Consider the following 112,884-nt stretch of genomic DNA (forward strand, 5'->3'; position numbering starts at 1 on the left):
CGTAGGATTCGACCGCCGCGTGCCAGGGCGCGGGCGCAATGTCACCCGAACCGTCAGAGCCGTGCTGCTTGAAATGAAATGAGTCCCCGAGGTGAACCGAAGCACCTCGAGGAAGGCCGTTCTCGGCTATCGGGTCCCCATGATGATGCTCGCGCAGGTGATTTTCGTGGTGTGACGTCTCGATGGAGTCTGGGCTGGACTCGATGCTTGGATCGACCGTGGACGGTGCGACCGGGCCGCTGTCCTTGGAGGCCACACTCTCCCGAGCGGGCTCGAACGGTGCCAACTTGTCGAATACGAACCTATTCTCCGCGACTGCCGTGGGATGAAGCTGGTTGACGGGCTGCACGTGGCTCACCGCGGAGGCCACGTTCTCGCCGGTGGGCGCGTCCGACCGCGTGTTCGTATCGTCGGGCTGAACGAACTGGGTGTGCCTGACGAGGGCAATCCGGTCGCAATCGGCATCGAGCCTGCACCCGCTCGCCTTCGCAGCTTGCCCGGGCCCGTCTCCGTCGATCAGGACGGTTCGCTCATGGACGATTTCGCCCGATGAGAGGCTGGTCACCGTCGTCGGGCTAATGGTCGCGTCCTTGTCCGCGCCCGGTTCGAGATTGGTCGGCTCGGCTGCCGTCGCATGACTCGACGTTTCCAGCGCGAGCATGAAATCCGACGTCTGGACGGTGGAGAAGCCATCGAGATGGACTTCCACCAGACTGGAATCGCCGATGCTCAGGCTTTGATCCGTCGGATTGACGTAAACGATGGTCTGGTTCGCCGAGCTGTCGTAGAGCCAGGCGATCGTATGTGCGGGCACCGTCGTGCTGGAGGGGTCGAGTGCCAGAACGGAGAGGGTGAGCGCGCCGAGTGCCATCAGGTCGCTCCGCTCGGAGTCTGCCTTGAAGCCGGAGATGATATCAGGGCGCGCTGCACTGGAATTCGACGTCGAGGCAAAGACGAAATGATCGTCTCTGGAGCCGCCAGCAAGAAGGGTCTGTTCGTGTCCGTCGTGAGAGGTGTCGCCACCGCCGCTTGCGCCGATCTTGCCGTGATCCGGACTTTCGGCGGAGACACGGATGCCACCCGTGTTCGCGTCATGGGTGCTCGCAGCCACCGTCGGACCGGCGGTAAAAGCTCGCGCAACCGCATTGTCTTCGGGGGGCGCGGCGGTGTGGGGCGGATCGGCGGCATCGAGAGCCGCCGCGTGGCCGAAATGGTCGCGATCGTCGGCGCCGTGGATTGTGATAGCTATGGTCTGTTCCGTCCCATCGATGGTCGTGACCGCAAAGGTGTCGGTCAAAGTCTCGCAGGAAGAAAGCGCCTGCACGGCACAGTTGGTGGTGTCGAGCGTGTAGGTCCACACACCGGCGGCGGTCATCGTGAAAGTGCCGTAGCCGCCCGCGCTCCGTGTCGCACAAGTGATCGGCGTGAATGTGTTCGGCGCGTTGTCGACGTCGGTGTCGGTCAGTCTGCCGCTCGCCGTCGGCTTGCCATGTTCCCTGCAATCGGGCTCGGTCACCGAGCCGGTGATGCAGCCGTGGATGATGGCCGGATCGTTCGTGCCGTGGATGGTGACCGTCACCACCTGCGCGGTGCCGTCGATGGTGGTCACGGTGAAGGTATCGGTCAGGGTGTCGCAGGCGTTCAGCGCCTGCACGACGCAATTGGTGTTATCGAGCGTGTAGGTCCAGACGCCGTCAGCCGTCATCCGGAAGCAGCCGTAACCGTGGTCGCTCGTCCTCGGCTCGGTCACCGGCGTGAAGCTGTCGGGAGTATTGTCGACATCCGCATCTGCAAGCTTGCCGGTCGCGATCGGAGTCCCGGGCTTCCAACATGCGGCTTCCGTCACGGTGCCGGTCGTCGCCCCGGAAATGATGGCAGCATCGTTGGCGCCATTGATCGTGATGGTAATCAATTGCGGGGTGCCGCCGATGCTGGTCACCGTGAAGGTGTCGGTCAGCGTCTTGCCGATGTTGAGAGCCTGCACTGCGCTGTTGGATTGATCGAGCGTGTAGCTCCAGACGCCGTCGGCGGTCATCGTGAAAGTGCCGTAGCCGTGTGCACTCTTCGTCGGGGAATTGACAGCCGTGAAAGTGTTGGCGGGGTCGTCGACGTCGATATCCGAAAGCTTGCCGGTTGTGACAGAGGGGCCGGATGCGGCATTGGCGACTGCGGCATTGGCGACGCCGCCCAATTCGACTGACGTGCCGGTCGTCGTGCCGGAGATGATCGCCGCGTCGTCGGCCCCGTTGATGTTGATCGTGAAGGCTTGTTGAGTCGAAAGCGACCCGTCGGACACGGTGATCACAAAGCTATCGGTGGTCGGCGTCTTCAGCGCATTGATCGCGCCACTGTCGGGAACGAAGGCATAGGCGCCAGTCGAGCTGTTCAGATAAAGCGTGCCATAAGAGCTGGTCTTCGATACATCGTAGATCGCTCCCTGCAACGCAGTCGCGCCCGTAGCGCCTCCGCTGATGCCGAAAGTCAGCGCGGCGCTGGAGCTGCTGGCGCTGAACGTTCCCGTCGTTGCAGTGAAGACGTCGAACGCGATCGTGTCGAGTTCAAGCGGGCCTGCCTGCACATTCAAGATCGGTGGCGTCCGCACGGGCGTCACGGGCGTGATGATGTCGGGCACCGTGACGATGATCGGCTGCAACGGTGGCAGCGCGTTTGGCCCCGCGGGCGCTATGAAATTGATCGGCTCCAGCGGCAGGGATTCGACGAACGGAGGGGTGCCGGACCCGTTCTTGCCAAATCCCTTAGACAAATTTTCGAGCGCCTCCTGCTGGGCCACCCGCAGCTCCTCCATGCGCGTGGGGCTGTTGTCGAGCTGATTCACGGTAAGCCCTGAGCCGACCTTGCTCAGCTCGACCGTTTGTCCGGGGTCCTCGACGATGATGTGCCGCGGTATTGGTTCCTTGGTCGTGAGCTCGAACACGCCGTGTGCGAAGTCCTTGTACGTAATGGTATCGTCGTCCAGGAACGTTGCGTTCGGGTCTGCGGCCCTGACCTCTTTGATCATCGAGAAGAGCAATGCCGTGAGCGACAGCATCCCGAAACGGCCGGCAGAGGCTCGCTCATGAGATTGAACAGCGGTTACATCAGGAAGATTGCTCTTCGCCGTCTTCACGCGGCGATGCAGGCCGGCAGCGGCTTCGCGCTCGTCCCCGTGCTCTCCAGTGGACGTGACGGCCATTTTTCAACCTCGATTGCCGAGCGGTCAGCCTCAGGCGTCGCCCTATGCCACCGCATCTTGGCCGGCCTGCCGCGTCACGCGGTCGGGAACAATTTTGTGCCGGCAACCTCAGCCATGCCCGCTAAAAGACGTGGTTTCCGAGAATTCCACCGAGCCGATCACGGCAGAATTGCTGTCGTTTCACCCGACGGCACCGCTTTCAGCGCCAAAAGCTGTTTGAAATTGCCCGGCGCGGATAGTGACTCTTTTGGACACGGCGATCAGCCATTCGGAGTACCCCGGAATAACCATTTTGGCTGTCGTGGTTTGCTGTGGCTGGTCTGCCATTATCCCCGATGGCTTTCGCCGGCGCTGTCGGAGCCGTTCGGATGCTCGAGGATCATATCTTCGAAAAGGAGGAAGCCATGGGCACTCGTGCAACGATTGTTCTCATGGCAGGTCTCGTCTTTGCGCTGGCCGCCTCGTTACCCCGCCCGGTTCAGGCGCAGGACGATTCTCCGCGGCGTGCTGTGCTGGATTCGTCGTCAAAGCCAATCGGGAAAGTTGTGACAGCCGATGGCTCGGTCATCATCGAGCATGCGGGCGCCGCCATTGTCCAGGCAAACGTCGGGGGCGAACCCATCCAGACGAAGATCGGTGATCTCGTCTATTTGGGCGATTTGGTTCGAACCGGTGCCGACAGTCGGGTCGGCATCAACTTCGTCGATGGAACTTCGTTCAACTTGTCGAGCAACGCCCGCATGACATTGGACGAATACGTCTACGAGCCGGGTGGAAAGTCCAATTCGACAGTCTTCAACCTGACCAAGGGTACGTTCGTTTTTGTTGCCGGCCAGGTTGCGAAGACCGGCGACATGAAGATCGAAACGCCGGTCGCGACGATGGGCATTCGAGGCACCACACCTCACGTCGAAATCTCGGACGACGGAACCACCAAGTTTTCCACTCTGATCGAAGAGGGCAAGAACAAATATGCGAAGAAGCCCGGCGCTGCGGGGACACGCCAACGCGAGCAAAGGGCCGAGCAAAGGCTCAATCTGAACATCTGCCGCGGCTGCTAGAGAATTGGTCCCAGCCGGTGCAATCGCCAGATCTCAGAAGATCGGGAGCCTGACATGAAACCAGGATCCTCCGTTGCCGAAGGCGGACTGGCGCTTGTCGTCCTGATGTTGGTCGGCTTGCCGGTCGTGGCCCAAAGCTCCAAGGTGAAGGACAGCTATCTCAGCAATATCGAACTGTGCAACGGGACGGGTACCACCTCGCTCGATGCCCGGATCGGTGCCTGCACGACTTTCATACAGGCGCGTCCAGATTCGACGGCAGCTCTGGCAATCGCGTACAACAATCGCGGCAACGCCTACACTGCAAAGGGCGACTACGACAGCGCCATCAGCGATTTCGATCAGTCGATCGCACTCAATCCGACATACGCAAAGGCCTTCAACAACCGCGGCGTGGCTCACTTGAGGAGACGCGAATATGAGCTCGCGATCGAAGCCTTTGATAATGCGATCAAGCTCGATCCTGGCTATGGCGCTGCCTTCGTCAACCGCGCCGGAGCCTACCTGAAGAAGAACGACCATCAGCGCGCGGCGCATGATTACGACGAGGCAATCCGCCTCCAGCCCGCCTCGCGGGCGGCATGGAGCGGACGATGTTGGACCCGGGCGGTTCTTGGTGCCTCGCGAGAAGCGCTGGAGGATTGCGACAGAGCGCTTCAATCGGGATCGACCAGCGCTGCAGTGTACGACTCGCGTGGGCTGATCCACCTGAAGATGGGTGAGTTCGGTGCGGCGATCGATGACTACAATTCCGCCCTGCGAGCTGCCCCGGAACTGGCGAGCGCGTTGTTTGGCCGCGGGCTTGCCAAGCTGAAGCAAGGCGATGCGATCGGCGGAAAATCTGACATTTCGACTGCAAAGACAATTCAGAAGAACATCGGTGACGAGTTCGCGCGTTATGGCGTCGATTACGACTGAGTTGGCCCGGTGAGGCGGAACGAATCGGAGGTGAATATGGATGCAAGGTTCGCGCTCATTCAGGCTCACGACGATAGCATTCGCCGCTATCAGCGGTTGTTGAACACGCCGCTGACGGATCTCGAGCGTGAGTACATCGAGCGCCGAATCTTGGAAAAGCGATTGACCTTGCAGTCAATTCGCGAAGCGCGAGGCAAGTTGAATGCCTTGCCGGCCAATCGGGTTTGATTGGCATTCCTGACGGGTGCGAAGAAGGGGTGTTAACACCTCCTTAACCACTTGCTCTCCAGATTTCGAAGCACGAACGCCCGAGCCCGCAAGCAGGCGTCGCGACGCGCTGTGCCGGGTGTATTCGTCATTACAGCATTAACAAGTCCTTAATTGGCAAAACCTACAGTCGACGGCACGGGCCGGCGCCAGTGCCGGCATGGACCGCCGAATTGGAAGAAACGCCGCCAATGGCGCAGAAGGCTGCCGCTGGATTTATGTCGCGAGCCCGCGTCTTGGCGCGGGGGCTGTCGCGCCATGTCCGCAAGGCACCCGTGCTGGCGGCCTGCCTGCTCATCGGCCTCGGTGTGCCCGCCCGCGCCGCCGATGTGGTCCGGGGCGAGGCGGCTTTCTCGGCCAGTGGCGGCTTTGCCCGTCTGGTGATCAAGCTCGGCGAGGACGTTCCCTCCGAGGTGACGACGGCCGGCTCCATTCTCATCATTCGCTTCGACCGGGCGGTCGACGTTCCCGTCGATCGCGTTCCGGAAGGTGCGCCCGACTACGTCAATTCTGCCCGCCGCGATCCCGACGGTAGCGCCATCCGCCTGTCGCTGGCGCGGCGCGTCACCGTCAACACCATGAACGCCGGCGAGCGCACCTTCATCGACCTGTTGCCGGAGGGCTGGAAGGGGCCGCCGCCAAGCCTGCCGATGGACGTGGTCAAGGAACTGGCCGAGCGCGCGCGTGTCGCCGAACGCGCCTTGCGCGCCCAGCGCGCGGCAGCCGAGACCAAAAAGCGTCCGCAGATCCGCGTGCGCGCCTCGGTGCAGCCGACTTTCGTGCGCTTCGTGTTCGAAATGCCCGACGGCGTCGGCGTGTCCTCCGTGCTCAACGAGCAGAAGCTGACGCTCGCGTTCAATGCCGGCCTCAATTTCGATCTGGCGGACGCCGTCGTCGCCGCGCCCCCGAACGTCGCCTCGATCAAGCAGAAGTCCGACATCGACCAGACCAGTGTCGAGATCGCGCTGATCGGCGATTCGGACGTGCACTCCTTCCGCGACGAGAAGAATTACGTCGTCGACATCTCCTTCCAGCCCGACAAGGGCAAGACCGCCGCGACGGCTGAGGCGGTGATCGCGCAGGCAAAGCCCGTGGCCCAAAGCCACGGACCGGCTCCGGAAAAGCCGGCGGCCGAGAAGCCGAAGGAGGCCCATCGCGAGATCGCGCCGCCGACGTCCGAGACAATCGCGCGCGAAGCCAAGATCGAAGCCAAGATCGAAGCCAAGCCCGAGGTGAAGCCGGAAGCTCCGGCGGCGATGCCGCCGGTCGAAGCACCGAAGCCTGCGCCGGCTCCCGCGGCCGAAGCACCGCATGCCGCGGAACCGCCCAAGGACGTGTCGAAGCCTGCGGCGCCGGCAGCGGAAGCTGTGGTCGCGCCCGTCAAGCCCGCGGTGTCCGAAGCGCCCAAGGAGGTCGTGAAGGAGGCTGCGAAAGAGCCGGTCAAGGAAAGCGTGAAGGCCGCACCTGCCGAGGCGCCGGCCGCGCCGCAGCCCACCGTGGCCAGCGTCGATGTCCGCCGCGACAGCGATGGCTTGCGCGTGATCTTCCCGCTTCAGGTGGCAACGCCTGCGGCGGCGTTCCGCCGCGGCGATACGGTGTGGCTGGTGTTCGATACGCCGAAGCCGATCGACGTCGAGGCGATCCGCGGCCGGGGCGGCGCGATGATCGGCGAGGTCAGCCGCATGCCGCTCGACAAGGGGCAGGCGGTCCGCATCCGTCTCACCCGGCCGCTGGTCTACTCGCTGACGAGCGAGGAGGTCGGCAAGGAGACCAATTGGCTCCTGACGCTCGCCGACAAGATCCAGGCGACGCCGCTGCCGCTGATGATGTCGCGCAACATCACCGACCCCGCGCTCGCCAATATCGCGATCCCCTTCGCCAATCCGGGCCTGCTGCACAAGCTGACCGATCCCGACGCCGGCGACACGCTCTATGTCGTCACCGGGCAGCGGCCGGTGCGCGGCTTCATCAAGCGGCAGGATCTCGTCGATCTCTCACTGCTGGAATCCGCGCACGGCATCGCGATCCGGCCGAACTCCGACGAGGTCGGCGTCGAGGTTGGAGCCGACAAGGTCATTCTCGGCAAGAAGGGCGGACTGACGCTGTCGCCGGTCGATATCTCCGCCGAGCGGGCACCGACCGCGGTGCGGCCGGTCTTCAGTCCGGAAGGCTGGCGCAAGGGCCAGTCGGAGGATTTCTGGACGCGCCAGGGCAGTCTGATCACGGCGATCGCGGCCGTCGAGCCGGCGCAGCGCTCGCTACCGCGGCTCGATCTCGCGCAGTTCTACATGTCGCGCGCCATGTACCACGAGGCCAAGTCGGTGACCGACCTGATGCTGGCCGATCCCCTCAACAAGGAGGAGAGCGGCGCGCTGATCATGCATGCGATCGCGAACATCCTGATCGGCCGGCCAGCGCAGGGCTTGAAGGACCTCGCCAATCCCGTGATCGGTAACAGCCACGATTCCCAGCTCTGGAAGGCGCTCGCCTATGCGCGCCAGGGCAAGTGGGCGGATGCGCGCGAGAAGTTCAAGAACGTCGAATTCGCCATCGCCTCGCTGCCGATCGACATCCAGCGCATCGTGACGATGGAGGCGATGCGCGCCTCGCTCGAGGTGAAGGATTATGCCGGCGCCTCCAAGCGCCGCAGCGAGATCGAGGTGGTCGGCATATCGCCCGAGGCGGCGCCCGGCTTCGCCGTGCTGCGCGGCCGGCTCGCCGAGGCCCTCGGCCACGACAAGGACGCGCTCGACGACTACAAATTCGCGGTCGCCTCGAATGATCGTCAGGCGGCGGCCGAGGCCAAGCAGCTCGAAGTGGCGCTGCGGCAGAAGCGCGACGAGATCAGCAAGGAAGACGCGCTGCGTGAGCTCGAGACGCTGTCGATGACCTGGCGGGGCGACTCGATCGAGGTCAAGACGCTCCAGATGCTGTCGCAGATATATGCCGAGAACGGGCGCTACCGGGACGCGCTCAGGGCGGCGCGCACCGCGACAAGGCTCCAGCCGAACGCCGAGGCCTCGCGTCAGGCGCAGGACCTCGCCTCCGACCTGTTCACGCAGATCTTCCTGGGGCCCAAGGGTGACGAGCTGCCGCCGGTCGAGGCGCTCGGGATGTTCTACGAGTTCCGCGAGCTGACGCCGATCGGCCGCCGCGGCGACGAGCTGATCCGCCGGCTCGCCGACCGTCTCGCCTCGATCGACCTGCTCGACCAGGCCGCCGAGCTGTTGCAGTACCAGGTCGACCATCGCCTCGAAGGCGCAGCCCGCGCCCAGGTCGCCGCGCGCCTGTCCATGATCTACCTCGCCAACCGCAAGCCCGACATGGCGATCTCGGCGCTGCGCGCGAGCCGAATCAGCGATCTCTCCGGCGAGCTGCGGCAGCAGCGGCTGCTGCTGGAGGCGCGCGCGCAAAGCGACGTCGGCCGCCACGATCTCGCGCTCGACATCGTCTCCAACGTTTCCGGGCGCGAGGTGCTCCGCCTGCGCTCCGACATCTTCTGGGCGGCACGGCGCTGGCGCGAATCCGCCGAGCAGATCGAGCTCTATTACGGCGACCGCTTCCGCGACTTCAAGCCGCTCAACGCGGTGGAGAAGAGCGACATCATCCGCGCCGCCGTCGGCTATGCGCTTGCCGACGATTCGATCGGCCTGTCGCGCTTCCGCGAGAAATATGCGCCGCTGATGAGCGAGAGTGCGGACCGGGTCGCCTTCGACATCGCGAGCAAGCCGGCAGCGTCCTCCAGCGCCGAATTCGCCGAGATCGCCAAGCTCGCCGCCAGCGTCGACACGCTCGACGGCTTCCTGCGCGAGATGAAGCAGCGCTTCCCCGATGCCACCGCCCGCGCGCCGGCCTCGCCGCAAGCCAAGGACGAGGCCGACCACACCGGCTCGCTGCCCACGATCCCCGTCGTGCGGCAGATCAAGATGACGCGGTAGGAACCCTGCTACCACGTGGCCTCTCGACAGGTGCCCGTTGAAGCGGCAACCTGCGCGTCTTTATGCCGGGAGAGCGTCGATATGAGCAAGCCTGCCAAGACCGAAGCCGAACTCATCGCCATGGCGCGGGCCGAATTGAAGGTCCATGCCGATGGTCCGGATGACCTCGTCATCTCGATCGTCCGCGACGGCGACGGCTGGGAATTCCGCGCCGATGCAGACCAGGCCGCGACGGATAAGCCGGGCTTCCCCGAAAGCGTCGCCATGCTGGTGCAGATCGGCGATCACCTCAGCAGGCAGTATGACGTGAAGGGGTAGGGGCGCGCTGTCGACGCCGTCTCGCTGTATGCCACGTTCTCGGTGTCATCGCCCGACTTGATCGGGTCCAGTATTCCAGAGACCGCAGTGATGAAATCGAAAGGCCGCGGCGTACGGGATGCCCCGGTCCCGGCTCCGCTAGGCTAGGCCGGGCCCACAAGGGCGCTCGGCCGGCGACGCTTCAGCGAAGACGGCAAGCCGGGACATGACGGCGGATGGAGCCGCAGTTATCCGCCTCCGTAACTCTGCACCAGGCTTCCCGCCACCAGCGACCAGCCATCGACCAGCACGAAGAAGATCAGCTTGAACGGCAGCGAGATCGTTGCGGGCGGCAGCATCATCATGCCCATCGACATCAGCACGGAGGCGACGACGAGGTCGATGATCAGGAAGGGGAGAAACAGCAGGAAGCCGATCTCGAAGGCGCGCTTCAACTCGGAGATCATGAAGGCGGGGACGAGGATGCGCAGCGCGAGGTCATCCGGCGTGGCCGGCGGCGGCTCGCCCGAGAGATCCAGGAACAGCTTGAGGTCCTTCTCGCGCACGTTCTTCTGCATGAAGCCGCGCAAGGGGACGGAAGCGCGCTGGAGTGCGTCCTCGACGCCAAGCTGGTTGGCGACGAGCGGGCGGATGCCCTCGTCGTAGGACTTCTGCAGGACGGGTCCCATCACGAAGAAGGTGAGGAACATCGCGAGCGCGATGATCACCGAGTTCGGCGGCGCGGTCGCCGTGCCCATCGCGGTGCGCAGCAGCGACAAGACGACCACGATGCGCGTGAATGACGTCATCATGATCAGGATCGACGGCGCGATCGACAGCACCGTGAGCAGCGCGATGAGCTGGATCGCGCGCTCGGTGACGCCGCCGCCCCCCTGACCGCCGAGATTGATGCTGATATCCTGCGCATGCGCAGGCATCGCGAGCAAAGCCGCGGCGATCAGGACAGAAAGAAAAACAACTCTACGCGGGAGGGCCGGCAGCCTCACGAAGACGGCTTCGGACGGCCGAGCAGCGAGGCCATCTCGTCTTCGAGATTTTCAAAGCTGGTCTTCTCCGCGGCCGGCTTTGCGGGCGGAGCCGGGGGTGCCGGCGGCTCGCTGCGTGCGGCGCGGGGCGGGGGTGGCGCGGGCGGCTCGGGCGAAACCGGAGGCGCGACCGTCTCGCCGGCCGGGCGGCGCAGCGCGGCTTCGAGCCGCTGCGCCATCTCGGCGAGATTCTGCTCGGCGTTCGAGGGCGCGGCGGGAGCGGGGGCCGGCGGCGGAACGGGCGGAGCCTGCGGCACGGGCGGAGGAGGCGGTGGCGCGGCCGCGCGCTCGGCGCGCATCGGGGGCACTTTCACCGCCTCGCTCTGCCGCGGGGGACGCGGCATCAGCGGAGGCTCGCTGCGGGCGATGCGCGGCGGAACCGGCTCGGGGCGTGCCTCGCGCTCGGGGCGCGGCGGCAGGATCGGCTCAGGCGGAAAGCCCGCCAGTGGCGGTTCGTTGCGGCGCTCGGCCAGTGCGGGAGCAGGCCGGCGTACCTCGTCGGCGAAGGAGGGACGCGGCCGCGGCGGCGGCTCGGGCATTTGCGGTTCGGGGTGATCGAGCAGCTCGGGCCGCGGGGCTTCGTCGGTCCAGCTGCTGGTATCGGGCATCGGGGCAAGGCGCGGCGGCTCGGCGGCATTTGAACGCTGCGGAAGCTGGTCGCGGCCGGGCGCGGCGCGCACGATATTGGGCTCGACGACGATGTCGGTGGGACCGCCAATCATCAGGAGATGCTCGACATTGTCGCGCCGGACCAGCACCAGGCGGCGCCGGCCATCGACCGCGGCGGCGTCGATCACGGCAAGCCGGGGCATCCGGCCGCGCTGGGTGTTGGCACCGAGCCGGCTGGTGGCGAATCGGCGAACCAACCATGCGGCGACGCCGATCAACGCCAGAACGACGATGAACGCCACGATGAAGGTGATTGGGCTGCCTTGCATACTTGTCCCCGACAAATGGCGCTTTTCTCGTGCCCATGGTCAGACGCGCCAACCATCGACGTGGGATGCCCCAAAACTGCGATTTCTTAACGTCCCACGGCAAGTTTTGCCGTCCCCAACCCTTAATAACCCATGAATCGCTCGATCCAAAACGACTTCTTGGCCTGTGCATGGCCCGCCAAACGGTTGGGTTAATGCCGCTTTTGGATGCGTAGAATCACGGGGGCGCAAAGTGGTGTTCCGTCAAGGGACATGCATCGATGCCATCTTTAACCACCTGTTAACCATACACGCGGCAAATTCTGCCTAGCTTCGGGCCTTTGGTCCGAGAGGCGGAAGGAGCCGCAACGATGTCCATCAACGACCTCCCGGAGCTGTCGGCGCTTCGCACCAAGATGCAGTGGCACCAGGAACGCCAGCGCGTCCTGTCCGAGAACGTCTCCAATTCCGATACGCCCAAATTCCGGCCGCGCGACCTCGTCGAGCCGAAGCTCGACAAGGCGGGGGCGGTCACGGGCTCGATGGGCCCCCTGGCGCTCACCCGCACCAGCGGTTCCCACATGACGCCGTCAGGTGCTGCTTCGGCGTTCGACCAGAACAGGAATGCAGGTTTCGAGACCCGTCCCGCGGGCAACGCGGTCAATCTCGAGGAAGAGATGATGAAGGCCGCCAGCAACCAGATGGACTATGCGGCGGTGACCTCGCTGTATTCCAAGAGCCTGCGTCTGCTCAAGACCGCGATCGGCAAGGGCTAGGGCATGATCCGGAAAAATGTGCAGCGGCTTTCCCTCGCGACAAACGCGGAGCGTTTGCGCGGAGATCATGCTCAAGAGCTAAGGGAAGCGCATCATGGCGAATGACAGCAGCGACTTTGCCCGCTCGATGGCGATCGCGACCTCCGGCCTGCGCGCGCAGGCCGGGCGCATGCGGGTGATCTCGGAGAACATCGCGAACGCGGATTCGACCTCGCAGACATCAGGCGGCGATCCCTACCGGCGCAAGGTGCCGACCTTCTCCTCCGCGCTCGACCGCACGCTCGACGCGCAGGTCGTCACCCTCGGCAGGATCAAGCCGGACCAGTCGAACTTCCGCACCAAATACGAGCCGAACAATCCGGCGGCCGATGCGACCGGCAACGTCAAATATCCAAACGTGAACTCGGTGGTCGAGATGACCGACATGCGCGACGCGCAGCGGTCCTACGAGGCCAATCTCAACATCATCAGTGCGACGCGCCGGATGATCCAGCGCACGCTCGACATCCTCAAGAGCTGAACAGGACATTTGAGCCATGGCATCACCGACAATCGCAGCCAATGCTTATGCCAACCTCGCCCGCGTGCTGGAGAACAGCGGCGCCGGCAAGGGCAGCGAAGCGAGCGGGCAGTCCTTTGCGTCGCTCCTGAAAGACGCCGTCGGCAGCGTCATGGAGTCCGGCCGCAAGTCCGACGCGCAGACGGTCGCGATGGCCGCCGGCAAGGCCAACGTGATGGACGTGGTGACGGCGGTCGCCGACACCGACGTCGCGGTGTCCACGCTGGTCTCGGTCCGCGACCGCGTGATCGCGGCCTATGAAGACATCATGAAGATGCCGATCTGATTTTTGGCGCTCGCGCTCGCCCCAATCGTCATTGCGAGTGCAGCGAAGCAATCCAGAATCTTTCCGCTGGCGACAGTCTGGATTGCTTCGCTGCGCTCGCAAGGACGGGGATAAGCCTTTGCTTCGCTCGGAACAGCGGTGGGGAGGCGAGAAATGAACAAGGAATTCTGCACATGACCGGACCTGAAACCCTCGACGTCGCGCGTGATGCGATCTGGACCATCGTGATCGTGTCCTCGCCGCTGATGGTGGTCGGCCTCGTGGTCGGCGTCGTCGTGTCGCTGTTCCAGGCGCTGACGCAGATCCAGGAGCAGACGCTGATCTACGTGCCGAAGATCCTGGCCATCTTCGCCACGATGCTGTTGGCGCTGCCGTTCATGGCCGACGCACTCCATTCCCACATGATGCGGATCTCGTCGCGAATCATCGGCGGCTAAGGCACAATGCGCCCGACATGCGCATCGACGTCTCGCTGCTGCCGGCGCTCGCCGCTTCCTTCATGCTCGCCTTCGCCCGGGTCGGTGCGATGGTGATGCTGTTGCCGGGGCTGGGCGAGACCAATATTCCGACGCGGATCAAGCTGGCGATCGCGCTGCTGCTCACGCTGATCATCCTGCCGCTGCATCGTAACGCCTACCAGGTCGACATGGGCTCGATCGCGCCGCTGCTGGTCATGATGCTGCATGAGATCGTGATCGGCATCGTGCTGGGGGCGACCGCGCGCGTGACGTTGTCGGCGCTTCAGGTCGCGGGCGCCGTGATTGCGCAGCAGATGGGGCTCGGCTTCGTCACTTCGGTCGATCCGACACAGGGGCAGCAGGGCGTGCTGGTCGGCAATTTCCTGACCATGCTCGGGGTGACGCTGCTGTTTGCCACCGACAGCCATCATCTGGTGATCGCCGCGCTGAACGACAGCTATACGATCTTCGCGCCCGGCGAGACCGTATCGAGCGGCGACGTCGCTTCGCTGGCGACGCGCGCCTTTGCCGCCGCGTTCAGCCTGGGCTTGCAGCTTTCCGGACCGTTTCTGGTGTTCGGCCTCGTCTTCAACATCGGGCTCGGCGTGCTGGCGCGGCTGATGCCGCAGATGCAGGTCTATTTCGTCGGCGTGCCGTTGTCGATCTTCGCGGGCTTCCTGGTGCTTGCCGTGGTGCTCACCGCGATGATGGGCACGTATCTCGACTATTTCATCGGTGTCATGCACCAGATGATGCCGCTCAGATAGGTGATCGATGGCAGACGACAACGATCCCGACAGTCAAACAGAAGACCCGACACAAAAGCGTCTCGAAGAGGCGCTCGAACGCGGCGACGTCGCCAAGAGCCAGGAGATCAACACCTGGTTCATGATCGCGGGCGGCACGCTCGTGGTCTCCACCTTCTCGGGCTCGGTGGGCAGCGGGCTGGTGACGCCGATGCGCAACCTGCTCGCCAACTCCTGGATGATCAAGACCGACGGCAGGGCTCTGCTCGCGCTGATGCAGCAGATCGAGGTCGCCGTGCTCGCGGCGATCGGCGTGCCCCTGCTGATGCTGGTGCTGGCGGCGATTGCCGGCAACGTGCTCCAGCATCGCCTGGTCTGGTCGGCCGAATCCCTGAAGCCCAAATTCAGCAAGCTGTCGCCGGCCGAGGGCTTCAAGCGCATCTTCGGCAAGCAGGCTGCCGCGAACTTCCTCAAGGGGCTCGGCAAGCTGGTCGTGCTCGGCGCGGTCATGACTGTGGTCCTGTGGCCGGAGCGCCATCGCATGGAGGCGATGGTCAGGCTTGATCCGGCCGCCATGCTGGGCGCCAGCACCAGCCTGACCATTCATCTGCTCGGCGCGGTGGTCGCGGCGCTCGCGATCATCGCCATCGGCGACTATTTCTTCCAGTATCGCAGCTGGTTCCAGCGGCAGAAGATGTCGCTCCAGGAGATCAAGGAAGAGTTCAAGCAGTCCGAAGGCGACCCGCACATCAAGGGCAAGCTCCGGCAATTGCGCCAGCAGCGCTCCAAGAAGCGCATGATGGCGGCGGTTCCCAAGGCCTCCGTGATCATCACCAACCCGACCCACTATTCGATTGCGCTGTCCTACGAGCGCGGCATGTCCGCCCCGATCTGCATCGCCAAGGGCGTCGACAACCTCGCCTTCAAGATTCGGGAGATCGCGCGCGAGCACGACATCCCGATCGTCGAGAACGTACCGCTCGCCCGCGCGCTCTATGCTACCGTCGAAATCGACCAGGAAATCCCGACCGAGCACTACCATGCGGTCGCCGAGGTCATCGGTTACGTCATGCGGCTGAAGCACGGATTCGGTGCCGGACGCGGATAAAATGCCCGAAAAGTACCGGAAATGGCCGTAATCTGGGAATCAGCGTACCTTTCGCCCTTGCTGCCCTTGCGCCTGCGGGTCCGATTCAGGCAGGGAGGACCCCACGCGCCCCGTAGCGCGTTGATTCTCTGCCGACAGGCTGTGCCAGCTTGAAATGACTGCCGAGACCGACCACGACCTCACACGCGAGCCCGTTGCGGCGCACGAGCCGTCGCCGCGCTCGGGCAGCATTGCGCTGGTGCTGCTGGTGGCCGCCGGCCTCGTCGCCGTCGCCGTCGGGTTGATGACGCTCGGGCGCGCGCAGGCGCAGCCCTATATCCTCGGCATCCTCGCCGTGCTGGCGATGGTCGGCCTGTTCAACCTGTTCGCCTTCGCCGCCGGCATCATCCGCTTCGTCGACCGCAGTCTCGACGATCCCGTGATGGGGCGCATTGCCGATCACGCCTTCGACGGCCTGGCCGTGACCGATCCCCGCGGCCACGTGGTCTATTCCAACGCCGCCTATCTGACGCTCACCGGCGCCAGCGGACCGCAGGAGGTGCGGCCCGTGGAGCGCGTCTTCATCGGCAACCCCGACGTCTCCGAAGCCGTGTTCCGCCTGCTCAAGGCCGCGCGCGAAGGAAAACGGCAGCAGGAAGAGGTGCGCATCTCCGGCCATGACGGCAGCCAGGGCCGCTGGCTGCGCATGCGGGTGCGCCCGCTCGGCACCGGGAAGCGCGAGGCGAAATACGCGGTGTGGTCGATCGCCGACATCACCCGCGACCGCGAGCGCCAGGAGGACGTGTTCCAGGAACTCCAGCACGCGATCGAATATCTCGATCACGCGCCCTGCGGCTTCTTCTCGGTCAATCCGGCCGGCGAGCTCGCCTATGTCAACGCGACGCTGGCGAACTGGCTCGACTACGATCTCGCCGAGATCGGCTCGGGCGGGCTGAAGCTCACCGACATCGTCTCCGGCGACGGCGCCTCGCTGCTCACCGCCATCGTGGCGGTGCCGGGCGAGGTGAAGACGGAAGTCTTCGACATCGACCTGCGCATGCGCACCGGCAAGACCATGCCGGTGCGGCTCTATCACAAGCTCGCCTTCGGCGCCGACGGCGCGCCGGGGCCGTCGCGCACGCTCGTCATCAGCCGCGCCCGCGACGAGCGCAGCGATCCCGACCGCGCCGCCGAAGTGCGCTTCATGCGCTTCTTCGACCACACGCCGATGGCGATCGCGACCGTCGACCGCGGCGGCAACGTCGTGCGCGCCAACGCGCGCTACGCCAAGCTCGGGCAGGCCCTCGGGCTCGACAGCGCCAGCAAGTCGATCTTCCGCGCGGTCAACTCGCGAGACCGGCACCTCTTGATCACGGCCATCAACCAGGCCGCGGAGGGCCAGGCCGACGTCGCGCCGGTCGAGGTGGCGCTCGAAGGAACCAAGGAGCGCTGGGGCCAGTTCTTCGTCACGCCGGTGGATGCCGCCGAGAACGACGCCGAAGCCGCCATCGTGCACATGCTCGAGACCACCGAGCGGCGCGCCCTGGAGAACCAGATCAACCAGTCGCAGAAGATGGAGACGGTCGGCCAGCTCGCCGGCGGCATCGCCCACGACTTCAACAACGTGCTCTCCGCCATCATGATGGCGAACGACTTCCTGCTGAACGCGCACAAGCCGACCGATCCGTCGTTCCAGGACATCATGCAGATCAAGCAGAACGCGACGCGCGCCGCGACGCTGGTGCGGCAGTTGCTGGCGTTCTCGCGGCGCCAGACGCTGCGGCCGCAGGTGCTCGACCTCGGCGATGCGCTGTCCGATCTCGCCATGCTGCTGCGCCGGCTGATCGGCGAGAAGGTCAAGCACGAGACCATCCATGGCCGCGATCTCTGGCCGGTGAAGGTCGACGTCTCCCAGTTCGAGCAGGTGATCGTCAACCTCGCGGTGAACGCGCGCGACGCCATGCCCGACGGCGGCAAGCTGATCATCCGCACCGCCAACGTCACCGCGGAAGAAGCGGCCAAGCTCGCCTACAAGGGCATGCCGGCCGCGGACTATGTACGGATCGAGGTCGCTGACACCGGCACTGGCATCCCCGCCGATATCCGCGACAAGATCTTCGAGCCGTTCTTCTCGACCAAGGAAGTGGGCAAGGGCACCGGCCTCGGGCTCTCCACCGTCTACGGCATCGTCAAGCAGACCGGTGGCTTCATCTACGTGGACTCGGAACCGGGGCAGGGGACTTCGTTCCATATCTTCCTGCCGCGCCATCACGCCGAGCCCGAGGTGCAGGAGCAGCCCGCAGCAGTGGTCGGCGCGGCCAATGGCGCCGCGAAGGAGACCGCACCTGCGGGGGCGGAGGCCAAGCCGCGCACCGATCTCACCGGACAGGGCACCATTCTTCTCGTCGAGGACGAAGAGGGCCTGCGCGCGCTGAACGCACGCGGCCTGCGCTCGCGCGGCTACACCGTGGTCGAGGCCGAGAACGGCGTCGAGGCCATGGAGGTCCTGGAGGAGCAGAGCGGTGCGATCGATCTCGTCGTCTCCGACGTCGTGATGCCTGAGATGGACGGCCCGACGCTGCTGAAGGCGATGCGCGAGAAGAACCCTGATATTAAGTTCATCTTCGTCTCCGGCTACGCCGAGGACGCCTTCGAGAAGAGCCTGCCCGAAGGCCAGCAATTCGACTTCCTGCCAAAGCCGTTCACGCTCAGCCAGCTCGTGGCGGCCGTGAAGGAGACGATGGCAAAGGCGGGATGAGGGTGCGCGCTCGTCACGTTCCCCGCAATGACGAGGAAAAAGCGGAATTCGCCTGGTTCCTCCGCGCCCGCGGCCAAACCCCCGCCAAATATGGGCTTTTGCCACATCCCCGCGACTGAGGGCCGCAGCCATAAGTTCCGAAACCGGCTTCACTTTTCGGGAAGTCTGCCCATCTTAAGAGCACGTCCCCATGCCGGGGATTTGGGAAACGCACATGACTTTCTCGCAACGCTCCCGCACTCTCTTCAAGACCCTCGCCGTCATGCTGGCGCTTGCGCTGCCGACTGCGCTGGTGATTTCGTCCGCCGACGCCCGCGTCGGTGGTGGCATGTCGTCGGGTTCGCGCGGCTCGCGCACCTATTCGGCGCCGCCTTCGACCACGACCGCACCGGGCTCGACCTCGCAGTTCAACCGGACCTACACCCAGCCGGGTGCCGGCATGAACTCGGCTGCGGCTGCGCCCGCGCGCGGTGGCCTGTTCGGCCGCGCCGGCGGCTTCATGGGCGGCCTGGCGGCCGGCTTCCTCGGTGCCGGCCTGCTCGGCATGCTGTTCGGCGGCGGCCTGTTCGGTGGCCTCGGCGGCCTGTCGTCGATCCTTGGCCTGATCATCCAGATCGTGCTCGTGGTGGTCGTGGTGCGGCTGGCGATGTCGTGGTGGCAGCGCCGCCATACACAGCAGGCGGCCTACGCCAACGCTGATGCAGGTAGCGGCCCGGGACCGCAGACGAATTATCGCAGCGGCCTCGGTGGCGGCGGCCTCGGTGGTGGACTTGGCGGCTTCGGCTTCGGCGCAAACAATGCACCGCTCGAGATCAAGCCTGATGACTATGAGGCATTCGAGCGCCTGCTCGGTGATGTCCAGACTGCCTGGTCGAACGAGGACGTGGCCAAGCTGCACACGCTCGCGACGCCGGAAATGGTCTCCTATTTCGAGCAGGACCTCGGCCAGAACCGCGCGCGCAACGTCGTCAACAAGGTGACCAACGTCAAGCTGTTGCAGGGCGACCTCGCGGAGGCCTGGCGCGAAGGCGAGACTGAATACGCCACGGTGGCGCTGCGCTTCGCCCTCACCGACAAGACGCTGGACCGCAACAGCGGCGCGGTTGTCGCCGGCAGCGAGCAGCCGGGCGAGGCGACCGAGATCTGGACCTTTGCCCGCCGTCCGGGCAGCGGCTGGGAATTGTCGGCGATCCAGCAGACCAACTGATCGTACGCGGATTAAAGACAAGGGCGTCGTGCTTCGGCACGGCGCCCTTTTTCTTTGAGCCGCTTATATCCTGATACGGCCGACCATTTTGCGCGAAGCACTTAATTGCTTGTTGCCCGCGCAGAGCTCCCGCAATTTCGCGCCTGCCGGTTAGAGAGGGAGATATTCGGTGAGCCAGTCTGTCGCGCGCTCCAGGACAAATCACGAAACCATTGGCAGGAATTCGTCCCCGCCGCTGGAGGCGATCGAAGCGGCGTATGACCGGATCGAGGCCGAGCGCGACCGCAATTGCTGGATCTATCTCCGCCCGCGGGAGGAGGCGCTTGAAGCATGCCGGAAGCTCGTGGCGCGCGCGCGGACGGGCGAAAAACTTCCGCTGCTCGGCATTCCCTTTGGTGTGAAGGACAATATCGATGTCGAGGGAATGCCGACCACTGCCGCATGCCCGGCGTTCAGCTACACGCCCTGGCATTCCGCGCACAGCGTCGAACGCCTCACCGCGGCCGGAGCAATTTGCCTCGGAAAGACCAATCTCGATCAGTTCGCCACAGGCCTGTCCGGCGCGCGTTCGCCCTATGGCCCCTGCGCGTCGGTTGCCGATGCGCGCTATATTGCGGGCGGCTCCAGTTCTGGGTCCGCGGTCGCCGTGGCGGCCGGGCACGTCGCGTTCGCGCTCGGCACCGATACCGGCGGGTCCGGCCGCATACCTGCCGGCTTCAACAACATCGTCGGAATCAAGCCGACCGTTGGGCTGGTGTCATCACGCGGGCTGGTGCCGAATTGCCCGACGATCGATTGCGTTTCGGTGTTCTGCAACACCGTCAGCGACGGCGAGGCGATCATCGAAATCATCGAGGGGTTCGATTTCGAAGATCCCTACAGCCGCTTGCCCAGGACCTTTTCTTTCGCCACGGGAACGGTGCCATCCTTCCGCTTCGGCCGCATCGCGTCCGCCGATCTCGAATGCTTCGGCATGCCGGAATGCGGCGAGCTCTATGAGCGCGCCTGCGAGCGTTTTGCGCAGATCGGAGGAACGGCGATCGAGGTGGACTTCGCCCCGTTCCGCCAGGCCGGGGAGTTGATGTTCAGCGGGCCCTGGGTCGCGGAGCGGAACTCGGCCATCGCTTCGCTTATGGACATCAATTCCGGCTCCCTGCTTGATGTCACGAGGACCGTGCTGGGCTCAGCCGCCGGCTATTCAGCGATCGACACATTTGGTGCCATTCACCGTTTGCACCGGCTTCGCCGCGACGCCGAGGCGATCTTTGCGGGTATCGATGCGCTGGTGGTCCCGACCGCACCGCGGCCGTTCACGCTGGAGGAGATGGATCGCGATCCGATCATCCTCAACAATCGCCTCGGCTACTACTCGTACTTTGCCAATCTGCTCGATCTCTGCGGCGTGGCGGTTCCGAACGCGACATTGCCGAACGGCATGCCCATGGGCGTGACCCTGCTGGCGCCGGCCTGGCATGATCGTGCGCTGATCGGACTGGCGCGGCGGTTCGAGGCCAGTGCAGGCCGAGCGGCGTTCGAATTGAAGTCTGGCGGCTGAAGGCGGAATTTATTCCATCTCTTGCTCGAGCATCGAAAGATCCAGGATCGAGATCACGGTTCTGTCGTACCTGATCACGCCTTCCGCCTGGAGCCGTGCGAGCTGTACTGTGACCCATTGGCGGGTGGATCCGATGAGATTGGCGAGATCGCCGTGGGTAAACGGCATCCCGATGACGATCTCGCCGCCGCGCTTCACGCCATAGACGTGCGACAGGAAGATCAGCAGGCTATGCAGCCGCTCGGTCACCGAGCGCGTCCCGAGCATCTGGGCCATCGCCGAATAGCATCGCGCCTTGAATGCCAGGGCATCCAGCAAGGCGACGGCGATCGCCGGCGATTCCAGCGCAAGCCGCCGCAGCGCCAGTCCCGGCATGAACGTCAACAGGCTGGGTTCGGCCGCAACCGATGACCACATGTGCGGGCCCGTTCCGAATATATCGGGGCCGCCGACGAAGTTGCCGGGAAACCAGTAGGCGAGCGTGACCTCACGCCCCGACGGCGCCGCATAGTAGCTGCGTATGCGTCCCTCGCTGATCAGGTAGATCCCAGCCTGTGTGTCGCCCTGAGACCAAACCAGCTGGCCGGCGTCCAGGGCCCTCTCGCGTCCGATCGCACGCAGCCGATTGCGATCAGCCCGGTTGAGACCGTCCAGCAAGCCGGGCAGCGGCCTGACGAGATTGTCCGACTCGGCCAGCATCACGCCTGCCGCTATCGCGCTATTGGCCCTGTGCATCGCCGGCTCCACTGTGAGACCCGGCATCGATTATTCAAGAACCATGCCAGCGTGCTGCGGGCTGCTTCTCGATTTCCAAGTTCTGGGCGATCAGCTCGCGTCCGACTGATTGAATGCCCGCAACCCTTCTGCGCGGATGACGTCGAGACAATCCTTCTTGAGGGAAAGATAGGTTGGCTCGACCATGACAGAACTCGACCGCGGGCGCGGCAGCTTGACCGCGACTTCGCGCAGGATGCGGCCGGGTCCTGCGCTCATGATGAGAACACGGTCGGCCAGCACGATGGCTTCATCGATGTCATGCGTGACGAACACGATCGTCGCCTTGATCCGGTCGCGCAGCTCCAGCAGATTGTCCTGCATCACCGCCCGGGTCTGCGCATCGAGGGCCCCGAAGGGCTCGTCCATCAGCAGTACGCGGGGCTGATTGGCCAGCGCTCGCGCGATCGCGACCCGCTGTTGCATGCCCCCGGACAGCGTGTTCGGATAGGCGTCGGCGAAACGCTTGAGACCGACCATCGCGATCAGATCGTCGGCGATGGCATTCGCTTCCATCCTGGACTTCCCAAGCATCTTGGGGCCATGGGCGATGTTCCTGCGGACCGACTTCCAGGGGAAAAGATGCGGCTGCTGGAACACCATGCCGACATCGGGGCGCGGGCTGTAGACACGCGAGCCCTCTACCAGGATGTCGCCTTCAAACGGCACTTCCAGTCCGGCGATCGTATTGAGCACCGTCGACTTGCCGCAGCCGGAGGGCCCGACGATGCAAACGAACTCGCCAGGTGCCACGTCAAAGGACACGCGATCCACCGCGATGGTCTGCCCGCGGCGGGTGTCAAAAACGATGCTCAGGTTTGAGACTTGAATGGCCGGTTGTTTCCGCGCCGGTTCGACGGAGGCCGGCGAACTTGCCAGAGCCAGTTTCATGATCGATCGAGCTCCCGACATCAACGCCACCAGACAGTACGTTCCGCAAGAGCCGAAAACAGCCGGTCGGCAGCGAACGAAATCAACCCGAGCGCTGCGAGCCCGCCCATGACCTGGCCCGTTTGCAAATTCTGCTGCGCAATCTCGATCCTGTAGACAATGCCGGCGAAAGCGCCTGCGAGTTCGGCGGCGACAAGCGTGTAAAACGAGATGCTGACGGCGGTGCGCAACCCGACCACGATGTAAGGAAGCGCGCCCAGCAGCACGATCTCCTGGAGCATCTGCCGCCGGGGCGTGCCGAGCATCAACGCCGCCCGGATCAGGCCGCGGTCGACCTTCTGCACGCCGATGTGGGTCGAAAGCCAAACCGTGAAGAACACGCCCCATACGACCAGGAACAGTTTCCCTGCCTCCGACAGGCCGAACCACAGGATGACGATCGGCACGAAAGCAATCGGCGGAATTGGCCGCAGGATATGGAATAGCGGGGACAGCAAGCTCGAAACAACAGGGAATTGGCCGGTGAGGATACCGAGCAGGATGCCGAGCGCGCCGCCCAGGATGAACCCCGTGGTGACGCGAAAGAGGCTGGCCAGCAGATCGCCAAGGAACTGTCCGCTTCGTATCCACTCAAGGACCGCCGCAGCAACCACCGTCGGCGGCGGAAACAGCACCATGTTGACGGCCCCGGACCGGGAGACCAGTTCCCAGAGGCCGACGAACAAGGGAAGCGAAAGCGCCCCGACCAGAATATTGAGGCGGCGAAGACGAGCTGAATCCGGCCGCCGACCGCGACCGTCAGTGCGGAGGACAATCTCCTGTCCTGCTGAAGTGCCGTCCTGCATGGCCGTGCGGGTGCCTATTTCCACGAGAGCGTGACGCGTGCGGGGTCGACCTTCTTCAGCGGCTCGGCGACGACGACCTTGCTGAAGTCGGGCATCGCCGCTCCCGGAGGATGGTTGCCGCTCTCGAGGCGCCATGCTGAGTGGGTCTTGAGAATCTCGATCAGCCGGTCGTCGAGACGCACCTGGTAAACATAGTCGGTCCAGATCGGAGCGAGATCGTCCCGCTTCATGCCGACCGCGTCCGCCACGACCGTGATCGCTTCATCCTGGTGTGCCTTCATCCAGATCTCGGCGTCGATCAGCGCAGCGATGAACTTCCCAACCAGCGCCGGGTTGGCATCCAGATAGGTCCTCATGACAACGATGTTGAACGTTTCGGAGTAAGTGCCCTTTGTATCGAGTTCAGCGGCGGCTTCGCCCAGGGCCTTCTTGGCGTTGGCGATGTGGGGTTCCCAAGTGTCGATCGCGTCGATGCTTCCGGCCGCAAGCGCCGGCAGCATCTCCTGCGGCCGCAGATTGACGAGGGTGACATCCTTGGGAGTCAATCCCGCCGACTTCAGCAACGTCGCCGTGTAGACCTCGCTGCCGGTGCCGGCAGTGAATCCGATTCGCTTGCCGCGCAGGTCTGCCTTGGTCTTGACGCCGGCTTTGGCCGCAACGACCGTCTTGAGGTCGGAATATTCCATGCCGGCGACGAAGGCGATGGGCTGGTTTGCCATCGCCGAAGCGGTGACCGGCGCCTCCGCCGTTGTCGCGATGTCGGCGCCGCCCCCGATCACGGTGTCCAGGCATTGCTTGCCGGACGTGAAGTTCGAAACCGTAATGTCCAGTCCGTGCTTTTCGAAAATCCCTTTCGATTTGGCGATGATCGCAAGGCCGGAGATCGGCGCGAGGTTTTGCGCAAGCCGGGCTTTGAGCAATTCCGCGGCCGCGGCGCAGCCCGGACTGATGGCAAGGCAGCAAAGCGCGGCATAGCCGGCAATTGCCGCAATTGGGCGGACGGTGTTCCAGTGCATGACGATCTCCCCTCGCGCCGCGCCCGGCGGCAGCCCCGATGTGATCGCGGATGCCGCCCTGAACGGCCCCGCAGCGGACTCCCGCGTCCTCTCCTGGGCGATCTCTTGAGGATCGGCCCCACGTTGGTATGCTCGCCCGGCGCTACCGTCCCGGGAAGCAATTAATCGACATGGCGCTCGGAGCGACCGGTCGTGCGCCGCCGCTCGAGGTGATGCGCGTGCGGCGGATGGCCGCTGGAATAATGTCTGTCGCGACGGGTTCATGTCAGCGGGTCAAAGACCGTCCAGCCAGGCGCAATCGCAGGAACAATCGGGAGGATAGGATGAGCATTATTGCCAGGGTCATCGTGCCAGCAGGCGTTGCGCTCGCGGTCTTCGCAAGTCCATCGGTGCGGGCGCAGTCGGCCGACATGACCTTCTTCGTGACCTCGAGCGGCCCGGGCAAGGGCGCCGATCTCGGCGGCCTGGAGGGAGCCGATGCGCAGTGCCAGAAGCTGGCGCAGGCCGGCGGCGCCGGCGCCAAGACCTGGCGCGCCTATCTCTCGGCGCAGGCCGCTGACGGCAAGCCTGCCGTCAATGCCAAGGACCGCATTGGCAAGGGACCGTGGCAGAATGCCAAGGGTGCGGTGATTGCCAAGGACGTTGCCGACCTGCACGGCGCGGCCAATAATCTCACCAAGCAGACCGCGCTCAGCGAGAAGGGCGAGGTCATCAACGGCGCCGGCGACACGCCGAACCGGCACGATATCCTCACGGGATCGCAACCGGACGGCACCGCTTTTGCCGCGGGTGACGACAAGACCTGCAGGAACTGGACGTCGAGCACGCAGGGCGCGGCGGTCGTCGGCCATGCCGATCGCAAGGGCCTGCGCGATGACGAGCCGTCAAAGTCCTGGAACAGCTCTCACCCCTCGCGCGGTCCCGACGGCGGCTGCTCGCAGGCCGATCTGAAGAGCACCGGCGGCGACGGCCTGCTGTATTGTTTCGCGGCGAATTGAGTTAGGGCGCGCAGCTCTCTCCCCGCGTCATTGCGAGCGTAGCGAAGCAATCCAGACTGTCTCCGCGGAAAGATTCCGGATTGCTTCGCTCGCGCTCGCAATGACGGAGTAAGTGGTGCCGCCGTTCCGTCTCGCTCTCACGGAACCTTCGGCCGCATGCTACATTGGTCCGACCGCTTCCACGCTCACGGACCCCTCCCATGAAATACGAGCTCTATTATTGGCCCGAGATCCAGGGCCGCGGCGAATATGTGCGGCTGGCGCTGGAGGAGGCGGGGGCGGCTTATGTCGATGTCGCGCGGGGCGCGCGCGGCACCAGCGCCATGATGAAGATGATGGACGCGCATGAGGGTACGCCGCCCTTCGCGCCGCCGTTCCTGAAAGCGGGCAAGCTCGTCATCGGCCAGACCGCCAACATCCTGCTCTATCTCGGCGCCCGTCATGGGCTCGCGCCGAAGACGGAAGCGGGCAAGCTTTGGGTGCACCAGCTTCAGCTCACCATCACCGATCTCGTGGTCGAGATCCACGACACCCATCATCCACTCGGGCCTTCGATGTACTATGAAGATCAGAAGGCGCCGGCGAAGAAGCGCACGGCCGAGTTCTGGGACGAGCGCGTGCCGAAATATCTCGGCTATTTCGAAGAGATTCTCGTCGGTAATGGCGGTGTCTATGTCACCGGTCGCAGGCTGACTTACGTCGATCTCTCGCTGTTCCAGATCGTCGCCGGGCTGCGCTACGCCTTCCCCAAGCGCATGAAGGCGTTCGAGGGAAATATCCCGGGCCTCGTCGATCTGCATGACCGCATCGCCGCGCGGCCGAACATCAAGACCTATCTGGCGAGCGCGCGCCGGATCCCCTTCAACGAGCAGGGCATCTTCCGCCGCTATCGCGAGCTCGATGGCTAGAGCGTTTTCGAGCGAAGTGGATACCGGTTCGCGTGAAGAAAACGCGTCGAAATAAGAAACTCTAGCCGGTCCGGACGGAGGCCGGCGGCAGCCCCCGTTCCGGACCAGCCGTTTCGGGCGCGATCAATCGCCCGAACGCGTCGTGGCTTCCGATCGGCGCTAAAGGCCTCGGAGCCACTCGATCGTCTGAAGAGTCGGAAACGAGAGCGAGATCAAGCTCGTCGGGGCAGGGGGGCTTGCAGAACATCGTCGCGCCTCCCGTTGCGGGTCCCTCTAGCGAGGTTCGGTTGCGGCGACGTCAGTCGATCGGAGGAGAGAGAACGCTTTTCCGTGCAGTGCCGAGGGGAGTGGGCCCTCACCATATGCCGGGCAGCAGGCGATAGCGCACGCGCGTCATATAGTTGGAATAGCCCGGCAGGCCCTCGCGCAGCGTGCGCTCCTCGATGCCGATGCGGATAGCAAACAAGACGACGATGACCGGCGCCATCACGAGGCCCCACCACGAGCCCAGCAGCAGCGGCACGCCGGCGAAGAACAGGATCATGCCGCTGTACATGGGATGGCGCACATGCGCGTAAGGCCCCGTCGAGACCACGCGTTGTGCGCGCTCGGCCTGGAGCTTCACTACGGGCGCGGCGAACGAGTTCTCGCGAAACACCCACAGGATGAACAGCGTCGACAGGACGAACAGCACGAGACCGAGCGCCTGGAACGCAACCGGCATATCGGAGAATTGTGTGCGCCGGTCGAGCCCCATCGCAGCCAGCCAGGCCAGCATCGCAATGACGAAGACGATCATGAAGGCCTTGTCGGCGGCGGGCTGGTCCTTTTGCAGGACCGGCCGCAGACGTTCGGCGAGCAGCGCCGGATCAACCCGATAAAGCCACCAGCCGCAGAGCGGGCCGAGCAGGGCGCAGGTGGCGAGGAACACCCAGGCCGAAGGCCAATGGATCGTCCCGGCGCAAGCGAACAGCAGCGCGCCCATACCGGCGGTGGTGATCGTGTTCTGCAACAGCAGTTTTGCGATCATGTTCGATCTGGTTCAGTCGTGCGCCGGTGCATTGATAACATTCTTCGGGCAACATGCGGCCGGTGGGGCAGGGTTGGCTTCAGATCTTGATGGGTGATGTAAAGGCCGCCACCAGCCGAACCAGATCCGCCTGTCGTTTGGTTCCGGTCTTCGTGAAGATCCTGGTGAGATGGGTCTTGATCGTCGTTTCGGCGATGCCCATGCTTCTGGCCGCGTCGGGAACCCCGCCGATTTCGACGATGGCCAGGAAGACGCGCAGCTCGGCCGGTGTCAGCTTGAAGAGCTTCCGGATGAGGTCGGGCGCGACGATCGTCTCGAGCGCTGCCTTGCTGACGAAAAGGACGGCGCAGGCCTCATAGCTGGTCCCGAACATTTGCCGGCGTCCAGCGGTGAGCGGCAGGAGATTCCCGACATAATGCGAGCCGTTGCGGGCCGTCAGATGCAGCGAGATGTTCGCGTTCATCATCGACCGGTCGCCGAGAGCCGTGCCCGCCAGTGCCTGCCGCAGCATCCGATCGGCATTCAGGTCCGACGTCACGAGCCGGCCATGGAGCGAACGAAGGACGTCGGCCTCGTCCAGAAGCTCTCGCGCGCTTGCATTGGCGTGCGTGACATGACCGTCGGCATCGAGCAGTAGAACGGCGGTGCGCAGAGCGTCGAGCGTGCGGACCGACGTCGTCTCCAATGCATTCTGCCGCTGCAGCTTCTGTCTGACGAGCATGGCCCGTTGCATGTGCGGCGTCAGGTGCGAGATCGTCTGATACATTCTGCGATCGACCGGACCGCCGCCCTTCATGATCGAGAGGCGGGATATTCCCTCGGCGGACTTGCCGATCAGGATGTTGGCGGCGTCCTCGAGACGCTGCGGCCGCGCCCATTCGTTGTAGAATGTGGTCGTCCGGAATTCGTCGACGTCGATCCAGTCCCTGATCGTCTGGATTTGGCCGACCGCGGCGTGGAGCACGCTGCGCGACGGATCGAATGGCTCGTAGGTTTCGATGTAGGACTGAACATAGGCGGGTTCGACACCGACGGCATGCGAGATCACGGCCTTGCCGGCTGCCCCGATCCAGACCAGACCGCCACTCTGGCCGCCCGCCAGGTCGACGATGCTGCCAAGTGTCGCCGTCCATCGGGTATCGTCGAGCGCTGCATCGTAGATGTCCGTCACCAGCGAGAGCAGCTTTTCATTCAGTTCCATAGGCGTGTCCATGAACGGATGGATGGGCTCGTTCGGCCTCACAGATGAGCACGCCGGATGTGGAAATTTGATGAGCCGGATCACACTTGAAGACGCTCTCGCAGCCCTGGCGGGCGCTGAGCGAGGTGCCGGGAGGAACGAGCCGGACGGAAGTGGCGCGGGAACAGTCAGGCCGAGGGCCAGTGCATCGTTCCGGCGCAAGCCAACAGCAGCGCGCCCATGGCCGCGGCGGTGATCGTGTTCTGCAACGGCTATTTTGCGATCATGCGCAGGTCAGCCGCGCACGATATTGGTCCCGCTATCCGGCGAAGATGCGGCCGGACACGCGAAAAGCCCGATCGACCGGATCGGGCGTTTCATCTTTGACGGGCCCTGATCAGGCGAGCTGATCGATCCGTGTGCCCTGACCCGGCGGCAGCGGCGCGGGCGGCGGCGGCTTGTAGGTCGGGTCGTTGTCCTTGGTCTTCTGGTCGTCCTGCTGCTTGGTCGTGTCGTAGCTCGGCACCACGATCGCGATCGGCGGCGGCGCAACGGTAGAGACGCTCATCCACAAATCCTCACACATGGAAACAATCGACCTTGCGCTGCGAGGAGCGAAGCTTCCGTCAAGCCAATCGTTAAAATGCGAGGGAGTTGGTGCGGTGGGATGCCGTTCCTGGTCCCGCGAGTGCGCGATCTGAGAGGACCGCGGCTCTCTCCTCGTCATTGCGAGCGCAGCGAAGCAATCCAGACTGTCACCGCGGAGGGATTCTGAATTGCTTCGCTTCGCTCGCAATGACGGAGCGTGTGGAAAGAGCGAGTGTCGTCTACTCGTCCTTGCCGCGCGTGATCGCGATGGACGCATCCGTCTTGGTACGGGTGCATTCCATGTTGAGCCGGCGGTAGCGCATGACGACCTTGTCGCCGCGCAACAGTCCCATCCGCTTCAGGCAGCGTGTCGCGCCCGTCGTGGTGTCGTCCTTCGTGACGGTGAAGACGATCGCCGCCATCGACCCCACCAGTGAAAAGAACTCCGGCGTCGGCTTGCGATCGCCCTTGGCATAGAGCTCGATGGAATATTTGTCGCCGCGGCAACCCACGGACAGCTCCTTGGCCGCGGGGTGCGAGAGGTAGACGATGTTGGCGGCCCGGAAGTTCACCTTGAGGCGCTCGACCTGGTTCGCCAGCTCCTTGGCGCTGTCGTCGCAGCGATCCGCGCGGGCAGGCGAGACGAGGGTCACAAGGCCGGTGATGGCGGCGGCGACCAGGATCGCGCCGCGGACGTTCAGTTTGAAAATCATGATGAAAAGCCCCTTAGGCCGCGCATTCAACCTTCGTCGCGCGCCGAGCGCAAGGGGTGCATCCAGAGCCTGCCGGGGACGGTCATCGCCACCTTGCGTCCGGCCGACGGCCACCAAAAAGGGCCGTCGTGACGCCGAATCGGGATGCCTCGGCCGCGCCAGAACGCCTTCCATTCGCGGTAAAAAGCTTAGAACGCTTCTACGCTTAGAGGCCCGCGAGGGCTCCAAAACCCCGAGATTTGCCCATGAACGCTCCCACCGCCTTCCCCGATCCCGCAAAACCCGTTCCGCCCTACAAGCACACCCCGCTGTTCCCGTTGGGCAAGGACGAGACGCCCTACAAGAAGATCACGGCCGAGGGTATCAGGGTCGAGAAGGTCCTGGGGAAGGACATGCTGGTGGTGTCGCGCGAGGCGCTGCGGGCGCTGTCGGAGGCGGCCTTCGGCGACATCAATCACTATCTGCGCCCCGGCCATCTGAAGCAGCTCCGCGCGATCCTGGAGGACGGCGAGGCGAGCCCGAACGACAAGTTCGTCGCGCTCGACTTCCTGAAGAACGCCAACATCGCGGCCGGCGGCGTGCTGCCGATGTGCCAGGACACCGGCACCGCGATCATCATGGGCAAGAAGGGCTGCAACGTCATCACCGACGGTGACGACGAGGCGGCGCTGTCGGAAGGCGCGCGCGACGCTTACCTGCGTCGCAATCTGCGCTACTCGCAGGTCGCGCCCTTGTCGATGTACGAGGAGAAGAACACCGCCAACAACATGCCGGCGCAGTGCGAGATCTACGCCGAGGGCGACGACGCCTACAAGTTCATGTTCATGGCGAAGGGCGGCGGCTCTGCCAATAAGAGCTTCCTGTTCCAGGCCACGCCCTCGGTGCTGACCAAGGACCGGCTGCTCGCGTTCCTGAAGGAGAAGATCCTGACGCTGGGCACCGCGGCGTGCCCGCCCTATCACCTCGCCATCGTGATCGGCGGCACCTCGGCCGAGCTGTGCATGAAAACGGTGAAGCTCGCTTCCGCCCGCTATCTCGACGCGCTGCCGACCCACGGCTCGCCCGACGGCAACGCCTTCCGCGATGTCGAGATGGAGCAGGAAATCCACAAGATGACGCAGTCGCTCGGCGTCGGCGCGCAGTTCGGTGGGAAGTATTTCTGCCACGACGTGCGCGTGATCCGGATGCCGCGCCACGGCGCCTCGCTGCCGATCGGGCTCGGCGTGTCGTGCTCGGCCGACCGGCAAGTGCTCGGCAAGATCACCAGGGATGGCGTCTATCTCGAGGAGCTCGAGCACAATCCGGCGCAATATCTGCCGCAGGTCGAGCAGTCGCTCGGCGGCGAGGTCGTCAAGATCGACCTCAACCAGCCGATGAAGGATATCCTGGCGACATTCTCGAAGTACCCGACGAAGACGCGGGTCTCGATGACCGGCACCATGATCGTCGCGCGCGATAGCGCGCATGCCAAGCTGCGCGAGCGCCTCGAGAGGGGCGAGCCGCTGCCGGACTATTTCAAGAACCATCCGGTCTACTACGCCGGTCCCGCCAAGACGCCCGAGGGCTACGCCTCCGGCGCGTTCGGCCCGACCACCGCGGGCCGCATGGATTCCTTCGTCGACCAGTTCCAGGCGGCCGGCGGCTCGATGGTGATGGTGGCCAAGGGCAACCGGGCGCCTGCCGTGCGCGAGGCCTGCAAGAAGTATGGCGGCTTCTATCTCGGCTCGATCGGCGGTGCGGCTGCGAACCTCGCCGAGCACTGCATCAAGAAGGTCGAGGTGCTCGAATATCCCGAACTCGGCATGGAAGCGATCTGGCGCATCGAAGTCGTCGATTTCCCGGCGTTCATCATCATCGATGACAAGGGGAATGACTTCTTCAAGGAATTGAATCTGGGCTAATCAAGCTCGCCCACCGTCCGCCGGTCCTGGACCGGCGGACGGTGAGGGCGCAGGCTCAGCGCTTTATCTTGAACGACCGGGCACCGCCATTTTCGACGCTGTCGAACATGACGAGGACGCGGATGCTGGTTGCGTCTTCCTCGAGCGGAAGCAGAATTTCCGCCTTGGCGCCTTCCTTGACCTTGCTCAGGTCGAGCGTCGCCAGAGGCTTGGCGGCAGTCTCGCTGCTGCCGTCCCACAGCCAGACGGTATAGGGAACGCCTTCGTCGCGCGTCGGGCCTGCGAGTATCAACACGCCGTCCTTGACGACGGCCAGGTCCCGGATCCCGGTATTCTCCCCGAGGTCGAGCGATGCGGTGTCAGGCTTGAGATCGCCGTGTTTGGTGAAGAGCGCATCCGCGTTGACGCTGAGCACGTAGGCGCGACGCTTCACCGAAGGTCCTCGCAGTCCGAAGTACATGCGGCCGTTCCTGACCGCTATCCCTTCGATGTTGACACCGCCCTCTGCAAGCGGCTCGTTGAAATAGGCTTCGACGTCGTCGTCGTTCTTAAGCACCTTGCGCAGCCGCGAGCTCGACTCCACGCCATCGACGTTCCTGGCGTTAGGTTTGGTCTTGGGAGCCCCGGTTCGCGAATCCACGGCAAACCGAAACACGACGTAACTCGATAGATTTTTCTTGTCACTGTGACGGCTTCGGCCATGCGAGCCGGTCACATAAAAGAAGCCGTCGTCATAAGCGACGCCCTCGGCATCGGGGTCCTTGTCTTCATCCGAAAGCAGAACGACGTCTCGCGGCACGAGCATCTTGTCTTCGATCGAGAAGAACTGCGCATATTTCTGCTGGTCATTGGCAATCAGGCACGATGTGAATTTCGGCGTGGTCGGTACGCAAGCGGCGCCGCTCAGGTTCATGCGCGGCTGATCCTTGAATGTCTCGCCCTTCTCATTCTCCTTGAAGATCGAGGCGGGCTTCCAGGTCGTTGCTTCCGGAGCAACCTTCGGCGGCAATGGTTCGCCGCGCCCGGCCGACATTGTTGCTGCCAGCAGAATGCAAACGAACGAGGCCGTCAGTGATCGGTGAGATACGCGCGTGATGCTGTCGGGCATGCTTCCCTCCCGGGCGCCATCCTCAAATACAATCCTGAATTGTGAGGAAGGCAAGGGTGAGAATGTCGCGGAGCACGGTCTCCCGTCAGCTACAATTCGTAACCTGGTTCGAGCACAGCGAGCGCCACCAGCCGCGGACGCCGTCCTGGCTCTCGACGAGGCCCCAGAGGCCGCTGCAGGCGAGCAGGCGCTTCGGGCCGCCGTCGGTGTCGATTGGGCCCCCGAACTCGCGCTGGGCCGGCATCCATTTCGCATCGACGAACGGCGCCTGGAAAAGTCCGCCCATGCGCGTCGCGCCGTTGGCATAGGACGCGCCGACCTTGTTGGACGCGACCCAGCCGCGCCCCGCATAGGGTTTTGGCGCGCTGCGCGGATATCTCTTCTCGTCCTCGTAATCCTTGCCCGGCGGCTTGGCGCCTTCGATCAGGAACCAGTCATCCTTGAAGCCGATGATGCGGAATTCGGTGAGCCAGCCGCCATCGGGCGTGTTCTCGGCGCCGCCAAGCTTCAGCCGATAGGGTGGCGGTAGCGTGCCGAGCACGCGCGCTTTCACCGAGGGCTCGGCACGCACGTTGAGGCCATCAGGATCCTTGTCGATGGACCAGGCGCCGAGATCGCAGGGCTCGGTGCCATCGGGCAGCGTTGCGCGCCTGGCGGCGAGATCGGCGTGGAGCTTTGCGAATCGGTATCGTCGTTGTCAGGATCCGGCCCGCTGCGCGGCTTCAGATCGACCGAGACCGCGCGCGTCGCATCCGGTGTCAGTGTGACGACGAGGGCCTGGCGCGCAGCGAACACGCTTGCCGATGTCTTCGGATCGTTCGACGAGGCCGGATAGACGGCGAGGTAGCCGGTCGATCCTTCGGTCCGGTAGGCCGTGCCGGCGACATAGCCCGCCGGCACCATGGCGAGCGCGCTTGCGCGCCACGCCGGTTCGGTGTCATCCGCGCGCGCCGCTTGCGTCGCGACACACAGGATCGCTGCCGCGATGAGACGGAGCACGCGCACGGTTCGCAACGAGCCTATGCGCGCGCGCCCGTGAAGGGAAAGCTGCCCATCGGGCCGATGCCCATCTCGCCGCTCATGCTGTCGCCGGACACCGTTCCGATGAACTCGAGCGTCAACGGCATCGGATTGGTGATCGAGACTTTCCAGTTGACGGCGTCGCCGCTGATGGCGCCGTCGAAGATCTCGGCCGAATTGCCGTCGGCGCCCTGCGTTCCGGTCAGCGTGCCGCCGGAGCTCAGCAAGGTCAGCGTGGCCTTGCGCTCGCCCATGGGCGTCGTCATGGTCAGAGTCCAGTTGCCGTCCACGGCCATTCGTGTCTCCCAGAAATCCCGGCGGGCAGCGACGATCCGCGACCCTTCCCTGACCGAGCGTATAGCGCAACTCGCAGCAGCTGCCTAACCCTCACTTGGAGGCATTTAGGCGCGGGCGGCGGCACGGCGCCGGCTGGTGACAATGAGGCGAAGCACGACATACTGCACGGCAAAGGCGAGGATCTTGGCACCGCCTGCGACCACCGTGATGTAGAACGCCCATAGTTTCAGATCGCCAGTGGAGGCGACCGCGATCATGCCGGCGCCGATCACGAACATCAGCAACGCCCAGGCATAGCCCGCGGCCGTGACATATTCCGGAACGGTCTCGACGACGATCGGCGGCATGTAGCGCAGCATCCAGCCGCGCTTGAGCATGATGGCGCCGATGGCGAAATGCGCGATCGAGGGCTTTGCCAGCATGAAGCGGGGATCATTGGTCAGCAGGGTGACGGTGCCCAGCACGACGACGAGCGCGAGGCTCGCATAGGTCATGTAATTGAGCTGCTGCCCCTTCACGCGCGCGTAGATCACCTGCGCGATCGCTCCGGCAATCGCCACCGACGTGGCCAGGACGACGTTGTCGGTGATGAGGTAGATGACCAGGAAAACGATGGCGGAGAGAAAGTCGGAGGCGAGGCGGGCGAATACGTCCTTCATCGTCTGTCCTGTTCAGCGGGTGTTGGGCATTGCGCTGGCCGGCGCACCGTACTTGATCTGGCGATACTCGGGATACCATTTTGTGAAGTAGATCGCGCTGTTGCGGGCGGCGAAGGCGACCGCAAGGCCCGACCAGAGCGGCAGGCCGGGGACGTAGAGCAGCGCGATGTTGGCGGCCATCATCAACAGCGCGGCGGCGGTCCAGGCGCCGGTAATGACGTAATTGGCGGTGAGGAATCCGGGCATCGCCGCCGTCTCGGCCGGGACCGTTTCAACCGCATATTGCAGCGTGAACGGGTGGCGGACCAGCATCGAGCCGAGCGAGATGACGAAGATGCCGATATCGACCGACAGCTTGACGCCCAGCGTGCCGAGCTTCGGGTCGATCAGCGCGAGGTAGAGGCCGATTGCGGCGAATACGATTGCCGAGCCCATCGCCAGGATCTTCACGGAGCGGCCGCGTGCGACATCGATTGTGATGGTGGCGAGGCAGATTGCAGACGCGGCGAACACGCTGATCGTGGCCGACGTCACCAGCATCAGGAAAGTGTAGGCGCCGTAGGGCGCGAGGATCAGGAAAATCGCCATGAGCCGCCTCGGTCTGGCTAATCTTTACGATGTAAAGATAAATAAATCAGGAGCGATGCCGGGTCAAGCGAAATCTTTACAGTGTCAAAATAACGTAGGCAACTTCCAAAAAATGAAGTGCTGCAATGGCTTGGTCGGATGCCTCGTCGGCGAATTCCGCCCAGGGCAGGCGTGACAGGATCGGCAGCGCGGCGGCGAGCAGGAGGCCGACCGAGAGCAAGATGCCGCCGTTGAAGATGACATAGCCGCTCCGTCGCAGCCGGATCATCCGGAGTGCGAGCGCGGCGCAGGCCAGGGCGAGGACGGCAAGGCAATCCGCGGTGATCGAGGGCATGTGCATGCGAGGCCTCTTTGGTGACGTCCGCGATGTCATTCCGGGGCTCGCGACGTCGTCGCGCCCCGGAATGACAAGAGTTACTGCGCGCCCACCCAATTGCCGTGAAAGCCGTCGGGGACGCGGTGGCCGAGCTGCACCAGCGCAACGGGACCGGCTTCGACATCGGTGGCATTGAACACGGCGAGGTCGCTGCGGTTCTCCCGCGCGCGCCAGACCACCGCCAGCAGCCAGCCGTCGCTTTCTGCTGCATCCGCCGCGCGCTCGACGAACACCGGCTCGGAGATGGTATCGCCGGCCGGCAGCAGATAATGACCGAGCCGTCTGCCGTTGCCGTCGACATGGACGATGCCCGACAGCGCGCCGAACATCGGCAGCCGCGGATTGGCGCAGGCGTACCAGCCGTGATGGTTTTTCAATCCCGCGCGGCGGTCGTCGATGCGGGGGAATTCGCCCGTGAGATCGTCGAGATAGGTCTGCTGAAAGCGGTCGGTCTTCCCTGAGAGATCGAACATCCAGCGGCAATGGCGGGCGCGTGATTTCTCCGGATCCGTCGGCCGGCCATCGGGATGCGGAAACAGCGGCGCTTCCTCGAACTGCATGACGTCGGCGACGATGCGGCTGCCGTCCTCCCACGCGTTCATGACGTGGAAGACGTAGCAGGCTTCACCGCGAAACCAGACGATGTCGTTCGCCGTGCCGTTGCGCTTCCTCACGCCGACATAGGCGCCCTTGTCCGGCTCCCAGGCATAAGGCGGCCGTCCGCTCATCGCGCGCTCCATGCTGCCGGTGATCGGGAGGATCGGAAACAGCACATGGTTCTCGGTGACGATGAAGTCGTGCACCATGCTGGCATAGGGCGCCTCGAAACGTTCGAAGCGCGTCGCTTTGCCGGAGGCGTCGATTGATCCGTAGGAGAGGGCAGGGGTCAGCGGACCCGCGGCGTTGTAGCCGAAGAACACGAGCTCGCCGGTGACCGGGTCGACCTTCGGATGCGCCGTGAAGCTGCCGGCGACGCGACCCTGATAATTGTGATAGCCGCGGGTCGCCAGCGTGCCCGGCTCGATCTCGGTCGGCAGATGCGCTTCTTCCAGCGCGAGCAGCTTGCCGGCATGAAAGATGATGTTGGTGTTGGCGACGCCGCCGTCGGTGAGGTTTTGCGGGGCATCCGGCAGCTTGCGGCCGAAGCCGCCGAACAGCGCGCGGCCTGCATCGTGCTCGGCCAGCCATTTCGGCGTGCGGACCCAGCGGTTGCGATAGCTGGCGCGGCCGTTCTCGAGGTGGAAGGCGTGCAGCATGCCGTCGCCGACGAACCAGTGCGCACCGGGCGCATCGAACTGCGGATTGGGACCGTTGCGATAGAGCACGCCATTCAGATCGCGCGGCAATTCCCCGACGATTTTGAGGAATGGCGCATCGGCTTCGAATGGAATCGGACCGAGGTTATGGCGGCGTTCGGCAACTGCGTCATGCTGCACGGCGTATCCCTCCCTATCTTTACATCGTAAAGATTGGATAATGCCGATTGCCGGATTCGTCAAGTGAAATCTTTACACTGTCAATATTGCGTCATATAGCTTGCAAATGGGCAAGAGCGACACCAAGAGCGAAACAGCGCGCAAGCCGCGTACCCCACGCAAGACATCGTCGGCCGCGAGCGCGCAGGCGCGTTCCGCACGCCGTCCGGCAGTAGCGAAGACGGAGACGCCGTATCATCACGGCGCCCTGCGCGAGGCACTGCTCCACGCCGCCGAACGGGTGCTGGAGCGCGACGGGCTGTCCGGCTTGACCTTGCGCGCAGTGGCGCGGGAGGCGGGCGTCTCGCATGCCGCGCCGACCCACCATTTCGGCGATCTCACCGGCCTGCTCAGCGAGCTCGCGGCCGTCGGCTTCCGCCAGTTCAACGCGGCGATGGCCTCGTCCTGCGACGCCGCCACCACGCCGCTGGAGCGCGCGCTGGCGCGGCCGAAGGCCTATGTCGCCTATGCGCAGGCCCATCCCGGCATGTACGGCATAATGTTCCGCACCGAACGGCTCGATTATTCCAGGCCCTCGCTGCACGAGGCGGCCGAAGCCTCTTTCGCCGGCCTTGCCAATGCCATCGGGATGATGCGGCAGGAGCAGATCAGCGGCGACGCACTGACGCTGAACCAGGGCGCCGCGATCGCGCGCGCCTGGTCGATGGTGCACGGCTTCACCATGCTGCTGCTCGACGGCCGTCTCGAGGACATTCTGGGGCGGCTGCCCGAGGGGACGACGGCCGAACAGTTGCTCGAGGCGATGCTGACGGCGCCCATCACGGCGAAGCTGCCGGTATAGCGCCTTCGGGCGGGCGCTGCCCTAGCGGATCGTCGCCAGTTCGACGGCGCGCCCACTGTTTCCCATGATCTTCACCTCGTCCTTGCCGCAAGTGAAGCTGCGGGCGAAATCGTCGGCCGCCTTGCGCGCGAGCTCATTGGCGGTGGGATTGGCGATGGCATCGACATAGGCGACGTGGCAGACCGGCCCCGGCGGCAGCCGCGTTACGACGAGCATGGCCTTGGTGTTCGGCCGTCCCTGCTTGTCGGGATCGGTGCTATCGGCGATGTGCCAGCGCTGGATCATGGCAAACGGCTTCGCGCCCGCGCTACGCCATTCGACGGTGGCCTCCGATGAATTGAACGGCGCGAACCAGACCTTTGCCGCCGGTTCCTCCGCTGCGGCCTTGCGATTGCGGCCGACCGAGACGATTTCGCGCAGATCATCCTCGGCGATCAGCACGATCAGGCCGTTTTTTCCCGGGCAGACCCGCGTGGTGCTGCCGTCGAGCTCGCTGGGCTTGCCGATCTGGCGGCAGTCTTTTGGTGCTGTGGAGGAATAGGTGCTGCCCATGGATTGGGCGGCGACGTGACCCGCGCTCAGGCAAGTCAGCAGCACGGTCAGGCAATGGAACGCGATACGCTTCATGACGATGCCTTGATACAGAGGGAACTCCCTCCATCAGACGTCTTCATTGTGGGCAAGGTTCAAACAGAGGCGGGATGTACCTGACAGCGGCGCGGAATCGTTCTAGAAGGGCGCCTTCCGTTGCGCTTACCACGCTTCGTCCGCGACATCTCATTCGATCATGCCAGCCATCGCTTCCAGCAAATCCTATCGCGTCGGCCGTTCCAAGACCGGACTTGGCCTCTTCGCCACCATGCCGATCAAGAAGGGGACCCGGATCATCCGTTATTTCGGACCGATCCTGGATTCGCGGATTCCCGCGCACGACGAGATCGAGAACAAGTACCTGTTCGAGCTCAACAACCGCTGGACCATCGACGGCTCGGTGCGCAAGAACCTCGCCCGCTACATCAACCATTCCTGCCGCCCTAACGCCGAGTCGGACGTCCGGCCGCGCGAGCGCAAGGTCTTCATCCGCGCCATCAGGAACATCGAGCCGGGCGACGAGATCAATTACGACTACGGCACGGATTATTTCAAAGCCTATCTGAAGCCGATCGGCTGCAAATGCCCTTCCTGCGAGACCAAGCGCAAGAAGCTGCGCGCCGAGGCCCGTGCCGAACGCGCCAAAGTGAAGGCGCGCACGGAAGCCAAGGCCAAGAAGACGGGCGCGAAGGCCGGCAAGAAGAAGCTCAACGGCCACGCCGTCGGCAAGAAGAACGGTCGCGCACGGGCGTAGCAATGCGGTGATGGCCCACCTCCGCTGTCATGCCCCGGCTTGACCGAGGGCATCCAGTACGCCGCAGCCCATCCGCATACGTCTACCGTCTCTGGAATACCGCGCCGCCCGGTCAAGCCGGGCGACGACTGAGAATGCCAGTGCGGCGGTCTCACACCGCCACCACACTCCGGCTCTTCCGCAATCCCACATATTGCAGCTCGGCAAACACGCCGGTCGCAATTGCCTGCGCGACAACCATGAGCTCGCCGCCGATGTTCGGCGACACCGCGCCCGAGAAGAGCAGCGCGATGCTGCCGACCGTCCAGGCCGCGTTGCCGACCACGACCAGAAGCACGAGCGGCCTCGCCATGGAGGCGCGCGAGGCAAGCCAGCCGACCAGCGCGGTGTAGGCGATCAGGAACAGGCCGGTCTCGCGCAGCAGCGCTTCAGGCAGGTTGAACAGCGATGCGAACGCGCTTGCGCCGAAGGTGAAGCCGAGCGCGGCGACGCCGCTGAAGATGGCGTCGGCGAGAAGCGCGCGGCGCAGGAAGGTGGATGCGTCGATCATCGTGGTCTCCATGGTTGCGTTGGGCTTGGGGGTGAATTCAGTGCCGTCCGCGCCACCAGGCGCGGAGCAGGCGGGCGAGACGGAACGGGCAGAGGCTCTTGCCGACGCCGTGCTCGAAGGCTGTGACCTGCGCGACGACATAGTGGCCAGTCGAATGCACCAGCGGCTCGGGCATGTTGAGGCTGCGCGCCAGCATGCGGGTCGCGAGCGTCACTGCCCAGGGAACAAGGTGGTCTGCGATGGTCCGGTAGAGCAGCAGCGCGATCATGGTCATCTCCTGTTGCGACCGAAGATGCGCCCTGGCGGGGACCAATTCGATTACCTCGCGGGTAAACAATGCGCCCGTTCGCGACAGCGTTTGGCGACGTGATGCCGCCATAGCTCATGAGTTCGCGGTCTTGAGTTGTGCTGCCAACGCATACGATTTGCCGCCGGTCGGCTTCCGCGAATGGTCAGCGCGATCTGTCCAATGATGGATTGGAGAGAGAGTTCAAGTTTTTCAATCGGTTAGAAGGCGGCATGTGCGCGACATGTGCACCGGGAGATCAAAGAAGATCTCAGTGCAGCCAACGGGCGTGGCAGCTGGTTGAGCGCGTGTCGCTTGCCAGGCGATGCTCTTGTTGCGCAGGAGCTGCAATCGAAAACTGGAAGGCTGTAGACGCGTGGGTGACGGTGGGCGGGGCAATCATCTGCAGAACGATCGAAGGAATGATCGCTCTCAGCTTCCTGCAATTGCGCGACGGACAAGCGCGATGACCTCGTCGGCTTCCTGTTCGGTGCTGTCAAAGCGAGCCACGAACCGGATCACGTCCTGGCCCCTTCGCGCGAATTGCAGCCCGCTCGCTGCAAGACGGTTAATGGCAAAAGTGGGCAGGTTGATGAAAACCAGATTGGCTTCCACTGGCGCAATGAGCTGAACGTCGGGCAGCGCAGCGAGACCCGCTCCAAGACGCGCGGCCACGGCATTGGCCTTCGCCGCGAGCCGCAGGTAAAGGCGATCCTCGACGTAGGCGAGCAGCTGTGCAGACGCAAAGCGCATCTTCGACGAGGTCTGGCCGGCGCGGCGAAGCCGATAGGACAGGGATTCGACGAGATCCTGGTCGAACACCACGATCGCATCCGCCGACATCGCCCCATTCTTGGTCGCCCCGAAGGACAGGATGTCGACGCCCGCGCGCCATGTCATGTCGGCCGGGCTGCAATCGAGCCGCGCCAGCGCGTTGGCGAACCGGGCGCCATCCATGTGCAGCGACAGATTCCTGTCGTGGGCGATTGCTCCGATTTCGGCGATCTCGGCGAGGGGATAGATCGTTCCATATTCGCTGGCCTGAGTGATCGACACCGCATCGGGCTGGGAGCGGTTGCGGACTCCCCAGGCCGCCCCACCCAGCGCTTCGCGCAGGCTCGACGGCTCGATCCGAAAATTTCGGCCGGACATGGCGACGAGCTTCGCGCCACCGGTGAAGGCTTCGGTCGCGCCGCCTTCCGCGGTGTGGATATGCGCCTCTTCGTGACAATAGATGGCGCCATAGGGCCGCGCGCAGCTCGCGAGTGACAAGGCGTTGGCCGCCGTACCGGTCGAGACCGGGAACACGGTGACCGCGGTCTCGAACAGCTCCGAGAAGCGCGCATTCAACAATCTCGAATAATCGTCGTCCCCATAGGCGGCGGCCGGGCCGCGATTGGCCTCGGCGATCGCTCGCAGAATCTCGGGGCTGACCGGCGCGACATTGTCGCTGCGGAAATTCGGGAGCGTCGGGGCTGCGTCGTTCATACCGTCCTGTCCTGCCGTCATATCACGGTTGATTCCTGCTTGTTGATGCGCCGATTGATCAGGAGCAACGGGACTGCGGTGACGAGGATAAGCACCGCGGCCGCGGCGGCCGCTAGACCCGCGCCGGTGCCCTCGATGGCATGGTACATCACGACGGTCGTGGTGACCCAGCCGCTCGCATAGAGCACAATGGTTGCGCTCAACTCGGATGCCGCGGTGATCCAGACCAGCACCAGCCCGCCGACAAGGCCGCTGGCCATCAACGGCACGGTCAGGGTCGCGAAGGTTTTGCTCGGCGAGACCCCGAGATTGATCGAGGCTTCCTCGAGCGAGGGATCGAGCTGGTGCACGATTGCCGAGGACGACCGGATCGCGAAGGGGAGCTTGCGGACGACATAGGCGATGACCAGGATCAGCCAGCCGCCGGTCAGAATCAACGGACCGCTGTTGAACGCGATGATGAGCCCGATCGCCAGGATCGTGCCCGAGACCGCAAACGGCACCATGCCGACGAAATCGAGCAATCCCGACAGGCGCGAGCGGTGCCGGGCGACGACATAGCCGATCGGAGCGCCGATCAGCATGGTGGCGACGGCCGCGATGCTGGCGAGCGTCAGCGTGTTGAGCAGCGGCCGATAGGAGCCCGACAAGAGGGTGGCGTAATTGCCCAATCCGAACTCCCAGGTCAGGACGGGCCCGCGAAAGCGCAGGAGGGAGATCATCAACACGGCCGCGAACGGCAGCAGCGAGGCAATCACGATGCCCCAACTCACGATCGTGGCCGTGAGCCGCAGTCCGGGCGTCAGAGGCAGCTTCGCGGGCGCGCTGCGGGCATTGGTCGAAAACCGGCGCTTGCCGAGGTAGTGCCGCTGAACGAGCAGTGCGATCGCCGTGCAGGCGATCAGGAGCACGCTGAGTGCGCCCGCCGCGGCCGGGTTGGCATCAGATTCGCCGGCGAACAGCTTGAAGATGTCGACGGCCAGGAACGGCCGGTCCTCAGCCAGCACCGCTGGCACGCCGAAATTCTCCAGTGCCTCAATGAACACCAATAGTCCGCCGGCAAGGATCGCCGGCATCACGATGGGCAGCAGCACGGTGCGGATCACATAGGGCCGTGAGCCGCCGAGATTGCGGGCTGCCTCCTCCATCGAGGCGTCGACGGCCTGGAAGCCGGCCAGCACGGGCATGACGACGTATGGATAGAGCGTCAACGTGAACACGATGACGATGCCGGGCACGCCGTAGATCGATCCGATCGGGATGCCGATGCCGCGCAGAGCAGTGGTGACGACGCCGGCATGGCCGAACAGCAGCACGAGGGCGTAGGCGCTGACGAACGAGGGCAGGACCAGCGGCAAGGACGCAAGCGTCAGCAGCAGCGCGCGGCCCGGTATGTCGATCCGGGCAAGGCAGAAGGCGAGCGGGATGCCGATCGCGCATGCGAAGGCCGTCGCGAGCGCGGCGCAGAAGAGACTGTTGCCGATGCTGCCGAGATAGTAGCGGCTCTTCACAATCGCCGCATAGTTCCCAAGTGTCAGGCCGCCCGTGCCGTCGATCCGAAAGCTTGCATCCAGGACGAGCGCCAGCGGGTAGAGCAGAAACACCGCGAGCAGAACCAGGGCCGCCAGCGTCACGATGGTGGCGAAGCGTTTCATGGTGCTGGATACGCCGTGATCTGGGCAGGGTCGTAGGCAAGGGTGAGCGGCGCGCCGGGCAAGAGATCGAGCGCCTGGCCGCCGAGCGCCGAGATCCGAATCTGGGTGCCGTCCGGCAGGGTCGCGTGGAGGCGTTGTACCGGGCCGAGAAATTCACGCAGCGCCAGACGCGCATGCACAAGCGAGTCACCGGAACCGTCTCGCAGCTGCAGGGCCTCCGGCCTGACCGACAGCAACACCGGCGCGCCCGGCGCTGCGACCTCGCCTCTGACCGTGAATTCCGTTCCGGCTGCTGCGACAGGCGTGTTACGGCCGTCGAAAGCTCCCGCGATGCCCGGCACCATATTGGTCGAGCCGAGGAATTCGGCGACGAAGGCAGTCTGCGGCATCCGATAGATGCGCTCCGGCGTGTCCACTTGCTCGATCTTGCCGTGACGCAAGACGGCGATGCGGTCGGAGATGGCGAGTGCCTCCTCCTGATCATGCGTCACGTAGATCGCAGTCAGGCCGAGCGCCTGCTGCAACTGCCGGACCTCGATCCGCATTTCGGTGCGCAGCTGCGCGTCGAGGTTGGACAGCGGCTCGTCGAACAGGAGCACGGCGGGCTCGATCACGAGCGCGCGGGCGATTGCCACGCGTTGCAGCTGACCGCCGGAGAGCTGGTGTGGCGACCGCGGACCGTAACCTGCAAGGCGCACCCGCTCGAGCGCCTTGTCGACGCGCGATGCGATCTCGGCAGCCGGAACCTTCCTGGCCTTCAGCCCGTAGGCCACGTTTTCGGCGACGGTGTGGTTCGGGAAGATCGCGTAGTTCTGAAACACCATGCCGGTGTCGCGGCGATGCGCGGGCAGAGCATCGATGCGCCTACCGTCGAAGCAAATGGAGCCGGATTCGACATCGACGAAGCCTGCGATCATGCGCAGCAACGTCGTCTTCCCACAGCCTGACGGCCCAAGCAGCGTGAACAGCTCGCCATGCCTGATGTCGAGCGAGATGTCGTCCACGGCCCGCACCGCGCCGAAGGTGCGGGTCAGGTTTTCAATCCGGATCGTCGTCATCGGATCAGCGCGTGTTCTGGATCGTGGTCTTCAGCCGCGCGAGGGTGTCGCGACGGGCCGCTTCCCATTTGGTGTCGTCATAGGGCAGCACCTTGACCGCCGAGAACGGCAGCATCCCCGGTGCGACTGCCTCGAGCTCGATATCCTGACGGGCAGGGCGCCGGAACGTCGCCTTCAGCAACATCTCCTGGACTTCCTTGCTGGCCAGATAGTCGACAAGCCGTTTGGCAGGCTCGGGGTTCGGTCCGCCTTTCAGGATGGCCGCGCCCTCGACGCCCGCATAGGTGCCCTCGGCCGGATAGGCGACGCTCACCGGCGCACCGTTATGGGCCCACAGGAAGCCGGCGTATTCGAGCGTGATGCCAAGCGGATATTCGCCGCTGCCGATCCCGTCGAAGACCTGGGTCGAGCGGTTGAGCACCTTCGCATTCGCAAGCAACCCGTCCATCTTGGTCCAGGCCGCGTCGTCCGCGCCCCACAGCGAGAGAAGCGTGGTCGCGGCCGCATATGAGAATCCGGAATTGGCCGGATCGGTAAAGGCGAGCTTGCCTTTCCATTTCGGATCGAGGAGGTCTGCCCAGGCTTTGGGCCCGCCGGCCTTGTCGATCGCCTTGGTGTTCTGGCCGATCACAACAACCTGGATGTTGGTGCCCAGCCATAGGTCGTTTGGATCGCGAAATTGCGCCGGCACGGCTTCGCGGCCCTTCGCCGCGTAAGCCTGAAGGTGCGGGCTCGCGAGCCGCAGCAGCGTCGCACTGACGCCCCAGATCACATCGCCCTGCGGATTGGCGGCCTCGGACGCGACGCGGCGCACCAGCACACCTGATCCGGTCGAGACCACATCGACCTTGATCCCGGTCGCCTTGGCGAAGCCTTCGGCTACAAGCTTGTTCACGGTGTCGTCGTTGGCCGAATAGAGCACGACGCTCTGCTGGGCCGAGGCCAGCCCGGCCGCGAACAGCGATGCCGCGAGCGTCACGACTCGGGCGAGGATGGAGGCAGGAGATCTCATCGTGGTTCGCCCTTGTCGGTTCAGCGATTGCTCATGCGGTTGCGGCGAGGTACTCGGTGGCCGCCTTGAGCCCGGCGCCGCGTTCGATCGGCAGGCCGAACTTCGTGAGTGCGTCCTCGAGATGCAGAAGGTCGGTCAGAATGGTCCCCGCGCTCAAAGCACCCATCGTGCCAAACCGGATGACACGGCCGGAGAGACGGTTGCGGGCGCCTGCGATGACCGTGCGGTGATCCTGGTAGAGCTGCCGCACGATGGCTCCGCCTTCGAGCCCGTCGGGGACCTTGAAAACCACGACCGTGTTCGAGCGTGGCTCATCGCGGCAAAAATCTGCGAGTCCGAGCGCCGCGCCGCCGGCGCGCAGCGCGGCGGAGAGCTTCTTGTGGCGCGCGAGCACATTGGCGAAGCCTTCCTCGTGCATCATCGTCAAGGCCTCACGCAGGCCATAGATGAGGCTCACCGGTGCCGTGAAGGCGGTCTCGTTCTGCTCCGCGGATTTCAGCGCGCGACGGAAATCCCAATAGAAGGCCGATCGCTGCTCGTCCTGCCCGATCACGCGCCACGCCTTGGCGCTGACGCTGGCAAGTGCGAGGCCGGGCGGGCACATCAAGGCTTTCTGCGATGCAGAGACCACGATGTCGACGCCCCAATCGTCCTGCCGCATCGCGATGCCGCCGAGACCGCTGACGGAGTCTGCGATGAGCAGCGTTGGTCGGTCGCGCACCAGTGCGCCAAGCGCCGCGAGATCGGCCACGATCCCGGTCGAGCTCTCATTGTGCACGACGACGACGGCGCGATAGGCGTGCTCGCGCAATCGGGCTTCCACCGCGGCGACATCGATCGCCCGGCCCCATTCGATCGCGACCGTGTCGACGGTGATGTTCATGGCCTTGGCGATCGTGGTGAAACGCTCACCGAATTGACCATGCTCGACTACGAGGATCCGATGGCCCGGTCCGGCCACGTTGACGAGCGCAGCCTCCATAACGCCGGTCCCGGAGCTGGCAAAGAACAGGATGCGGTTCGTCGTGCCCAGAATCGGGCGGATCATTTCCTCTGCTTCGCCGATCGCAGTCCGGCATTCGGGACCACGGTGGTTGACCACCACCCGTGCCATCGCCTGCCGCACCCGCTCGGGGACTTCGGTTGGGCCGGGAAGCCGAAGACGGTATCCCGTCGCAGCGATGGCGTTTGGAGTGTTTGTGGTCGTCATAGCTTGAAGTCACCGTTCTGACGCATGTAGGGAACGAGGCCGCCCGCGCGCAGGATCGCCAGCATGATCGGCGGGAGCGGCTCCGGGCTGAGCGTCTCACCGCTGCGTTCGTTGCGGATCGCGCCGGTGCCGTCGGAGATCAGGATGTCGCCCTCGCGAATCCCACCGGTTTCGCAGACAAGCGGCAGCAGGCCGTTGTTGATCGCGTTGCGGTAGTAGGTGCGCGAGAAGCTTTGCGCCAGCACCGCCGGAATGCCGGCCCCGAGCACGGTCGTGACCGCAACCTCCATCGCCGAGCCGCAACCGAAATTCTTGCCCGCCACCAGGATGTCTCCGGGCTGCACAGAGGCTGCAAAGGTCGGGTCGACATGCTCGAACAGGAATTGCCTGAGAACGGCGCGGTCGAGGCTCTCACGCTTGCGGGTCGAACTGATGATCGAGTCGGTGTTGACGTCGTCGCCGACGAGTCGTGCGCGTCCTCGCAGAGCTGTCATCGCGACACCTTGCGAGGATCGGTTACGGCACCGCGCGTTGCGGCGGCCGCGCAAGCGGCCGGGGAGGCGAGGTAGATCGATGCCTTGGCGTTGCCCATGCGGCCTTTGAAGTTGCGGTTGGCGGTCGAGATCACCGAAACCCCGTCGCCGGGGATCACCCCGCAAGTCCCGCAGCAGGAGCCGCAGCCCGGCTCGACCACGGTGGCGCCGAAGCCGACCAGGGCGTCGAGCGTGCCATCGGCCGCCATGGCGTCGCGGACCTCGCGCGATGCCGGCGTGACCACGAGCTGCACGCCGGGCGCGACGCCTCCACCCGCCTCGAGCACGGCGAGGGCTTGATGGAAGTCGCGTAACCTGCCGCCGGTGCAGGTGCCGAGATAGACCATCTGTACCGGCGTGCCGGCCGCATCCTCGAGCGCCACGACCTGATCCACCAGATGCGGCAACGCAATCTGTGGTGTGAGGGCGTCGAGCGCGATCTCCACGGTCCGGCTGTAGTGCGCATCAGGATCCGCCGCGACCGGTTCGAAAGCCTGGCCGGTGCGGCCCTGCAGATAGGCGACGGTTTCAGCATCGGCCGGGAAAATGCCGGTCTTCGCGCCCATCTCGACCGCAAGATTGCTCAGGACGAGACGGTCCTCCAGCGCGAGGGTGGCGACCCCCGGTCCTGCGAATTCGAGTGCCTGATAGGCGGCACCGTCAGCGCCGAGCATGCCCGCGAGGGCCAGTGCGATATCCTTCGCATAGACGCCGCCCGGCAGTTGTCCGGTCAGGACGACGCGGATCGAATCCGGCACGCGCAGCCAGATCCGGCCACACAGCATGACCGCGGCGAGATCGGACGAGCCGATCCCGGTCGCAAAGCAATTCAGTGCCCCGTATGTCACGGCATGGCTGTCGGCTCCGACGACCAGACCACCCGGCAGAGCGCGGCCCGTCTCCACGATGAGCTGGTGACCGATTCCTTCGCCAACTTCATGCAGCGTGACGCTGAACCGCCTGGCGAAGTCCCGTATCACGCGGTGCAGCTCGATCGTCTGCGGGCTTGTCGGCGGCACGTAATGGTCGAGCGCAAAGACCAATCGGCCGGCATCGCGCACGTTCTCTCCGCCCATCGCCTTGAAATAGTCGAGCGCCATCGGGACCGAACCGTCGGTGCCGAGCGCGCAATCGACCTCGCAGACCACGAGGTCCCCGGCATGCGCATCCTGCCCGGATTTTCGAGCGAGGATCTTCTCGGAAATCGTGCGCCCGGCCATCGCTAGACCTCTGGCATCTCGCAGCCGAGACGGCGGAGCGAGGCGTCGACCCAGCTGCGATCGAGCGTACCGGCTTCGATCGCCGCCATTTGCTTGGTCTCGGCAGCCTGCTTGGCTTCGGCTGCCTCGATCACCGCTCGGCAATCGTCGATGGCGACGGCTAGCACGCCGTCGTCGTCGCCCAGCATCAAATCGCCGGACTGGATGACCATGCCGCCGATCGCGATCGGTCCGTTGATCTCGCCCGGACCGTCCTTGTACGGACCGCGATGAGTGACACCCGCCGCGAAAACGGGAAGGGGGTTTGCCCGGATCGCAGCGGCATCGCGGATCGCGCCATGGATAACGATGCCGGCGACGCCGCGCCGGGCGGCCTGCGCGAGCATCATCTCGCCGAAGATTGCGTTGCTGAGGTCGCCGCCCGCGTCGACCACGATCACGTCGCCGGCAACCGCGATGTCGAGCGCCTTGTGGACCATCAGATTGTCGCCGGGGCGCGTCTTCACGGTCAAAGCGGGACCGGCCATGCCGCCAGCCGCATGCATCGGCCGGAGCGTGGTGCCCCCCGCGGCCATGCGCGACATCACATCGCTGATGTTAGCGACCGGAAGGGCGCGAGCCCGTTCGACCCATTCGCCTGCGACAACACGCTTGCGGGAAAGGATCCTGAACCCTACGGCCATATCAACCCCATTGAAAATGGAACGCCGTTACGCATAGTGTAACGGTGACGAGCCGAGGTCAACCGAAAATCGGCAGGACAGGGATTTTCGATGCCCAAGACGCAAGGGGTCGCCGCCGTGCAACGGGCGTTGGCGATCCTGGATACCTTCGCTGGAGCCGGGTCGCGCAGCCTGGCCGACATCGCCAAGATCACGGGCTTGGCGAAACCGACCGTGATGCGCTCGCTGGTGTCGCTGGATGAAGCCGGCTACGTCGTCCGCCTCAGCGACGGCCGCTACGCGCTCGGCGCAAAGACATTCCAGCTCGGCACCACCTATCGGGCCAATTTCAATCTCGAACAGCATGTGCTGCCGGTCCTTCAGCGGCTAAGCCAGGAGACGTTGGAGAGCAGTGCGTTCCACGTGCGTGAACGCGATAGCCGGCTCTGTCTGTTTCGGGTGGATTCGCCGCAGCTCGTGCGCGACGTCGCGCGGCCCACCAATCTCGCGCCACTCGATTTGACCTCGACGGGACAAGTGCTGCGGACGGCGCGCTGGGCAGACCGCACGGATGACGGCGTGCAGGTCTTCGTCAGTTCCGGAATCTACGACGCTGTGACGGCCTCGCTCTCCACCGCCGTTTTCGGCCACGACGGAGCGCTGGTGGGCGCCATGACCGTGAGCGGCCCAATCGAACGCATCCGTCAGGCCGACCTCCAGGCGCTGGCGTCCCGGTTGACCGATGCCTCGTATCGGCTCTCACTTGTGCTCGGCGCCCCATTGTCACGCGAGGTCGGCACGCCGCGGATCATCAGCCTGCCATCGGCCGAAACAGGCTCTCCCTGACGCGCTCCGCTCGGGGCGGGCACTATTTCGACCGGCAAGCTCGTGAATGGACGCCGCTCAGGTCTACAAGGTGTTCGTAGCTGCGCGTGGGGGAATGCCCTTTGCAGCAATCTCCGCCGATAGCTCTTCGATCGTCTTGCGCTGTTCCATGGCGGCTCTGCGGATCAACGCAAAAGCGGCGGGCTCGGCGAGCGCGTGCGAGTGCATCACCTGAAGAACGGCGGCAAGCACGATGCGGCGGGATCGCAGACGCTGCTCCAGTTTGAGGATCTGCTGCTTCAAGTCGTTGGTGCGTTCGTTTCGCTCGAATGCCATGACGACTGCCGCATAGATGCCGGCCGAGCGTAGCGGCTTGACTAAGAACGACGCCGGATCGAGGTCGAAGACGAGCTTCAAGCGGCTCGGCGTCTCCGTGCCGAGCAGGGCGATGACCGGACAGCGCCCCAGGAACGGGGCTTCAAGCGGAAGAAGTTCATCGTCGATCAATGTCACGTCAGGCGCGAAGTCAATCGCCTGGCCGGGCGCCCATGCAGTGCTGTCGATGCCGAGACGTTCAAACTGGCGTCGCACGATCGATGCGTCGCGTTCGTCCTTGATGGCGACGAGTGCTTTGCGTCCGCGCAGCGAGAATGAAGACAGCTTGCTCATTTCACCACCCGCAAATGCGGCGCATTCGGCGATGTACCGCCCTTTGAGGTCTCCCTGAAGGGGGGGGCGGCGACGTCGAGCTGCGTCAGGTAAGGATCAGGCTTAACGGGCGCGTCGGCTTCCCAGAAGATGTCAAACTGTCCCCGTGCATTGGAGACTGCCAGTCGCGGCGTAAGGACGCAATGATTGTTGCTGCCGTCGATCCAGACCGGTCCTTGCGGCGAATTGTAGCGATAACCGGCCGCGGCGCGCCTGACCTCGCCGATGTCAGACGTGCCGGCCCGCTGCAGCGCGCGGGCCAGCAGATAGACGGCGACATAGGCAGATTGTCCGTCGACGGAGGGGCTACTGTCCTCGCCGTAGCGCGCTTTCCAACGTGCGACGAATGCACGGTTCTCGGACAGTTGTATGCTCTCGAAATAGGCCGATGATGTAATGCAGCCCGCCGAGGCCGGTCCGACGATCGCGAGTTCCGGCTCGCACAAGCTGCAGCTCAACATCGGAATGTCGAGGCTCGCGGCTTCGGCGGCAGCGCGGAAGGCGCGGATGAAGTCGTAGCTCGAGCTTCCGACCAACGTGTTGAACACGATTGGCGGCTTGCGGCGGATGATCTCGTCGACGATATGCCCGACGGCGCTTTCGCCGAGTTCGAGCAGCCGTTCGGCCAGGATGTGGCCTTCTGCTGCACTCACCAATTCGCGGGTGACGCGATTGGTCTCCCATGTCCAAACGTAGTTGGAGCCGACGCAGAAAATCTCGCGCGACAGATTGTCGAGCACGTAACGGACGAGCGGCAAGACGTTGTGATTGGGCGATGCTCCGACATAGATGACGTTGTCGGAGCACTCGAAACCCTCGTAGCGCGCAGGATACCAAAGCAGGCGATCGGTACGCTCCACAATCGGCAAGACCTGCTTTCGCGATGCAGAGGTATAGCAGCCGATGATGTGCTCGACGCCGACATTGCGGATGAGATCGTCGCAGACCGTGTGGTATTCGGAGATGATGCCGCGAGGATCGCGGATATGAGCGGCGATCGAGAAGTCGAACTCGGCTTGGTTGTTGATCTCGTCGACCGCCATCATGGCGCTCTTGAGGATCTCGCGGCCCATGGCCTGATAAGGCCCGGACTGCGAACAGATGATACCAACGGGAACGGACGGCTTTGTCATCTATGGCTTTCGGCGACGCGACGCGTCAGGAAACCATCATGACTGATGTTGGTGCAAGAGGGGTTGCTGATTTGCTGCGCATGCACATTGCGAAATTTGTGCAACTGGCCTCGTTGACAAGGTGCTACGCACATCCTTAGAATTTTGTACTACGGGCTTCCACTCGAACCCTGCGTGCGTTGATCTGGCCGATGACGTCCTGGTCTCTGCACAAAGTGCTTCGTTCGATTTCGGATCCGATGCGATAGATCATAGACGCGGCATTTGAGCCATTCGTCACCTCATTCGCGAGGGACGGGTGGCTTTTTCGTTTTGCCGCTAAGAAAATTGGCGATGCGTCCGCGTCGCCAAGCCGATGACGCGCGCGCGACGATTGCCATGCCTGCGCTTGCGTCGGCCAAAACGTGGGGAGACGATGGCAATGACAGATATTCATTATCTCGGGCTCGTCGAGGTCGGACAGCAGATTCAAGCCAAAAAGCTGTCGCCGGTCGAAGTTACCAAGGCGATGCTCGGGCGGATCGAACAGCTCGACGTAAAACTCAAGAGCTACGCCTATCTGATGGCGGACTCGGCCCTGGCACAAGCGGCCGCGGCCGAGAAGGAAATCGCATCGGGCAAGGTCAGGGGACCGCTGCATGGCGTTCCGGTTGCGGTCAAGGATCTCTGCTGGGCCAAGGGCGCACCAGCGGCGCACGGCATGACGATTCATCGCGATTTCCGCCCCGCCGAGGATGCGACCGTCGTCGCGCGGTTGAAAGATGCCGGCGCCATCATCCTCGGCAAGCTGCAGCAAACCGAGGGCGCCTACGCCGATCATCACCCGAAGATCGACCCGCCGAAGAATCCGTGGAACGCGGATCTCTGGTCCGGCGCATCCTCGAGCGGCTCCGGCGTTGCTACTGCGGCGGGCCTCTGCTTTGGCTCGCTCGGCACCGATACGGGCGGATCAATCCGCTTTCCGTCCGCGGCTAACGGCGTCACCGGGCTCAAGCCGACCTGGGGACGCGTCAGCCGCTACGGGGCATTCGAGCTTGCGGCGACGCTGGATCATATCGGCCCGATGGCAAGGAGCGCGGTCGATTGCGGCGCCATCCTCGGCGTGATCGCGGGTCAGGACCCCAAGGACACGACGTCGGTTCCGCTGCCCGTGCCTGACTATCTCGCCAGTTTGTCCGGCGACCTTCGCGGCGTGACGATCGGCGTCGACCGGCGCTGGACCAGCGAAGGCACCGATGGCGATGCGGCCAATGTGTTGACCGAGGGTCTGCGTGTAGCGGCCGATCTCGGCGCGAAGATCAAGGAGATCACGTTCCCCGATCCCAAGGCGGTCATCGACGACTGGTTCCCGCTCTGCGGCATCGAGGTCGCCGTCGCGCACGAGGACACCTATCCCGCGCGCAAGGACGAGTACGGCCCGGCACTCGCTGGGCTGCTCGATCTCGGTCGGCAGCAGTCCGGCATGGACTATCAGAAGATCGTGCTCCGGCGCGAAGCGTTTCGTGGCGCCGTCCGCCTTCTGTTCGAATCCGTCGATCTCCTCGCAGTGCCGGCCCAGGCATTCGCCGCGCCGACGCTCGCCAAGATGGCGTCGCTCGGCGAGGACGCCTCGCTGATCGCAGGCTTGCTTCGCTTCACATGCCCATTCGACATGACGGGAAGCCCGACCGTGACGCTACCCGGCGGCTTCGCCGCGAATGGCGGTCCGGTTGGCTTCCAGTTCATCGGTCGTCATTTCGATGAGGCTGGCCTCGTCCGCGCGGGCGATGCGTTCCAGCGCGTTACCGACTGGCACAAGCGTCATCCCGGGATCTGAGTTGAGGAGCCGATCATATGCCCGCAGAAGACTGGTTGAAGAGTTCCATCATGGCCAAGCGTGCCGTCGCCAAAGGCGCAACCGGCGCGACGCATAGTCTGACGATCGAGCAGCAGGGCGGCTTCCACTACGTCTATGGTCCCTATGCCAAGCCGACCCTGTCGATCGACCCCGGCGGAGTCGTGGTTGTCGAGACGGAGGATGCGTTCGGCGGCGTGCTCACCAAGGAGACCGACAGCCCTACCGCCAAATTGAACTTCCCCTATCTCAATCCGCAATGCGGGCCGATCGCGGTGAAGGGCGCCAAGAAGGGCGATTGCCTCGCGATCTACATCCGCGACGTCGAGACCCGCGGCGAGCAGCCGGCCGGCACGACCTGCATTATTCCTGAGTTCGGCGGACTCGTCGGGACAAGCTCGACGGCACTGCTCAATCCGCCATTGCCGGAGCGCGTGAAGAAGCTGCATGTCGACAGGAACGGCGTTCGCTGGAACGACAAGATTACGCTGCCCTACGAGCCGTTTATCGGCACCATTGGCGTCTCGCCGGAGATCGAGGCGATCTCCTCGCTGCAGCCGGATTACCACGGCGGCAACATGGATCTGCCCGACGTCGCCCCCGGCGCGATCATCTATTTCCCGGTGCATACCGACGGCGGGATGCTCTACGTCGGCGACTGTCACGCGACGCAGGGCGACGGCGAACTCTCGGGCGTGGCGCTGGAGCAGCGCGCGACCGTCACGCTGCAGGTCGACCTGATCAAGAACTGGAGTTTCGCCTGGCCGCGGCTCGAGACAAAGGACTTCATCATGACGATCGGCAGCGCCCGCCCGCTCGAAGACGCGGCCCGTATCGCCTATCGCGAACTCGTGCGGTGGATGGCGGCCGATTACGGCTTCGACGAGATCGACGCCTACATGCTGCTCAGCCAAGCCGGCCGCATGCGGCTCGGCAACATGGTCGACCCCAAATACACGATGGGCGCATCGATCCTGAAGAATTACCTCAAGCCATGACATCCAGCCGCTTTCAGAAACAGGGGACATCACGATGAATTCGGGACGTAAGCTCGGAATGGTCTTGCTCGGCGCTATGCTCGGTACAGCGGCTGGGGTGAGTGTCGCTTGGGCGGCCGAGCCGCCGTTGAAGGTGGGTCTGCTTGAGGACGTTTCAGGCGACCTCGCCTTCATGGGCATGCCGAAGCTGCACGGCTCTCAGCTGGCCGTCGAGGAGATCAACAAGAGCGGCGGTATCCTTGGTCGGCAGATCGAGTTGATTCACCTCGATCCGCAGGGCGACAACGCGCGCTATCAGGAGTTCGGCCGTCGACTGCTCAACCGCGACAAGGTCGACGTGCTGATCGGCGGCATCACCTCGGCCTCGCGCGAGGCGTTGCGTCCGATCGTCGATCGCACCTCGACGCCGTACTTCTACACCAACCAGTATGAAGGCGGCGTCTGCGACGCCAGCATGATCAGCATGGGCGCGGTGCCCGAGCAGCAATTCTCGACGCTGATTCCGTGGATGGTCGAGAAGTTCGGCAAGAAGGTCTATGTCATCGCCGCCGATTACAATTTCGGTCAGATTTCGGCTGAGTGGAACCGCAAGATCATGAAGGATCTCGGCGGCGAGGTCGTCGGCGAGGAGTTCATCCCGCTCGGCGTGTCGCAGTTCGCGCAGACCATCCAGAATATCCAGAAGGCGAAGCCGGATTGGTTGCTCACGATCAACGTCGGTGCTGCCCAGGATTCGTTCTTCGAGCAGGCGGCCGCGGCCAACCTCAACCTGCCGATGGGATCGTCGATCAAGGTCATGCTCGGCTTCGAGCACAAGCGGTTCAAGCCGCCGGCGCTCAACAACATGCATGCGACTGCGAATTGGTTCGAGGAAATCGATACGCCGGAGGCGACCGAGTTCAAGAAGCGCTGGCATGCGAAATTCCCTGACGAGCTCTACATCAACGACATGGGCTACAATGCCTATAATGCGCTCTACATGTACAAGGCGCTGGTCGAGAAGGCGAAGTCGATCAAGCTCGACGACATGCGCAAGGTCATCGCGACCGGCGATGCATGCATCGACGCTCCCGAAGGCAAGGTGTGCATCGATCCGAAGAGCCAGCACACCTCGCACCGTATGCGCCTGATCTCGGTCGGGCCGAAGCATGAGGTGAAGGTCGAGAAGGACTATGGGACGATCCAGCCGTACTGGCTTGGCCAAATCGGTTGCGATCTCACCAAGAAGAACGACAAGGACCAATACACGCCGAGCCATCTCCCGAAGAAATCGTGACGCCTGACGGGCACGGATTTTGCTCGTATTGAGAGTTGCGTTCTTGGACAAGGCCGGCGCCGCAACGATGCGGCGCCGGGATCGGCAAAGGGACCAAGATGTCGGCTGAAGTATTCTCGGTATTCTATCAGTTCGCCGATGTGTTCGCGTTCCTCATTCTCTCGGCCGCAGGTCTCGCTATCGTGTTCGGCATGATGGGCGTCATCAATATGGCGCATGGCGAGTTCATCATGTGCGGGGCCTATGTCACCGTCGGCCTGGTGAATCTGGGCATTCCGCTCGCGATTGCCCAGATCCTGGCCGCGCTGACGGCGGGGCTCATCGGTGTCGCCGTCGAGTTCCTGATCGTGCGGCGCTTCTACAAGCGGCCGCTGGATTCTCTGCTCGCCACTTGGGGGCTCAGCCTCATCGTGACGCAATCGATGCTCCTGATTGTCGGTTCAGCCGTGCGGGGCATCGGAACGCCCGAAGGAAGCTTCGCGATCGGCGGCTATACGTTTTCGACCTATCGTCTGGTTCTGTTCGGTTGCGCGGTGGCCGTGCTGGGCGGTCTCTACGTCGTTTTCATGAAGACGCGCTTTGGTGTGATCGCCCGGGCGACGATGCAGAATGCGGCGATGGCGAAGGCGCTGGGCGCGCGAACCGGCCGAATCTATTCGATCAGCTTCGGGATCGGCACCGGCCTTGCCGGACTTTGCGGGGCGCTCTACGCGCCAACAATGACGCTGATCCCGACAATGGGGGCGACCTTCGTGGTCGAAAGCTTCGTTACGGTCGTAATCGGAGGGGCAAACGTGCTGCTCGGAACAGCGCCGGCCGCTGTGTTCCTGGCGATGATCCGGATGGCGCTGAACGCGAGCTACGGCCAGATCATCGGACAGATTGGCATGCTGGTCGCCGTTATTTTGATCATTCGGGTGTTGCCCGAGGGACTCTCCAGCGTCCTGGTTCGTCGTGGGCGCTAAAGGGAATTTGTGATGTTCAAGCTGCTGGAAGGTCCGCAGACGCTCGGACGTGGCAAGATCTTCTGGTCCTGCTTCCTTGCAGTGCTCGCGGGCGCACTGACATATCCGCTGTTCGCCGACTCCTATGATGTGGGGAATTTCGCCTATTTCCTGATCTGGATATTCATGGCGCTCGGCCTCTGCCTGATGTGGGGCTATGGCGGGATGCTGTCGTTCGGCCAGACCTTGTTCTTCGGCATCGCCGGTTACGGTTATGGCGTGCTCGCGATCAACATGGGCGGCGGCACCGCAACGATCGCCGCGCTTGCGCTGTCTGTTGTCATTGCGATGGTGGCGGCCGGCATCCTCGGCTATTTCATGATCTGGGGTGGCATCAACGGCATCTTCTTCGGGATCGTGACGCTGTCTGCAACGCTGGTGCTTGCCTTCTTCCTCGGCCAAACGGCGGGGCCGGAATGGCACATCGGCCCGGCGCGGCTGAATGGCTTCAACGGCATGAAGGGCATGGACCCGCTCGCCGTCGGCGACTTCTATATCGAGGGATCGGCACTCTACTACGTCATGATCGCGCTGATCGTGATCGTCTATCTGGCATTGCGCATGCTCGTGAATTCGGGCATCGGCAACGTCATCGTGGCGACGCGCGAGAACCCGCAGCGCGCCGAGATGCTGGGTTATGACGTCCGGAAATACCAGCTCCTGACCTTCGTGATCGGCAGCGGCCTCGCAGGGCTGAGTGGTGCGCTGTACACGTCGTGGGGCCAATTCATCACGCCGTCCAGCATCGGCCTGCCCGCGGCGGCGATGCCCATCGTATGGGTGGCTTTCTCCGGACGGAGCGATCTGACAGCAACTCTGGTCGGATCGTTCCTGCTGCTGTTCGGCTTTCAGACGATCACGGTCTACAGCCAGCAGGCAGCACTCGTGCTGATGGGAGCGCTGCTGCTCGCCACGGTGATGCTGGCGCCGCAGGGTTTTGTGCTCGGCGTCGGCAAGCTTGCTGCCGATTGGTGGAGCGGGCGTCGGCGGCGCGATGATAGCTCCGTCATGGCGGAGACTGGTCGCTTGCAGTCGGAAGAGTCCTGATCATGGCGCTGGTCGAAGTCAAAGGCGTATCCAAGCGTTTTGGCGGATTGACCGCAGTCTCCGACGTCGACCTCACTGTCAACGCCGGCGAGGTCCACTGCCTGATCGGACCCAATGGCGCCGGCAAGAGCACATTGTTCAAGCTGATCGTGGGTCTCTACCCGCCGAGCCAGGGCAGCATCCTGTTCGATACCGTCGACATCACCAAGGAGCGTCCCTACGCACGCGTGCAGCGAGGCATGAGCATCAAGATGCAGGCTCCGAGCGTGTTCAAGGAGCTGCCGGTCCGGCAGAACATCCAGATCGCGCTCCAGGAGCGACTGTCCGGCGCGGAACGCATCGCCGAGGAGGATCGCCTGCTGACTCTGCTCAACCTGGGGCCGGACAGCGATAAGCTCGCGGGTGCGCTATCGCATGGACAGCAGCAATGGCTCGAGATCGGGATGGCGCTGGCGCTGAAGCCGCAGCTCCTGCTGCTGGATGAGCCGACTGCCGGCATGTCGCCGGAGGAAACCTTCAAGACCGGCGAGCTGATCAAGTCGTTCAATGCCGAAGGAATGACGGTGCTTGTCGTCGAGCATGACATGGCCTTCGTGCGCCAGGTCGCCCAGCGCGTCACGGTGCTGCATCTCGGCAAGATTTTCGCACGCGGTGATCTCGAAAGCATTTTGCAGGACGCGAAAGTCGCGGAAATTTATCTCGGTAAGACGCATGCTCACTGAACCCAATCCCACGGACCGGATTCTGGACGTATCGGAATTATGGGCGGGATACGGTGCGACGCCGATTCTGCAGGGCGTCACCATGTCGGTCTCCCGCGGCGAGATTGTCGGCGTGATCGGCCGTAACGGTGTCGGCAAGTCGACGCTGATGCGGTGCCTGATCGGTTTGCTGCAGACCTGGCGTGGCACGATCAGCTTCCTGGAGCAGGACGTCACAAAGCTCGAAGCCGACGCGCGGGCGAGGGCGGGCTTCGGATACATCCCGCAAGGGCGGGATGTCTTTCCGCAGATGACCGTCGAGGAAAACCTGCAGGTCGGCGAGTTGATCGGCGGTCCCGGCGGGAGGAAGCTGCCGGAGCTTGTCTATGAGTATTTTCCGCGGCTCAAAGAACGCCGGCGTCAGGCCGCAGGCACGATGTCGGGCGGCGAGCAGCAACAGCTCGCCATAGGCCGCGCGCTGATCGGCAATCCGTCCTTGATGATCCTGGACGAGCCCTCCGAGGGTATCCAGCCCTCGATCGTCCAGCACATCTGCGAGGCGCTGAGATCGTTCCGGAACGAGCTCGGGACCACCATCATCTTCGTCGAGCAGAACCTCGACACGATCCTGGCAATTGCCGAGCGTTGTTACATCATGGAGAAGGGCAGGATCGCGCAGTCGCTGGCGGGTGGCGAGGTTAACGAGGACAATGTCCGCGAGCAGCTCCTGCTCTGAACGGCCGCACGGCATGTTTTCAAGTCGTCAATAGGGAGGGAATGGACATGGATCTGGGACTCAAGGGAGCAAAGGTTCTCGTCACCGGCAGCACCAAGGGGATCGGCAGGGCGATCGCCGACACATTCGCGGCGGAAGGCGCGGATGTCGGCATCTGCGCGCGCAACCAGGCCGACGTCGATAGCGCAGTCGCCGCGATCAAGGCGAAGGGCGTCGCCGCCTTTGGTAGTTCGGTCGATGTCTCAAACGGTCCGGCGCTCAAGACCTGGGTCGAGGATATGGCCTCGAAGCTTGGCGGCATCGACGTCGTCGTCGCCAATGTCAGTGCGCTGTCGATCGGACAGGACGAGGAAAGCTGGGAGAAGGAATTCTCCACCGACATGATGGGCACCGTGCGGCTGGTCAATGCGGCGATGCCGTATCTCGAGAAGAGCAAGGCCGCGGCGATCGTGACCATCTCCAGCGTTTCAGGGCGCGAGGTTGACTTCGCCAGCGGCCCCTACGGCACGTTCAAGGCCGCGATCATCCACTATACGCAAGGTCTCGCGTTCCAGCTTGCCAGCAAAGGCATCCGCGCCAATTCGGTGTCGCCGGGCAACACCTATTTCGAGGGCGGTGTCTGGAATCAGATCAAGGACGGCAATCCCGAGCTTTACAAGACCGCGCTGGCGCTGAATCCGACCGGCCGCATGGGGACGCCGCAGGAAATGGCGAACGGTGCGGTGTTCCTTGCCAGCAAGGCCGCGAGCTTCATTACGGGGACCAACCTCGTGGTCGATGGTGCCCTCACGCGCGGGGTGCAGTTCTAGGCGCTTATTGAGCAGCGCAATCACGAGACCGGGCCGTCTGCGGTGCCGGTGGGCGAAGCCGTTTCCGACAACAGCAGGGCTGTCAGATGTCAGCAGATCAAATTCACTACAAGTCGATCATCGAAATCTCCGAGCTGTTCCGCCGCGGCGAGCTTCTACCTTCGAAAGTGACTGAGGTGATGCTGGGCCGGATCGCGAAGCTCGATCAGGAGTTTCACGGCTACGCGCTCGTCCTCGCCGAGCGGGCCATGGCGCAGGCGAAGCGCTGTGACGCCGAGCTTGCCAAGGGCATCTGGCGCGGGCCGCTGCACGGCGTGCCGATCGGACTGAAGGATCTCTGCTACACCAGCTTCGCGCCGACCGCCGGCGGCACGACAATTCACGCCCGGTTCGTACCGTCCTTCAACGCGACGATCGTGGACCGGCTCGAGCACGCCGGCGCCGTCACGCTCGGCAAGCTAAAAATGACCGAGGGCGCCTATACGAGCCATCATCCCGACGACCAGGCGCCGCTCAATCCCTGGGGGACCGACTACTGGGTCGGCTCCTCCTCAAGCGGATCGGGCGTGGCCACTTCGGCGGGACTTTGCTTTGGCTCGATCGGCAGCGACACCGGCGGCTCGATCCGGTTTCCGTCGGCGACGTGCGGGCTGACCGGGATCAAGCCGACCTGGGGACGTGTGAGCCGCCACGGCGTCTTCCCGCTGGCTGACTCTCTCGACCATGTCGGGCCGATGTGCCGGAGCGCAGCCGATGCCGCGGCCATGCTCGGCGTCATCGCGGGCGCAGACGTCAATGATGCGACCGCCCTTCAGGCGCCGGTGCCGAACTATCTGGCGGGGATCGGTGACGGCGTGCGAGGCTTACGGATTGGCGTGGACCGAAGCTACACGCAGGACGGGATCGATTCGCAGGTGGTCGCCGCCTTGCTGGAAGCGGAGCGTACGCTTGCGGACCTCGGCGCCGATATTCGTGAGGTCAAGTTCCCAGCTTACGAGAAGCTCGTGAGCATGTGGATTCCGATGTGCTCCATCGAGACCGCAGAGGCGCATCTCGAGACCTATCCGTCGCGGAAGTCGGAATACGGTCCCGACCTGGCGCAGCTGATCGAACAGGGCAGATCGATCAGCGGCGTCGAGATCGCTCAGATCCATCATGAGCGGTTGAAGTTCTGCGGCAGCCTCGCGGCGCTGTTCGGCGATATTGACCTGCTCCTGATTCCCACCATGCCCGTGCCGATCCCAACGCTGACCAAGATGGGCGAATACGGCGCCGATCCGAACGTGCTGCTCAGCATCCTGCGCTTCACGGCGGTATTCGACTTCTCGGGCAGCCCGACCATCACGCTGCCGAACGGCATGGCAGCGGACGGGTTGCCGCTCAGCATGCAGCTCGTCGGCCCGCATCTGTCCGAAGATATGCTTGCCCGCGCCGGGTATGCTTTCCAATCAGTGACAGATTGGCACACGCGACGCGCCCTTGGCGAATGAAGATCTTCGGAATTCTAGGGTGCCTATCCGAAAATCAATCATGGGTCGAGTTCAGAGCGGGGAGACACCGAGCACGTCGAAACGAAAATCCGTCAGCGGAACTGATGGGCAAGCGCAATGGAAGTGGTTGGGTTGCCAGCCGGCGGTCGCCGAGAGAGCCCGCGCGTGCGCGATCAGCGCCGTTGCTCGTGCAGGGGCGCGAGTGGTGAAATTCGCGTAGCGTTCAATAGTAGTGCCGCGCGGCGGGAATGACGCGACGAGCACGACGTATCGCAGGGATTGTCGTCCACAGAATTGGAGCGAAGTGTCGCGCGCGGTCTGGTGTGCTTGGCTAGGGCCGCCTCATCGCCATGGCTGTCACGCGTCGCCTATGCATCTACCTTTCTGTCGGCACACGCTTGCGCTGATCGATCGCGGGGCCTGCCTCCTCTAGCTTTGATGATCGGGTGCTGCCGCCAGGACCGAATGGTGCGCGTCGTGATGCCTTGGTCCGTTCCTGAAGGCCGGCTGTCTGTACTGACGTTCGCAACCGCACAAATCGAGATAGGGCAGGGCTGGATCCGGCCCCGCGACGTGATCCGCCATTGACAGGTCGGCGGAGATGATAGAATTATAACAGCATAAGTTGCAAAAATAACAATATGTCACCATCGTACCAGCGTCTTGCGGGGCGACGGGAGGAAAGTTTGGAACTGTCCGGTTCGGTTGCAGCAGAACCTCGGTCGTCGACCTCGCTTGTGATGGTCAGTGGCATCAACAAGCGCTTCAGCGGCGTGCGAGCGCTGCGTGACGTCAACCTCGAGGTTCGCGCCGGCGAGGTCCATGCGCTACTGGGCGAGAACGGCGCGGGAAAATCTACCCTGATCAAGATTCTCAGTGGTGTTCATGCCCTCGACAGCGGCACGATCGAAATCGCCGGCAGGCCGGTGGAATTCGGCAGCCCGGCGAAGTCGCGCGAGGCGGGGATCGCTGTCGTTTATCAGGATCTCAGCCTCGTCGAATCCTTGAGCGTTGCGGACAATCTGTTGCTCGGCCGTGAGCCGCGTGCGCGTTTCGGCTTCGTCCGGCAGCGCGCGCTGATGGCCAGGGCCGAGGCGTTCCTGAACGCGCTCGGCATTCCCCTGGATACGAGAGCGGCTGTCGGCTCGCTGCCTTTCGCCTATCGCCAGATGACGGAGATCGCCAAGGCGCTGATGGGCGAGGTCCGGCTTCTGATCCTCGACGAGCCGACCTCCTCGCTGACATCGGATGAGGTCCGGATCCTGTTCGATGCGATCGGGAAGGCGACGCGCCGCGGAGTCGGCGTGATCTATGTGACCCATCGGCTCAATGAGGTGTTCGAGATCTCGCAGCGCGTCACGGTGCTGCGCGATGGCGCTAACGCGGGCACGTTTGTCACCGCCGAGACCGACATGAAGCGGCTGGTGAACGCGATCGTCGGAACCGATCGATCGGCACCCGCGGGCCCGCGCACCGAACCTGTCGCGAAGCGTGAATTGGCTCCGTCGCCGGTTCTGTCGCTGTCCGACGTGTCCAACGACCGGCTTCGTGCCGTCGATCTGTCCGTGCTGAAGGGCGAGATCCACGGCCTCGCCGGATTGATCGGCAGCGGCCGCACGGAGATTTTGGAGACAGTGTTTGGCCTCCGGCCGCTCGAGAGCGGCGCAATCGAGATCGAGGGCCGGCGATGGCTGCCGAGAGGGCCTGCCGATGCGATCGAGCAGGGCATCGCGCTGGTGCCGGAAGACCGGCATGTGCAGGGTCTGGTCCTGGACCATTCGATCGAGCGAAACGTCACCTTGCCGCGAATTCCCCATTTCTCGCGCTGGGGCTGGATGCAGCAACGCGCAGCCGCCAGGCGTGCGGAGGCCGCGGTCGCCAGGCTTTCGGTGAAGGCGCCGGGCGCGTTCAGCCTGGTCAGGACGCTCTCCGGCGGCAACCAGCAAAAGGTCGTGTTCGGAAAGTGGAATGATCCGCGGCCGCGCGTGCTGCTCCTGGATGAACCGACGGTCGGCGTCGACGTCGGCGCACGCGAGGAAATCTATGCCGTGATCCGGAATGCCGTCCGCGACGGCAGCGGGGTCCTGGTCGTCTCGTCCGATCTCGTCGAATTGATCGAGCTCTGCGACCGCATCTCCGTGATCGTCAACGGGCGTGTGGCTCGTACCCTGTCGCGCGGCGAGATCGATGATGCCGAAGAGCTGCATCATCTCCTCCAGATGTACCAGGCCTCCGGGCCGGGCCACTTGCAAGAGCTTCCCGCATGACCGAACTGACTGCTCCCAACGTGGTCGCCTCGTCGACCCGATCTGATCGCCGCCGCAAGATTCTCCAGAATTTGCTGCGGGGCGAGCGGCCGTACATGCTGTACATCGCCTTCGTGATCCTGCTGGTCGTGTTCAGCCTGTCCTCGCCCTGGTTTCTCTCGGTCGACAATTTCCTGAACATCGGGCGCCAGACCACGCTGGTGTCGATCATCGCGGTCGGCATGACCTTCATCATCATCGCGCGTCAGATCGATCTGTCGGTTGCCTCGACATTGGCGCTGTCCGGCATGGCGGCTGCTCTCGCGATGAGCCAGATCAACAACAGCTGGATCGTGGGCGCCGTGGCCGGGCTCGGCACCGGCGCGCTGGTCGGGCTGCTCAATGGCATCCTGACCACGCAGCTATCGATCCCGTCGTTCCTGGTGACGCTGGGCTCACTGAGCATGGCGCGGGGACTGGCGATGATGGTGACCAACACCAAGCCGGTGATCATCACCAACGAAACCTATTTCGCGATCTTTGGCGAAGGCACGGTCCTCGGCATACCGGTTCCGATCGCCTGGACTTTGGCGGCGATGACTATCGGCATCCTGCTGCTGCACTACAATGTGTTCGGCCGGCGCATCTATGCGGTCGGCGGCAACCCGACCGCGGCACTCTATTCCGGCATCAACACCAAACGGATCACGACTGCGGCCTTTGTCCTGACCGGCACGCTGGCCGGATTGGCGGCGCTGGTGCTGTCGGCGCGTTCACATGCCGCGCGGCCAGATGTCGTGCAGGGCATGGAGCTCGACGTCATCGCCGCGGTGATCCTCGGCGGTTGCAGCCTGTTCGGCGGGCGCGGCTACATCCTGGGGACGCTGTTCGGCAGCTTGATCATCGGCACGCTCAACAACGGCCTTGTTCTGCTCGGCGTGAGCTCGCCGATGCAGCTCGTGATCAAGGGCGCGATCATCGTTGCCGCGGTTGCTTTCACGAAACGCTAGTCGACGTCAGGCGCGGCGCATGAACAACAAGTTCATTGCGCTGCGCGGGTAGGGCAAGGTCGCTGGCCCTCCGGTGAATCGGCGACCAAAAAATGGAGGAAACAAATGAAACCAATCCTGCGACAAACCTTGCCTTTGACTGCGTTGGTGGCCGCTGCCGCCCTCTCGATGATCCCGTCGGCTCGCGCCGAAGTGCCTGCGACCTGCGTCAAGGGTGTCGATCTCGCGAAGCTCGGGCCGAAGTCGATCGTCGGCCAGGGACCCCACGGCGAAAAGGCGGCTTCCCCCGAGGTGCTCGCGCTGTCGGAGGCCGACGCCGCCAAGATCAAGGAGAAGAACTTCAAGGTCGGCATCTCCATGCAGACGGTCAACCTCGACTGGTCGCAGCTCCAGATCCAGGGCATCACCGATACGCTGAAGAAGTACGGCGTGACGGTGACGGGCGTCGCGTCCGCCGAATATCAGGTGGACAAGCAGATCGCCGATATCGAGAACACGATCCAGCAGCATCCGGACGGCATCATTTCGATTCCGGTCGATTTCACCGCGACCGCGCCGACCTACAAGAAGATCGCCAAAGCCGGCATCAAGCTCGTGCTGATGGACAGCATCCCGACTGGTCTGAAGCATCCCGAGGAATATGCGACGATGGTCTCGGCCGATAGCCAGGGCAATGGCCAGATCGCTGCACAGATCCTGGCATCCTGCGTGGCGCAGGGCGGCACCATCGGTCTCGTCAATTTCGGCGTCGACTATTTCAGCACCAACGAGCGCACCAAGGGCGTGCGGGAGTGGATGAAAGCAAACCGCCCCGACATCAAGATGAAGCAGGTCGACTTCACCGATCCGCCGAAGGTCTCGCAGATCGCGGGCGACTTCCTGACCGGCAATCCCGACGTCAAGGGACTGTACGCAGTGTGGGATCAACCGGCGCTCGACACGCTGAGCTCGATGCGGGCTCAGGGCGTCGATATTCCCATGACGACGGTCGACCTTGGTCTGCAATCGGCGATCGAGATTGCCAAGGGCGGGCCGCTGAAGGCGACCGGCTCGCAGCGTCCCTACGACCAGGGCGTCGCCGAGGCGATGGCGATGATGAATGCGCTGCTGGGTAAGGAAACGCCTGGCTGGATCGGTGTGCAGTCGCTGCCGGTGACGCAGTCGAATGTGCTGGAGTCCTACAAGACCGTATTCAAGAAGGACCCGCCGGCCGAGCTGACGGATGCCTGCAACAAGGCGAAGCCCGCCTGCCACTAGCCTGAAACAGCGATGTGCGATCCACCGAGACCGCGCATCGCTCAGCAAGCCTGATCCGGGCGAACCAGCCCCCGTCCGGATCAGGCCGTGCCGATGACGTATTCGACGGGGAGGCTGCGGAAGTGCTTGCGCGTGTCTGCCGACACGGAGCCACCCACGATGATCCGCGAGAATGAGCTGACGTCGGAGAAGAACGCCGGCTTGAGGCTGCCGAGCTTGCTGGCGTCGACCACGAGGATGCTCTCCATCGCGGTAGCGATGACAGCCTGCTTGACGGCGACTTCGTGAAAATTCGAGCAGCTGGCGCCGCGGGTCCAGTGCAGGCCGCCGGCCGAGATGAAAGCCTTGTTGACCCCGAGCCGCCGCAGGTAGGACAGGCCGTCATCCGACGAGAACGACTGCGACGACGGATGGTAGAGCCCGCCCATCAGCATCACCTGCGTCGCTGGCCGGTGGGTGACGATCGAGGCGACGTTCAGCGAATAGCAGATCACCGAAAGAGGCATGTCCTCGGGCAGGCAATCCGCCAGCGACTGCATCGTGGTGCCGCAGTCGATGAAGATGGTGTCACCTTCCTTGATCGAGGCGGCTGCGGATCGGCAGGCGAGGCGCTTGTCCTGTGTGTGCTGGTCGATTTCCTGTTCGAATGTGTACTTGATCCCGGTCGGCGACGCCGCGTTGACGACGTAGCCGCCGAGCAGGGCGAGCGCCGCCTCGGGCCCGGCAAGGTCGCGCCTGACGGTCATCTCCGACACCTTCAGCAGCTCTGCGGCGTCCTTCAGATGCAGTGCGCCACTCGTCTCGACGGCGCGTCGCAGCCGTTGCAGCCGTTGGACACGGGTCTCGCTGGGGCGTGCGGTCGGTGTTTCAGTCATTTTCGTCCCCGAGCTTGCTTATCCGGTTGACAATGATCTTACAATGATGTGAGTTTAGCAACGTCAATTTGTTACAATAATAACATATGGTCCGAAGGGCGTTTCGCTGTCGGCGATGGCAGGCAGCAGAAGCTCCAGCGGGCAAGGGATGGGAGGATCGCATGTTGCAATCGGCACACTCAATCTATCTGCCGTTTCAGCCGATTCGCTAGCATTGCGCGGCGTACCGATGGCGCAGGGCGTCTTGATATCAAATCCATCCGCGGTGCCGGCGCATCCCCATGCGCGGGATCACAATCATTTGCATCCGATCGCGCGCAACAGCGGCCGCGCGCTCGAGATGGACTGGGTCGATGATATCCGGATCAATCTGTCCGCCACCGAGCGCCGCGTTGCGAGCCTGCCGGGCCGGCGCACCGTCAAGAAGGACGCGCAGGCGGCGTGGCTGCTCAAGGCGATCACCTGCATCGACCTGACGACACTCAACGGCGACGATACGGCCGAACGGGTGAAGCGCCTCTGTGCCAAGGCGAGGGCCCCGATACGAAGTGACCTTCTCGAAGCGCTCGGTTTTGCCGGGCGCCGGCTGCACACGGGCGCGATCTGCGTCTATCACCGCTTCGTCGCAACCGCGGTCGAAGCGCTCGATGGGTATGACATTCCGGTCGCTGCGGTTTCGACGGGATTTCCGGCAGGCCTCGTGCCTCACGATCTGAAACTCAAGGAGATCGAGGCGTCCGTCAGGGACGGTGCACGGGAGATCGACATCGTCATCACGCGTGAGCATGTGCTGACCGGAGATTGGCGCGCTCTCTACGCCGAGGTCCGGGATTTCCGCGCAGCCTGCGGCGATGCGCATCTGAAGACGATCCTGGCAACCGGTGACCTCAAAACGCTGCGCAACGTCGCCAAGGCGTCGATGGTCTGCATGATGGCCGGCGCGGACTTCATCAAGACCTCCACCGGCAAGGAAGGCGTCAATGCCACGCTGCCGGTGACGCTGGCGATGCTGCGCATGATCAGGGTCTATGAGGAGCGCACGGGCTTCAAGATCGGCTTCAAGCCGGCCGGCGGAATCTCGACCGCGAAGGATGTGCTCAACTACCAGTTCCTGATGAAGGAGGAGTTGGGACGCGATTGGCTCGAGCCGGATCTGTTCCGCGTCGGCGCCTCGAGTCTGCTTGCCGACATCGAGCGCCAGCTCGAGCATCACGTCACCGGCCGCTACTCGGCCTTCAACCGTCATCCCGTGGGCTGAGCATGAGTATCGCACATTACTATGAGACCATGGATTATGGTCCCGCTCCCGAGGCGGACGGCGAGGCGCGCGCCTGGCTGGAGCGGCACGACGCGACATTTGGGCATTTCATTGCCGGTAAATTCGTCGCGCCGGCTTCGGGCAAGCATCTGGCGACGATCGAGCCGGCCACCGGAACGACGCTGGCCAAGATCGCGCAAGGCATCGCAGCGGATGTCGAGGCTGCCGTCGGCGCCGCGCGATCGGCGCAGTCGTCATGGGCAAAGCTCGGTGGTCACGGTCGTGCCCGTCATCTCTATGCGCTCGCGCGCATGCTGCAACGTCATGCTCGTCTGTTCGCGGTGTTGGAAGCGATCGACAATGGCAAACCGATCAGGGAAACCCGCGATCTCGACGTGCCACTCGCCGCGCGCCACTTCCTGTATCACGCCGGCTGGGCGCAATTGCAGGACCGCGAATTCGTCGACCATGTCCCGGTCGGTGTGATCGGCCAGATCATCCCCTGGAACTTTCCGCTGCTGATGCTGGCCTGGAAGATCGCGCCCGCGCTGGCGACCGGCAACACCGTGGTGCTGAAACCGGCAGAGTTCACGTCACTCACCGCGCTGCTGTTCGCCGAGCTTGCGGCGGAGGCCGGCCTGCCGCCCGGCGTGTTGAATGTGGTGACGGGTGATGGCGCCACCGGAGCGTTGCTCGTCGAAAATTCCGGTATCGACAAGATCGCCTTCACCGGGTCGACCGAGGTCGGTCGATTGATCCGTCAGTCGACCGCGGGCAGCGGGAAGTCGCTGACGCTAGAGCTCGGCGGCAAGTCGCCGTTCATCGTGTTCGACGACGCCGACATCGATGGCGCCGTGGAAGGCGTGGTCGATGCGATCTGGTTCAACCAGGGCCAGGTCTGTTGTGCCGGATCGCGGCTGCTGCTGCAGGAAGGGATCGCAGAGACATTCCGCAAACGCCTCATCCGCCGCATGGAGACGCTGCGCGTGGGTCCGCCGCTCGACAAGGCGATCGACATGGGCGCGGTGGTCGCACCGGTGCAGCTCGAGCGGATCAAGGCGCTGGTCGAAACCGGCGTCAAGGAGGGCGCTGAGAAGTATCAGGCGCCGGGGCCGATCCCCGCTGAGGGATGCTTCTATCCCCCGACCTTGCTTTGGAACGTACATCCGTCATCGACCGTGGCGATCGAGGAGATCTTTGGCCCGGTGCTGGTCGCGATGACGTTCCGCACGCCGGACGAGGCGGTGATGCTCGCCAACAACACGCGCTATGGCCTTGCCGCCAGCGTGTGGAGCGAGACCATCGGGCTGGCGCTCGATATCGCGCCGAAGCTTCAGGCCGGCGTGGTCTGGGTCAATGCGACCAATTTGTTCGATGCCAGCGTCGGCTTCGGCGGCTATCGCGAGTCCGGCTTCGGTCGCGAGGGCGGCCGGGAAGGTCTCTACGAATATCTCAAGCCGAAAGCCTGGAGCGGGCGGAAGGCGCGGGCGAAGGTGCCGCCGCCATCCCCGGCGGCTTCTCACGACGGCGCCGGATTTGGCACGCCGTCGATCGACCGAACCGCCAAGCTGTTCGTCGGCGGCAAGCAGGTTCGTCCCGACGGAAATTATTCGCGCGCGGTGCTGTCGCCGAAGGGGAAGCACCTCGGCGAAGCCGGCGAGGGCAATCGCAAGGATATCCGCAACGCGGTGGCCGCTGCGCGCTCGGCCGAGGGGTGGGCGCGGGCGACGACGCATAATCGCGCCCAAATCCTCTACTACCTTGCCGAGAATCTGTCCGCGCGTGCCGACGAGTTCGCCCGGCGCATCGGCGATATGACCGGCGTTTCGCCCGCCAGGGCGCGCGCAGAGGTCGAGGCGAGTATCGAACGGCTGTTCAGCTATGGGGCCTGGGCCGACAAATACGAGGGGACGATCCATGCACCGCCGTTGCGCGGCGTGGCACTTGCCATGCACGAGCCGATCGGCGTGGTCGGGGTGGCTTGTCCGGACGAGGCCGCGTTGCTGGGCTTCATCAGCCTGGTGGCACCGTTGATCGCGATGGGCAACCGCGTCGTCGCCGTCCCAAGCGAGCGGCATCCGCTTGCGGCGACCGATTTTTATCAGGTGCTGGAGACGTCGGATGTGCCGGCAGGCGTCGTCAATATCGTCACTGGCGAGCGCGATGCGCTCGCAAAGGTCCTTGCCGAGCATGACGACGTCGATGCGCTCTGGGTGTTCGGCTCGCAGGAAGCCTCGACTGCTGCGGAGCGGCTGTCGATCGGCAACCTCAAGCGCACGCTGGTCGACCACGGGCTGGCGCTCGATTGGTACGACCGGGTGGCGAGCGAAGGTCCGATCCTGCTCCGCCACGCGGTGCAGGTGAAGAACATCTGGATTCCCTATGGGGACTAACGACGTCACCTTGCGGTGATACGGGTTGGCATCCGGACCATCAGAGTTCGGGCGATTTTTTGAAGACAAGGGAGGGACGCAACATGCTCAAGGGCATCAATCCACTGCTCAACGCCGACGTGCTTTATGCCTTGCGCGCAATGGGGCACGGGGATCGCCTCGTGGTGTGCGACACCAATTTTCCTGCCGACTCGATCGCGCGCCAGACCGTGTTCGGCGAGCTGCTTCGCATCGACAACGTCAGTACCGCAAAGGCGATCGAAGCCATCCTCTCGGTGCTGCCGCTCGATACGTTCGTCGACGATGCCGCGATCCGTATGGAGATTGTTGGCCAGCCCCAGGAGGTGCCGCCGGTGCAGCGCGAGGTGCAGGCCGCGATCGACCGCGCCGAGGGACGCTCCTGGCCGCTGGTCGGGGTCGAGCGCCATGCCTTCTATGAAAAGGCCAAGACGGCCTACTGCGTGATCGCCACGGGAGAGCGGCGCTTCTACGGCTGCTTCCTGTTTTCCAAGGGCGTCATCGCACCGGACGGAGAGTGACGGCCATGAGCAAGACTGGCGTCGCAGTGCTCGGCATCTTCGTCGTCGATCTGGCCTTCCGGGCCGGCGACATGCCCGCGATCGGTGAAACGATCGCCGGCTCGGGATTTGCAATGGGACCAGGCGGCAAGGGGTCGAACCAGGCCGTGGCCGCTGCGCGCGCAGGCGCGGACGTGACGTTCATCTCCCGGATCGGCCGCGACGCCTTCGGTGATCTTGCCATCAAGACGTGGGAAACCGAGGGCATTCGGCCGCGCGTTGCCAGGACCGCGGAGGCGCCGACCGGCGCCGCCTTCATCTATGTCCACGAGACACGCGGCGACAACGCCATCATCGTGGTGAGCGGAGCGGCCGACGGTCTCAGCCCCACCGACGTCGACGCGGCGGCGGATGCGATCCGCTCTAGCCGCGTCTTCGTGACCCAGCTTGAGCAACCGGTCGCGGCCGCGCAGCGCGGCCTCGAGATCGCGCGCGCCGCGGGCAGCATCACCGTGTTCAACCCGGCACCCGCGGGCGCATTCGACGACAGCCTGTTTGCATTGTGCGACTACGTCGTTCCCAACGAGACCGAGGCCGAGGCACTGACGGGGATCGCGGTGAGCGATCTTGCCGGCGCCCGCGGCGCCGGAGACGCGTTGCTGGCCAAGGGAGCGGGCACCGCGCTGATCACGCTCGGCGAACGCGGGGCGCTGTTTCACGGGCGAGATCGCTCGCTGCACGTGCCCCCGTTCGCCGCCGGCAAGGTGGTCGAAACCGCGGGCGCGGGCGATGCATTCGTCGGCGGCTTCGCTGCTGCGCTTGCGGGCGGCGCCGATCCCCTGGAAGCGGTGCGCTTCGGCTCGGCCACGGCCGGGATTTCGGTGACGCGCGCGGGGACTGCGCCTGCCATGCCGCGGCGCGCTGAGATTGAAGCCCTGTTGAAGGGATGATCTGCTCATGATGCGGAACGATCCGATCAAGCATGTCTTCATCTGGCCGGCGGTGCTCGTCGTGCTGGCGATCTCGATCTTTCCGCTGATCTATTCGTTCACCACGAGCTTCCTCAGCTATCGCCTGATTCCGCCGATCCCGCCGCGGGTCGTGTGGTTCGGCAATTATGCTACGCTCCTGCAAGAGCCTCGCTTCTGGAATGCGATCTTCACGACGACGCTGATCGCGTTCATTGCCGTCGGGTTGCAATACGCGATCGGGTTTGGCGTTGCGCTCGCGCTGAAGGCGCGCGTTCCGGGCGAACGGCTATTTCGCGTGGCCTTGCTGCTGCCCATGCTTCTGGCCCCGGTTGCCGTCGCGCTTGTTGCTCGCATGATCTTCAATCCGACCATGGGGCCGCTCAACCAGTTCCTGTCCATGTTCGGCATGGCGAACCTGCCGTTCCTCACCAACGGTCATTGGGCGCTCGCCTGCATCATCGCTGTTGAGATCTGGCAGTGGACCCCGTTCGTCATCCTGATGATGCTGGCTGGCCTGCAAACGCTCCCCGAAGATGTCTACGAGGCGGCCGAGCTCGAGAACGCCAGCGCCTGGCAACAGTTCTGGGGCATCACCTTTCCGATGATGCTGCCGATCTCCGCCGCGGTCGTCTTCATCCGCCTGATCGAGAGCTACAAGATCATGGACACCGTATTCGTGATGACGGGCGGCGGACCGGGTGTGGACACCGAGACCCTGACCTTGTTCGCCTATCAGGAGGGTTTCAAGAAGTTCAATCTCGGCTACACGTCGGCGCTCAGCTTCTTGTTCCTGATCGCCATCACGATCATTGGCGTCACTTATCTGGCGCTGCTGCGGCCGCATCTGGAGAAGCGCCGATGAGCGGGCAGGGCCTTACCGGACTGTCGCGCTGGAGCCGCCGCCTGGTCGCGGCCGGTGTCTTCGCATGGTGCCTGATCACGGCGTTTCCGCTCTATTGGGTGGTCGTGACGGCGTTCAAGACTCCGCCGGGCGTGGTCGGCGGCCCGACCTATATTCCGTTCGTCGATTTCACGCCGACCCTGCAGCCCTTCATTGATCTCTATCAAGGTATCCGTGGCGAGTTCTTCCGGACCTTCCTGAACTCGACAATCGTCGGCTTGTCGGCCGCGGCGATCGCGACTGCCGTCGGCGCAATGGCGGCCTATGCGCTGGTGCGGTTCGAATTCAGGGTGCGCTTCGGCGCCGGCCTGATCTTCTTCCTGCTCGCGCTCGGCGGCTATCTGCTGTTCAACAATTCGCTCGGATTCACCCGCGCGCAGGCGCTGCTGCTGGCGTTCCCGATCGCGCTTGCCGCTGCAATCCTGGCCAACCGCCTGCCGCTGCCGGGGCCGATCCTCGGCAATGAAGACATCCTGTTCTGGTTCGTCAGCCAGCGCATGTTTCCGCCGATCGTCACGGCTTTCGCACTGTATCTCCTCTACAGCGAAATCGGCCGGCTCGGCTTTCAGCTCATCGACAGCTATGTCGGACTGACGCTGTGCTACGTCGCGTTCTCGCTGCCGATCGTGGTCTGGCTGATGCGCGACTTTTTCGAGGCCATTCCGATCGAGGTCGAAGAAGCCGCGATGGTCGACAACGTGCCGAGTTGGCGCATCTTCCTCGGCATCGTGGTGCCAATGTCGATGAACGGACTGCTGGCGACTTTCATGATCACGCTCGCCTTCGTCTGGAACGAGTTCCTGTTCGCGCTGTTCCTGACCAATTCCAGATGGCAGACGCTGCCGATCCTGGTGGCGGGACAGAACAGCCAGCGCGGCGACGAATGGTGGGCGATCTCGGCCGCGGCGCTCGTCGCCATCATTCCGATGATGATCATGGCGGGCCTGCTCAGCCGCATGATGCGGTCGGGCCTGCTGCTCGGAGCAATCAAATAGCAAAAACCTATGTAGGGAGGACTGGACGATGTTGCGACGGACGTTTCTGATGCTGACCACCTCGCTCGCGATGGCTTGCACCGCGAGCCAGGCGAACGCTGCCTGTAGCCCGGATTACTCCGGCGTCACCCTGACTGTGGCGTCGCAGACCGGACCGTATATCGCCTCCGCACTCAAGCTCGGCGCGGACGAATGGACCAAGAAGACCTGCGGCAAGGTCAATGTGGTCGAGTTCCCCTGGTCAGAGCTCTACCCGAAGATCGTTACATCGCTTACCGGATCGGACGCGACGTTCGATCTGGTCAGCTTTGCGCCGGCCTGGCTGCCCGACTTCGTCACCTATCTCAGCGAGATGCCGAAAGAGATGCAGTCCGGCAAGGATTGGGACGATGTCGAGCCGGCCTACCGTGAGCGCCTGATGGTGTGGGAAGGCAAGATCTATTCGCAATCGATGGACGGCGACGTTCACACCTACACCTATCGCACCGACCTGTTCAGCGATCCCAAGGAGAAGGACGCCTTCAAGGCCAAGTACGGCTACGACCTGGCGCCGCCAAAGACCTGGAAGCAATATCTCGACATCGCGGAGTTCTTTCAGCGCCCCGACAAGGGACTCTGGGGCACGGCGGAGGCCTTCCGTCGCGGTGGCCAGCAGTTCTGGTTCTTCTTCAGCCACGCGGCGGCCTATACTAACAACCCGAACTATCCGGGCGCGATGTTCTTCGACCCCGAAACGATGGATGCCCAGATCAACAATCCGGGCTGGGTGAAGGGATTGGAGGAATATATTCGCGCTTCCAAGCTTGGCCCGCCCAATGCGCTGAACTTTTCGTTCGGCGAGGTCAATGCCGCCGTGGCCGGCGGCCAGGTGGCCGAGTCGATCGGTTGGGGCGACACCGGCGTGATCGCCGCCGACCCCAAGCAATCGAAGATTTCCGGCAAGGTGGGCTCTGCAGTGCTGCCCGGCTCCGATGAAATATGGAACGCCAAAACCAAGAAGTGGGACAAGTTTCCGGCAGTGCTGCCGGCGCCCTTCATGGCGTTCGGAGGCTGGCAGATTGCCGTGCCAAAGGTGGGCAAGAACCAGCAGGCGGCATGGGATTTCGTCAAGACGCTGACAAGCCCCGAAGTCTCCGGCAAGGCCGCGATTACCGGTGGCACGGGCGTCAACCCATACCGCAAGTCGCACACCACGAATCTGGAGTTGTGGAGCAAGATCTTCTCGCCGACGGAAGCCAAGGAATATCTCGGCGCCCAGGCCGACTCCATTAACGGCAAGAACGTTGCGCTCGACATGCGTTTGCCCGGCTATTTCTCCTACACCGAGGTTGTGGAGATTGAGCTTGGCAAGGCGCTGGCCGGCCAGACCACGCCGCAGGCCGCGCTGGACGCGGTCGCGAAGGAATGGAATCGCCTGACCGATGAGTTCGGCCGCGCGAAGCAACTCGCCGCCTATCGCGCGGCGATGGGCCTCTCACCGAAGAACTAGCTTCCCGCGGAAACTGCCCCGGATGATGCGTGAGCATCATCCGGGCTTTGTCGGCCGTCGATATAGGGGACGGAAAAAGGAATCCATGGCGCACGTCGAGATCGAGAACGTCAGCAAGGCATATGGGCCCTACAAGATCATCGAGGGGCTTAATCTGAGTGTGGCCGACGAGGAGTTTGTCGTGCTTGTCGGACCGTCCGGCTGCGGCAAGACCACGACGTTGCGCATGATAGCGGGACTGGAGACGGTCACCAGCGGAACCATTCGTATCGGTAATCGCAATGTGACGCAGCTGCGCCCAGGCTTGCGTAATTGCGCGATGGTGTTCCAGAACTATGCGCTCTATCCGCACATGACTGTTGGTGAGAATATCGGTTACGGCATGAAGGCGCGGGGCGAGTCGCGCGCCAATATCGCGAAAGCCGTCGCGGACGTGGCGCGGGTTCTCGACCTCGAGCAATACGTGAACCGTCGGCCCAAGCAGCTCTCCGGTGGGCAGCGTCAGCGCGTGGCGATCGGCCGTGCCATCGTGCGCAGCCCGGACGTGTTTCTGTTCGACGAGCCATTGTCGAACCTCGACGCCAAACTCCGCATCGAGATGCGGACCGAGATCAAGGCATTGCATCGCCGTCTTGCCAAGACGATCGTTTACGTCACGCACGACCAGGTCGAAGCCATGACCATGGCCGATCGGGTCGTGGTGATGAACCGCGGCCGCATCGAGCAGGCGGCTGATCCGATCACGATCTATGAGAAACCCAGCAATCTCTTCGTCGCGGGCTTCATGGGCGCGCCCAGCATGAATTTTATCCACGGGGAGATTGCCGCTCGCGACGGTGCACTGATCTTCACCGAACCCTCGGGTACGGCGTTGAGATTGCCGAAATCCCGGGAAGCGGCCTATGCGGGGAGCATCGGCAAGCCGGTTGTGCTTGGCGTGCGGCCCGATCACGTGCTGCGGCAAGATGCGCCATCGGGCTCCTCCGTCCGCATGATGGTGAAAGACGTGGAGCCGCTCGGGCCGCATACTCTCGTGATTGGAACCGTGGGCGCATTTCCATTCACGGCGCAGATGCAAGTCGGTGTTTCTGCGGCGCCGGATCGCCCAATAGATGTCGCCATCGATCTGGAGCGAACGCACCTTTTCGACAAGGTTTCCGGGGCGGCCGTTTCATAATCGGCGGTCCTCTGGCGGTGCAGGTAATCTCTGATCTTTACTTCCAGCGTGCGCATGCCTCATCGCGGTCACTTGCGCTGCGGCGAGCTCGCACGTGATGCGGACGACGTTGCAACCTTCTTCGCAAGCTTTGCTCCTCCGGTATTGGTGTCGAGCAGAGTCTGCGAAAAGAGATTAAGCGATTTCAGATGGTTATATTCCAATATTCATTACCTCGCGGGTAATGGAAGGGCTGAAATCCGCGTGCTAGGTTTTCGAGCATGAACGCACATGCATCCACGGCACAGGCCGAACGCAGCCAGCCCGTCCATATCGGCGACCATTTGCGCGAATGGCGGCAACGCCGCCGCATGAGCCAGCTCGATCTGGCGGGCGAGGCCGAGATTTCCGCGCGGCATTTGAGCTTCGTCGAGACCGGCCGCGCTGCGCCCTCGCGCGACATGGTGCTCAGGCTCGCCGAACGTCTCGAGGTGCCCTTGCGCGAACGCAACGTGCTGCTGGTCGCGGCCGGCTATGCGCCGGCGTTTCCGCAGCGCCCGCTGGAGGATCCCGCCTTGAAATCAGCTCGCCAGGCGATCGACCTCGTTCTCAGGGCGCATGAGCCCAATCCGGCGCTGGCCTATGACCGGCACTGGAATCTGGTGTCCGCCAACCGCATGGTGGCGCCGCTGCTCGAAGGCATCCCGCAGCGGCTGCTCGGCCAGCCCTTCAACGTGCTGCGGCTCGCGTTTCACCCCGAAGCGCTGGCGCCGCGCACGGTCAATCTCGCGGAATGGTGCGGGCACCTGCTGGAGCGGCTGCACCGGCAATGCGAGGCAACGGCCGATCCAGAGCTGATCAAGCTCTATAACGACCTCAAGAGCTACCCCATCCCGGCGCGCTCGGGGCCTCTGTCGAGCGACAATGTCGCGATTCCCTTCAAGCTGCGCCATGGCGGAGAGATACTGAGTTTCTTCTCCACCACCATGGTGTTCGGCACACCTGTCGACATCACGCTGTCGGAGCTGGCGCTGGAGACGTTCTTCCCGGCCGACGAGCGCACCGCCGAGCGGCTCAGGCAGATGGCAGCAGCTATGACCTAGCGCCCTTGCCTCGGGGCGGGTTCGGCTTATCTTCGGCATATCTTGGGTCAAACCCGCATCGCCCGAAGGAGGCGCTATGAGCACGTTGAAACCGCTCCAGATCGATGTCGTCTCCGACGTGGTGTGCCCCTGGTGCTACATCGGCAAGCACCGGATCGAGAGCGCGCTGGCGCTCGTGCCTGACGTTCCCGTCAAACTCAATTTCCGTCCCTTTTTCCTCAATCCCTGGGTGCCGCGCGAGGGCATCAGCCGCGAGGACTATCTCACCACCAAGTTCGGCTCGGTCGAAGCCTATAAGGGCATCGCCGGCCGCGTCGTCGCGGCTGCAAGCGAGGAGGGCCTCGTCTACAAGCCCGAGCTGGTCGCGCGCCAGCCCAACACCACCGACTGTCACCGCTTGATCCTCTGGGCCGAGGCGATCGGCAAGGCGCCCGAGATGAAGCAGCGGCTGATGGAGCTGTATTTCCGCGACGGCGGCGACCTCACTGACGTGAACGTGCTGGTGCAGGCGGCCGCCGATGTCGGCCTCGATGCCGACGACGCGCGCAAGCGCCTTGCCACCGACGAGGACGTCGCGCGCGTGTCGGCCGACGCGCAGGAAGCCGCCGAGAAGGGTATCTCCGGCGTACCGACCTACGTGTTCGCGCAGAAATATGCCGTCTCCGGCGCGCAGGATCCGAACCTGCTCGCCCGCGCCATCCGCGAGGTCTCGGCGGAGATCAACGCGCAGGCGGCAGAGTAGCTTTCGCTTATTTGCGGAGCAGACGCACCACGCGTCGCGCGCCGTCGTGCGCGACGTTGAGGCCGACCAGCGCCGCGTGAATGAGCGCGACGACCGGATCGTGACGCCGCAGCGGAATCAGCACGTCGCCGATGGCGAAGCGTCCGCGCCAGATCGGGTTGATCATGGGGTGGTCGGCGCTTGCGGTGGAGTCCGCGCTGGCGATGGCCGGATCGGCGCAGAGATGCCGCGTGAGGTCGAGCGTGAGCTGCACGCCCGGCGAATATCTTGCAAAGCGTTCGTCGATACCGAGCTTGAAGAAGAAGGCGCGGTCCTGGTGGCGCAGCACGATGCCGGCTGCTACCGGCGTCGTGCCGGCGCGCAGCGTGATGACCTCGCACTGCGCGGTCTCCGCCAGCGCGGGAACCGCGCGGCGAATGAAAGTCGCATCGCCCGCATGCTGGATCAGCGCGGTGCCACGCTTGCCTTTCCAGCCACTGGCCTCGAGTTGCAGGAATGTTTCGAGTGCCGGCCCGATCTCGTCGGGCTTGCGCGCGACCTCGAAGGCGACGGGCCCGTGCTCTTCGAGGCGATGGCGCTGGCGACGCAGCTCCTTGAGCTTCTTGGCGCCGAGCGCGCCATGCAACAGCGTTTCACCATCCTGCGTCGCGTCGAGGCTGGCGCGGATGTAGGAGGAAAGGATGCGCGGCTTCAGGCCGTCGCGATTGAGAACGTCCTTGAGCGAACTCATCGCCGCGCCGTCGAGCGCAACGTCGTTCAGCACGAGCGCATGCGCACCGGCCTCGCGCGCCTGCCGCAACAGGCGCGTGGCCGCTTCGATCGGAGCTTCGCGGTCGATCAGCGGGCTGCATAGGGTGCCATAGGGATGCGCGCTCACCAGCGCGGGCAGGGGGATCTTCCAGGCGCGCCAGAGCGAGACCACGGGTATCAGCCCGATCAGCCGCGCCGACGAGCCGTCGAAGGCGGGTAGCGCTGAGGCGTCGGTGCGGCCGCGTGCGGCCTCGCTCACGGCGAGCTCCCAACCCGGCAAGTAATAGCCGTTCGGCTCGATCACGCGCTGGGCGAGCGCGCGCCATTGGCCGGGATCGATGGACGTGAGGGGGACGAGCGCACGCGTTGCCGCGGCAGCCCTTGCCGATGCCGGATTGATCGCCGCCTGATGCGCGATATCGACCACGTCCCGTCGTTCCCTGTTCAGAAGGTCATGCTTAGCGCAAGGATTGGAAAATTCCGTTGGGACGCCGCTCCAATTCGAATGGTAATATTAACGTCTCATTGAGCATTCGGGCGGCAGGCCGCGGCGTGCCATGATCGAGCTCTCGACCTGGAGGATCACAATGATCGCCACACCTTTCACGCCGATGGCGTCGCTTCTTGGTGGCGCGTTGATCGGCCTGTCCGCCGTGCTCCTGATGTGGGCGACGGGACGGATCGCCGGTGTCAGCGGCATCGCGGCCCGGCTGTTTCCGCCTTACGAGGACCGCGAGTTCGCCGGCCGGCTCGCTTTCGTCGCCGGCCTCGTCGCTGCGCCCATCCTGGTGCGCATTGTCAGCGGAAGCCTGCCGGTGCAAACGATCGCGGCGGGAACGCCGGTGCTGATCTTCGCCGGATTGCTTACGGGCTTCGGTGCGGTCTGGGGCAGCGGCTGCACGTCCGGCCATGGCGTCTGCGGCCTGTCGCGGCTGTCGCTGCGGTCGCTGGTTGCGACCATCTCCTTCATGTCGGCGGGCATCGCCACTGTCTTCGTGATGCGGCACTGGGGCTGACGACGATGGCAATCCTCATTCAATTCGCGATCGGCCTCGTCTTCGGTATCGGGCTCATCGTCTCCGGCATGTCGAATCCGGCAAAGGTGCTGAACTTCTTGGACGTCGCCGGCATTCCCACCGGAACGTGGGATGCGAGCCTCGCCTTCGTGATGGCGGGTGCGGTCGCGGTGACCTTCATCGGCTTCAGCCGTGTCTTGAAACTTTCGCGACCATTTTTCGCGGACCGCTTTTACCTTCCGACGCGAAAGGACATCGATCCGAGAATTATCGCCGGTCCTGCCATCTTCGGTATCGGATGGGGGCTCGCAGGCTTTTGCCCGGGTCCTGCGCTCACCGCGCTCGGATTCGGCTCGGCGTCCGCTTTCATCTTCGTCGCCGCGATGTGTGCCGGCATGGTGCTCGCCCGCTTCATCGCGCAGCTCCCGTCGTCAACGCGCTTCGTCGCGCCGGCCGATCCGCTCGAAACCTGACATGGACAGGGCCGGGCGAGTGGATCTCGTCCGGTCCTGCCCTGTTACAGCTTCATTGATTACCAGCGGTCGACACCGACGCCGACACTGACGCCGGGCGCGCGAATGCCGACGCCGCCGCGCGGACCATCGTCCCAGTCGCGATAGGTGCGGCGCTCGTAATAGCGATCGCGCGGCATGGCGTTGTAGGAGTCGCGCACGATCACGCGCGAGCCGCCACGGGTGCGATAGCAATTGCCGGCGTCGTCGCAGACAAGCCGGACTTCCTGAACGAGCTCAGGGTTGGCGTATTCGCTGGTCGTATAGATATCGGCGGCCTTCGCGCCGCTCGCCGCAGCGAGGGCGCCGACGCCAGCCAGTAGTGCGATCGTGAATGTCCTCATCGTGTCCTCCTCCGAAACTGCCCTCGGGGGTAACAAGAAGGGGAGGCGGTGATCGTTCCGGGGCGAACTACAGGTTTTTCCCGGAACCGGAGCGCGCGTCGGCGTGATTTGTTCCTAGATCGGCTCGTAGGTTTCCGTCCCGCAGATGTCGTCGGCTTCCGCGCGGCGGCGATCGACCACTTTTCCGCCTGAGATCGTCACGATGTAAATCTGGGTGCCGAGCGTGGAGCCGGTGGCGGAGGTGAGCTGCGCGCGGACGCAGGCGGTCCAGCCCGGTCCCCGCACCTCCCGATGGGGCGGGGCGACGTGCACCTCGCGCGGATAGGACGTGTTGAGGAAGACCACGTTGATCTGCTCGCGGACCACGCGCTTGACGTCAGGGGGCGCTTCGGGGGCGGCTGCTCGGCTTCCTTTAGGCGCATGAACTCGGGCACCGGCGCGCGGCTGTCGGCGAAGCCGCAAGAACCGAGTGCGAGGGCGCTGGCCAGCAGCGCCGCATGAGCAACAATCCGCAACATCCGTGAGGGTCCCCTGCGCGCCAACAGATAGGCAGGAATGCGATTCGGCAAAGTCCCGGTCGATCAAGATTTGCTGAAATCCCGGACCCTCCGGCATTTGCTATTACGGGATTGCAGGCTAATTTGTGCCCCAGACGAGGGGGATTGCATCAATGAGGGTTTTGGTCATCGCGGCCGCCGTGCTCGCGCTAACGGCTGCGTCGGCGCAGGCGCAGGGCCGCAGCACAGGCCAGCCGAACGAAGCGAAGTCGGACAACAAGCCCAAGGTCGACGAAAAGGCCTACAAGGCCGCGCTCGAGCGCATTCCGGAGCCCAAGGAGAAATACGACCCGTGGAGCGGAGCCCGTCCGGCTGAACCTGCCAAGAAGCCCAAATAAATGAGGGGGGCGTTGGCGACCCGTCTGTGTCGGTCGGCCACCGCCATCGTGCTCCTCCTGTTTTCGTCGTGGCCAGGCATCGCCTGGGAGAGCTGGGGTGGCGATCCCGGCGGCTCACGCTTCTCGCCTTTGCGGGAGGTCACGCCCGACAATGTCGGCAATCTGGTTCGAGCCTTCGAATTCCATACCGGCGATCTCGCGGCGCGGCCGTCCGAGGTGATGCGGCGAACCAAGTTCCAGGCGACGCCATTGTTCGTCGAGGACAGCCTGATCTTCTGCTCGCCATTCAACGAGGTGATCGCGCTCGATCCCGGCACGGGCGCGCAGAAGTGGCGCTTCGATCCGAAGATCGCGACCAATCAGAGGCCCGCCAACCGCTATGTCTGCCGTGGCGTGACCTACTGGATCGACGATGAGGCGCCCGCGAATGCCGCCTGCCGATCGCGCATCTTCCTGGGCACGAACGATGTCCGCCTGATCGCGCTCGATGCAAAGACCGGGCTTCCCTGTGCCGGTTTCGGCACTGGCGGTGAGGTCAGGCCGGATATCGGCATGAAGCTGGACTGGCCTGGCGAATTCCAGATCACCTCGCCGCCGGCGGTCGGCCGCGGTGTCGTCGTGATCGGCTCCGCGATCGGCGACAACCGTCGCGTCGACGCGCCGAGCGGCGTGGTGCGCGCGTTCGATGCGCGCAGCGGCCAGCCGCGCTGGACCTTCGAGCCGCTCAAGCGCGACGGTGTCGAAGCCGGTCACGCCAATGTCTGGGCGCCGATGTCGGTCGACGCGGCGCGCGGGCTGGTTTTCCTGCCGACGTCCTCGCCGTCGCCGGACTTTTGGGGCGGCAAGCGGCCGGGCAATAACGAGCACGCCAATTCGGTGGTCGCGCTGCGCATCGAGAACGGCGAGCTCGTGTGGGCATTCCAGACCGTGCATCACGACGTCTGGGATTACGATCTGGCGTCGCAGCCGACGCTCGCGCGTATCGACACCGGAGACGGCCAGCGCGATGTCGTGATTCAGCCGACCAAGCAGGGATTTGTCTTCGTGCTCGACCGCGATACCGGCAAGCCGGTGTGGCCGGTGGAAGAGCGCGTCGTGCCGCAAGGCGGCGCGGAAGGTGAACGACTGTCGCCGACGCAGCCATTCCCGACGCATGTGCCGCCGCTGACATCGCAAAAAATCTCGACTGAGGATGCGCTCTCGTTCCTCCCTGGCCTGGGTCGCTCCGCTTGCGAAAGGCAGTTCGCGGAGGCACGTAACGAGGGGTTGTTCACCCCGCCCTCGACGCAAGGCACGGCGGAGTTTCCCTTCACCGCCGGCGGCGTCAACTGGGGTAGCGCAGCCTTCGACCCGGTCAACCAGATCCTCTACGCCAACACCGCCCGCGCCGTTCATCTCATCAAGCTGATCCCGCGTGCGGAGGCGGCTGGATTCGATCCGCCTCCCGGTCATGATTTCGGCCAGCAGAAGGGCGCGCCGTTTGCGATGTTGCGTGCGGTGGTGACGTCGCCGCTCGGGCTTCTTTGCAACAAGCCGCCTTGGGGCGAGATGGTCGCGGTCGATCTGAAAGCCGGCAAGATCCTCTGGCGTTCGACGGTCGGCACCACGGAAGACCTTGCGCCGCTCGGCGTGCCGCTGCCGTGGGGCGCGCCGCTCGTCAACGGGCTCGCGGTCACCGCAGGCGGTCTCGTCTTCACCGGCGCGATGGATGCCTATCTGCGCGCCTTCGATGCGCGAAGCGGCCGGGAGTTGTGGCAAGGCCGGCTGCCGGTGCCCGGCGTCGCCAACCCCATGACCTATCTCTGGAAGGGCGAGCAGTATGTCGCGATCGGTGCCGGCGGCCACTCCGAGGTCGGCACCTCGATCGGCGACAGCGTCGTTGCATTTCGCCTGGCGCGGCCGGGTGAAGGGCCGTCGCTATGGTCGCGCACCATCGATCGTCCGGGCGGACGATTTTGGGTGTCGTTGTCAGCAATTGCGCTCGCGATCATCGTGTTGATCATCGCGAGCCTGCGCTGGCGTCGTCGACGTCGTATAACGCAAGCATGATGCTGCGTTGTGTATGCGATGCGAACGGTTGTTCACATCGCGCGCGCTATCGTACGAAAGCGAGGCCGATGCGCCTGTCATTGCGCCATACGGTGCGGCAATTCCTTACTAAATTGTCGCGCGCGATCGAGAGCGTGAATGATTGCGGCAATATGACGGGGGAATCCAACTCGATCGCCGCGCCGCCTTCCGACATGTTTCGCACCGTGCACGCGATGCCGCTGCTTTCAAAGGTGATCGTTCCACCCTTGAAAACACGGTAACGCTGCGCTGCTCGTTTCTCGATCATCGACATTAATCCATAACGATGATTGTGAAGTAGTGCATAGAAATTACGTTGAAATAAACTCAATACTGGCGCTACTTGCACAGCGCTTCAGACTTCGTTTACGACGTTGAAGCGGTGAGTCACTTCCCGCCGACTTTCCTCACAAGCCCTTCCTTTATGGCGTTACGCGCCGATGGAGAATATTGATGAAGACTACGCTTTCGCTTCTGTTCGCCGCAGCGCTCTCGCTGTCGTCGATGCCCGCCCACGCCGTCAAGTGGGACCTCTCGACCATGACCTGCAAGCAGTTCCTCGAGAGCGGCGAAGACAACATCGCGGTCGTGCTGACCTGGATGGACGGCTGGTACAAGGGCGACGAGGACAACGCGATCATCGACACCGAGGTGTTCATCGAGAACGCCAAGAAGTTCGGTGCCTATTGCGGAAAGAATCCGACCGTCAGCGTCGTCACTGCGGCTGACGAAATTCTCGGCAAGTAATTCCTGAAGCGGACCGAGGCGCGGACGCGATCGCGCTTCAGTCCTTCGCTTCGATCCGAAATTGATTGGAGAGCCGCGGAGCGCTTGCGCGCTCACGCGGCTCTCTTCCTTTTGGATGATGCTCAGCCCGGCAGCATCGCGAACGCGCTCGACACCATCGCCACCTGCTTGTTGTCGGTGGCCGAAAGCAGTGTGACGCGGCCGAAGCTCATGGTGCGTCCGAGCCGCACCACGCGCGCGTCGGCGAGGACATCCGAGGAGGAGACCGCACGCATGAAATGCGTGGTCTGGTCGACCGTCGTCATCGGACGATAGCCGCGATTGGCGGCGAGGTTCGCGATCACCATCGCGGTATCGGCGAGCGCCATCAGCGCCTGGCCGCAGACCACGCCGCCGTTGCGGCAAAGCCGCTCCGAGAACGGCATGCGCAGGAGCGCGCCGGGCTGCCAGTCCGGCACGTCCGGCGGCGGCAGGTGCTCGATGCGCTCGACGACGAGGTTGAGATCCTGGACCCAGGGCGCAAAGACCTCGCCGAGTATGCGTCTGGCCTCAGCGATGCCGAACTCGGCTTCTGGCTGCGATGGCATTGCTGTCGGTCCCCCCTGTGTTGCCGGATGTTTCGGCCATTCTGCGCGCATCGGCGCGGCAAAGTCACCCGGTCTTCGGTCGGCCCTGTCGGCTTGAAAATGCCTGACTTGGCCCGATATGATACCGGGCTTGGGAACGGGTGGGCGATGTTGCGTCGGTGTGTCCCTGTGTTTGGGTTGATGGCGCTAGGTCTCGCGCTGGACGGGGTGCACCAGATGCGGCGCGATTTGGGACGACTGGCTGCAGGCGCCGAAATCGTGCAGATCGGACCGGCTCTAGCGCGCCATTCGGCCTGATCGGGCCGTTGACAAAGACGACAAGGCGCGGTTGACCCGCCCTTGATGGATGATCAAGGAGTCAATGATGAAGCTTTTCCGTATGGCGGCGGTGCTGCTGGCCGTGCTGGCGGGACCGGCCTACGCGCAAATGCCCAATCTCAATTTGCTGCAGGAAGGTCCGGGCAAGACCCCCGAGGAAAAGGCCGCGGAAGCCGAGCGTGACAAGGCCTACAAGGAAACGCTGAAGAAGATTCCGGACTCCAAGGCGTCCAACGATCCCTGGGGCGGCATGCGTTCCGACCCGCCGAAGCAGGCGGCTGCGCCGAAGGCGTCGGCCGCAACCAGCGCGCCCAAGAAGAAGTCCGGCACGACCGCCAATTGACCTTCTGCCGGATCGGAGACTCCGGCCGGGGACTCCTCTTCGGCCGGCCTGCTTCCTACATCTCCGAGAGCGTATTGCGTTGAGGAGGAACGGCATGGCCGATCGTCCGCGAGATCTCGCCGAGCGGATGGCGCGCCGGCGCAAGATGGGCGGCAAGCCTGGCGAGCGCGGCGGCGACGGCTTTTTGCGTGAGACGTTCACTCTGCCGCGCCCGGCGGCGCGGGCGAGGGCGGAGGCCTTCTTCGCCCGCTACCCCAAGGCCGGCTATATGAGCGCGGTCGAGACCTGGCGCGAACTGCCGGGCGGTGAGATCGAATTCACCATGCGGCGGCTGCCAAGCGCCGACTAGGCCTGAAGTCTCCTCGGCCTCAAGTCTCCTCGAAGGATTCCGCGACGATGCGGATCCGGAACACGGGCTCCTTGGCCTCGTCCAGCAGCTCCATGTGCCATTCGGAATTTTCGTTGAGCTTGCGCGCGAGGCCGGCGGCCATGTCGGCGCAGATGCTGGTCATCATCTTCCAGGCCGCATCGCGATCGGCAAATTCCGTCGCCTGGTCCGCGCAGCCGGAATAGCGGCCGTTCCGAATTCGAAAGAAGTAGAGCGGCATGGCTGGCACCGGTCACATGATGGTCCCGCTTCCCGGGCCATGGGCGCGCGCAGTGCAGTCCCAAACCAGGGACAGATCAATTCCGGGCCGCTACGGACGAGACCTCGCGGGGCGCGCGTGGCTGCGGAAACCCGGCGCGGGTGGTTTGTTCATGCGGTCTTGCGCCCGATCGCCTTCAGCTCCCGATCGATGCGCAGCTGCACGCGCCGGATCGCCAGCAGATCGATCTTCGTCTCGGTCTTGCCCGTCCTGATCTCGTCACCGATGCGGAACTGCCACTGCCAGACTCCGGGAAGCGCCGTCTTGGCAACGGTGAACTCAACGCCCCTGTGATTCATGGTCACCTCCACGATTCACCCTCCATCACCGTGAACATGTTGGGCGTCGCTCTATTCCGGCGACAAGCGAAATTTGGCGGTAAGCCTTGGATAGTTCACGGTGATCTTTGGAACCGCGCGCGGTCCGAAACAAACGAAATCGAGTTCCGAAATCCGTGCATGGAATTCGGGCAGGCATGGCAAATTCACCCGGTCTTGCCGCGCAACCGTCCGCGCCGAGGAACTCTGTTCATGGTCGGAGAACCCCGGAACGCGAGATTGGCGCATGAACCAAAGCGGCGCGCGTTGCTGCCGCCGCCTTCGAAGCGAACAGGTGTGGTCAATACTTTTCCACTTTTGCGTGTCATGTATCTATGCTCTGCTTGTGAACGACGGTTCGAACGCGATGTCACGAAGGGGAAGGTGTGAGCTGGCTGAGACATCTTGTGCTGCGCTGGGGTGCACGGAATTTCTCGCTGACCTGTCCCCACTGCCGGCATCCCGCGTCCTCATCGAGCTTCAAGCGCGCGCGTTTCATGCTCGGTGACGAGAAGCTCGCCTGCGAAGAGTGCGGCGAGACCAGCGTCGTCACGTTCTGGCGTTTCGAAGGACTATCGAGCCGGCCCGATTGCACTGAGGCGAGGCGGCGCGCGCCGCTGTCCGATTCGCGGCACTGATCCGGCGCCGGCTTTGTGCGTCGAAGTCCACTCCATGCGTGCTGCGGCATATGCCTTGCTTGGCCTCGTGACGGCAAACAACATGGGCGCGTCATGCTCGGCATTCCCCGCCGCTACTCTCATTTCGTCTTCGGTGTCATCCAGTCCGGCCTGACCTCGCTGATCGCGGCGGGCATCGCCAGCTTTCCCGCCACAGGCGCGACGGTCTTCCTCGCGCACTGGATGGTGTCGTGGCTGATCGCGTGGGCCGCGATGCTGCCGATCGTGCTGCTCGCGGCCCCTGCGATCCGCGCCTTCTCGCTGCGGCTGACGCGAGAGGAGAGGGCTCAGTGAGCATGAAAAACCCGCTTGGGGAGAGCCAAGCGGGTGAAAGGTTATTGGAGGCTGAGGTGCTGGGCTGCAACACCGTAGCCAGACGACCCTAGCCGGTTGAGCTTACGACAGCCTGACAGGGCCGGCAGACCGGCTTTCAACCTGCCGCGTGTCCGCGCCTGCAAACAGAAAACCCCGCTCGGGGCGGAGCGGGGTCCTCGACTGTGTATGGAGGCCCGGTGTTGGTCCACCGAGCACAGCCAGACTAGGAGACCAGGCTTACGGGTGCCTGACGGCCGGCACCGGAATCTGCGTCGGGAGGCCGCAGACTGGCCCCGCACGCGTCCCAATTTGGCCACCCGATCGCACCACTGGAGCCACACCGCTCGGCGACATTTCGCATCGTCGGCGCCGCCATGGGGGAAACGTGGTGCGCCGGCAGCGGGGTGGCATCATGGATAACGTAGAGCGGTCATTCGCCGCCGCGACCGCGGCTGGCTTCGTCGTGCTGGTGATCGGCCTCGTGCTGCTGGCGCTGTTGTAAGGCGTACCGGCGGACGGCAGCCGAGGCCGGCCCGGGCTAAAGCAGGCGCTTCGATCCTGGGTGGGCACCCAGGATGCCGCCGCGCCCTTTCAAAACATGGAAAACAACCCCATGCACAGTAGAGGGGCGGACGATTTCGTTGTGTGATCAATGGCTTAATAAAGGTATCTGGATGCCATTACAGCGCACGACGCGCATTCCCGACGGCCGGTACGGCGGCTACCCGCCATCGCGGCGCAGCCTTGGTCAGATCCGATGCCGGTCGGCAGGCTCAGTGGACCTTGATCTCACCCAGGGGAAGGCGGAGTTCGGCGGCGCGCTCTTGGCGGTCCTTCTTGCGAAACTCGTTTTCCTTCCGTTCGAACTTCACCATCTCCTCGTGCGCCGCCGCCAGGAGGTGAGTGCGCCTGACAGCATTGGGGTGCGCGTCTTCCGTCATGTTCCTGGTCCCCATCGTTGCGATCCCATCTCGAAGAAAACCGGGCATCGCAGAAAGGTTCGATGCCGCAGGATTGCGGAATTATGACGGCGCGCGGCGGCTGCGTCTTTGATGCGCGTCATCTTCAGTCGAAGGGGGCGAAATGGGGAGGATCGGCAAAAATCAAAAAGGCCGCCAACCGAGGCGGCCTCTCATCATATTTGAATCACTTGATCTTTGAATCGCTTGTCCGCTAGCGGCAGGGCTTCTAACGGCACGGCTTCAAACGGCAAAGCTTCTAACGGCAAGGCTTCTAACGGCAATGCTTGCCAATCATCTGGGCGTGCCGGCTGTGGCAGCCGTCGTGCAACTGAGACTTTCTCGTCACCTTTGCGCCGACCTTCGGGGCGCCCGATGCCGTCGCGGCATTCGATATCTGGGCTTGCGCCGGCATCGAGCCGGCGAGGACAGACAGCGCCAGAGCGATCTTGAGGATTGCCTTCATCATACCTCCAGAGGTTGTCCAAATGGTACGAAAAGTAGCGCTACATAAATTAGCGTTACATATTGTAGCGTTCAATTCAAGTTCGATCTGAGGCATGACGACGAACCGCTACCCTCGTAGCGGACCGGGGGTGGGGCAGAGTGAAGTGGATCGCTTATCCCAAATGGGGCGGGGCGAGCGCTCCGCGGAATGGACCGATCAGGCGGCCTTGCTTCGTCGCGACATGCATGCCCAACGTGGCGAGCCGTGGCGGCCTATTCCTTCGTCGTCGGTGGCTCGAAGATGAGGGCGGCTTGGAACACCCGCCCGGCGTCGGTGCGGACTTCGATGGCAACGTCTGTTCGATCCTCGTGTGCCGCCAGGTCGCGTGCGAGGCCGCTCAATGTCTGCGTCGCCTCGATCTCGGCTTCGCGCTGGGTTTGAAACTCCAGTCCCTCTTCGTCGGCATAGAGGCCGGTGTCGTCCCGGATATCGAAAAAGTACCGGACCATGATGGCGCCGCCTCTCAGAGAGAGTATCGCCGCCAACCCCGCCTTGAGAGGACCGTTCCTAATTATTTCGACGGCTGGAATCCGGGTGCTATCCCAGCCCCGGCGCGTGGTTGGCGTCCCGTTGGCCGATGAGAATTCCAGGACCGCCGCTTGCAGGTTGGGGGAATCGTAGACCTGGACGCGGGGCGCCGTTGAATCAGGTCAATCAAAGCTGCCTTTACGGACGGTCTGTATCCGCCTTGCGTCCGCCTACAGCTGTGGCGGCGTGACCCTTGCTTCGTCTCTCGTGAGGGCGGCCAGCCTGTCCAATTGGCTCGCCACGCCAGTAAGGCTCCGGGCGATGTTCTTCAACAGGAAGGCCCTCTCCGCCGAAACCCCGGATGCTTGGGAGAGGACCTTGTAATGATTTGCGAGTTCCTCGCATTTAGCAGCGTCGATCATAATTGAGCCCATCTATGAAACGGGTCAACAGCTCAACCCTAATACGGTTCCCACGCGGGGCGCTGACGACCCTTGGCGTTGCAATGCCTCGTATCCTACCACAGATATTCGTGGTCAGGTTGTGTTCCGCGCCACAAAACGGGTCACTCCCGAAATCAAAGGTAGCGACGCCAGGAAACAGGCTCGTCCGTGAAGACGGCCCCGGCCGGTGGGGCTTGATAGGGGGAAGGCCGGGGCCGCTCGGGGATGCTTGGCCCTTGGCAAAGACCAAGCGAATCCGAGTTTAGTCGCCCCTCACCGCGGCTCTGTTCGTTTCAGCACATAATTACCAAATTTTCCTGACCCGATTCGCATGCGCAAATGCATCTCGAGGGCGGCACGGTTTCTCTATCGTCTTCGATTTGCAGACGACGGGGACGTGCGCATTTGCCTGAGCGAGTTTTCATTCGGACAGGTGGCATCGGTCGGATGGTCTCCGGCCGAGCGCGCAAGCGCCTGGCGATCATCGAAACAGCTGCGCCCGGTGTCTATGCGGGCGCGCGGCAGTCAAGTCCGCCGCATTGCCAAGAATTCCCGCGACCGATGGGCCACGGCGGACCCTGCTGCGGCCTTCGCATGGGCCGCCAACCGGGGCCTTTAATTGATCTTGCGAAGCTTCCGGATGATCTCCCGCGGATCGTCGGCATACTTTAGGTCACCTGTCTCGGTGTCCCAAACGCAGCTGTTGGCAACTCTGACACCGGAACTGCCAAATGATCTCACAGGAAATCCGTGCAATGAGCGATCCCCGGTAAGGTTGCAATCGCACCCGGTGCACGCGCCCAGGCTCGGATCGCCAGGTTGGCCGCCTTCAAGACCGAGGGGCGCAAGATTTGAACCGCATCGCGGATCGTTGCGCTCAAGGGCTGCTGAAGGATCCGTGTGCGCAGCCGGGCAACCCGCAATGCACGCACCATCGTTTCAGGATCGGGAAGTCCGCGCTTATCCTCCAGAAGGCTCCAGGCGAGGTGCTTGAGTTCGACGGTCTCCTGGTCAATCTGAGGGAACGATCCCAACGCCGTGATGCTCGCATGGTTGGTCGTGTCGTAGAACACAAGACCGTCGTCGATCGCCACCATGTCGCCCTGGCAGGCGAGATCGAGAAAGAACAGTTGGTCCACGCCCCAACTGATCGACTTGTAATTTCGCATCAGGCAACCGGACCGGATGACCTTGCCGTTGATCAGCAGGGTCGACGGGACAATCCCAAGCAATCGGGTCTTGCCCGCCAGATAGAGATCAGTCAGGCACTGCTGGCCCGAATACAGATAAATTTGGCGTCCTCGCCGGTACTTTATGCCGCTGTCCTGGACGAGATGAGATGTGGAGGTCATGAACGCAGCGGTGGGATACGTTCTCGCCAATTCCGCAAAAGTCGCAAGCGATCCTGGCGTGAGCCAGTCGTCGTCGTGCAGCACTTTGATCCAGTCGCCGCGACATGCGAGCATCGCGTTGTTGGTATTCTCAACCTGGCCCCGGCCGCGGTGGTTCTCGATAACGCGAATGCGCGGGTCGCTCCGCGCGTGCTCGGACAGGATGCTCCAAGTCGCGCCCTCTGGACCTTCGTCGTCGCTGATCACCATTTCCCAGTCGGCGTGCTCCTGCTGCAGCACGCTTTCAATCGCACGGCGCACCATCTCCGGTCGGCGGAAGGTGGGTATTGCCACCGAAATGAATGGGCGGTGTTCCGAACTCCGGGAGCTATCGAACCGCTCGGCGTACAATTGATCCATTCATCGTACCTCGTTGATCGAAGCGGTCGTGGCTGGAAGTGGCAGACCCTTCTTCGGCTTGCGCCTGTTCGCAGAGCATCTTGAATCGAACCGAGCGAACGAGGCGCGTGAATGCTAGGGAGACGATCCCGACGCGGTCATCGTCCATTCGCATGAACTTTGTTGCCGCAGGCCGCGACGTTTCGAAGCGGCCGCTGGTCCGCCTTGGTGAAAGAGTATTTTTGGTTCCCCTCGGTTTCTGCCGCTGCAGCAGCTGCACCAACGCGATGACGGATCAAGATAGGAGCGGCCAATCGAGGCGGCGTTGGTTCAGTTTCTTGCGGAGCGCCCGAAGGATTGCGCGAAGCTCTGCCGCGTTGCTCCTTTCCAGCGGGAAGCGAGGCGCGAGCGTGATGGCGTTCTCAATCACCGGTAGATGCCGAGGGCCGTTCGGTGACAGATGGAGGTGACTGCGTCCTGCCGCGACGTGCTGTCTCACCTCGCGACAATTGAACGACTTCAAATCCGGCTGCGGCTCGTTTCAAAATCGGACAGTGAGGTCGGAAACAGGCGGGTGCCCAAACCCGGGTGCTGTCCCAATTAGGACACTCGCAGCATCAAGTCAGGACAGGTTGCTTGTTGGGCTTCGGAAGCAAGAACGCCGTCCGCTTAAATGAAGCGCGGACGGCGGCTTACCAGCCCCGGGAGGGAAACTGCAAAATCCCGATATCATTATGTCAGCACGTCTCGTGCCAAGGTTCATCGGGACACCCGCAGAATTTGGAAAACCTTCATCCTCAAGCGTTGGTGTCGCCAACGCGAATGACTACGCCGGGGCGAATCCGGATCTATGCTGGCAACGCGACCGCTCAGGCGCCGTCTGCTTCTAGGCCGGCTTTGGCGGCTGAAGCGGCTTTGGCGGCTGAAGCCCTGGCGATGTCAGCCACTCGCTCATGTGCGAGCCGGTCTCGGCTTGGCGCGCTTTGCGTAGCAGGGTTTCGCGCTCAGCCCCGGCGGGAAGCTTCCTGGCTTGCTCTCTCAGACGTTCGGCTTCTTGGGCAAGGCGTTGTTCGAGGGATTGAGTCTGCTTGAACCGTCGGCGCTCCATGACACAACCTCGTCTTACGGGTCCTAACCGCAGGGTTTGAGTTCCAGTGAACTTAGTATGCCGACGGGCCACCTTCAGTTCCAAAGTGAACTTTCAAAATCAAGCCGCTTCAAAAATTCGCCTTGGACCAGGGAGGTCGGAAGCAGGCCGGTACCAAAATCCGGATGCTGCTCGAATTAGGACAGCGGGGCTGTCGGATTGCGACATCAATAAAAACGCCGCCCGCTTAAATGTCGCGCGGGCGGCGGCTTTCCAGCCCCGGAGAGGTGGATGCAAAACCCCGGTGATGATGAGTGTGCACAACCTGTGCCAAGGTTTTATGTCACGTTGCGGGACACCTCAGAGGGGAGAGGGGCTAGGCTACCGCCTGCAACGGCCGCGATCGCGATGGTTCGGGAGGTCGGCGAGCTCTCCGCCCATCTGGTGGTCTAGGCCGAGGTTGGACGGAGAGCCGCGCGCCGGACCCCCGTCGCGTGACAATGCTAGGAACGTGCCATGACAGTCGTGTGAAATTGTCGGCGCCGCTCAGTGGACGTTGATCTTATCCAGAGGCAGACGAAGCTCCGCCGCGCGCGCCTCGCGATCTCGCCTGCGGAACTCATTTTCCTTGTGTTCGAATTTGATCATTTCCTGCGTGGCGGCTTCCAATAGCCGATTGCGCCCGTCCGCCTGCTGCTGCGTGTTTTCCGTCATCACCCGGACTCCCGTCAACGACGAGCGGCACCATCCTCAGACAGGCCAGACACCCCAAAAGATTCGCTAGGGATTGCGGATTTATGACGGCGACGTTCCGCTCGCGGATACACCAATCGTAGCCCCGAGATGGCAGATTAGGACACTCGACAAACAACAACGTCGCCCGCTTGCAATAAGGCGGGCGACGTTGTTCCAGCCCCGGGAGGAATTGCAAAATCCCGGATGTCGTCAACCTTGGCTGATAAGCGCGAAGCGGTCTGTTCGATAACCGACTCTCGCGGAAGGAATCAGGACACTACAGCACTGCGCCGGGCGGCGGCTTACAGGCCAACGCTCAATCAACGTGGCGCAGGTCGGCGCCCTCGAACAGATAGGTTGATTTGCCCGGGGGCCTCTTGCGGCGGCCCTACTGCATACCCATGAACAGCGCCGCGACAAACAGTGCGGCGCGAAAGGCTGCAATGCCAAGGCAGATACGCGCTTGGAGTGAATACGGATTGACGTGGGGCTGTTCGATCATGGCCTCACCTCGGAGGCTGCAAGCCCGGCGACCTGGCGCCACGTCGGCTTGGCGGGCCTTCCTAACGAGGGCTTCACGCTCTGCACCCGGCGGGCAGCTCGAAATGGATCTATGAAAGAGGCCGCCAACTGAGGCGGCCTTACTTTGTTCTCCCAAACAACCTAAAAGCGAATTTGTAGGTTGCACGGTTGTGTCCTGTCAGTTGCCACACCTCAAACGGGTTAATCCAAAGAGTGCATGAACAGGTTGTGGCTATTCGAGAACGAATTAGGACACTTACAAATTCAGCTTAGGACACTTGGGGTTAAATACAGACAGCACCAAAACCCGCGAAAGAACATATTGCGAACCTGGAACAAATAGGGTACATTGCTTTTATCGATGACCCGCCGCGCCAATCGTTTGTCCCGCACCCGAATCCTCGCCATAAGGAGCACGACCCAATGTCCAACACTGCCCTGCGTATCGTCGAAGGATCCTCCATGGACAAGAGTAAAGCTCTGGCCGCCGCGCTCTCCCAGATCGAGCGCCAGTTCGGCAAGGGCTCGGTGATGAAGCTCGGCAAGAACGACCGGTCGATGGATGTCGAGGCGGTGTCCTCGGGCTCCCTCGGGCTCGACATCGCGCTCGGGATCGGTGGTCTGCCGAAGGGACGCGTTGTGGAAATCTACGGGCCGGAATCCTCGGGCAAGACCACGCTGGCGCTGCACACGGTGGCGGAAGCGCAGAAGAAGGGCGGAATCTGCGCCTTCATCGACGCCGAGCACGCGCTCGACCCGGTCTATGCGCGCAAGCTGGGCGTCAACATCGACGAGCTCCTGATTTCGCAGCCGGACACGGGCGAGCAGGCGCTGGAAATCTGCGATACGCTGGTGCGCTCGGGTGCGGTGGACGTGCTGGTGGTCGATTCGGTCGCGGCGCTGGTGCCGAAGGCCGAGCTCGAGGGCGAGATGGGCGATGCGCTGCCGGGTCTCCAGGCCCGTCTGATGAGCCAGGCGCTGCGCAAGCTGACGGCCTCCATCAACAAATCCAACACCATGGTGATCTTCATCAACCAGATCCGCATGAAGATCGGTGTGATGTACGGCTCGCCGGAAACCACGACCGGCGGCAACGCGCTGAAATTCTATGCCTCCGTCCGTCTCGACATCCGCCGCATCGGCGCGATCAAGGAGCGCGATGAAGTGGTCGGCAACACCACGCGCGTCAAGGTGGTGAAGAACAAGCTGGCGCCGCCCTTCAAGCAGGTCGAATTCGACATCATGTACGGCGAGGGCGTCTCCAAGATGGGCGAGATCCTCGATCTCGGCGTCAAGGCCGGCATCGTCGAAAAGTCCGGTGCCTGGTTCTCCTATGACAGTCAGCGCCTCGGCCAGGGCCGCGAGAATTCGAAGGCGTTTTTGAAGGCCAACCCCGACATCACCGCCAAGATCGAGACCTCGATCCGCCAGAACTCCGGCCTGATCGCCGAGCAGATTTTGGCCGGCACGCCCGAGCGCGACGCCGACGGCGAGGAGCCGGCGGACGAGTAAGACCTAGCGCGAAGAGTTTTCGCGAGGAGCGGGCGCTGAGGACGTTGAGTTGCCGACGTCGTCAGTGCCCGCTTCGTTTTGGGGGGGCGTTCGCGATGAAACGCGTGATCCTGACCAGTTCGTCCGGCGTCGGTCTTGCCCATGAGGATCGCGCCGACATGGTCGTGCCGTTCATCTTTCGCTTCGTTTCGGGGCCACTTCCGTCGGCTGAACACCTCAATGGCTATCTAGGTGGACGCGCGCTCAGAATTTTCGAAGAGATCATCTGGTCTGATTGCGTCCGCCAACTGCCCTATGTTCAGCGCCTGGATCGGGAAGGTGCACTACTCTGGTTCTGCGAGACTTACGGCGTCGAGTTGATCGAGCTGTGGTTCGATCCTGAACCCAACAGTCAATTGCAATTGATCTGGATCCTCGACTATCTGCGTTCCGAGCCATCTATCGCATCGAGTCTGAGATTACGACGTGTCGATTTCGACCTGCGTGGAGCAGATCCGACAGAGCTTCGTCATCGTGACGTGCGGGAGCTCGATATTGAAGAAGGCGATTTCGAGATCGCGAGCCTGGCCTGGGAGGCCTACCGCGCGCCGACGCCCGAGCTCTGCTCCGGGCTGCTCGACAGGCCGCTCGGCAAGTTGTCTTTCCTGAAGCCGGCCATGGAAGACCTGCTCGCAGAACTGCCGTCGCCGACGACGGGACTGGGGGCGACCGAGGCGCGGCTTCTCGAACTGATCGCGAGCGGACACAATCGTACCGACCAGCTGTTTCGACCGGGCGCGCTCAAGACACGCGTGTTCGATCCGTGGGAGTTAGGTGCGCTGCTCGAAGGACTCGCTTTCGGCCCGACGCCCGCCATTGCAGGTTTGGACGGCAAGCTGGCGACGCTCGACCCGGACAATGGACGAGGTCGCAACGCGGCCTTTCGCCGGAGCCGGCTGTCGCTAACCGAATTCGGCCGAGGGATCCTTGAAGGCCGGGAGGATTTCCTTCGTCGCAACCCGATTCGGCGCTGGTGGGGTGGTACGCTTCTCACCAACGAACGGCTTTGGCGGTGGGATGCGCGGAGGCGTTCGCTGGTGGTGCCTTAGATACCGTTCGGGGCTGTAGGGTGGGCAAAGGCGCGCAAGCGCCGTGCCCACCCTATTCCAACGCGTACAAAGGTGGTGGGCACGCTTCCGCCTTCGCTCTTCGAGCTATGGCGGACAAGCCGCTTTGCCCACCCTACGAAGCTACGATCCCTTACTCCGCCGCTTCCGCGTAATCGCTCACCGGCGGGCACGAGCACACCAGGTTGCGGTCGCCATAGACGTTGTCGACGCGCCCGACCGGGCACCAATATTTGTCGGTGCGCGAGGTGCCCGCGGGGAAGCAGCCCTCAGCGCGGGTGTAGGCGCGCTTCCAATCGTCGTCCGCGATGTCGTGCACGGTGTGCGGGGCGTGGCGCAGCGGCGAGGCCTCGATCTTGAAGCGGCCGCCTTCCACGTCCGCGATCTCCTTCCGGATCGCGATCATCGCGTCGCAGAAGCGGTCCAGCTCGGCCTTGGATTCCGATTCAGTCGGCTCGATCATCAGCGTGCCCGGCACCGGGAAGCTCATGGTCGGGGCGTGGAAGCCGTAGTCGATCAGCCGCTTGGCGATGTCGTCCACCGTCACACCGGACGTCGTCTTCAGCGGTCGGGGATCAATGATGCACTCATGCGCGACGCGGCCGTTGTGGTTCTTGTAGAGCACCGGGAAATGCGCATCGAGCCTTGCCGCGATGTAGTTGGCGTTGAGGATCGCGATCTCGGTGGCGCGCTTCAGGCCTTCGCCGCCCATCATCAGGATGTAGATGTAGGAGATGGTCAGGATCGACGCCGAACCGAACGGCGCGGCCGAGACGGGACCGACCGGAGCTTCGGCTTGCGTCGCCGGGTGACGATTTTCAGGATGACTTGGCAGGAAAGGCGCAAGATGCGCCTTGACACCGATCGGGCCCATGCCGGGGCCGCCGCCGCCATGCGGGATGCAGAAGGTCTTGTGCAGGTTGAGATGGCTGACATCGGCGCCGTAATCGCCGGGCCTGCTCAGGCCGACCTGCGCATTGAGGTTGGCGCCGTCGAGATACACCTGGCCGCCATGGCCGTGCACGATGTCGCAGATCTCGCGAATGTGCTCCTCGAACACGCCATGCGTCGAGGGATAGGTGATCATGACCGCGGCGAGATCGTTCGAATGCTTCTCCGCCTTGGCGCGAAGATCATTGACGTCGACGTCGCCGTTCTTCTCGCAGGCCACCACGACCACATCCATGCCGACCATCGCGGCCGAAGCCGGGTTGGTGCCGTGGGCGGAAGAGGGGATCAGGCAGATTTTCCGGTGCGTCTCTCCGCGCGCGGCATGATAGCCGCGGATCGCGAGCAGCCCGGCATATTCGCCTTGCGCGCCCGAGTTCGGCTGTAGCGAGATCGCGTCGTAGCCGGTGATGTCGCACAGCCACTTTTCCAGCCGCGCGAACAGCGCGTGATAGCCGCGTGCCTGCTCGCGCGGCACGAACGGATGCAGCGAGCCGAATTCCGGCCAGGTCAGCGGCATCATCTCGGTGGTCGCGTTCAGCTTCATCGTGCACGAGCCGAGCGGGATCATGGCGCGGTCGAGCGCGAGGTCGCGGTCCGAGAGCTTGCGCATGTAGCGCAGCATCTCGGTCTCCGAGCGATGCGCGTGGAAGACGGGATGGGTGAGGAAGGCGGTGGTGCGCTTCAGCGCCTCCGGCAGCGCCTCGCGCGTCGAAGCGTCGATCTCGGCATAGACTAGCGTGCCGCCGAACGCGCGCCAGACCGCTTCGACAGTTGTCGGCGTCGTGGTCTCGTCGAGCGCGATGCGCAGCGCGGTTTCGCCAACGCCGAGGTTGATCTTCTCGGCGGCCGCGCGCCCGACGATCTCGGCGCGCTGGGCACCGGCGTCCACGCTGAGCGTGTCGAAGAAGTTATCCGACTGCGGCGCAAAGCCGAGCTTGCGCAAGCCGCTAGCGAGCACGGCGGCGCGGCGATGCACGTTGCGCGCGATCTGCGCAAGCCCCTCGGGGCCGTGATAGACGGCATACATCGAGGCGATCACGGCGAGCAGCACCTGCGCGGTGCAGATGTTGGAGGTCGCCTTCTCGCGGCGGATGTGCTGCTCGCGGGTCTGCAGCGCGAGGCGATAGGCGGGCATCCCGCGCGAGTCCACGGAGAGGCCGACGATGCGGCCGGGCAGCGAGCGCTTCAGCGCATCGCGCACCGCCATGTAAGCGGCGTGCGGCCCGCCATAGCCCATCGGCACGCCAAAGCGCTGCGCCGAGCCGATCGCGATGTCGGCCCCTAACTCGCCGGGCGAGGCGAGCAGCGTCAGCGCCAGCAGATCTGCGGCAACGATCGCGAGCGCGCCCTTGGCCTTCAAGGCCGCGATCGCAGGCCTGAGGTCGCGCACGGCGCCGGAACTGCCCGGATATTGCAGCAGCGCGCCAAGCACGTCGGCCTTGTCGAGATCGGCGAGGGGGTCGCCGACGATCAGGGTCCAGCCCAGCGGCTCGGCGCGAGTGCGCATCACGGCTAACGTCTGAGGATGCACGTCCTTGTCGACGAAGAAGGCCTTGGCTTCCACCCGCGAGTGCCGCTCCGCGAGCGCCATCGCTTCGGCCGCAGCGGTCGCTTCATCCAGCAGCGAGGCGTTGGCGACGTCGAGCCCGGTGAGATCGCAGATCATGGTCTGGAAGTTGAGCAGCGCCTCCAGCCGGCCCTGGCTGATCTCGGGCTGGTAGGGCGTGTAAGCGGTGTACCAGGCCGGGCTCTCCAGGATGTTGCGCTGGATCACCGCGGGCAGGATCGTGCCGGAATAGCCCTGGCCGATCAGCGAGGTGAAGACCTGGTTCTCTCGCGCGAGCTCGGCCATGTGCGCGATCGCCTCGGTCTCGCTCAAGGGCTTGCCGAGATCGAGCGGAGCGGTCTGCCGGATCGAGGCCGGCAGCGTCTCCGCCATCAGGGCGTCGACGCTCTTGGCACCGACGGCCTCCAGCATTGCGGTGACGTCGCGCGCCGACGGGCCGATGTGGCGGCGAACGAAGGTGGCGGCGGTCTCGCCGCTGGATTTGCGGTGCGCGGTCATCGCTTGCTCCATCGTCCTTAAGCCGTGTGGGCCTTGTAAGCGGCTTCATCCATGAGGCCGCCGAGCTCGCTCTTGTCGGCCATCCTGACCTTGAAGAACCACGCCTTGCCTTGCGCGTCCGAGTTCACCAGCGCGGGTTCGGCGGCGAGCGCGTCGTTGGTCTCGAGCACCTCGCCCGTGACAGGCGCGTAGACGTCGGAGGCGGCCTTCACCGATTCCACGACGGCGGCGGCTTCCGCCTTCTTCAGGCTGCGGCCGACCTTCGGCAACTCGACGAATACGACGTCGCCGAGCTGCGACTGCGCGTAGTCGGTGATCCCGACGGTGGCGACATCGCCGTCGATGGCGAGCCATTCATGGTCGGAGGTGTACAGCGTCGTGGTCATTTTCTCAGTCCTCAGCGTTTGTAGGTGTTTTTCACGAAGGGCATGGCGGCGACCGTCAGCGGCAGCCGCTGGCCGCGCACCTCGGCGAAGAGCTTTGTATCGAGCGCGCTCGATGCCGTGGGCACATAGCCCATCGCGACCGGCGCGTTCAGGCTCGGGCCGAAACCGCCCGAGGTGACCTTTCCGATCGGCTCGCCGCCCGCGGCATCCGCAAACAGCAGCGCGCCCTCGCGCACCGGCGCGCGGCCTTCCGTGCGCAGCCCGACGCGGCGGCGGGAGGCGCCGTTGTCGAAATAGGCAAGAATCGTCTCGGCGCCGGGAAAGCCGCCGGCGCGGGCGCCGCCGCTGCGGCGGCTCTTCTGCACCGACCATTCCAGCGCCGCCTCGACCGGCGTGGTCGTGGTGTCGATGTCGTGTCCGTAGAGGCAGAGCCCGCCTTCCAGCCGCAAACTGTCGCGGGCGCCAAGGCCGATCGGCATCACGTCGGGGTTTTCAAGCAGCGTCCTGGCGAGGTGCTCGGCGTGCGTGGCGGGGACCGAAATCTCGAACCCGTCCTCGCCGGTGTAGCCGGAGCGCGAGACGAAGCAGTCGAGGCCGGCGACCTTGTGCGGACCGGCATCCATGAACTTCATGGCGGGCGCCTCTGCACACAATTGCGCCAGTGCGGCTTCCGCCTTCGGGCCCTGCAGCGCGATCAGGGCGCGGTCTTGAAGCGAATCGATGATGCAGTCGTCCGAGAGATGCGCGCGCAGATGCGCCTCGTCCGCGTCCTTGCAGGCCGCGTTGACGACCAGGAACAGGTGATCGCCGAAATTGGCGACCATCAGATCGTCGAGAATGCCGCCGTCCGGATTGGTGAACTGGGCGTAGCGCTGCCGGCCCGGGGCAATCGCCACGATATCCTGCGGCACCAGCCGTTCCAGCGCGCGGGCGGCGTCCTCGACCTTGCCCGACTTCGGCCGAAGCGCGAGCTGGCCCATATGGGAGACGTCGAACAGGCCGGCGGAGGAACGGGTATGGAGGTGCTCTTTTAGGACGCCCGCAGGGTACTGCACGGGCATGTCATAGCCCGCGAACGGCACCATCTTGCCGCCGAGGGAGACGTGAAGCCCGTGAAGGGGCGTACGTTTGAGGGAATCTTGGTCGTCGCGCGCAAGCATTACGGGGCCCTCGGCGGTTCCCCGGGGACGATTCCCCGGTAGCAACCAGTCGAAGCCCCATCTGTCGCTGTGCCTGAGAGTATTATCCCGTCGGCGGACGCTGTCCGGGTGTTATGCCCGTCGGCGCCTCTTTCCAGATGTCGTCAAAGCCACGCGGTCCTTTTGCCTGAGAGTTTCCGGGGCGGTTGCTCCTTCGGCGCCGGCACCAAAGCCGGTCTCTCCCGACGTGGCCGTACGATACAGATGGGTACAGACCACAGGCCGGCCAAGCCTGTCAACGCGCACCTGACGGCTTTCAACGGGATTGCAAACGGGATTGCGCGCCTGCGGCAACTCACTGATCTCCTTGCACAGTTTCTGGACAGCGCAGCTGGCCTTGTCTAAAAGCGCTTTGACCCGCAGATATCAGCCCAAATGCCCGGTTTGGATGGCAAATCAGCGGGTCCAAGCACACCCGATTGGATGAACATGAGCGGCGTCAACGAGATCAGGTCGACCTTTCTGAACTTCTTTGCCGAGAACGGCCACGAGATCGTGTCGTCCTCGCCATTGGTGCCGCGCAACGATCCCACGTTGATGTTCACCAATGCCGGCATGGTGCAGTTCAAGAACGTCTTCACCGGCGTCGAGAAGCGGCCCTATCAGCGCGCCACCACGTCGCAGAAATGCGTGCGCGCCGGCGGCAAGCACAATGACCTCGACAATGTCGGCTACACCGCGCGCCATCTCACCTTCTTCGAGATGCTCGGCAATTTCTCGTTCGGCGACTATTTCAAGGAGCGCGCGATCGAGCTGGCCTGGACCCTGATCACGCGGGAGTTCGGGCTCAAGAAAGACAAGCTGCTCGTCACCGTCTACCACACCGACGACGAGGCGGCCGGCCTATGGAAGAAGATCGCGGGCTTCTCCGACGACCGCATCATCCGCATCCCGACCTCGGACAATTTCTGGGCGATGGGCGACACCGGGCCGTGCGGGCCGTGCTCGGAGATCTTCATCGACCGGGGCGACCATATCTGGGGCGGACCTCCGGGCTCGCCGGAAGAGGACGGCGACCGCTTCCTCGAATTCTGGAACCTCGTCTTCATGCAATACGAGCAGGTGACGAAGGAGGAGCGCGTGGATCTGCCGCGTCCCTCGATCGACACCGGCATGGGGCTGGAGCGCATGGCCAGCGTCATGCAGGGCGTCGACAGCGTGTTCGAGACCGACCTGTTCCGCCACCTGATCGATGCGACGTCGTCCGCGCTTGGCAGCGGGCCGAACGAACAGACGGTGGCCTCGTTCCGCGTCATCGCCGACCATCTGCGCTCCTCGGCCTTCCTCGTCTCCGACGGCGTGCTGCCGTCGAACGAGGGCCGTGGCTACGTGCTGCGCCGGATCATGCGCCGCGCGATGCGCCATGCGCAGCTGTTAGGGGCCAAGGAGCCGCTGATGCATCGCCTGGTCTGGGCGCTGGTCCGCGAGATGGGCCAGGCCTATCCCGAGCTGATGCGCGCGGAAAACCTGATCGAGGAAACGCTGCGGCTGGAAGAAACCCGCTTCCGCAAGACGCTGACCCGCGGCCTTGCGATCCTCGACGAGAAGAGCGCGTCGTTGAAGAAGGGCGACATGTTCGACGGCGACGTCGCCTTCACGCTGTACGACACCTACGGCTTCCCGCTGGATCTGACCCAGGACGCGCTGAAGTCGCGCGGCATCAGCGTCGACCAAGCTTCGTTTACCGACGCGATGGAGCGGCAGAAGGCCAAGGCACGCGAGTCCTGGAAGGGTTCGGGCGAGGCGGCCTCCGAAGCGATCTGGTTCCCGCTGCGCGAGAAGCTCGGAGCCACCGAATTCCTGGGCTATGAGACCGAGAGCGCCGAAGGCGTGGTCTCCGCGCTGGTGAAGGACGGCCAGGAAGCCTCCAGCCTCAAGCCCGGCGAGACCGGCGCGATCGTGCTCAACCAGACGCCGTTCTACGCTGAGTCCGGCGGCCAGGTCGGCGACACCGGCTTGCTCAGCGGCGAGGGCGGCGTCAAGTTCCGCGTCACCGATACGCAGAAGAAGCTCGGCGATCTCTTCGTTCACGTCGGCATCGTGGAGAGCGGCGAGCTGAAGCTCGGCACCGCGCTCCAGCTCGAGGTCGATCACGGCAGACGCTCCTCGATCCGCGCGCATCATTCGGCGACGCATCTCATCCACGAGGCGCTGCGTCAGGTGCTCGGTGATCACATCGCCCAGCGCGGCTCGATGGTCGCGCCCGATCGTCTGCGCTTCGACTTCGTGCATCCGAAGCCGATCACGGCGGAAGAGCTCGCCCGCGTCGAGGACATCGCCAACGACGTGGTGCTGGAGAACGACGAGGTCACCACGCGCGTCATGGGCGTCGACGAGGCCCGCGAGGCCGGGGCGCGCGCCCTGTTCGGCGAGAAATACGGCGACGAGGTCCGTGTCGTCTCGATGGGCCGGACCGCGCGGGAACGCGGCGCCAACGCGCTCGGCTGGTCGGTCGAGCTCTGCGGCGGCACCCATGTGAAGCGCACCGGCGACATCGGCCTGATCACGCTGACGGGCGAGAGCGCGGTCGCCTCCGGCGTGCGCCGCATCGAGGCGCTGACCGGCAATTACGCACGCCGGCACGCCAACGAGACCATGGCGCTGGCGAAGACCGCGGCCAACGAGCTGCGCACCTCGGTCGACGACGTGCCGGCGCGCATCACAGCCCTGATGGAGGAGCGCAAGAAGCTCGAGCGCGAGCTCTCCGACGCCCGCAAGAAGCTCGCGATGGGCGGCGGTACGTCCGTCGGGAACGGCGCAGCCGCAGGCGTGCGCGAGGTCGGCGACGTCAAGCTGATGGCGCGCGCGGTCGAAGGCATCGAGATGAAGGATCTCAAGAGCCTTGCGGACGACGGCAAGAAGCAGATCGGCTCCGGCGTGGTCGCCATCGTCGGCGTCACCGAGGACGGCAAGGCCGGAATCGTGGTCGGCGTCACCGCCGATCTCACCGCGCGCTTCAATGCCGTGAATCTCGTGCGCGTCGCTTCCGAGGCGCTCGGCGGCAAGGGCGGCGGCGGCCGGCCCGACATGGCGCAGGCCGGCGGCCCCGATGGCGCCAAGGCGCCCGAGGCGCTCGCGGCGATCGAAAAAGCGATGGCAGGCGCGTAAACGGCCATGCGCCTCGTTCCGCGAGGACGTGGCCCGGCCGATCCCAACCTAAGGGATCGCCTGTACGAATTGTTGGAGCACGATCCGCTCGCCTACTCGATCGGGTCGCGCTTCATCCAGGTGATCATCGGCGTCATCGTGCTCGACGTGGTCGCGATGATCCTCGCCTCGGTACCGGAGCTCGACGCGCGGTTCGGCACGCTGTTCAGCGCGGTCGCCGTCCTCGCCGTCATCGTGTTCGCGCTCGAATATCTGGCGCGGCTGTGGACCGTGGCGGGGCACACCCAGCGCAACGGCTCCGCGCTGTCTGACCGGCTCTCTTATGCCTTTTCCGCGCTCGGCATCATCGACCTCATGGCGTTCCTGCCGGCCGCGATCGTGCTGGCCACAGGCCGGCACGCGACGCTGGCCGGGCTGGGCGTGCTGCCGTTCTTCAAGCTGATCCGTTATTCGCCGGCGATGCGCTCGCTGCTCGCGGCCATCCATGCCGAGCGGCGTGCGCTGATCGGCTGCATCGTCATCCTGATCGGTGTGGTACTGACCTTCGCCTCGCTGCTCTACGCCATCGAGCGTGATGTGCAGCCTAACAAGCTCGGCACGATTCCGGATGCGATGTGGTGGGCGATCGTGACGCTCGGCACCGTCGGTTATGGCGACGTCGTGCCGGTGACGCCGCTCGGCAAGTTCGTCTCGGTGTTCGCGATCATCTCAGGCTTTGCCATGATCGCGCTGCCGGTCGCGATCATCTCGAGCGCCTTTGCCGAAGAGGTGAGGCGGCGCGATTTCGTCGTCACCTGGGGCATGCTGGCGCGGGTGCCGCTGTTCTCGCACCTGTCCGCCGCGGAGATCGCCGACATCATGCGGCTGCTCAGGGCGCGCACCATCGAGCAGGGCGAGATATTGGTCCGCCGTGGCGATGCCGCTTCGTCGATGTATTTCATCACCGCGGGCGAGGTCGAGATCGCGCTGCCGAGCCAGCAGGTGCGGCTCGCCGACGGCACCTTCTTCGGCGAGATCGCGCTGCTGCATAAGACCAAGCGCAGCGGCACGGTGACGGCGACGTGCAAGACGCGGCTGCTGGTGCTCGACGCCCAGGATTTTCACGCTTTGATCGAGCGCATGCCGACGCTCGCTGCCCACGTCCACCAGACCGCGAAAGCCCGGCTGGAGGAGACCGGCGACCTCGCGGCGGCAGAATTGGCGCAGGCAGAGCGCGAGGCCACCGACCGCTGAGCGGTCAACCCTTCTTCAGGAAAATGTAGTCGGCCGAGTACGGCGCGCTTTTGAAATCGCCGGCCTTGTCGCATGCGCCGTCGACCTTCCCGCCGTGGGTGTTGATGCGCTGGACGGTGGTAACAGGCGTCAGCACGCCGCTACCGCGGCGGGAGGCGACCTCCAGCTTCAGCCAGGGGATGTCGGCGGCGGTCGCGCCCGGCGCGTTGCCGATGGCCTTGCCGACGACGGCGCTGCTGTCGGCAAGCTCCCAGTTCGGGCCGGCATAGTGCCGGCCGACGGTCTTGCCCTCGGACAGCAGCGTCGCCACCGGCTCGCGGAATGCCCAGGCGAGCTTGCCGTCAGTGCCCGCCTTGCACTCATAGACCTGAGCGCCCTCGGCGAGGACGCTGAGCACGACGGTCTCGCCGGGGGCGGCGATGGCGTCGGGGAGCGGCTCCGCGGCTGCGGCGGGTCCGGCCACGGCCGCGAGCAGCAGGCAGGGGACGGCGAACTTGACGATGGACATGGGTGGCCTCCGCAACGGGGTCAAAATGAATGGGCCGCGCCTAAGCGCGGCCCATAATGATGTCTAACCCCGATCAGACGAAAATAATGCGCGGGCTTACGCCAACGCTTTCGTGAGATTCTCCGAGACCTTGTCGAGGAAGCCGGTGGTCGAGAGCCAGCGCTGGTCGGCACCGACCAGGAGCGCGAGGTCCTTGGTCATGTAGCCGGCCTCGACGGTGTCGACGCAGACCTTCTCGAGGGTGGTGGCGAACTTGGCGAGCTCGGCATTGTTGTCGAGCTTGGCGCGGTGGGCCAGGCCACGGGTCCAGGCGAAGATCGACGCGATCGAGTTGGTCGAGGTCTCCTTGCCCTTCTGGTGCTCGCGGTAGTGGCGGGTCACCGTACCGTGGGCGGCTTCGGCTTCCACGGTCTTGCCGTCGGGGGTGAGCAGCACCGAGGTCATCAGGCCGAGCGAGCCGTAGCCCTGCGCGACCGTGTCGGACTGCACGTCGCCGTCGTAGTTCTTACAGGCCCAGACATAGCCGCCGGACCATTTCAGCGCCGAAGCCACCATGTCGTCGATCAGGCGGTGCTCGTAGGTCAGGCCCTTGGCCTCGAATTCCTTCTTGAACTCGCGGTCGTAGACGTCCTGGAAGATGTCCTTGAAGCGGCCGTCATAGACCTTCATGATCGTGTTCTTGGTCGAGAGATAGACCGGGTAGTTGCGCAGCAGGCCGTAGTTCAGCGAAGCGCGGGCGAAGTCGATGATGGAGTCGTCGAGATTGTACATCTGCATCGCGACACCGGAGCCCGGGGTCTTGAACACTTCCTTCTCGATGACGGTGCCGTCCTCGCCGACGAACTTCATCGTGAGCGTGCCCTTGCCGGGGAACTTGATGTCGGTGGCGCGATACTGGTCGCCATAGGCGTGGCGGCCGATGATGATCGGCTTGGTCCAGCCGGGAACCAGGCGCGGCACGTTCTTGCAGATGATCGGCTCGCGGAAGATCACGCCGCCGAGGATGTTGCGGATGGTGCCGTTCGGCGACTTCCACATCTGCTTGAGGTTGAACTCCTTCACCCGGGCTTCGTCCGGGGTGATGGTGGCGCACTTGACGCCGACGCCGACTTTCTTGATCGCCTCGGCGGCGTCGATGGTCACCTGATCGTTGGTGTGGTCGCGGTACTCCATGCCCAGGTCAAAATATAGCAGCTCGACATCGAGGTACGGGTTGATCAGCTTGTCCTTGATGTACTGCCAGATGATCCGGGTCATCTCGTCGCCATCGAGTTCGACGACGGGGTTGGACACCTTGATTTTTGCCATGATCGGGGAAGCCTCTTGGGAACGGCGCTTTGGCGCGCCACGGGAATATCCGCCGCCTCTTAGCACCTGATAGCAGCGGGCGAAAGCCAAGGGATTATGCACTTTTAGCCCATCCAGCTTGCCCAGATGGGGGGCGGGAGGGGCCCTGCCGCGAGGGGCGGGCCTCAGGCTTCAGAAGAGATTCAAAAGTCGAATCCAACCCGTTATTTCCCTTGAGAATTTCGTCAGGACAGGCAAACGACAGGCGAACGGGCAGCCGCCCCTTGGGCCGGCTTTGAATCAATTCCTGAAGAGCGCCTTGCCAAGGCCTTGAGAACCCAAGGCCTCGAGAACCCAAGGCCTTGCTAACCAGTGTGAAAGCGAAACGAGATGTCGGGGACTGACAAGAGCAAGGCGGGCCTTTCCCTCGACGGTCCCATCGTGATCCTGGTCGAGCCGCAGCTTGGCGAAAACATCGGCATGGCCGCGCGCGCCATGGGCAATTTTGCGCTCAGCCGATTGCGCATCGTCAATCCCCGCGACGGCTGGCCCAATATCGCCGCCCAGCGGGCCGCGGCCGGTGCCGACTATATTCTGGAAAAGGTCGAATTGTTCGACACGGTCGGTGAGGCGGTCGCCGATCTCGACCTGCTGTTTGCCACCACTGCGCGTCCACATGACCAGGCCAAGCCGGTGGTGGGGCCCGAGGCAGCCGCGACCGAGATCTCGGGGCACATCGCCACAGGCGGCAAGGCCGGCATCCTGTTCGGCCGCGAGCGCTGGGGGCTGACCAACGAGGAGGTCGGGCTCTCCAACCGCATCATCACCTTCCCGGTCAATCCGGGCTTTGCCTCGCTCAACCTCGCCCAGGCCGTGCTGCTGGTCGGCTATGAATGGTTCAAGCGAGCAACCTCAGGCGAGTTGCCGCACAGCATGCCGGAGCGCTCCGAGCGCGCCTCGCAGCACCAGATGCAGGCCTTCTTCGACAACCTCATCCGCGAGCTCGACCGGGTCGAATTCCTGCGCCCGGCCGAGAAGCGCGACACCATGCTGGTCAACCTGCGCAACATTTTCAGCCGGATGGAGCCGACCAAGCAGGACATGCACACGCTGCACGGTGTGGTGATGGCGATCGCGGAAGGGCGCAAGGGCCCGGCCAAGGGCGGCGTGCTGGACGGCGAGCAGGCCACCCGCCTGCGCGCGCTGCTGGCCGAGCACGGCCAGGGCGGCGGCGTGCCCGACAGCGGCTCGACCGTGCGCGGGCTCGCCCGCCTGCTCCGCCGCAACCCGACCGACGCCGAGCGCCTGCTCTGGCAGGCCCTCACGCGTGATCGCCGCTTCGCAGGAGGGTTCAAGCGCCAGACCCCGGTCGGCCGGCATATTCCCGACTTCGTCTCTTTCCCGCACCGGATAGCGATCGAGCTGGTCAATCCGGGCGAGGGCGAGACGATCGCTGCTGACCGCGCGTCGCGGCGGACGTGGCTGGAAGCGCGGGACTATCGCGTGCTGGAGATCCGCGCGGCGGACGTGGAGCGCGATCTGGAGGCGGAGCTGGTGCGGCTGCAGGGGATGATCGAGCAGAGCGCGTAGGTCTCGTAGGGTGGATTAGCCGAAGGCGTAATCCACCAACTTCGTCCTGCATTCGCCGAAGCATGGTGGATTAGGCACACGGATGCGCTGCGCGCAGGCCGCGGGCTAATCCACCCTACGAGCTGCGAAGTAACGCAGCCAAGGGTTGTGTAGAGGCGTCGTCGGTTGCTATGACTGTTCCCAGGAATTGAGTTGGGGACTGCATGTTTGGAATGACAGGCCGCGCGCTCGTTGGCGCGGCAGCAGGCGTGAGTGCGTTGGCGCTAGCGACCGTGCTCGAAATATCAAGCGCCCGCGCGGAAATGCCCTTGTCCGCCAAGTGCAACGCGGTCGGAAATTTCAGTGTCGATGACCGGATCGCGGGCTGTACCACCTTGATCGAGGCGGCGCCGGTCATGCAGCAAGGCGTGGTTATGGCACACATCCGTCGCGCCATGTTCTACCGCCAGAAAGGCGAGATCGACCTTGAGATCGCCGATTACGACCGGATCATCGAGCGCTATCCAGACAATCTGCCCGCCCGACTCAACAGGGCCTTTGCGCATCTCCGAAAGCGAGAGCCTGCAGCCGCGCTGTCTGACTACACCAAAGTCATCGAGCTCGATCCCAAGAATACCTACGCCTATATAGGGCGCGCGCAAGTCTACCTGGCGAGACGCGACTTCGTCCGTGCCATCGCCGACTATGATCAGGCTCTTCTGATCCATCCAGACAATGTCAAGGCGCATATCGACCGAGGCCTCATCTACATCAGCAATGGTGACCTGGATCGTGCCATGGCCGACTGCGACCGAGTGGTCGAGATCGGCCCGCAAACCGGCATGGGCCAGCTGTGCCGTGGCCGGGTTTACTTCGCCAAGGGTGACAGGGCGCGCGCATTGGCCGAACTCGATCAAACAATGCAGATCAAGCCAAAGAACGAGTATTTCTACTACTTCCGGGCCGAATCCTTTTTCAGCTGGGCGAACTCGACCGCGCTATCGCCGACTATGACCAGATCATCGAGCTCAACCCACGAGGCCCATCGGTCTACTTCTACCGCGGCATCGTCAATGCTCGAAAAGACGACCATGACCGTGCCGTTGCCGACTACACCCAGGCAATGCAGCTGGCACATCAGGATCAAAGGGGCTCCGGCGATCGGAAGGCTCAGCTTCAAGGTCAAGCCGACGATCCCGCTTATGCGTCGTCGGCCGATGGTCAGTCGATTGCACTCGCTTCAGGGGATGGCATTGCGCTCCGCGCTCGGGGAGGGGCCTACGCCGCGAAAGGGGACTTCGACCGCGCGATCGCAGACTACGATGAGGCGATCCGCCTCAACCCCAGGGACAAGGAAGCAATATCGGCTCGCGGCAACGCGTACAAAACCAAGGGGGACTTCGACCGTGCCATCGCGGACTACGATCAAGCCGCGCAACTCGATGCGAGGGATGCGCGCGTCTACTTTCATCGCGCGAGGGTCTATTGGCAGATGGCTTCGCTCGCCAAATCGTTGACCGACCTCGATCAGGCGATCCAGCTCAATCCAAAGAATGCCTATCCGGTCTTATGGCGCGAAATTGTTGCAAGGCGCAGTGACCAGCTGAGCGAGGCTGCAAAGCAGCTGGACGCGACGAAATGGCCCGCGCCCATCATCAATCTCTTTCTTGGCACGATGACGCCGGAGCAAGTGCGCAGCGCGGCGGACGATGCCGACCCGGTGAAGAAGAAGGGGCAGGTCTGCGAGGCGAATTTCTATGTTGCCGAGCGCGCACTGCAGAGCGGCGCCAAGGAAGAGGCGTTGAAGCTGTTCGACCTGGCGGCAGCCGATTGCCCGAAGACCTTCATCGAGAAGCAGGCCGCCGACGTCGAGCTTGGCTTGTTGCGAGCGAGCCGCTGACCTCGATCAGGCATAGCTTCGTAGGGTGGGTTACGCCGAGCGGACCGCGCTTCGCGCATCTGCAGGGCTAACCCACCCAACGAATTCCGCATCAAGCGGCGCTTGCGATCGGGCCCTTCGGTCCGCTCTGCTGGAGGCGCCGCAGCGCTACGAGGTTGGTCTCGACCGAGGCCAGGCAGCAGCGCGATTTGCCGCCCGACTTCGCCTCGTAGAGCGCGGCGTCGGCGACCCCCAGCAATTCCTCGACCTCGGCGCCGTGATCCGGCGACATCGCAATGCCGACACTGGCGCCAACGCTGGCGCGCACCTCGCCGCCCAGCTCATAGGAGATGGCAACCTCGCTGATGAGCCGGTGCCCCATCTCCAGCGCCATGTCGGGGGTGAGACCATCGACAAGCGCGACGAATTCGTCGCCGCCCATCCGGGCGACCACCGCGCCATCAGGCAGCGCCCGGCGAACACGTCCGGCCACAGCTTTCAGCACGGCATCGCCTGCCGCGTGTCCGAACGTGTCGTTGATCGGCTTGAAATTGTCGAGGTCGAAGAACATCACCGCGAACGGCCGCTCGGCATCGGCCCCCAGTCTGGCGCCGAGCGCCTCGACGAAGCCGGCGCGATTGAGCAGGCCGGTGAGCGCATCGTGATGGGCGCGATGGCTGTTCTCGCGCTCGGCGCGCATGGTGGTGACCAGCATCCGGTTGAGGCGGAAGGCGGCGGCCGTCATTGCGGCGAGATACATCGGTACCTGGAGGTACACGATGTAGAACAGCGGCTCGCCGGCGAGCGCGGCGCCGGGGATGATGGGACCGAGGCTCAGCAGGATCATGGTCCCGGCGAGGCGCGGCGCGCCGAAATTGCGGAAGCAGATGCCGCCGACCATCGCCGCCGCCGACAGCGAGGCCAGCATGGCGACGACCCAGTCGCCGCTGGCAAGGCTGACAATGGCGCCAAATCCGACACTGGCGCTCCAGGCGACCGCGAGCAGGAGATGAAGGTCGGTCGGGGTCGGGCGGTGCTCACGCGCTCTGCGGTGCGCGCTGGCGAGCACGAGGAGGCGCGCGAGGCAAATCACGATCTCCATGACCAGCCAGAGGATGAACGGTGCAGTCGGCTTGCGGGCGGCGATCACGGCCGCGACGGCAATGGTGTTGACGGCGCCGGCGGCAAACACCGGCAGCGATCCATGGAGTTGGGCGATCAGTGCGGCGCGGATGTCGTCGGGCACCCCAGGCCCCGGCTCGGCGAGCCAGCGTGTCAGGCGCCAGCGTGGCGCACTGTAGAGTCCCTCGTCCGATTGCATTGCAGAGCGTCCCCGTATTCCGGGCGCCAACAACGATG

Annotated in this window: 107 protein-coding genes, 2 pseudogenes and 1 riboswitch (1 of these 110 cut by a window edge); of the genes and pseudogenes, 58 read left to right on the plus strand and 51 right to left on the minus strand. The window is 63.9% G+C overall.

The features are described from left to right. Positions 1-3,193 carry the 5' portion of a VCBS domain-containing protein gene (locus BJ6T_RS42600; RefSeq protein ID WP_080593877.1) on the minus strand. 209 nt of this gene lie to the left of the window's left edge, so only the first 3,193 of its 3,402 coding nucleotides appear in the window; its start codon is at positions 3,191-3,193; the stop codon falls past the left edge of the window. Between the two features lie 368 nt (positions 3,194-3,561). On the opposite strand from BJ6T_RS42600, the gene BJ6T_RS18640 reads away from it, so the two are divergent. The 5 genes from BJ6T_RS18640 (at position 3,562) to BJ6T_RS18660 (ending at position 9,695) form a co-directional block, all read left to right on the plus strand. Next, complete coding sequence (locus tag BJ6T_RS18640) at positions 3,562-4,254, plus strand: FecR family protein (RefSeq protein WP_014494012.1); 693 nt, start codon at positions 3,562-3,564, stop codon at positions 4,252-4,254. A 105-nt stretch (positions 4,255-4,359) separates the two neighbouring features. After that, positions 4,360-5,172 carry a tetratricopeptide repeat protein gene (locus BJ6T_RS18645; protein ID WP_225894831.1) on the plus strand — a complete coding sequence of 271 codons (813 nt, stop codon included), beginning with the start codon at positions 4,360-4,362 and terminating at the stop codon, positions 5,170-5,172. Positions 5,173-5,208: 36 nt separating this feature from the next. Further along, on the plus strand, positions 5,209-5,400 hold the full coding sequence (locus tag BJ6T_RS18650) for a hypothetical protein (protein WP_014494014.1): 192 nt from the start codon (positions 5,209-5,211) through the stop codon (positions 5,398-5,400). Positions 5,401-5,630: 230 nt separating this feature from the next. Continuing rightward, the gene (locus BJ6T_RS18655) at positions 5,631-9,377 is read left to right on the plus strand and encodes a hypothetical protein (protein WP_014494015.1); all 3,747 of its coding nucleotides are present in this window, start codon (positions 5,631-5,633) and stop codon (positions 9,375-9,377) included. 81 nt (positions 9,378-9,458) lie between these two features. Next, positions 9,459-9,695, plus strand: coding sequence for a hypothetical protein (locus tag BJ6T_RS18660; RefSeq protein ID WP_014494016.1), 237 nt, complete (start codon positions 9,459-9,461; stop codon positions 9,693-9,695). 227 nt (positions 9,696-9,922) lie between these two features. Here BJ6T_RS18660 and fliP read toward each other — a convergent pair whose 3' ends face one another. Both fliP and BJ6T_RS18670 read right to left on the minus strand, forming a co-directional pair. Further along, entirely contained in the window at positions 9,923-10,681 is a 759-nt protein-coding gene (fliP, locus tag BJ6T_RS18665) for a flagellar type III secretion system pore protein FliP (protein WP_028170577.1), read from the minus strand. Continuing rightward, a complete protein-coding gene (locus tag BJ6T_RS18670) occupies positions 10,678-11,658 on the minus strand; it encodes a flagellar biosynthetic protein FliO (protein ID WP_014494018.1) in 981 nt (326 codons plus the stop codon). Before BJ6T_RS18670 ends, fliP begins: the two co-directional genes overlap by 4 nt. A gap of 350 nt (positions 11,659-12,008) precedes the next feature. Here BJ6T_RS18670 and flgB point away from each other — a divergent pair, with 350 nt between their 5' ends. The 9 genes from flgB to atzF all read left to right on the plus strand — a co-directional run bounded on the left by flgB (position 12,009) and on the right by atzF (position 21,069). Continuing rightward, positions 12,009-12,413 (plus strand): flagellar basal body rod protein FlgB, encoded by a 405-nt coding sequence (flgB, locus tag BJ6T_RS18675; protein ID WP_014494019.1) that lies wholly within the window; start codon positions 12,009-12,011, stop codon positions 12,411-12,413. Between the two features lie 94 nt (positions 12,414-12,507). Further along, complete coding sequence (gene flgC / locus BJ6T_RS18680) at positions 12,508-12,933, plus strand: flagellar basal body rod protein FlgC (protein ID WP_014494020.1); 426 nt, start codon at positions 12,508-12,510, stop codon at positions 12,931-12,933. Positions 12,934-12,949: 16 nt separating this feature from the next. Beyond that, a complete protein-coding gene (fliE, locus tag BJ6T_RS18685) occupies positions 12,950-13,258 on the plus strand; it encodes a flagellar hook-basal body complex protein FliE (protein WP_008142413.1) in 309 nt (102 codons plus the stop codon). A gap of 173 nt (positions 13,259-13,431) precedes the next feature. Then, the gene (fliQ, locus tag BJ6T_RS18690; RefSeq protein WP_014494021.1) at positions 13,432-13,695 is read left to right on the plus strand and encodes a flagellar biosynthesis protein FliQ; all 264 of its coding nucleotides are present in this window, start codon (positions 13,432-13,434) and stop codon (positions 13,693-13,695) included. 17 nt (positions 13,696-13,712) lie between these two features. Beyond that, the gene (gene fliR / locus BJ6T_RS18695; protein ID WP_014494022.1) at positions 13,713-14,483 is read left to right on the plus strand and encodes a flagellar biosynthetic protein FliR; all 771 of its coding nucleotides are present in this window, start codon (positions 13,713-13,715) and stop codon (positions 14,481-14,483) included. A gap of 7 nt (positions 14,484-14,490) precedes the next feature. Next, positions 14,491-15,570 (plus strand): flagellar biosynthesis protein FlhB, encoded by a 1,080-nt coding sequence (flhB, locus tag BJ6T_RS18700; RefSeq protein ID WP_014494023.1) that lies wholly within the window; start codon positions 14,491-14,493, stop codon positions 15,568-15,570. 154 nt (positions 15,571-15,724) lie between these two features. Continuing rightward, positions 15,725-18,307: a cell cycle histidine kinase CckA gene (gene cckA / locus BJ6T_RS18705; protein WP_014494024.1), complete on the plus strand. Its 2,583-nt coding sequence runs from the start codon at positions 15,725-15,727 to the stop codon at positions 18,305-18,307. Positions 18,308-18,497: 190 nt separating this feature from the next. Beyond that, complete coding sequence (locus BJ6T_RS18710) at positions 18,498-19,514, plus strand: Tim44 domain-containing protein (RefSeq protein ID WP_014494025.1); 1,017 nt, start codon at positions 18,498-18,500, stop codon at positions 19,512-19,514. A gap of 169 nt (positions 19,515-19,683) precedes the next feature. Then, positions 19,684-21,069: an allophanate hydrolase gene (gene atzF / locus BJ6T_RS18715; RefSeq protein WP_014494026.1), complete on the plus strand. Its 1,386-nt coding sequence runs from the start codon at positions 19,684-19,686 to the stop codon at positions 21,067-21,069. Positions 21,070-21,078: 9 nt separating this feature from the next. Here atzF and BJ6T_RS18720 read toward each other — a convergent pair whose 3' ends face one another. The 4 genes from BJ6T_RS18720 to BJ6T_RS18735 form a co-directional block, all read right to left on the minus strand. Further along, complete coding sequence (locus BJ6T_RS18720; RefSeq protein ID WP_014494027.1) at positions 21,079-21,804, minus strand: Crp/Fnr family transcriptional regulator; 726 nt, start codon at positions 21,802-21,804, stop codon at positions 21,079-21,081. 90 nt (positions 21,805-21,894) lie between these two features. Continuing rightward, positions 21,895-22,734, minus strand: coding sequence for an ABC transporter ATP-binding protein (locus BJ6T_RS18725; protein ID WP_014494028.1), 840 nt, complete (start codon positions 22,732-22,734; stop codon positions 21,895-21,897). Positions 22,735-22,754: 20 nt separating this feature from the next. Then, on the minus strand, positions 22,755-23,579 hold the full coding sequence (locus BJ6T_RS18730; RefSeq protein ID WP_202556870.1) for an ABC transporter permease: 825 nt from the start codon (positions 23,577-23,579) through the stop codon (positions 22,755-22,757). Positions 23,580-23,593: 14 nt separating this feature from the next. After that, positions 23,594-24,595 (minus strand): NrtA/SsuA/CpmA family ABC transporter substrate-binding protein, encoded by a 1,002-nt coding sequence (locus BJ6T_RS18735; protein WP_014494030.1) that lies wholly within the window; start codon positions 24,593-24,595, stop codon positions 23,594-23,596. A 323-nt stretch (positions 24,596-24,918) separates the two neighbouring features. Between BJ6T_RS18735 and BJ6T_RS18740 the strand changes: the two genes are divergently transcribed. Then, entirely contained in the window at positions 24,919-25,593 is a 675-nt protein-coding gene (locus BJ6T_RS18740) for a hypothetical protein (protein WP_014494031.1), read from the plus strand. 200 nt (positions 25,594-25,793) lie between these two features. Then, the gene (locus BJ6T_RS18745; RefSeq protein ID WP_014494032.1) at positions 25,794-26,501 is read left to right on the plus strand and encodes a glutathione S-transferase; all 708 of its coding nucleotides are present in this window, start codon (positions 25,794-25,796) and stop codon (positions 26,499-26,501) included. Between the two features lie 355 nt (positions 26,502-26,856). On the opposite strand, the gene BJ6T_RS18750 is transcribed toward BJ6T_RS18745, so the two are convergent. The 4 genes from BJ6T_RS18750 to BJ6T_RS18760 form a co-directional block, all read right to left on the minus strand. After that, on the minus strand, positions 26,857-27,531 hold the full coding sequence (locus BJ6T_RS18750) for a methyltransferase family protein (protein WP_014494033.1): 675 nt from the start codon (positions 27,529-27,531) through the stop codon (positions 26,857-26,859). A gap of 79 nt (positions 27,532-27,610) precedes the next feature. After that, positions 27,611-28,732, minus strand: a complete 1,122-nt coding sequence (locus BJ6T_RS18755; RefSeq protein WP_014494034.1) for a helix-turn-helix transcriptional regulator — start codon at positions 28,730-28,732, stop codon at positions 27,611-27,613. 376 nt (positions 28,733-29,108) lie between these two features. Then, positions 29,109-29,279 carry a hypothetical protein gene (locus tag BJ6T_RS47280; RefSeq protein WP_014494035.1) on the minus strand — a complete coding sequence of 57 codons (171 nt, stop codon included), beginning with the start codon at positions 29,277-29,279 and terminating at the stop codon, positions 29,109-29,111. A gap of 259 nt (positions 29,280-29,538) precedes the next feature. After that, positions 29,539-30,012 (minus strand): hypothetical protein, encoded by a 474-nt coding sequence (locus tag BJ6T_RS18760; RefSeq protein WP_014494036.1) that lies wholly within the window; start codon positions 30,010-30,012, stop codon positions 29,539-29,541. A gap of 245 nt (positions 30,013-30,257) precedes the next feature. On the opposite strand from BJ6T_RS18760, the gene BJ6T_RS18765 reads away from it, so the two are divergent. After that, on the plus strand, positions 30,258-31,913 hold the full coding sequence (locus tag BJ6T_RS18765) for a fumarate hydratase (RefSeq protein WP_014494037.1): 1,656 nt from the start codon (positions 30,258-30,260) through the stop codon (positions 31,911-31,913). A gap of 55 nt (positions 31,914-31,968) precedes the next feature. Here the strand turns inward: BJ6T_RS18765 and BJ6T_RS18770 are convergent, their stop codons facing one another. The 7 genes and pseudogenes from BJ6T_RS18770 to BJ6T_RS18800 all read right to left on the minus strand — a co-directional run bounded on the left by BJ6T_RS18770 (position 31,969) and on the right by BJ6T_RS18800 (position 37,397). Continuing rightward, a complete protein-coding gene (locus BJ6T_RS18770; RefSeq protein WP_080593878.1) occupies positions 31,969-33,021 on the minus strand; it encodes a DUF3616 domain-containing protein in 1,053 nt (350 codons plus the stop codon). Between the two features lie 85 nt (positions 33,022-33,106). Beyond that, positions 33,107-34,026, minus strand: a pseudogene (locus tag BJ6T_RS49390) (SH3 domain-containing protein). A 14-nt stretch (positions 34,027-34,040) separates the two neighbouring features. Next, complete coding sequence (locus BJ6T_RS18780) at positions 34,041-34,337, minus strand: hypothetical protein (RefSeq protein WP_014494041.1); 297 nt, start codon at positions 34,335-34,337, stop codon at positions 34,041-34,043. A 105-nt stretch (positions 34,338-34,442) separates the two neighbouring features. Continuing rightward, the gene (locus BJ6T_RS18785; RefSeq protein ID WP_014494042.1) at positions 34,443-34,997 is read right to left on the minus strand and encodes an inner membrane-spanning protein YciB; all 555 of its coding nucleotides are present in this window, start codon (positions 34,995-34,997) and stop codon (positions 34,443-34,445) included. A 12-nt stretch (positions 34,998-35,009) separates the two neighbouring features. Beyond that, positions 35,010-35,585 carry a hypothetical protein gene (locus BJ6T_RS18790; protein ID WP_014494043.1) on the minus strand — a complete coding sequence of 192 codons (576 nt, stop codon included), beginning with the start codon at positions 35,583-35,585 and terminating at the stop codon, positions 35,010-35,012. 76 nt (positions 35,586-35,661) lie between these two features. Next, the gene (locus tag BJ6T_RS18795; protein ID WP_014494044.1) at positions 35,662-35,925 is read right to left on the minus strand and encodes a hypothetical protein; all 264 of its coding nucleotides are present in this window, start codon (positions 35,923-35,925) and stop codon (positions 35,662-35,664) included. A 74-nt stretch (positions 35,926-35,999) separates the two neighbouring features. After that, positions 36,000-37,397: a carotenoid oxygenase family protein gene (locus BJ6T_RS18800; protein WP_028170580.1), complete on the minus strand. Its 1,398-nt coding sequence runs from the start codon at positions 37,395-37,397 to the stop codon at positions 36,000-36,002. Between the two features lie 106 nt (positions 37,398-37,503). On the opposite strand from BJ6T_RS18800, the gene BJ6T_RS18805 reads away from it, so the two are divergent. Next, positions 37,504-38,238 (plus strand): TetR/AcrR family transcriptional regulator, encoded by a 735-nt coding sequence (locus BJ6T_RS18805; protein ID WP_014494046.1) that lies wholly within the window; start codon positions 37,504-37,506, stop codon positions 38,236-38,238. 21 nt (positions 38,239-38,259) lie between these two features. Here BJ6T_RS18805 and BJ6T_RS18810 read toward each other — a convergent pair whose 3' ends face one another. Further along, complete coding sequence (locus tag BJ6T_RS18810; RefSeq protein ID WP_014494047.1) at positions 38,260-38,865, minus strand: hypothetical protein; 606 nt, start codon at positions 38,863-38,865, stop codon at positions 38,260-38,262. Between the two features lie 160 nt (positions 38,866-39,025). Here BJ6T_RS18810 and BJ6T_RS18815 point away from each other — a divergent pair, with 160 nt between their 5' ends. Next, entirely contained in the window at positions 39,026-39,583 is a 558-nt protein-coding gene (locus tag BJ6T_RS18815) for an SET domain-containing protein (RefSeq protein ID WP_014494048.1), read from the plus strand. A 151-nt stretch (positions 39,584-39,734) separates the two neighbouring features. Here the strand turns inward: BJ6T_RS18815 and BJ6T_RS18820 are convergent, their stop codons facing one another. The 10 genes from BJ6T_RS18820 to BJ6T_RS18865 all read right to left on the minus strand — a co-directional run bounded on the left by BJ6T_RS18820 (position 39,735) and on the right by BJ6T_RS18865 (position 49,278). Next, positions 39,735-40,133, minus strand: coding sequence for a hypothetical protein (locus tag BJ6T_RS18820; RefSeq protein ID WP_014494049.1), 399 nt, complete (start codon positions 40,131-40,133; stop codon positions 39,735-39,737). A gap of 37 nt (positions 40,134-40,170) precedes the next feature. Then, positions 40,171-40,401 (minus strand): hypothetical protein, encoded by a 231-nt coding sequence (locus tag BJ6T_RS18825; RefSeq protein WP_014494050.1) that lies wholly within the window; start codon positions 40,399-40,401, stop codon positions 40,171-40,173. A gap of 450 nt (positions 40,402-40,851) precedes the next feature. Continuing rightward, complete coding sequence (locus BJ6T_RS18830; protein WP_014494051.1) at positions 40,852-41,907, minus strand: threonine aldolase family protein; 1,056 nt, start codon at positions 41,905-41,907, stop codon at positions 40,852-40,854. Between the two features lie 17 nt (positions 41,908-41,924). Beyond that, positions 41,925-43,562 carry an ABC transporter permease gene (locus BJ6T_RS18835; RefSeq protein ID WP_014494052.1) on the minus strand — a complete coding sequence of 546 codons (1,638 nt, stop codon included), beginning with the start codon at positions 43,560-43,562 and terminating at the stop codon, positions 41,925-41,927. Further along, positions 43,559-44,620: an ABC transporter ATP-binding protein gene (locus BJ6T_RS18840; protein WP_014494053.1), complete on the minus strand. Its 1,062-nt coding sequence runs from the start codon at positions 44,618-44,620 to the stop codon at positions 43,559-43,561. The genes BJ6T_RS18835 and BJ6T_RS18840 overlap by 4 nt, the downstream gene beginning before the upstream one ends. A 4-nt stretch (positions 44,621-44,624) precedes the next feature. Beyond that, complete coding sequence (locus BJ6T_RS18845) at positions 44,625-45,632, minus strand: extracellular solute-binding protein (protein WP_014494054.1); 1,008 nt, start codon at positions 45,630-45,632, stop codon at positions 44,625-44,627. 31 nt (positions 45,633-45,663) lie between these two features. Further along, positions 45,664-46,842 carry a pyridoxal-phosphate-dependent aminotransferase family protein gene (locus tag BJ6T_RS18850; RefSeq protein WP_014494055.1) on the minus strand — a complete coding sequence of 393 codons (1,179 nt, stop codon included), beginning with the start codon at positions 46,840-46,842 and terminating at the stop codon, positions 45,664-45,666. Continuing rightward, positions 46,839-47,336, minus strand: a complete 498-nt coding sequence (locus BJ6T_RS18855; RefSeq protein ID WP_014494056.1) for a LeuD/DmdB family oxidoreductase small subunit — start codon at positions 47,334-47,336, stop codon at positions 46,839-46,841. Before BJ6T_RS18855 ends, BJ6T_RS18850 begins: the two co-directional genes overlap by 4 nt. Then, positions 47,333-48,595: a 3-isopropylmalate dehydratase large subunit gene (locus tag BJ6T_RS18860; protein ID WP_014494057.1), complete on the minus strand. Its 1,263-nt coding sequence runs from the start codon at positions 48,593-48,595 to the stop codon at positions 47,333-47,335. The genes BJ6T_RS18855 and BJ6T_RS18860 overlap by 4 nt, the downstream gene beginning before the upstream one ends. A gap of 2 nt (positions 48,596-48,597) precedes the next feature. Next, positions 48,598-49,278 (minus strand): RraA family protein, encoded by a 681-nt coding sequence (locus BJ6T_RS18865; protein ID WP_014494058.1) that lies wholly within the window; start codon positions 49,276-49,278, stop codon positions 48,598-48,600. A gap of 90 nt (positions 49,279-49,368) precedes the next feature. Here BJ6T_RS18865 and BJ6T_RS18870 point away from each other — a divergent pair, with 90 nt between their 5' ends. Beyond that, positions 49,369-50,103, plus strand: a complete 735-nt coding sequence (locus tag BJ6T_RS18870) for an IclR family transcriptional regulator (protein WP_014494059.1) — start codon at positions 49,369-49,371, stop codon at positions 50,101-50,103. A gap of 63 nt (positions 50,104-50,166) precedes the next feature. On the opposite strand, the gene BJ6T_RS18875 is transcribed toward BJ6T_RS18870, so the two are convergent. Beyond that, complete coding sequence (locus tag BJ6T_RS18875) at positions 50,167-50,751, minus strand: ANTAR domain-containing response regulator (protein ID WP_014494060.1); 585 nt, start codon at positions 50,749-50,751, stop codon at positions 50,167-50,169. After that, positions 50,748-51,923, minus strand: a complete 1,176-nt coding sequence (locus BJ6T_RS18880; protein WP_014494061.1) for a transporter substrate-binding domain-containing protein — start codon at positions 51,921-51,923, stop codon at positions 50,748-50,750. The genes BJ6T_RS18875 and BJ6T_RS18880 overlap by 4 nt, the downstream gene beginning before the upstream one ends. A 415-nt stretch (positions 51,924-52,338) precedes the next feature. On the opposite strand from BJ6T_RS18880, the gene BJ6T_RS18885 reads away from it, so the two are divergent. The 12 genes from BJ6T_RS18885 to BJ6T_RS18940 all read left to right on the plus strand — a co-directional run bounded on the left by BJ6T_RS18885 (position 52,339) and on the right by BJ6T_RS18940 (position 66,331). Continuing rightward, complete coding sequence (locus BJ6T_RS18885; protein ID WP_028170583.1) at positions 52,339-53,739, plus strand: amidase; 1,401 nt, start codon at positions 52,339-52,341, stop codon at positions 53,737-53,739. Positions 53,740-53,756: 17 nt separating this feature from the next. Continuing rightward, positions 53,757-54,755 carry an acetamidase/formamidase family protein gene (locus BJ6T_RS18890; RefSeq protein WP_014494063.1) on the plus strand — a complete coding sequence of 333 codons (999 nt, stop codon included), beginning with the start codon at positions 53,757-53,759 and terminating at the stop codon, positions 54,753-54,755. A 34-nt stretch (positions 54,756-54,789) separates the two neighbouring features. Then, the gene (locus BJ6T_RS18895; RefSeq protein WP_043900218.1) at positions 54,790-56,031 is read left to right on the plus strand and encodes an urea ABC transporter substrate-binding protein; all 1,242 of its coding nucleotides are present in this window, start codon (positions 54,790-54,792) and stop codon (positions 56,029-56,031) included. 98 nt (positions 56,032-56,129) lie between these two features. Beyond that, the gene (locus tag BJ6T_RS18900) at positions 56,130-56,996 is read left to right on the plus strand and encodes an ABC transporter permease subunit (protein ID WP_014494065.1); all 867 of its coding nucleotides are present in this window, start codon (positions 56,130-56,132) and stop codon (positions 56,994-56,996) included. A 12-nt stretch (positions 56,997-57,008) separates the two neighbouring features. Next, positions 57,009-58,082 (plus strand): branched-chain amino acid ABC transporter permease, encoded by a 1,074-nt coding sequence (locus BJ6T_RS18905; protein ID WP_014494066.1) that lies wholly within the window; start codon positions 57,009-57,011, stop codon positions 58,080-58,082. A gap of 2 nt (positions 58,083-58,084) precedes the next feature. After that, positions 58,085-58,804: an ABC transporter ATP-binding protein gene (locus tag BJ6T_RS18910; protein ID WP_014494067.1), complete on the plus strand. Its 720-nt coding sequence runs from the start codon at positions 58,085-58,087 to the stop codon at positions 58,802-58,804. Beyond that, on the plus strand, positions 58,794-59,519 hold the full coding sequence (locus tag BJ6T_RS18915; protein ID WP_014494068.1) for an ABC transporter ATP-binding protein: 726 nt from the start codon (positions 58,794-58,796) through the stop codon (positions 59,517-59,519). Before BJ6T_RS18910 ends, BJ6T_RS18915 begins: the two co-directional genes overlap by 11 nt. A 47-nt stretch (positions 59,520-59,566) precedes the next feature. After that, complete coding sequence (locus tag BJ6T_RS18920) at positions 59,567-60,328, plus strand: SDR family NAD(P)-dependent oxidoreductase (protein WP_028170586.1); 762 nt, start codon at positions 59,567-59,569, stop codon at positions 60,326-60,328. Between the two features lie 86 nt (positions 60,329-60,414). Further along, positions 60,415-61,818, plus strand: a complete 1,404-nt coding sequence (locus BJ6T_RS18925) for an amidase (protein WP_014494070.1) — start codon at positions 60,415-60,417, stop codon at positions 61,816-61,818. A 686-nt stretch (positions 61,819-62,504) separates the two neighbouring features. After that, positions 62,505-64,085 carry a sugar ABC transporter ATP-binding protein gene (locus tag BJ6T_RS18930; RefSeq protein ID WP_028170587.1) on the plus strand — a complete coding sequence of 527 codons (1,581 nt, stop codon included), beginning with the start codon at positions 62,505-62,507 and terminating at the stop codon, positions 64,083-64,085. After that, complete coding sequence (locus BJ6T_RS18935) at positions 64,082-65,074, plus strand: ABC transporter permease (protein ID WP_014494072.1); 993 nt, start codon at positions 64,082-64,084, stop codon at positions 65,072-65,074. The genes BJ6T_RS18930 and BJ6T_RS18935 overlap by 4 nt, the downstream gene beginning before the upstream one ends. 105 nt (positions 65,075-65,179) lie before the next feature. Then, entirely contained in the window at positions 65,180-66,331 is a 1,152-nt protein-coding gene (locus tag BJ6T_RS18940) for a substrate-binding domain-containing protein (protein WP_014494073.1), read from the plus strand. Positions 66,332-66,411: 80 nt separating this feature from the next. Here the strand turns inward: BJ6T_RS18940 and BJ6T_RS18945 are convergent, their stop codons facing one another. Beyond that, positions 66,412-67,206, minus strand: coding sequence for a DeoR/GlpR family DNA-binding transcription regulator (locus BJ6T_RS18945; RefSeq protein ID WP_014494074.1), 795 nt, complete (start codon positions 67,204-67,206; stop codon positions 66,412-66,414). A 229-nt stretch (positions 67,207-67,435) separates the two neighbouring features. Between BJ6T_RS18945 and deoC the strand changes: the two genes are divergently transcribed. From deoC to BJ6T_RS18995, 10 genes are all read left to right on the plus strand, one after another. Beyond that, entirely contained in the window at positions 67,436-68,464 is a 1,029-nt protein-coding gene (deoC, locus tag BJ6T_RS18950) for a deoxyribose-phosphate aldolase (protein ID WP_141378607.1), read from the plus strand. Between the two features lie 2 nt (positions 68,465-68,466). Beyond that, entirely contained in the window at positions 68,467-70,857 is a 2,391-nt protein-coding gene (locus BJ6T_RS18955; RefSeq protein WP_014494076.1) for an aldehyde dehydrogenase family protein, read from the plus strand. Positions 70,858-70,940: 83 nt separating this feature from the next. Beyond that, positions 70,941-71,396, plus strand: a complete 456-nt coding sequence (locus tag BJ6T_RS18960) for an RbsD/FucU family protein (protein WP_014494077.1) — start codon at positions 70,941-70,943, stop codon at positions 71,394-71,396. A gap of 5 nt (positions 71,397-71,401) precedes the next feature. Next, on the plus strand, positions 71,402-72,325 hold the full coding sequence (rbsK, locus tag BJ6T_RS18965) for a ribokinase (protein ID WP_014494078.1): 924 nt from the start codon (positions 71,402-71,404) through the stop codon (positions 72,323-72,325). Positions 72,326-72,332: 7 nt separating this feature from the next. Continuing rightward, complete coding sequence (locus BJ6T_RS18970; protein ID WP_014494079.1) at positions 72,333-73,208, plus strand: carbohydrate ABC transporter permease; 876 nt, start codon at positions 72,333-72,335, stop codon at positions 73,206-73,208. Beyond that, positions 73,205-74,242, plus strand: coding sequence for a carbohydrate ABC transporter permease (locus BJ6T_RS18975; RefSeq protein ID WP_014494080.1), 1,038 nt, complete (start codon positions 73,205-73,207; stop codon positions 74,240-74,242). Before BJ6T_RS18970 ends, BJ6T_RS18975 begins: the two co-directional genes overlap by 4 nt. Positions 74,243-74,291: 49 nt before the next feature. Then, the gene (locus BJ6T_RS18980) at positions 74,292-75,731 is read left to right on the plus strand and encodes an extracellular solute-binding protein (RefSeq protein WP_306326732.1); all 1,440 of its coding nucleotides are present in this window, start codon (positions 74,292-74,294) and stop codon (positions 75,729-75,731) included. An 85-nt stretch (positions 75,732-75,816) separates the two neighbouring features. Further along, positions 75,817-76,908, plus strand: coding sequence for an ABC transporter ATP-binding protein (locus tag BJ6T_RS18985; protein WP_014494082.1), 1,092 nt, complete (start codon positions 75,817-75,819; stop codon positions 76,906-76,908). 260 nt (positions 76,909-77,168) lie between these two features. After that, positions 77,169-77,990: a helix-turn-helix domain-containing protein gene (locus BJ6T_RS18990; protein WP_014494083.1), complete on the plus strand. Its 822-nt coding sequence runs from the start codon at positions 77,169-77,171 to the stop codon at positions 77,988-77,990. Positions 77,991-78,066: 76 nt separating this feature from the next. After that, positions 78,067-78,732 (plus strand): DsbA family oxidoreductase, encoded by a 666-nt coding sequence (locus BJ6T_RS18995; RefSeq protein WP_014494084.1) that lies wholly within the window; start codon positions 78,067-78,069, stop codon positions 78,730-78,732. Positions 78,733-78,739: 7 nt separating this feature from the next. Here BJ6T_RS18995 and BJ6T_RS19000 read toward each other — a convergent pair whose 3' ends face one another. Continuing rightward, positions 78,740-79,909, minus strand: coding sequence for a GNAT family N-acetyltransferase (locus BJ6T_RS19000; protein ID WP_014494085.1), 1,170 nt, complete (start codon positions 79,907-79,909; stop codon positions 78,740-78,742). Positions 79,910-80,069: 160 nt separating this feature from the next. On the opposite strand from BJ6T_RS19000, the gene BJ6T_RS19005 reads away from it, so the two are divergent. Next, the gene (locus tag BJ6T_RS19005; RefSeq protein ID WP_014494086.1) at positions 80,070-80,498 is read left to right on the plus strand and encodes a YeeE/YedE family protein; all 429 of its coding nucleotides are present in this window, start codon (positions 80,070-80,072) and stop codon (positions 80,496-80,498) included. Positions 80,499-80,503: 5 nt separating this feature from the next. Further along, entirely contained in the window at positions 80,504-80,971 is a 468-nt protein-coding gene (locus tag BJ6T_RS19010) for a DUF6691 family protein (protein ID WP_014494087.1), read from the plus strand. A gap of 59 nt (positions 80,972-81,030) precedes the next feature. On the opposite strand, the gene BJ6T_RS19015 is transcribed toward BJ6T_RS19010, so the two are convergent. Then, the gene (locus tag BJ6T_RS19015) at positions 81,031-81,354 is read right to left on the minus strand and encodes a hypothetical protein (protein WP_014494088.1); all 324 of its coding nucleotides are present in this window, start codon (positions 81,352-81,354) and stop codon (positions 81,031-81,033) included. A 114-nt stretch (positions 81,355-81,468) separates the two neighbouring features. Further along, positions 81,469-81,720: a hypothetical protein gene (locus tag BJ6T_RS48435; RefSeq protein ID WP_014494089.1), complete on the minus strand. Its 252-nt coding sequence runs from the start codon at positions 81,718-81,720 to the stop codon at positions 81,469-81,471. Between the two features lie 304 nt (positions 81,721-82,024). Here BJ6T_RS48435 and BJ6T_RS19025 point away from each other — a divergent pair, with 304 nt between their 5' ends. Together BJ6T_RS19025 and BJ6T_RS19030 are read left to right on the plus strand one after the other, a co-directional pair. Beyond that, positions 82,025-82,249 carry a hypothetical protein gene (locus tag BJ6T_RS19025; RefSeq protein ID WP_014494090.1) on the plus strand — a complete coding sequence of 75 codons (225 nt, stop codon included), beginning with the start codon at positions 82,025-82,027 and terminating at the stop codon, positions 82,247-82,249. After that, a complete protein-coding gene (locus BJ6T_RS19030; protein WP_014494091.1) occupies positions 82,250-84,298 on the plus strand; it encodes a pyrroloquinoline quinone-dependent dehydrogenase in 2,049 nt (682 codons plus the stop codon). Between the two features lie 46 nt (positions 84,299-84,344). On the opposite strand, the gene BJ6T_RS43680 is transcribed toward BJ6T_RS19030, so the two are convergent. Beyond that, positions 84,345-84,587, minus strand: coding sequence for a PilZ domain-containing protein (locus BJ6T_RS43680; RefSeq protein WP_048228199.1), 243 nt, complete (start codon positions 84,585-84,587; stop codon positions 84,345-84,347). Between the two features lie 185 nt (positions 84,588-84,772). Between BJ6T_RS43680 and BJ6T_RS19035 the strand changes: the two genes are divergently transcribed. Next, on the plus strand, positions 84,773-85,066 hold the full coding sequence (locus BJ6T_RS19035; RefSeq protein WP_014494092.1) for an HdeA family protein: 294 nt from the start codon (positions 84,773-84,775) through the stop codon (positions 85,064-85,066). A gap of 122 nt (positions 85,067-85,188) precedes the next feature. Here the strand turns inward: BJ6T_RS19035 and BJ6T_RS19040 are convergent, their stop codons facing one another. Further along, positions 85,189-85,653 carry a PaaI family thioesterase gene (locus BJ6T_RS19040; RefSeq protein ID WP_014494093.1) on the minus strand — a complete coding sequence of 155 codons (465 nt, stop codon included), beginning with the start codon at positions 85,651-85,653 and terminating at the stop codon, positions 85,189-85,191. Between the two features lie 364 nt (positions 85,654-86,017). On the opposite strand from BJ6T_RS19040, the gene BJ6T_RS19050 reads away from it, so the two are divergent. Both BJ6T_RS19050 and BJ6T_RS19055 read left to right on the plus strand, forming a co-directional pair. After that, positions 86,018-86,314 carry a hypothetical protein gene (locus BJ6T_RS19050; protein WP_014494094.1) on the plus strand — a complete coding sequence of 99 codons (297 nt, stop codon included), beginning with the start codon at positions 86,018-86,020 and terminating at the stop codon, positions 86,312-86,314. A 94-nt stretch (positions 86,315-86,408) separates the two neighbouring features. Beyond that, positions 86,409-86,663, plus strand: coding sequence for a hypothetical protein (locus tag BJ6T_RS19055; RefSeq protein ID WP_014494095.1), 255 nt, complete (start codon positions 86,409-86,411; stop codon positions 86,661-86,663). 19 nt (positions 86,664-86,682) lie between these two features. On the opposite strand, the gene BJ6T_RS19060 is transcribed toward BJ6T_RS19055, so the two are convergent. Together BJ6T_RS19060 and BJ6T_RS19065 are read right to left on the minus strand one after the other, a co-directional pair. Further along, a complete protein-coding gene (locus tag BJ6T_RS19060; RefSeq protein WP_014494096.1) occupies positions 86,683-86,922 on the minus strand; it encodes a DUF6894 family protein in 240 nt (79 codons plus the stop codon). A gap of 149 nt (positions 86,923-87,071) precedes the next feature. After that, positions 87,072-87,260, minus strand: coding sequence for a hypothetical protein (locus BJ6T_RS19065; RefSeq protein WP_028158398.1), 189 nt, complete (start codon positions 87,258-87,260; stop codon positions 87,072-87,074). A 404-nt stretch (positions 87,261-87,664) separates the two neighbouring features. Here BJ6T_RS19065 and BJ6T_RS19070 point away from each other — a divergent pair, with 404 nt between their 5' ends. Both BJ6T_RS19070 and BJ6T_RS19075 read left to right on the plus strand, forming a co-directional pair. Then, positions 87,665-87,916 carry a hypothetical protein gene (locus BJ6T_RS19070; protein ID WP_043900219.1) on the plus strand — a complete coding sequence of 84 codons (252 nt, stop codon included), beginning with the start codon at positions 87,665-87,667 and terminating at the stop codon, positions 87,914-87,916. 93 nt (positions 87,917-88,009) lie between these two features. Continuing rightward, positions 88,010-88,249, plus strand: a complete 240-nt coding sequence (locus BJ6T_RS19075; RefSeq protein ID WP_014494098.1) for a DUF2798 domain-containing protein — start codon at positions 88,010-88,012, stop codon at positions 88,247-88,249. Between the two features lie 794 nt (positions 88,250-89,043). On the opposite strand, the gene BJ6T_RS19080 is transcribed toward BJ6T_RS19075, so the two are convergent. From BJ6T_RS19080 to BJ6T_RS47285, 6 genes are all read right to left on the minus strand, one after another. Beyond that, positions 89,044-89,211 (minus strand): hypothetical protein, encoded by a 168-nt coding sequence (locus BJ6T_RS19080; protein WP_048228200.1) that lies wholly within the window; start codon positions 89,209-89,211, stop codon positions 89,044-89,046. A 292-nt stretch (positions 89,212-89,503) separates the two neighbouring features. Beyond that, on the minus strand, positions 89,504-89,695 hold the full coding sequence (locus BJ6T_RS19085) for a hypothetical protein (protein WP_014494100.1): 192 nt from the start codon (positions 89,693-89,695) through the stop codon (positions 89,504-89,506). A 254-nt stretch (positions 89,696-89,949) separates the two neighbouring features. Continuing rightward, complete coding sequence (locus BJ6T_RS19090; protein WP_014494101.1) at positions 89,950-90,186, minus strand: DUF6894 family protein; 237 nt, start codon at positions 90,184-90,186, stop codon at positions 89,950-89,952. 1,199 nt (positions 90,187-91,385) lie between these two features. Then, complete coding sequence (locus BJ6T_RS19100; protein WP_014494103.1) at positions 91,386-92,399, minus strand: glycosyltransferase family 2 protein; 1,014 nt, start codon at positions 92,397-92,399, stop codon at positions 91,386-91,388. Between the two features lie 865 nt (positions 92,400-93,264). Further along, positions 93,265-93,486 (minus strand): hypothetical protein, encoded by a 222-nt coding sequence (locus BJ6T_RS48440; protein ID WP_014494104.1) that lies wholly within the window; start codon positions 93,484-93,486, stop codon positions 93,265-93,267. 525 nt (positions 93,487-94,011) lie between these two features. Continuing rightward, positions 94,012-94,179, minus strand: coding sequence for a hypothetical protein (locus tag BJ6T_RS47285; RefSeq protein WP_014494105.1), 168 nt, complete (start codon positions 94,177-94,179; stop codon positions 94,012-94,014). 966 nt (positions 94,180-95,145) lie between these two features. Between BJ6T_RS47285 and recA the strand changes: the two genes are divergently transcribed. Together recA and BJ6T_RS19110 are read left to right on the plus strand one after the other, a co-directional pair. Next, complete coding sequence (recA, locus tag BJ6T_RS19105; RefSeq protein ID WP_014494106.1) at positions 95,146-96,234, plus strand: recombinase RecA; 1,089 nt, start codon at positions 95,146-95,148, stop codon at positions 96,232-96,234. Between the two features lie 95 nt (positions 96,235-96,329). After that, positions 96,330-97,322, plus strand: coding sequence for a hypothetical protein (locus tag BJ6T_RS19110; protein WP_014494107.1), 993 nt, complete (start codon positions 96,330-96,332; stop codon positions 97,320-97,322). Between the two features lie 151 nt (positions 97,323-97,473). Here the strand turns inward: BJ6T_RS19110 and gcvP are convergent, their stop codons facing one another. From gcvP to gcvT, 3 genes are read right to left on the minus strand one after another with little or no spacing between them, the layout of a single operon-like run. Further along, positions 97,474-100,356, minus strand: a complete 2,883-nt coding sequence (gene gcvP, locus BJ6T_RS19115) for an aminomethyl-transferring glycine dehydrogenase (protein WP_014494108.1) — start codon at positions 100,354-100,356, stop codon at positions 97,474-97,476. A 17-nt stretch (positions 100,357-100,373) separates the two neighbouring features. Beyond that, on the minus strand, positions 100,374-100,742 hold the full coding sequence (gene gcvH, locus BJ6T_RS19120; protein WP_014494109.1) for a glycine cleavage system protein GcvH: 369 nt from the start codon (positions 100,740-100,742) through the stop codon (positions 100,374-100,376). An 11-nt stretch (positions 100,743-100,753) separates the two neighbouring features. After that, positions 100,754-101,902: a glycine cleavage system aminomethyltransferase GcvT gene (gcvT, locus tag BJ6T_RS19125; protein ID WP_014494110.1), complete on the minus strand. Its 1,149-nt coding sequence runs from the start codon at positions 101,900-101,902 to the stop codon at positions 100,754-100,756. A 145-nt stretch (positions 101,903-102,047) separates the two neighbouring features. Beyond that, positions 102,048-102,136, minus strand: a riboswitch (glycine riboswitch). 234 nt (positions 102,137-102,370) lie between these two features. On the opposite strand from gcvT, the gene alaS reads away from it, so the two are divergent. Together alaS and BJ6T_RS19135 are read left to right on the plus strand one after the other, a co-directional pair. Then, positions 102,371-105,049, plus strand: coding sequence for an alanine--tRNA ligase (alaS, locus tag BJ6T_RS19130; RefSeq protein ID WP_014494111.1), 2,679 nt, complete (start codon positions 102,371-102,373; stop codon positions 105,047-105,049). A gap of 6 nt (positions 105,050-105,055) precedes the next feature. Further along, positions 105,056-106,282 carry a cyclic nucleotide-gated ion channel gene (locus BJ6T_RS19135; protein ID WP_014494112.1) on the plus strand — a complete coding sequence of 409 codons (1,227 nt, stop codon included), beginning with the start codon at positions 105,056-105,058 and terminating at the stop codon, positions 106,280-106,282. A gap of 4 nt (positions 106,283-106,286) precedes the next feature. Here BJ6T_RS19135 and BJ6T_RS19140 read toward each other — a convergent pair whose 3' ends face one another. Both BJ6T_RS19140 and BJ6T_RS19145 read right to left on the minus strand, forming a co-directional pair. Next, a complete protein-coding gene (locus BJ6T_RS19140) occupies positions 106,287-106,790 on the minus strand; it encodes a DUF3455 domain-containing protein (RefSeq protein ID WP_014494113.1) in 504 nt (167 codons plus the stop codon). A gap of 96 nt (positions 106,791-106,886) precedes the next feature. Continuing rightward, complete coding sequence (locus BJ6T_RS19145; RefSeq protein WP_014494114.1) at positions 106,887-108,098, minus strand: NADP-dependent isocitrate dehydrogenase; 1,212 nt, start codon at positions 108,096-108,098, stop codon at positions 106,887-106,889. Between the two features lie 369 nt (positions 108,099-108,467). On the opposite strand from BJ6T_RS19145, the gene BJ6T_RS19150 reads away from it, so the two are divergent. From BJ6T_RS19150 to BJ6T_RS48450, 3 genes and pseudogenes are all read left to right on the plus strand, one after another. Then, positions 108,468-109,667, plus strand: a complete 1,200-nt coding sequence (locus BJ6T_RS19150) for a TrmJ/YjtD family RNA methyltransferase (RefSeq protein ID WP_014494115.1) — start codon at positions 108,468-108,470, stop codon at positions 109,665-109,667. A 434-nt stretch (positions 109,668-110,101) separates the two neighbouring features. After that, positions 110,102-110,437 (plus strand): annotated as a pseudogene (locus BJ6T_RS48445) (tetratricopeptide repeat protein); the annotation flags it as partial. Between the two features lie 188 nt (positions 110,438-110,625). Beyond that, entirely contained in the window at positions 110,626-111,546 is a 921-nt protein-coding gene (locus tag BJ6T_RS48450) for a tetratricopeptide repeat protein (RefSeq protein WP_240537995.1), read from the plus strand. Positions 111,547-111,637: 91 nt separating this feature from the next. Here the strand turns inward: BJ6T_RS48450 and BJ6T_RS19165 are convergent, their stop codons facing one another. Next, positions 111,638-112,846, minus strand: a complete 1,209-nt coding sequence (locus tag BJ6T_RS19165) for a GGDEF domain-containing protein (protein ID WP_014494118.1) — start codon at positions 112,844-112,846, stop codon at positions 111,638-111,640. Between the last annotated feature and the right edge of the window lie 38 nt (positions 112,847-112,884).

Source organism: Bradyrhizobium japonicum USDA 6, from assembly GCF_000284375.1.
GTDB classification, from domain to species: domain Bacteria; phylum Pseudomonadota; class Alphaproteobacteria; order Rhizobiales; family Xanthobacteraceae; genus Bradyrhizobium; species Bradyrhizobium japonicum.

Bases quoted from the DNA above. Each gene is read 5' to 3' on its own strand.
- BJ6T_RS19015 (WP_014494088.1), bottom strand. From the start codon at position 81,354: ATGAGGACATTCACGATCGCACTACTGGCTGGCGTCGGCGCCCTCGCT.
- BJ6T_RS19030 (WP_014494091.1), top strand. From the start codon at position 82,250: ATGAGGGGGGCGTTGGCGACCCGTCTGTGTCGGTCGGCCACCGCCATC.
- BJ6T_RS43680 (WP_048228199.1), bottom strand. From the start codon at position 84,587: ATGATCGAGAAACGAGCAGCGCAGCGTTACCGTGTTTTCAAGGGTGGA.
- BJ6T_RS19140 (WP_014494113.1), bottom strand. From the start codon at position 106,790: ATGTCCATCGTCAAGTTCGCCGTCCCCTGCCTGCTGCTCGCGGCCGTG.
- BJ6T_RS18880 (WP_014494061.1), bottom strand. From the start codon at position 51,923: ATGACAAAGCCGTCCGTTCCCGTTGGTATCATCTGTTCGCAGTCCGGG.
- BJ6T_RS47280 (WP_014494035.1), bottom strand. From the start codon at position 29,279: ATGAGCGTCTCTACCGTTGCGCCGCCGCCGATCGCGATCGTGGTGCCG.
- BJ6T_RS18980 (WP_306326732.1), top strand. From the start codon at position 74,292: ATGCTGACCACCTCGCTCGCGATGGCTTGCACCGCGAGCCAGGCGAAC.
- alaS (WP_014494111.1), top strand. From the start codon at position 102,371: ATGAGCGGCGTCAACGAGATCAGGTCGACCTTTCTGAACTTCTTTGCC.
- BJ6T_RS18825 (WP_014494050.1), bottom strand. From the start codon at position 40,401: ATGATCGCGCTGCTGCTCTACCGGACCATCGCAGACCACCTTGTTCCC.
- BJ6T_RS19075 (WP_014494098.1), top strand. From the start codon at position 88,010: ATGCTCGGCATTCCCCGCCGCTACTCTCATTTCGTCTTCGGTGTCATC.
- BJ6T_RS18795 (WP_014494044.1), bottom strand. From the start codon at position 35,925: ATGCACATGCCCTCGATCACCGCGGATTGCCTTGCCGTCCTCGCCCTG.
- BJ6T_RS18820 (WP_014494049.1), bottom strand. From the start codon at position 40,133: ATGATCGACGCATCCACCTTCCTGCGCCGCGCGCTTCTCGCCGACGCC.
- BJ6T_RS18915 (WP_014494068.1), top strand. From the start codon at position 58,794: ATGCTCACTGAACCCAATCCCACGGACCGGATTCTGGACGTATCGGAA.
- BJ6T_RS18850 (WP_014494055.1), bottom strand. From the start codon at position 46,842: ATGACGACCACAAACACTCCAAACGCCATCGCTGCGACGGGATACCGT.
- flhB (WP_014494023.1), top strand. From the start codon at position 14,491: ATGGCAGACGACAACGATCCCGACAGTCAAACAGAAGACCCGACACAA.
- BJ6T_RS19065 (WP_028158398.1), bottom strand. From the start codon at position 87,260: ATGAATCACAGGGGCGTTGAGTTCACCGTTGCCAAGACGGCGCTTCCC.
- BJ6T_RS19080 (WP_048228200.1), bottom strand. From the start codon at position 89,211: ATGACGGAAGACGCGCACCCCAATGCTGTCAGGCGCACTCACCTCCTG.
- BJ6T_RS18900 (WP_014494065.1), top strand. From the start codon at position 56,130: ATGTCGGCTGAAGTATTCTCGGTATTCTATCAGTTCGCCGATGTGTTC.
- BJ6T_RS18730 (WP_202556870.1), bottom strand. From the start codon at position 23,579: ATGCAGGACGGCACTTCAGCAGGACAGGAGATTGTCCTCCGCACTGAC.
- BJ6T_RS18855 (WP_014494056.1), bottom strand. From the start codon at position 47,336: ATGACAGCTCTGCGAGGACGCGCACGACTCGTCGGCGACGACGTCAAC.
- BJ6T_RS19165 (WP_014494118.1), bottom strand. From the start codon at position 112,846: ATGCAATCGGACGAGGGACTCTACAGTGCGCCACGCTGGCGCCTGACA.
- BJ6T_RS18760 (WP_014494036.1), bottom strand. From the start codon at position 30,012: ATGATTTTCAAACTGAACGTCCGCGGCGCGATCCTGGTCGCCGCCGCC.
- BJ6T_RS19035 (WP_014494092.1), top strand. From the start codon at position 84,773: ATGAAGACTACGCTTTCGCTTCTGTTCGCCGCAGCGCTCTCGCTGTCG.
- BJ6T_RS19040 (WP_014494093.1), bottom strand. From the start codon at position 85,653: ATGCCATCGCAGCCAGAAGCCGAGTTCGGCATCGCTGAGGCCAGACGC.
- BJ6T_RS19055 (WP_014494095.1), top strand. From the start codon at position 86,409: ATGGCCGATCGTCCGCGAGATCTCGCCGAGCGGATGGCGCGCCGGCGC.
- BJ6T_RS18745 (WP_014494032.1), top strand. From the start codon at position 25,794: ATGAAATACGAGCTCTATTATTGGCCCGAGATCCAGGGCCGCGGCGAA.
- BJ6T_RS19100 (WP_014494103.1), bottom strand. From the start codon at position 92,399: ATGGATCAATTGTACGCCGAGCGGTTCGATAGCTCCCGGAGTTCGGAA.
- BJ6T_RS19110 (WP_014494107.1), top strand. From the start codon at position 96,330: ATGAAACGCGTGATCCTGACCAGTTCGTCCGGCGTCGGTCTTGCCCAT.
- BJ6T_RS18840 (WP_014494053.1), bottom strand. From the start codon at position 44,620: ATGACGACGATCCGGATTGAAAACCTGACCCGCACCTTCGGCGCGGTG.
- BJ6T_RS18725 (WP_014494028.1), bottom strand. From the start codon at position 22,734: ATGAAACTGGCTCTGGCAAGTTCGCCGGCCTCCGTCGAACCGGCGCGG.
- BJ6T_RS18975 (WP_014494080.1), top strand. From the start codon at position 73,205: ATGAGCGGGCAGGGCCTTACCGGACTGTCGCGCTGGAGCCGCCGCCTG.
- rbsK (WP_014494078.1), top strand. From the start codon at position 71,402: ATGAGCAAGACTGGCGTCGCAGTGCTCGGCATCTTCGTCGTCGATCTG.
- BJ6T_RS19025 (WP_014494090.1), top strand. From the start codon at position 82,025: ATGAGGGTTTTGGTCATCGCGGCCGCCGTGCTCGCGCTAACGGCTGCG.
- BJ6T_RS18995 (WP_014494084.1), top strand. From the start codon at position 78,067: ATGAGCACGTTGAAACCGCTCCAGATCGATGTCGTCTCCGACGTGGTG.
- flgB (WP_014494019.1), top strand. From the start codon at position 12,009: ATGTCCATCAACGACCTCCCGGAGCTGTCGGCGCTTCGCACCAAGATG.
- BJ6T_RS18750 (WP_014494033.1), bottom strand. From the start codon at position 27,531: ATGATCGCAAAACTGCTGTTGCAGAACACGATCACCACCGCCGGTATG.
- BJ6T_RS18650 (WP_014494014.1), top strand. From the start codon at position 5,209: ATGGATGCAAGGTTCGCGCTCATTCAGGCTCACGACGATAGCATTCGC.
- BJ6T_RS18925 (WP_014494070.1), top strand. From the start codon at position 60,415: ATGTCAGCAGATCAAATTCACTACAAGTCGATCATCGAAATCTCCGAG.
- BJ6T_RS18805 (WP_014494046.1), top strand. From the start codon at position 37,504: ATGGGCAAGAGCGACACCAAGAGCGAAACAGCGCGCAAGCCGCGTACC.
- BJ6T_RS47285 (WP_014494105.1), bottom strand. From the start codon at position 94,179: ATGACGGAAAACACGCAGCAGCAGGCGGACGGGCGCAATCGGCTATTG.
- BJ6T_RS18870 (WP_014494059.1), top strand. From the start codon at position 49,369: ATGCCCAAGACGCAAGGGGTCGCCGCCGTGCAACGGGCGTTGGCGATC.
- BJ6T_RS19145 (WP_014494114.1), bottom strand. From the start codon at position 108,098: ATGGCAAAAATCAAGGTGTCCAACCCCGTCGTCGAACTCGATGGCGAC.
- BJ6T_RS18640 (WP_014494012.1), top strand. From the start codon at position 3,562: ATGCTCGAGGATCATATCTTCGAAAAGGAGGAAGCCATGGGCACTCGT.
- gcvH (WP_014494109.1), bottom strand. From the start codon at position 100,742: ATGACCACGACGCTGTACACCTCCGACCATGAATGGCTCGCCATCGAC.
- gcvP (WP_014494108.1), bottom strand. From the start codon at position 100,356: ATGACCGCGCACCGCAAATCCAGCGGCGAGACCGCCGCCACCTTCGTT.
- BJ6T_RS18655 (WP_014494015.1), top strand. From the start codon at position 5,631: ATGGCGCAGAAGGCTGCCGCTGGATTTATGTCGCGAGCCCGCGTCTTG.
- fliE (WP_008142413.1), top strand. From the start codon at position 12,950: ATGGCATCACCGACAATCGCAGCCAATGCTTATGCCAACCTCGCCCGC.
- BJ6T_RS18740 (WP_014494031.1), top strand. From the start codon at position 24,919: ATGAGCATTATTGCCAGGGTCATCGTGCCAGCAGGCGTTGCGCTCGCG.
- BJ6T_RS18835 (WP_014494052.1), bottom strand. From the start codon at position 43,562: ATGAAACGCTTCGCCACCATCGTGACGCTGGCGGCCCTGGTTCTGCTC.
- BJ6T_RS18710 (WP_014494025.1), top strand. From the start codon at position 18,498: ATGCCGGGGATTTGGGAAACGCACATGACTTTCTCGCAACGCTCCCGC.
- BJ6T_RS18990 (WP_014494083.1), top strand. From the start codon at position 77,169: ATGAACGCACATGCATCCACGGCACAGGCCGAACGCAGCCAGCCCGTC.
- BJ6T_RS18720 (WP_014494027.1), bottom strand. From the start codon at position 21,804: ATGCACAGGGCCAATAGCGCGATAGCGGCAGGCGTGATGCTGGCCGAG.
- BJ6T_RS18940 (WP_014494073.1), top strand. From the start codon at position 65,180: ATGAAACCAATCCTGCGACAAACCTTGCCTTTGACTGCGTTGGTGGCC.
- fliR (WP_014494022.1), top strand. From the start codon at position 13,713: ATGCGCATCGACGTCTCGCTGCTGCCGGCGCTCGCCGCTTCCTTCATG.
- fliQ (WP_014494021.1), top strand. From the start codon at position 13,432: ATGACCGGACCTGAAACCCTCGACGTCGCGCGTGATGCGATCTGGACC.
- BJ6T_RS18735 (WP_014494030.1), bottom strand. From the start codon at position 24,595: ATGCACTGGAACACCGTCCGCCCAATTGCGGCAATTGCCGGCTATGCC.
- BJ6T_RS19150 (WP_014494115.1), top strand. From the start codon at position 108,468: ATGTCGGGGACTGACAAGAGCAAGGCGGGCCTTTCCCTCGACGGTCCC.
- recA (WP_014494106.1), top strand. From the start codon at position 95,146: ATGTCCAACACTGCCCTGCGTATCGTCGAAGGATCCTCCATGGACAAG.
- BJ6T_RS18765 (WP_014494037.1), top strand. From the start codon at position 30,258: ATGAACGCTCCCACCGCCTTCCCCGATCCCGCAAAACCCGTTCCGCCC.
- BJ6T_RS18810 (WP_014494047.1), bottom strand. From the start codon at position 38,865: ATGAAGCGTATCGCGTTCCATTGCCTGACCGTGCTGCTGACTTGCCTG.
- cckA (WP_014494024.1), top strand. From the start codon at position 15,725: ATGACTGCCGAGACCGACCACGACCTCACACGCGAGCCCGTTGCGGCG.
- BJ6T_RS18960 (WP_014494077.1), top strand. From the start codon at position 70,941: ATGCTCAAGGGCATCAATCCACTGCTCAACGCCGACGTGCTTTATGCC.
- BJ6T_RS18955 (WP_014494076.1), top strand. From the start codon at position 68,467: ATGAGTATCGCACATTACTATGAGACCATGGATTATGGTCCCGCTCCC.
- BJ6T_RS18910 (WP_014494067.1), top strand. From the start codon at position 58,085: ATGGCGCTGGTCGAAGTCAAAGGCGTATCCAAGCGTTTTGGCGGATTG.
- BJ6T_RS19060 (WP_014494096.1), bottom strand. From the start codon at position 86,922: ATGCCGCTCTACTTCTTTCGAATTCGGAACGGCCGCTATTCCGGCTGC.
- BJ6T_RS18935 (WP_014494072.1), top strand. From the start codon at position 64,082: ATGACCGAACTGACTGCTCCCAACGTGGTCGCCTCGTCGACCCGATCT.
- BJ6T_RS18920 (WP_028170586.1), top strand. From the start codon at position 59,567: ATGGATCTGGGACTCAAGGGAGCAAAGGTTCTCGTCACCGGCAGCACC.
- BJ6T_RS18970 (WP_014494079.1), top strand. From the start codon at position 72,333: ATGATGCGGAACGATCCGATCAAGCATGTCTTCATCTGGCCGGCGGTG.
- BJ6T_RS18885 (WP_028170583.1), top strand. From the start codon at position 52,339: ATGGCAATGACAGATATTCATTATCTCGGGCTCGTCGAGGTCGGACAG.
- BJ6T_RS19085 (WP_014494100.1), bottom strand. From the start codon at position 89,695: ATGAAGGCAATCCTCAAGATCGCTCTGGCGCTGTCTGTCCTCGCCGGC.
- BJ6T_RS18815 (WP_014494048.1), top strand. From the start codon at position 39,026: ATGCCAGCCATCGCTTCCAGCAAATCCTATCGCGTCGGCCGTTCCAAG.
- deoC (WP_141378607.1), top strand. From the start codon at position 67,436: ATGGCGCAGGGCGTCTTGATATCAAATCCATCCGCGGTGCCGGCGCAT.
- BJ6T_RS18645 (WP_225894831.1), top strand. From the start codon at position 4,360: ATGTTGGTCGGCTTGCCGGTCGTGGCCCAAAGCTCCAAGGTGAAGGAC.
- BJ6T_RS18875 (WP_014494060.1), bottom strand. From the start codon at position 50,751: ATGAGCAAGCTGTCTTCATTCTCGCTGCGCGGACGCAAAGCACTCGTC.
- BJ6T_RS18830 (WP_014494051.1), bottom strand. From the start codon at position 41,907: ATGAACGACGCAGCCCCGACGCTCCCGAATTTCCGCAGCGACAATGTC.
- BJ6T_RS19050 (WP_014494094.1), top strand. From the start codon at position 86,018: ATGAAGCTTTTCCGTATGGCGGCGGTGCTGCTGGCCGTGCTGGCGGGA.
- BJ6T_RS48440 (WP_014494104.1), bottom strand. From the start codon at position 93,486: ATGGAGCGCCGACGGTTCAAGCAGACTCAATCCCTCGAACAACGCCTT.
- BJ6T_RS18660 (WP_014494016.1), top strand. From the start codon at position 9,459: ATGAGCAAGCCTGCCAAGACCGAAGCCGAACTCATCGCCATGGCGCGG.
- BJ6T_RS18790 (WP_014494043.1), bottom strand. From the start codon at position 35,585: ATGGCGATTTTCCTGATCCTCGCGCCCTACGGCGCCTACACTTTCCTG.
- BJ6T_RS18845 (WP_014494054.1), bottom strand. From the start codon at position 45,632: ATGAGATCTCCTGCCTCCATCCTCGCCCGAGTCGTGACGCTCGCGGCA.
- gcvT (WP_014494110.1), bottom strand. From the start codon at position 101,902: ATGCTTGCGCGCGACGACCAAGATTCCCTCAAACGTACGCCCCTTCAC.
- BJ6T_RS18780 (WP_014494041.1), bottom strand. From the start codon at position 34,337: ATGGCCGTGGACGGCAACTGGACTCTGACCATGACGACGCCCATGGGC.
- BJ6T_RS18890 (WP_014494063.1), top strand. From the start codon at position 53,757: ATGCCCGCAGAAGACTGGTTGAAGAGTTCCATCATGGCCAAGCGTGCC.
- BJ6T_RS18895 (WP_043900218.1), top strand. From the start codon at position 54,790: ATGAATTCGGGACGTAAGCTCGGAATGGTCTTGCTCGGCGCTATGCTC.
- BJ6T_RS18945 (WP_014494074.1), bottom strand. From the start codon at position 67,206: ATGACTGAAACACCGACCGCACGCCCCAGCGAGACCCGTGTCCAACGG.
- BJ6T_RS19010 (WP_014494087.1), top strand. From the start codon at position 80,504: ATGGCAATCCTCATTCAATTCGCGATCGGCCTCGTCTTCGGTATCGGG.
- BJ6T_RS18905 (WP_014494066.1), top strand. From the start codon at position 57,009: ATGTTCAAGCTGCTGGAAGGTCCGCAGACGCTCGGACGTGGCAAGATC.
- BJ6T_RS18865 (WP_014494058.1), bottom strand. From the start codon at position 49,278: ATGGCCGTAGGGTTCAGGATCCTTTCCCGCAAGCGTGTTGTCGCAGGC.
- BJ6T_RS19135 (WP_014494112.1), top strand. From the start codon at position 105,056: ATGCGCCTCGTTCCGCGAGGACGTGGCCCGGCCGATCCCAACCTAAGG.
- BJ6T_RS18860 (WP_014494057.1), bottom strand. From the start codon at position 48,595: ATGGCCGGGCGCACGATTTCCGAGAAGATCCTCGCTCGAAAATCCGGG.
- BJ6T_RS18985 (WP_014494082.1), top strand. From the start codon at position 75,817: ATGGCGCACGTCGAGATCGAGAACGTCAGCAAGGCATATGGGCCCTAC.
- BJ6T_RS18770 (WP_080593878.1), bottom strand. From the start codon at position 33,021: ATGCCCGACAGCATCACGCGCGTATCTCACCGATCACTGACGGCCTCG.
- BJ6T_RS19005 (WP_014494086.1), top strand. From the start codon at position 80,070: ATGATCGCCACACCTTTCACGCCGATGGCGTCGCTTCTTGGTGGCGCG.
- BJ6T_RS18785 (WP_014494042.1), bottom strand. From the start codon at position 34,997: ATGAAGGACGTATTCGCCCGCCTCGCCTCCGACTTTCTCTCCGCCATC.
- BJ6T_RS18670 (WP_014494018.1), bottom strand. From the start codon at position 11,658: ATGCAAGGCAGCCCAATCACCTTCATCGTGGCGTTCATCGTCGTTCTG.
- flgC (WP_014494020.1), top strand. From the start codon at position 12,508: ATGGCGAATGACAGCAGCGACTTTGCCCGCTCGATGGCGATCGCGACC.
- BJ6T_RS18755 (WP_014494034.1), bottom strand. From the start codon at position 28,732: ATGGAACTGAATGAAAAGCTGCTCTCGCTGGTGACGGACATCTACGAT.
- BJ6T_RS19090 (WP_014494101.1), bottom strand. From the start codon at position 90,186: ATGGTCCGGTACTTTTTCGATATCCGGGACGACACCGGCCTCTATGCC.